General features: G+C 61.7%; 85 protein-coding genes, 1 tRNA gene and 2 pseudogenes (1 of these 88 only partly in view). 53 read left to right on the top strand and 35 right to left on the bottom strand.

Annotated elements, in window-relative coordinates:
* The first annotated feature begins 126 nt into the window (after window positions 1-126).
* The 7 genes from ACPW75_RS11400 (at window position 127) to ACPW75_RS11370 (ending at window position 7351) form a co-directional block, all read left to right on the top strand.
* Entirely contained in the window at window positions 127-1710 is a 1584-nt protein-coding gene (locus tag ACPW75_RS11400; RefSeq protein WP_118880911.1) for a CHASE4 domain-containing protein, read from the top strand.
* A 230-nt stretch (window positions 1711-1940) separates the two neighbouring features.
* Window positions 1941-2591 (top strand): DedA family protein, encoded by a 651-nt coding sequence (locus ACPW75_RS11395; RefSeq protein ID WP_011706529.1) that lies wholly within the window; start codon window positions 1941-1943, stop codon window positions 2589-2591.
* 99 nt (window positions 2592-2690) lie between these two features.
* Window positions 2691-3224: a spermidine N1-acetyltransferase gene (gene speG / locus ACPW75_RS11390; RefSeq protein WP_077096800.1), complete on the top strand. Its 534-nt coding sequence runs from the start codon at window positions 2691-2693 to the stop codon at window positions 3222-3224.
* A 251-nt stretch (window positions 3225-3475) separates the two neighbouring features.
* A complete protein-coding gene (locus tag ACPW75_RS11385; RefSeq protein ID WP_016351179.1) occupies window positions 3476-4771 on the top strand; it encodes a DEAD/DEAH box helicase in 1296 nt (431 codons plus the stop codon).
* A 99-nt stretch (window positions 4772-4870) separates the two neighbouring features.
* Window positions 4871-5509 carry a DUF2913 family protein gene (locus ACPW75_RS11380; protein WP_077096802.1) on the top strand — a complete coding sequence of 213 codons (639 nt, stop codon included), beginning with the start codon at window positions 4871-4873 and terminating at the stop codon, window positions 5507-5509.
* A 269-nt stretch (window positions 5510-5778) separates the two neighbouring features.
* Window positions 5779-6822 (top strand): M35 family metallo-endopeptidase, encoded by a 1044-nt coding sequence (locus tag ACPW75_RS11375; RefSeq protein WP_039216042.1) that lies wholly within the window; start codon window positions 5779-5781, stop codon window positions 6820-6822.
* 64 nt (window positions 6823-6886) lie between these two features.
* A complete protein-coding gene (locus ACPW75_RS11370) occupies window positions 6887-7351 on the top strand; it encodes a protease (protein WP_179101551.1) in 465 nt (154 codons plus the stop codon).
* Here ACPW75_RS11370 and ACPW75_RS11365 read toward each other — a convergent pair.
* A complete protein-coding gene (locus ACPW75_RS11365) occupies window positions 7344-8351 on the bottom strand; it encodes a questin oxidase family protein (RefSeq protein ID WP_143239051.1) in 1008 nt (335 codons plus the stop codon). The genes ACPW75_RS11370 and ACPW75_RS11365 overlap by 8 nt on opposite strands.
* Before the next feature lie 72 nt (window positions 8352-8423).
* Here ACPW75_RS11365 and soxR point away from each other — a divergent pair, with 72 nt between their 5' ends.
* The 6 genes from soxR (at window position 8424) to ACPW75_RS11335 (ending at window position 12472) form a co-directional block, all read left to right on the top strand.
* The gene (gene soxR, locus ACPW75_RS11360; protein ID WP_017410890.1) at window positions 8424-8891 is read left to right on the top strand and encodes a redox-sensitive transcriptional activator SoxR; all 468 of its coding nucleotides are present in this window, start codon (window positions 8424-8426) and stop codon (window positions 8889-8891) included.
* A 68-nt stretch (window positions 8892-8959) separates the two neighbouring features.
* Window positions 8960-9538, top strand: coding sequence for an O-methyltransferase (locus tag ACPW75_RS11355; RefSeq protein WP_044800306.1), 579 nt, complete (start codon window positions 8960-8962; stop codon window positions 9536-9538).
* Window positions 9539-9548: 10 nt separating this feature from the next.
* A complete protein-coding gene (locus tag ACPW75_RS11350) occupies window positions 9549-9959 on the top strand; it encodes a nuclear transport factor 2 family protein (protein ID WP_077098406.1) in 411 nt (136 codons plus the stop codon).
* Between the two features lie 267 nt (window positions 9960-10226).
* Complete coding sequence (locus ACPW75_RS11345) at window positions 10227-11000, top strand: amino acid ABC transporter substrate-binding protein (protein ID WP_077097641.1); 774 nt, start codon at window positions 10227-10229, stop codon at window positions 10998-11000.
* Window positions 11001-11057: 57 nt separating this feature from the next.
* Window positions 11058-11714 (top strand): amino acid ABC transporter permease, encoded by a 657-nt coding sequence (locus tag ACPW75_RS11340; RefSeq protein ID WP_179101506.1) that lies wholly within the window; start codon window positions 11058-11060, stop codon window positions 11712-11714.
* Window positions 11711-12472 (top strand): amino acid ABC transporter ATP-binding protein, encoded by a 762-nt coding sequence (locus ACPW75_RS11335; RefSeq protein ID WP_077097645.1) that lies wholly within the window; start codon window positions 11711-11713, stop codon window positions 12470-12472. Before ACPW75_RS11340 ends, ACPW75_RS11335 begins: the two co-directional genes overlap by 4 nt.
* Window positions 12473-12552: 80 nt before the next feature.
* Here ACPW75_RS11335 and ACPW75_RS11330 read toward each other — a convergent pair whose 3' ends face one another.
* Both ACPW75_RS11330 and gltB read right to left on the bottom strand, forming a co-directional pair.
* Window positions 12553-13968, bottom strand: a complete 1416-nt coding sequence (locus tag ACPW75_RS11330; protein WP_044800304.1) for an FAD-dependent oxidoreductase — start codon at window positions 13966-13968, stop codon at window positions 12553-12555.
* 12 nt (window positions 13969-13980) lie between these two features.
* Window positions 13981-18438, bottom strand: a complete 4458-nt coding sequence (gene gltB, locus ACPW75_RS11325; RefSeq protein ID WP_252410752.1) for a glutamate synthase large subunit — start codon at window positions 18436-18438, stop codon at window positions 13981-13983.
* A 613-nt stretch (window positions 18439-19051) separates the two neighbouring features.
* Here gltB and ACPW75_RS11320 point away from each other — a divergent pair.
* The 7 genes from ACPW75_RS11320 to ACPW75_RS11290 all read left to right on the top strand — a co-directional run bounded on the left by ACPW75_RS11320 (window position 19052) and on the right by ACPW75_RS11290 (window position 30737).
* Window positions 19052-19987 carry a TIGR01212 family radical SAM protein gene (locus ACPW75_RS11320; protein WP_077097649.1) on the top strand — a complete coding sequence of 312 codons (936 nt, stop codon included), beginning with the start codon at window positions 19052-19054 and terminating at the stop codon, window positions 19985-19987.
* Between the two features lie 403 nt (window positions 19988-20390).
* A complete protein-coding gene (locus tag ACPW75_RS11315; RefSeq protein ID WP_077097651.1) occupies window positions 20391-22535 on the top strand; it encodes a type I secretion system permease/ATPase in 2145 nt (714 codons plus the stop codon).
* Window positions 22528-23946, top strand: coding sequence for an HlyD family type I secretion periplasmic adaptor subunit (locus ACPW75_RS11310; protein ID WP_011706512.1), 1419 nt, complete (start codon window positions 22528-22530; stop codon window positions 23944-23946). Before ACPW75_RS11315 ends, ACPW75_RS11310 begins: the two co-directional genes overlap by 8 nt.
* A 35-nt stretch (window positions 23947-23981) precedes the next feature.
* Entirely contained in the window at window positions 23982-25310 is a 1329-nt protein-coding gene (locus ACPW75_RS11305) for a TolC family outer membrane protein (protein ID WP_011706511.1), read from the top strand.
* Window positions 25311-25468: 158 nt separating this feature from the next.
* Window positions 25469-26191, top strand: coding sequence for a transglutaminase-like cysteine peptidase (locus tag ACPW75_RS11300; RefSeq protein WP_026080469.1), 723 nt, complete (start codon window positions 25469-25471; stop codon window positions 26189-26191).
* Between the two features lie 3 nt (window positions 26192-26194).
* A complete protein-coding gene (locus ACPW75_RS11295; protein WP_077097655.1) occupies window positions 26195-28120 on the top strand; it encodes an EAL domain-containing protein in 1926 nt (641 codons plus the stop codon).
* A 157-nt stretch (window positions 28121-28277) separates the two neighbouring features.
* Window positions 28278-30737, top strand: coding sequence for a retention module-containing protein (locus ACPW75_RS11290; RefSeq protein WP_256822289.1), 2460 nt, complete (start codon window positions 28278-28280; stop codon window positions 30735-30737).
* Window positions 30738-30782: 45 nt separating this feature from the next.
* Here ACPW75_RS11290 and ACPW75_RS11285 read toward each other — a convergent pair whose 3' ends face one another.
* Window positions 30783-31700, bottom strand: a complete 918-nt coding sequence (locus ACPW75_RS11285) for an IS5 family transposase (RefSeq protein ID WP_024946304.1) — start codon at window positions 31698-31700, stop codon at window positions 30783-30785.
* Window positions 31701-31785: 85 nt separating this feature from the next.
* Here ACPW75_RS11285 and ACPW75_RS11280 point away from each other — a divergent pair, with 85 nt between their 5' ends.
* The 3 genes from ACPW75_RS11280 (at window position 31786) to ACPW75_RS11270 (ending at window position 41392) form a co-directional block, all read left to right on the top strand.
* Entirely contained in the window at window positions 31786-39987 is an 8202-nt protein-coding gene (locus ACPW75_RS11280) for a beta strand repeat-containing protein (protein WP_425904457.1), read from the top strand.
* Between the two features lie 86 nt (window positions 39988-40073).
* Window positions 40074-40631: a hypothetical protein gene (locus ACPW75_RS11275; RefSeq protein ID WP_077097791.1), complete on the top strand. Its 558-nt coding sequence runs from the start codon at window positions 40074-40076 to the stop codon at window positions 40629-40631.
* A 56-nt stretch (window positions 40632-40687) separates the two neighbouring features.
* On the top strand, window positions 40688-41392 hold the full coding sequence (locus tag ACPW75_RS11270) for an SIMPL domain-containing protein (protein ID WP_029300114.1): 705 nt from the start codon (window positions 40688-40690) through the stop codon (window positions 41390-41392).
* A 246-nt stretch (window positions 41393-41638) separates the two neighbouring features.
* Here ACPW75_RS11270 and ACPW75_RS11265 read toward each other — a convergent pair whose 3' ends face one another.
* Window positions 41639-43015 carry an amino acid permease gene (locus tag ACPW75_RS11265; protein WP_077097794.1) on the bottom strand — a complete coding sequence of 459 codons (1377 nt, stop codon included), beginning with the start codon at window positions 43013-43015 and terminating at the stop codon, window positions 41639-41641.
* A 362-nt stretch (window positions 43016-43377) separates the two neighbouring features.
* On the opposite strand from ACPW75_RS11265, the gene ACPW75_RS11260 reads away from it, so the two are divergent.
* Window positions 43378-43665, top strand: coding sequence for a hypothetical protein (locus ACPW75_RS11260; protein WP_077097796.1), 288 nt, complete (start codon window positions 43378-43380; stop codon window positions 43663-43665).
* A 90-nt stretch (window positions 43666-43755) separates the two neighbouring features.
* Here ACPW75_RS11260 and ppsR read toward each other — a convergent pair whose 3' ends face one another.
* Entirely contained in the window at window positions 43756-44568 is an 813-nt protein-coding gene (gene ppsR / locus ACPW75_RS11255) for a posphoenolpyruvate synthetase regulatory kinase/phosphorylase PpsR (RefSeq protein ID WP_005302533.1), read from the bottom strand.
* Between the two features lie 308 nt (window positions 44569-44876).
* Between ppsR and ppsA the strand changes: the two genes are divergently transcribed.
* Entirely contained in the window at window positions 44877-47255 is a 2379-nt protein-coding gene (ppsA, locus tag ACPW75_RS11250) for a phosphoenolpyruvate synthase (RefSeq protein WP_043163038.1), read from the top strand.
* A 300-nt stretch (window positions 47256-47555) separates the two neighbouring features.
* Window positions 47556-48533 carry an AraC family transcriptional regulator gene (locus ACPW75_RS11245; RefSeq protein WP_077097798.1) on the top strand — a complete coding sequence of 326 codons (978 nt, stop codon included), beginning with the start codon at window positions 47556-47558 and terminating at the stop codon, window positions 48531-48533.
* Window positions 48534-48617: 84 nt separating this feature from the next.
* Here the strand turns inward: ACPW75_RS11245 and ACPW75_RS11240 are convergent, their stop codons facing one another.
* The 4 genes and pseudogenes from ACPW75_RS11240 to ACPW75_RS11225 all read right to left on the bottom strand — a co-directional run.
* Window positions 48618-50999 carry a beta-glucosidase gene (locus ACPW75_RS11240; RefSeq protein ID WP_179101513.1) on the bottom strand — a complete coding sequence of 794 codons (2382 nt, stop codon included), beginning with the start codon at window positions 50997-50999 and terminating at the stop codon, window positions 48618-48620.
* Window positions 51000-51419: 420 nt separating this feature from the next.
* Window positions 51420-51878 carry a serine protease chaperone gene (locus ACPW75_RS11235; RefSeq protein WP_011706502.1) on the bottom strand — a complete coding sequence of 153 codons (459 nt, stop codon included), beginning with the start codon at window positions 51876-51878 and terminating at the stop codon, window positions 51420-51422.
* A 17-nt stretch (window positions 51879-51895) separates the two neighbouring features.
* Window positions 51896-53770 carry a serine protease Asp gene (locus tag ACPW75_RS11230; RefSeq protein WP_029302695.1) on the bottom strand — a complete coding sequence of 625 codons (1875 nt, stop codon included), beginning with the start codon at window positions 53768-53770 and terminating at the stop codon, window positions 51896-51898.
* A gap of 485 nt (window positions 53771-54255) precedes the next feature.
* Window positions 54256-54714: pseudogene (locus tag ACPW75_RS11225) on the bottom strand (isochorismatase family protein); the annotation flags it as partial.
* A 78-nt stretch (window positions 54715-54792) separates the two neighbouring features.
* Here ACPW75_RS11225 and ACPW75_RS11220 point away from each other — a divergent pair.
* Window positions 54793-55710: an IS5 family transposase gene (locus ACPW75_RS11220; RefSeq protein WP_024946304.1), complete on the top strand. Its 918-nt coding sequence runs from the start codon at window positions 54793-54795 to the stop codon at window positions 55708-55710.
* A gap of 55 nt (window positions 55711-55765) precedes the next feature.
* On the opposite strand, the pseudogene ACPW75_RS11215 reads toward ACPW75_RS11220, so the two are convergent.
* The 3 genes and pseudogenes from ACPW75_RS11215 to ACPW75_RS11205 form a co-directional block, all read right to left on the bottom strand.
* Window positions 55766-55855: pseudogene (locus ACPW75_RS11215) on the bottom strand (hydrolase); the annotation flags it as partial.
* Window positions 55856-55870: 15 nt separating this feature from the next.
* Window positions 55871-56245, bottom strand: coding sequence for a hypothetical protein (locus ACPW75_RS11210; RefSeq protein WP_016351149.1), 375 nt, complete (start codon window positions 56243-56245; stop codon window positions 55871-55873).
* Window positions 56246-56444: 199 nt separating this feature from the next.
* Entirely contained in the window at window positions 56445-57179 is a 735-nt protein-coding gene (locus tag ACPW75_RS11205; protein WP_029300132.1) for an NYN domain-containing protein, read from the bottom strand.
* A 484-nt stretch (window positions 57180-57663) separates the two neighbouring features.
* Between ACPW75_RS11205 and ACPW75_RS11200 the strand changes: the two genes are divergently transcribed.
* The gene (locus ACPW75_RS11200) at window positions 57664-58494 is read left to right on the top strand and encodes a MetQ/NlpA family ABC transporter substrate-binding protein (protein WP_077098014.1); all 831 of its coding nucleotides are present in this window, start codon (window positions 57664-57666) and stop codon (window positions 58492-58494) included.
* 71 nt (window positions 58495-58565) lie between these two features.
* On the opposite strand, the gene ACPW75_RS11195 is transcribed toward ACPW75_RS11200, so the two are convergent.
* On the bottom strand, window positions 58566-59312 hold the full coding sequence (locus ACPW75_RS11195) for a phosphatase PAP2 family protein (protein WP_077098016.1): 747 nt from the start codon (window positions 59310-59312) through the stop codon (window positions 58566-58568).
* Between the two features lie 320 nt (window positions 59313-59632).
* Here ACPW75_RS11195 and ACPW75_RS11190 point away from each other — a divergent pair, with 320 nt between their 5' ends.
* From ACPW75_RS11190 to dedD, 7 genes are all read left to right on the top strand, one after another.
* Complete coding sequence (locus tag ACPW75_RS11190) at window positions 59633-60763, top strand: 4-phosphoerythronate dehydrogenase (protein ID WP_077098018.1); 1131 nt, start codon at window positions 59633-59635, stop codon at window positions 60761-60763.
* A gap of 142 nt (window positions 60764-60905) precedes the next feature.
* Window positions 60906-61922 (top strand): aspartate-semialdehyde dehydrogenase, encoded by a 1017-nt coding sequence (locus tag ACPW75_RS11185; RefSeq protein WP_077098020.1) that lies wholly within the window; start codon window positions 60906-60908, stop codon window positions 61920-61922.
* Between the two features lie 275 nt (window positions 61923-62197).
* Window positions 62198-64396 (top strand): FimV/HubP family polar landmark protein, encoded by a 2199-nt coding sequence (locus tag ACPW75_RS11180; RefSeq protein ID WP_077098022.1) that lies wholly within the window; start codon window positions 62198-62200, stop codon window positions 64394-64396.
* Between the two features lie 178 nt (window positions 64397-64574).
* Window positions 64575-65384: a tRNA pseudouridine(38-40) synthase TruA gene (truA, locus tag ACPW75_RS11175; RefSeq protein ID WP_077098024.1), complete on the top strand. Its 810-nt coding sequence runs from the start codon at window positions 64575-64577 to the stop codon at window positions 65382-65384.
* 119 nt (window positions 65385-65503) lie between these two features.
* Window positions 65504-66367 (top strand): acetyl-CoA carboxylase, carboxyltransferase subunit beta, encoded by an 864-nt coding sequence (gene accD / locus ACPW75_RS11170; protein WP_011706493.1) that lies wholly within the window; start codon window positions 65504-65506, stop codon window positions 66365-66367.
* A gap of 2 nt (window positions 66368-66369) precedes the next feature.
* Entirely contained in the window at window positions 66370-67629 is a 1260-nt protein-coding gene (gene folC, locus ACPW75_RS11165) for a bifunctional tetrahydrofolate synthase/dihydrofolate synthase (RefSeq protein WP_179101526.1), read from the top strand.
* Between the two features lie 74 nt (window positions 67630-67703).
* Window positions 67704-68504, top strand: a complete 801-nt coding sequence (gene dedD, locus ACPW75_RS11160) for a cell division protein DedD (RefSeq protein WP_077098026.1) — start codon at window positions 67704-67706, stop codon at window positions 68502-68504.
* Between the two features lie 57 nt (window positions 68505-68561).
* Here the strand turns inward: dedD and ACPW75_RS11155 are convergent, their stop codons facing one another.
* The 3 genes from ACPW75_RS11155 to ACPW75_RS11145 all read right to left on the bottom strand — a co-directional run bounded on the left by ACPW75_RS11155 (window position 68562) and on the right by ACPW75_RS11145 (window position 71900).
* Window positions 68562-68906, bottom strand: a complete 345-nt coding sequence (locus ACPW75_RS11155) for a TusE/DsrC/DsvC family sulfur relay protein (protein ID WP_041207220.1) — start codon at window positions 68904-68906, stop codon at window positions 68562-68564.
* 20 nt (window positions 68907-68926) lie between these two features.
* The gene (gene yccS / locus ACPW75_RS11150) at window positions 68927-71080 is read right to left on the bottom strand and encodes a YccS family putative transporter (RefSeq protein ID WP_011706489.1); all 2154 of its coding nucleotides are present in this window, start codon (window positions 71078-71080) and stop codon (window positions 68927-68929) included.
* Window positions 71081-71243: 163 nt separating this feature from the next.
* Complete coding sequence (locus ACPW75_RS11145; protein ID WP_016351136.1) at window positions 71244-71900, bottom strand: Bax inhibitor-1/YccA family protein; 657 nt, start codon at window positions 71898-71900, stop codon at window positions 71244-71246.
* A 183-nt stretch (window positions 71901-72083) separates the two neighbouring features.
* Here ACPW75_RS11145 and ACPW75_RS11140 point away from each other — a divergent pair.
* Window positions 72084-72171: transfer RNA gene (locus ACPW75_RS11140), tRNA-Ser, on the top strand.
* Between the two features lie 73 nt (window positions 72172-72244).
* On the opposite strand, the gene ACPW75_RS11135 is transcribed toward ACPW75_RS11140, so the two are convergent.
* Both ACPW75_RS11135 and ACPW75_RS11130 read right to left on the bottom strand, forming a co-directional pair.
* Window positions 72245-73459, bottom strand: coding sequence for an MFS transporter (locus tag ACPW75_RS11135; protein ID WP_077097772.1), 1215 nt, complete (start codon window positions 73457-73459; stop codon window positions 72245-72247).
* 85 nt (window positions 73460-73544) lie between these two features.
* Window positions 73545-74324, bottom strand: coding sequence for a COG4705 family protein (locus tag ACPW75_RS11130; protein ID WP_077097774.1), 780 nt, complete (start codon window positions 74322-74324; stop codon window positions 73545-73547).
* Between the two features lie 380 nt (window positions 74325-74704).
* Between ACPW75_RS11130 and ACPW75_RS11125 the strand changes: the two genes are divergently transcribed.
* The 4 genes from ACPW75_RS11125 (at window position 74705) to ACPW75_RS11110 (ending at window position 81764) form a co-directional block, all read left to right on the top strand.
* Window positions 74705-76330: an MCR-3-related phosphoethanolamine--lipid A transferase gene (locus tag ACPW75_RS11125; RefSeq protein WP_077097776.1), complete on the top strand. Its 1626-nt coding sequence runs from the start codon at window positions 74705-74707 to the stop codon at window positions 76328-76330.
* A 477-nt stretch (window positions 76331-76807) separates the two neighbouring features.
* On the top strand, window positions 76808-79357 hold the full coding sequence (gene mprF / locus ACPW75_RS11120; protein WP_077097780.1) for a bifunctional lysylphosphatidylglycerol flippase/synthetase MprF: 2550 nt from the start codon (window positions 76808-76810) through the stop codon (window positions 79355-79357).
* Window positions 79358-79366: 9 nt separating this feature from the next.
* Window positions 79367-80053 (top strand): AcvB/VirJ family lysyl-phosphatidylglycerol hydrolase, encoded by a 687-nt coding sequence (locus ACPW75_RS11115; protein WP_042066721.1) that lies wholly within the window; start codon window positions 79367-79369, stop codon window positions 80051-80053.
* A gap of 157 nt (window positions 80054-80210) precedes the next feature.
* Window positions 80211-81764: a methyl-accepting chemotaxis protein gene (locus tag ACPW75_RS11110; RefSeq protein ID WP_024944506.1), complete on the top strand. Its 1554-nt coding sequence runs from the start codon at window positions 80211-80213 to the stop codon at window positions 81762-81764.
* A gap of 67 nt (window positions 81765-81831) precedes the next feature.
* On the opposite strand, the gene ACPW75_RS11105 is transcribed toward ACPW75_RS11110, so the two are convergent.
* Window positions 81832-83415 (bottom strand): GGDEF domain-containing protein, encoded by a 1584-nt coding sequence (locus ACPW75_RS11105; RefSeq protein WP_077097782.1) that lies wholly within the window; start codon window positions 83413-83415, stop codon window positions 81832-81834.
* A gap of 86 nt (window positions 83416-83501) precedes the next feature.
* On the opposite strand from ACPW75_RS11105, the gene ACPW75_RS11100 reads away from it, so the two are divergent.
* The 6 genes from ACPW75_RS11100 to maiA all read left to right on the top strand — a co-directional run bounded on the left by ACPW75_RS11100 (window position 83502) and on the right by maiA (window position 89090).
* Window positions 83502-84161: a TIGR01621 family pseudouridine synthase gene (locus tag ACPW75_RS11100; protein WP_077097784.1), complete on the top strand. Its 660-nt coding sequence runs from the start codon at window positions 83502-83504 to the stop codon at window positions 84159-84161.
* Window positions 84158-84826, top strand: a complete 669-nt coding sequence (locus ACPW75_RS11095; RefSeq protein WP_077097786.1) for an HAD family hydrolase — start codon at window positions 84158-84160, stop codon at window positions 84824-84826. The genes ACPW75_RS11100 and ACPW75_RS11095 overlap by 4 nt, the downstream gene beginning before the upstream one ends.
* 237 nt (window positions 84827-85063) lie before the next feature.
* The gene (gene hppD / locus ACPW75_RS11090; RefSeq protein ID WP_017408053.1) at window positions 85064-86161 is read left to right on the top strand and encodes a 4-hydroxyphenylpyruvate dioxygenase; all 1098 of its coding nucleotides are present in this window, start codon (window positions 85064-85066) and stop codon (window positions 86159-86161) included.
* Window positions 86162-86208: 47 nt separating this feature from the next.
* Window positions 86209-87369: a homogentisate 1,2-dioxygenase gene (locus ACPW75_RS11085; protein WP_011706477.1), complete on the top strand. Its 1161-nt coding sequence runs from the start codon at window positions 86209-86211 to the stop codon at window positions 87367-87369.
* Between the two features lie 11 nt (window positions 87370-87380).
* Entirely contained in the window at window positions 87381-88379 is a 999-nt protein-coding gene (locus ACPW75_RS11080) for a fumarylacetoacetate hydrolase family protein (RefSeq protein ID WP_016351125.1), read from the top strand.
* A 72-nt stretch (window positions 88380-88451) separates the two neighbouring features.
* On the top strand, window positions 88452-89090 hold the full coding sequence (maiA, locus tag ACPW75_RS11075) for a maleylacetoacetate isomerase (RefSeq protein ID WP_039214563.1): 639 nt from the start codon (window positions 88452-88454) through the stop codon (window positions 89088-89090).
* Between the two features lie 78 nt (window positions 89091-89168).
* On the opposite strand, the gene ACPW75_RS11070 is transcribed toward maiA, so the two are convergent.
* The 6 genes from ACPW75_RS11070 to ACPW75_RS11045 all read right to left on the bottom strand — a co-directional run bounded on the left by ACPW75_RS11070 (window position 89169) and on the right by ACPW75_RS11045 (window position 95339).
* On the bottom strand, window positions 89169-89792 hold the full coding sequence (locus tag ACPW75_RS11070; RefSeq protein ID WP_077098402.1) for a glutathione S-transferase family protein: 624 nt from the start codon (window positions 89790-89792) through the stop codon (window positions 89169-89171).
* Window positions 89793-89913: 121 nt separating this feature from the next.
* Window positions 89914-90414: a thioredoxin family protein gene (locus tag ACPW75_RS11065; RefSeq protein WP_024944498.1), complete on the bottom strand. Its 501-nt coding sequence runs from the start codon at window positions 90412-90414 to the stop codon at window positions 89914-89916.
* 179 nt (window positions 90415-90593) lie between these two features.
* Entirely contained in the window at window positions 90594-92258 is a 1665-nt protein-coding gene (gene asnB / locus ACPW75_RS11060) for an asparagine synthase B (RefSeq protein ID WP_042066705.1), read from the bottom strand.
* A 193-nt stretch (window positions 92259-92451) separates the two neighbouring features.
* Entirely contained in the window at window positions 92452-92820 is a 369-nt protein-coding gene (locus tag ACPW75_RS11055; RefSeq protein ID WP_252410740.1) for a cupin domain-containing protein, read from the bottom strand.
* A 125-nt stretch (window positions 92821-92945) separates the two neighbouring features.
* Window positions 92946-94520: a cation:proton antiporter family protein gene (locus ACPW75_RS11050; protein ID WP_077098003.1), complete on the bottom strand. Its 1575-nt coding sequence runs from the start codon at window positions 94518-94520 to the stop codon at window positions 92946-92948.
* Window positions 94521-94589: 69 nt separating this feature from the next.
* The gene (locus tag ACPW75_RS11045; RefSeq protein WP_011706469.1) at window positions 94590-95339 is read right to left on the bottom strand and encodes an HAD-IIA family hydrolase; all 750 of its coding nucleotides are present in this window, start codon (window positions 95337-95339) and stop codon (window positions 94590-94592) included.
* Between the two features lie 214 nt (window positions 95340-95553).
* Here ACPW75_RS11045 and ACPW75_RS11040 point away from each other — a divergent pair, with 214 nt between their 5' ends.
* Entirely contained in the window at window positions 95554-96573 is a 1020-nt protein-coding gene (locus ACPW75_RS11040; RefSeq protein ID WP_077098005.1) for an adenosine deaminase, read from the top strand.
* Between the two features lie 88 nt (window positions 96574-96661).
* Here ACPW75_RS11040 and ACPW75_RS11035 read toward each other — a convergent pair whose 3' ends face one another.
* From ACPW75_RS11035 to ACPW75_RS11025, 3 genes are all read right to left on the bottom strand, one after another.
* The gene (locus ACPW75_RS11035; RefSeq protein WP_077098007.1) at window positions 96662-97783 is read right to left on the bottom strand and encodes an alkene reductase; all 1122 of its coding nucleotides are present in this window, start codon (window positions 97781-97783) and stop codon (window positions 96662-96664) included.
* A 187-nt stretch (window positions 97784-97970) separates the two neighbouring features.
* Window positions 97971-99506 (bottom strand): TerC family protein, encoded by a 1536-nt coding sequence (locus tag ACPW75_RS11030; protein WP_045527137.1) that lies wholly within the window; start codon window positions 99504-99506, stop codon window positions 97971-97973.
* A gap of 313 nt (window positions 99507-99819) precedes the next feature.
* Complete coding sequence (locus tag ACPW75_RS11025; RefSeq protein WP_011706465.1) at window positions 99820-100746, bottom strand: cation diffusion facilitator family transporter; 927 nt, start codon at window positions 100744-100746, stop codon at window positions 99820-99822.
* Window positions 100747-100915: 169 nt separating this feature from the next.
* Here ACPW75_RS11025 and ydiJ point away from each other — a divergent pair, with 169 nt between their 5' ends.
* The 4 genes from ydiJ (at window position 100916) to ACPW75_RS11005 (ending at window position 107127) form a co-directional block, all read left to right on the top strand.
* Entirely contained in the window at window positions 100916-103975 is a 3060-nt protein-coding gene (ydiJ, locus tag ACPW75_RS11020; protein WP_179101525.1) for a D-2-hydroxyglutarate dehydrogenase YdiJ, read from the top strand.
* Complete coding sequence (locus tag ACPW75_RS11015) at window positions 103975-104463, top strand: hypothetical protein (RefSeq protein ID WP_077098011.1); 489 nt, start codon at window positions 103975-103977, stop codon at window positions 104461-104463. The genes ydiJ and ACPW75_RS11015 overlap by 1 nt, the downstream gene beginning before the upstream one ends.
* A 126-nt stretch (window positions 104464-104589) precedes the next feature.
* Window positions 104590-105051 (top strand): hotdog fold thioesterase, encoded by a 462-nt coding sequence (locus ACPW75_RS11010; RefSeq protein WP_077098012.1) that lies wholly within the window; start codon window positions 104590-104592, stop codon window positions 105049-105051.
* Between the two features lie 180 nt (window positions 105052-105231).
* A complete protein-coding gene (locus tag ACPW75_RS11005) occupies window positions 105232-107127 on the top strand; it encodes a DEAD/DEAH box helicase (protein ID WP_016351112.1) in 1896 nt (631 codons plus the stop codon).
* Window positions 107128-107497: 370 nt separating this feature from the next.
* Here ACPW75_RS11005 and ACPW75_RS11000 read toward each other — a convergent pair whose 3' ends face one another.
* A complete protein-coding gene (locus tag ACPW75_RS11000) occupies window positions 107498-108820 on the bottom strand; it encodes a Na+/H+ antiporter family protein (RefSeq protein ID WP_077096136.1) in 1323 nt (440 codons plus the stop codon).
* 259 nt (window positions 108821-109079) lie between these two features.
* The gene (rnt, locus tag ACPW75_RS10995) at window positions 109080-109739 is read right to left on the bottom strand and encodes a ribonuclease T (protein ID WP_016351110.1); all 660 of its coding nucleotides are present in this window, start codon (window positions 109737-109739) and stop codon (window positions 109080-109082) included.
* A 148-nt stretch (window positions 109740-109887) separates the two neighbouring features.
* On the opposite strand from rnt, the gene ACPW75_RS10990 reads away from it, so the two are divergent.
* Window positions 109888-111861 (top strand): methyl-accepting chemotaxis protein, encoded by a 1974-nt coding sequence (locus ACPW75_RS10990; RefSeq protein WP_252410739.1) that lies wholly within the window; start codon window positions 109888-109890, stop codon window positions 111859-111861.
* Between the two features lie 68 nt (window positions 111862-111929).
* Window positions 111930-112805 (top strand): flagellar protein MotY, encoded by an 876-nt coding sequence (locus ACPW75_RS10985; protein ID WP_024944879.1) that lies wholly within the window; start codon window positions 111930-111932, stop codon window positions 112803-112805.
* 64 nt (window positions 112806-112869) lie between these two features.
* Here ACPW75_RS10985 and gloA read toward each other — a convergent pair whose 3' ends face one another.
* From gloA to rsxG, 4 genes are all read right to left on the bottom strand, one after another.
* The gene (gloA, locus tag ACPW75_RS10980; RefSeq protein ID WP_077096137.1) at window positions 112870-113283 is read right to left on the bottom strand and encodes a lactoylglutathione lyase; all 414 of its coding nucleotides are present in this window, start codon (window positions 113281-113283) and stop codon (window positions 112870-112872) included.
* A 131-nt stretch (window positions 113284-113414) separates the two neighbouring features.
* Complete coding sequence (gene nth, locus ACPW75_RS10975; RefSeq protein ID WP_045527126.1) at window positions 113415-114056, bottom strand: endonuclease III; 642 nt, start codon at window positions 114054-114056, stop codon at window positions 113415-113417.
* Between the two features lie 14 nt (window positions 114057-114070).
* Window positions 114071-114829 carry an electron transport complex subunit E gene (locus ACPW75_RS10970; protein ID WP_024944880.1) on the bottom strand — a complete coding sequence of 253 codons (759 nt, stop codon included), beginning with the start codon at window positions 114827-114829 and terminating at the stop codon, window positions 114071-114073.
* Window positions 114830-114845: 16 nt separating this feature from the next.
* Window positions 114846-115343, bottom strand: partial view of an electron transport complex subunit RsxG gene (gene rsxG / locus ACPW75_RS10965; RefSeq protein WP_016351104.1) — the 3' portion only. Its footprint extends 135 nt past the window's final position; 498 of the gene's 633 nt are visible here — the last part of the coding sequence; the start codon falls outside the window, past its right edge — the gene reads right to left on this strand; its stop codon occupies window positions 114846-114848.

Here is a 115343-nt window from a genome sequence, read left to right as displayed (position 1 = left end):
TTTGTGCCCATTCACGCCATGGCGCCGCAGGCTGGTCGCTCTGGCGAGCTTTTTCGCGCAAGGAACAGGCGTAGAGGCAAAATCCATTAAACTCAATGGGTCACCTGTTCGGGAGTGTGGGTAAAGATGAAGATCAGCCGCAAGATTACGCTGACCATAGTGCTGACGCTGCTGCTGTTGCTGGGGGTCGGCTATGTCGGCCTTCATTATGTGGTCGGCAACAAGTTCGGCGAGCTGGAGCGCATGAGCGTGGAGCGCAACCGCGAGCGGGTCCGGGCCGTGGTGCTGGCCGAGCTTGGCCAGCTCACCATGCTGGGGCAGGACTGGTCCGAGTGGGACGAGACCTACGCCTACATGGTGAGCCGCGATCCCGCCTATCTGGCGGCGAATCTCAACGTGCGCACCTTCGAGACCCTGGGGGTCGATCTGGTGGCCCTCTATGATGCCGACAAGCAGCCGCAGGCGGCGTTTGCCTATCATGGCGGCCAGCTGGTGACGCAGACGCCGGCCCAGCTTGCCTCCCTCACCGATTATCTGGTGCGCTACGGCAGTCTCAAGCCCAATGCCGGCATCTGGTTTGACGGCGAGCGTTACTACCTGCTGGCCGCCACCCAGATCCTGACCAGCGAGGGGGAGGGGCCGAGTCGCGGCACCCTGCTGCTGCTCAAGGCCTTCACCACCCGGCTGGTCCATCAGCTGCAAAAGCGCACCAATCTCTCGCTCTCCTTTTTGAGCCCGCAGCAGCTGGCCACCAGCCTGGGGGTCACCACCCTGGCCCGGCTCAGGGCCAACGACAGCCTGATCCTGCCGCAGGAGGAGCGACTGCTCACCTTGGCCCAGATCGATACCGTGCAGGAGGACTCCCCGCTCATCTTTCGCTTCACCCTGCCACGGGATCTGATGCTGGAGGGCAAGGCCATCGAGCGCCACATCTTCTGGCTGCTGAGTCTGGGGACCTTGCTGTTCGGGGCTCTGGTGCTGCTGATCCTCAACGGCTATATCGCCGCCCGTCTGCAGCGGCTGAGCGCCAATCTGCGGCTCATCGGCGACGACGGCGCGGTGCGCCGGCTGCTGGTGGAGGGCAACGACGAGATCTCCCAGGTGGCCATTGACTGCAATCGGATGCTCGATCATCTGGACAGCCTGCGTCAGCGCCAGCTCGACAGCGAAGCCCGCCAGAAACTGCAGCACGGCGCCCTCATTCATCTGGCCAAGAGCGATCTGCTGAGCGGCGAGGATCCGGGCCAGGCGGCGCGCCACATCAACGAGGCGATCTGCTCCGGCACCGGCGCGGCGCGGGCCAGCGTCTGGTTCAGTGCCGAAGACAAGCAGAGCATGTACTGCCAGGATCTGTTCTTTTTGCCCAAGCTCCATCACCAGCAGGGCTTTCACCTGCCCTATGCCTTGATCCAGGGGCGCTATGAGGTCTCCAAGCCCGAGCATGAGCCCTGCCTCATCCTGCGCGAGCCCTACGACCTGACGCGCTTTGGCGCCATGCTGGCCCAGCTCGGGCTGGAGGGGCTCTCCGGCACCATCCTGATGGCTCCCCTCAAGCAGGGGGATGAGCTGCTCGGTTTCATCATCGCCGAGCGGGCCAGGCTGAGCGAGGTATGGCATCCCGACGAACTGGCCTTCGTGCTGTCGGTGTGCGATCTCTCGGCCCAGACTCTGCTCACCCTCACCAAGCTGCAGCGCCTCAAGCGCAGTTGACGCCGTTTTGCTGTCTGGGCCCCTCCAGCCGGAGCGGGCCCGATTTTTTTGCTGGCCCTGGCCGATTATCTCCCCTATCCATGACCTGTATTAATTTCTTGTTCACTTGGCCGGGTGTATAACGGGCCACCCTCAGGGAGAAAAGGGGTTGGCGACAGGGAGGGTCTGCCGCACCGGAGGCCGTCAGGCCGCCCAGGATGGATGCTCACGAAGTTGATGGGAGTCACCAGATGCAGGACATGCTGCTTGCCATATGGCAACAGGACTTTGACCAATTGATCCAGATGCAGGCGGTGGGCCTGCTCGTCACCTGCCTGGTGGTGATCCTTTTTCTCGAATCGAGTTTCGTGTTTCTGCCCCTGCCCGGCGACAGTCTGGTGCTGCTGGCCGGCGGGCTGGTGGGGATGGGGGTGCTCGGCCCCGAGGTGACGCTGCTCTACATGCCGCTGGCGGCGGGGCTTGGCAGCCTGATCGCCTATGTGCAGGGGCAGGCATTGCACGGCACCGCCTTCATGGGCCACGTGGAGCGGATGATCCCGGATGGCAGCCTGCCGCGGGCCTCCCGCCTGCTGCACAACTACGGCTTCTGGGCCATGTTCTCCTCCCGTTTCGTTCCCTTCGTGCGGGTGCTGACCCCCATGCTGATGGGGGTCTCGCGGCTGCACCTGCCGCGGGTGATGATCGCCAGTTTTGCCAGCGCCTTCCTCTGGGCCCTGGTGCTGAGCCTGGTGGGCAAGGCGGTGATGGCGGCCCCGGTGTTTGCCCAGTATCACGAGTTGCTGACCAAGTGCCTGCTGGTGACCTCCCTCGGCCTGTTCGTCATCGCCATGGCCGCCATCGCCATCCGGCTGCTCAAGCGCCCGACCAACCGCATTCGCTGACCGGCCGGGGCAGGGGCCCCGCCGTCTGTTGCTCTCATTTTTCATGGCGCCGCCGCCCCTGGCTGGCCGGCGCCCCTTCACTCTGCAAGCAGGTACCTTATGTCATCCCACGACACCTTGACCCTTCGCCCCCTCGAGCGCGAGGATCTCAAGTTCGTCCATCAACTCAACAACAACGCCAGCATCATGCGCTACTGGTTCGAGGAGCCTTACGAGGCGTACATGGAGCTGGTCCAACTCTATGACAAGCACATCCACGATCAGCACGAGCGCCGTTTCATCCTCGAGGTGGCGGGGGACAACGTGGGGCTGGTGGAGCTGGTGGACATCCGTAGCATCCATCGCCGCGCCGAATTCCAGATCATCATCGCCCCCGCCCATCAGGGGAAGGGCTATGCCAAGACCGCCACCTTGAAGGCGATGAAGTACGGCTTCAACGTGCTCAACCTGCACAAGCTCTATCTCATCGTCGATCGGGACAATGCCCGGGCGATCCACATCTATCAGGAGCTGGGCTTCGAGCCGGAAGGGGAGCTCAAAGAGGAGTTCTTCATCGATGGCCAATACCGCACCGCCATTCGCATGTGCCTGTTCCAAAGAGACTTCCTGGCCCAGAATGGGCGAGGTGGCTGAACTCCCGCACGGACATGAAGGGCTGCTGGAGGGGCGCGTTCGCCTTGCCAGCCAGTGGCTCTGACCCCCATGAAAAGGGCGCGTATTTGAGGCAGAATTTGCGCCATCTATCTGTTACACTTCGCGCCCGCCATTTTCCGGCCACTCTCTGACTTGATGTCAGGCACAGCCGTCGGTGGTCTGCACCGACTTTTCGCTCATGCCGAGCTAACCAAGCCAGCCACAGTCCAGCTGGAACACAGGAACCCATTATGAGATTTGAATCGTTCGATTTTGCCCCCGAGATTTTGCGCGCCATCTCAGAGTGCGGTTATCAGGAGATGACCCCTGTGCAGCAGCAGGCGATCCCGGCCATCCGCCGCGGTCGTGACGTGCTGGCCAGCGCCCAGACCGGTACCGGCAAGACCGCCGCCTTTGCCCTGCCCATCCTGCAGCGGCTGGTGGACAACCCCGCACCGGTGCAGCCGTCCAACGCCCGGGTGCTGATCCTGACCCCGACCCGCGAGCTGGCAGCCCAGGTGGCGAGCAACATCAATGACTTCGCCAAGCATCTGGATATCACCACCCTCACCATCTACGGCGGTGGCAAGCAGGATGTGCAGGCCAGAAAACTGAAAGCGGGCGCTCACATCATAGTGGCGACCCCGGGCCGGCTGCTGGAGCACCTCACCGCCTGCAACCTGAGCCTCTCCGGTGTCGAGTGCCTGGTGCTGGATGAAGCGGACCGCATCCTCGACATGGGCTTCAGTGCCGATGTGCAGCAGATCCTGCAAGCGGTCAACAAGACCCGTCAGAACCTGCTGTTCTCCGCCACCTTCTCCGAGGCGGTGAAGAAGCTGGCCAACCTGATGCTGGACAAGCCTCAGATAGTGAGCGTCAACAAGCAGAACTCCACCGCCGATACTGTCAGCCACACCGTCTATCCGGTGGAGCAGAAGCGCAAGCGCGAGCTGCTCTCCGAGCTTATCGGCAAGCAGAACTGGCCACAGGTGCTGGTGTTTGCCAGTACCCGCGAGAGCTGCGACGAGCTGGTGGCTGAGCTGAACCTCGACGGCATCAAGTCGGCCGTGGTGCACGGCGACAAGGCGCAGGGCAGCCGTCGCCGCGCCCTGCGCGAGTTCACCGAGGGCAAGCTGCGGGTGCTGGTGGCCACCGAAGTGGCTGCCCGTGGCCTGGACATCCCGGATCTCGAGTACGTAGTGAACTATGATCTGCCGTTCCTGGCTGAAGACTACGTGCACCGCATCGGCCGTACTGGCCGCGCCGGCAAGAGCGGCATGGCCATCTCCTTCGTCAGCCGTGAAGAAGAGCGCACCCTGCTGGAGATCGAGGCGCTGATCGGCCAGAAGATCCGCCGCATCATGGTGCCGGGCTACGAGGTGAGCAGCCGCGACGAGCTGATCAAGCAGCTGCAGGAGCGTCGCCGCTTCGGCAAGCGCCCGCAGCGGGAAGACAACGCCGCCGCCCAGGCCATGGCCGAGGCCAAGCTGCAGGGCCAGCGCCTCAAGCGCCTGGCTGCCGCCAAGAAGCCACGCCAGCCGAAATAAGGCGCGCAGGCCGCTCTATTGAACCGCAAAGGCGCCACTGGCGCCTTTGCCATCTCTGTCATCGGTGTTGACCCCTGGTGGTCAACTCAAGGATTGCTTGTGACCGCTCCTACCTACAATCAGGCCCTGTTCGAGATGGCCAGCCAGAGTCTGGCCGAACTGGCCCGCACTGCCGAGCAGAAGGCTGGCAAGCGTACCCCGGCGCAAGAGAGCCATTTTCTCTGCACCTGGATGGCCGACTCCCTCAAGGAGAAGCGCTTCTCCCGGCTGGTGATGGAGGATTTGAAGGATTGGGTGCAGCTTGGTCGCACCCTGGGGGCCGGCGCCGATCTCAAGGGGCTGCTTGAGCGGATCATGGGCCAGTATGAGCGGGCCATGGCCGAACCGATTGGGCTCGGCAGCCGGTTGGGCACCCTGTTGGCCGAGCTCGCGGCCGAGGGTTGGTTAGTGATTACCGACAGTGAGGTGAGCGCCAAGCTGCGCCTGCAATCGGGCGGTCAGCCGAGCCTCATCATCAGTGCCAGCGAGTATCAGGGCCACATCGAGGCGGGCGAGCTTATCAAGCCGCTCACCCTCTATGTGCGCGGCGACGAGGCCCGGCTGGCACGGGCGGCCTTTGCCCACCGCCTGCTGCTGAGCCAGGGCAACAAGAAAACCACCCTGGTCAAGCACCACAAGGCTTACCGGCTGGTGCCGGGCAATGCGCAGCCAGCGCTGGCGCTGCTGGTGGGCCCCTGAACGGGGTCTGCTCCATCTGTCTGAGACCCCGGCCCGGTGCCGGGGTTTTTTATGAGCGCGGGGCGGGGTGGCAGGCAGGAGAAAGGGGGAGGGCGCCGCGACTCTTGTCGCAGCAAGCGGGGGCATCTGGCATTCCCCCTATCCTGGGGGGCGTCCCCCATATGGTGGGATGGTCGCGGAAAAAAACTGCTCTAGGGTGAGTGGGCCCCAAAGAGGGCCTTGAAGGAAGCAAACCGCCTGACAAGGCGACACTCAATGAATGAGGAAACATGATGAAAGCGACTCCCATTGCCCTGTTGCTGGCCGGCGTGCTGGCCTCCCCGCTCTGCGCCGCAGGGCTCGATGCCCAGCTCACCCTGGTGGATGGCAACAGTGACGACGTGCGCGTCAACCTGACCCTGACCAACAGCGGGGACAAGCCGGTCCGCCTGCTCAAATGGCAATTGCCGGGCAGCGAGGATGCCCCCCTGTTCCTGGTGGAGCGGGACGGCCAGCCGGTCAGCTACGAGGGGGCCCTGATCAAGCGGGCTGCCCCGACCGACAAGGACTTCCAGCTGCTCAAGGCCGGCCAGAGCCTGACGGTGCAGGCCGAGGTCTCCGGTCTCTATGACATGAGTGCCCAGGGCCAGTACAGCATCCGCTACCTGCTGCCGACGTTGCCGCAAGAGGCGAAAGCCGCCAAGGCCAAGCAGGCCCAGGCGAGCGAATCCAATGCGGTGACCCTGTGGGTGGACGGGGTGAGTGACGAGCGGGTGCTGGCCAAGGCTGCTCCCCTGGCCGAGCCGCAGGCGGTGACTGCCTCGGTCAGCTTCAGCGGCCGCTGCACCAACACCCAGAAGAGCGACATCCTGGCGGCGCTCGATGCTGCCAGCGGCATCACCAACAACTCCAGCAGCTACCTGGCGGTGGACAAGCCGGAAGGCCAGCGTTACCGCAGCTGGTTTGGCGCCTATGATGCGTCGCGCTGGGATCAGGCCGAGACCCACTTCAGCAAGATCAAGGATGCCATCGACAACAAGCCGCTCACCTTCGACTGCGGTTGCAAGCAGAGCTACTTTGCCTATGTCTATCCGGATCAGCCCTACAAGGTTTACCTGTGCAAGAGCTTCTGGACCGCACCGGTCAGCGGGACCGATTCCCGTGCCGGCACCATCGTCCACGAGTTGAGCCACTTCAACGTGGTGGCGGGCACCGACGATCTGGGTTACGGTCAGGCCAATGCCCGCAACCTGGCGAAGACGGATCCGGTCAAGGCGCTCAACAACGCCGACAACCACGAGTACTTCGCCGAGAATACGCCGAGCGAAAACTGATTTGCCGACCGGGGGCCGCAAGGCCCCTTCTTGTCCATGCCGTTTGTCACAGGAAGGAGCGACCATGATGACACTCTTGCTTACCACCCTGGCGCTGGCCCCCCTGCAGTGCGATCTGTCGGTCAAGGCACAAAGCCGGGTCAACGAGCCGCTGCCGCTGGTGATGACTCTGACCAACCGGGGGGAGGGGCCGCTCGAGGTGCTGAGCTGGTTCACGCCGTTCGAAGGCTGGTTTGCCGATGCCATCGATCTCACCCTCGATGATCGGCCGATACCCTACAAGGGCCCGCTGGCCAAGCGGGGAAACCCGGGCGGCGAGGATTTCTTCTTGCTGGGGGCCGGTCAGCAGAGCCAGGCCGACGCGGATCTGACCCTGGTCTACGATCTCTCCCACCCCGGCCGCTACCAACTGAGCTACCGCGCCCAGCCGCTGACCCTGACCCGGGGCGTGGCTCCCCGCTGCCCCGTCATTCACTTCACCCGGCTGCCCGCCTCCCAGGGCAGCCCCTCTTCTGTACTACCTAGATGACATCCGGCCCGGTGAGTGGTGCCAGCAGCCCCGCCGCACGGGCGGCCACCGCCAGATAACGGTCTGCCAGCAAAGGCCTGGCGAGCCCCTCTCGCCAGCAGCAATGCACCAGCTTGATCACATGATCGTCGAGGCTCGCCACCGTCCGGGCCAGTACGTTTTGCCACGACAGCTTGCCGGTATCGGGCCAGGCCTGCGTCTGCAGTGACGGCGCGCCGACCGTGACATAGGCGGCCGCCACCGCCTGCCACATCAGGGTCTGCCAGCGCGCCTGCCATGGCGCGGGCAGGTGGCTGGCGAGGATGGCGGCGGCGCGGCTGCCGGTCACCATGTGCAGCACGGTAAAATTGCCGGTCTGCCAGTAGAGGGCGAGGGCCGCGTCGGCCAGCTGCACCAGCAGATCCGATGATGATACCCCGCTCGGCAACCCGCTCGCCCAGGTCGGCGCATCCGTCACCTGCCGCAGTCGCTCGGTGATCCACTCCCCCTGCCAGCGTGCGCCTTCCCACTGTTGGGCCAGCGCGTTAAGGAGGCCGCCGATATCCTGCACCGGTGCCCGCTGCCCGGTCGGCACCCGCAAGGGTCGGCACTGCCAGGCGGCCAATGCGGCGGCCTGCTCTCCCTGATGGCCATTTTCCAGCGCGCAGGCAAAGCGGATCAGCGGATGGAAGGCGCCGCCGGCCGGTGAAAGCCCCTGCTCCAGCAGGCTGGCAAAGGTGGGTAGCCAACCCTCGTCGGCCAGCCGTGTTGCCAACTGCTGACGCAGCCGGACAAACTGCAGCTCCTTCTCATCCCCCTGCTGTTGTTCACCCCCCGGCAGGGCATAGTTGGCCTGCCAGTGTGCGAAGAACTGCTGCAGCTGGCGGGGATTGGCGCCCATCTCGTGCAGGGCGTGCAATGCCATCGGGCAGTGGTTGGTGGTGCCGCGTCCGTTGAGGGAAAAGGCTCGATTGGCATCGAGCAGATGATGAAGATGATGAAGATGATGAAGATGGTGCATAATCATTTGACTCCTTTCATAAGGGGAGACAGGATTGTGCAAGTTAAAGCTAACTTGAGGTCAAGCGTGGCGATGGAACGCAAATGGCTGGCCATCGGCCAGATAGCCAAACGCTCGGGCGTCAAGGCCAGCGCCCTGCGCTTCTACGAGCAGAAGGGGTTGATTGGCAGTGTCCGCAGCGAGGGGGGGCAGCGGCTCTATCCGCAGGATGTGCTGCGCCGCATCGCCTTCATCCGGGTGGCGCAGGGCATGGGGTTGAGTCTGGGCGAGATAGGGGAAGCCCTGGCCGGTCTGCCCGAGGGGCGCACCCCGGATCGCCGCGACTGGGACGGCATTGCCGGCCAGTGGCAGAGCCTGCTCGATCGGCGCATCACCGCTCTGCAGCAGCTCAAGGAGAAGCTTGGCGCCTGCATTGGTTGCGGTTGCCTCTCGCTGGAGCACTGCGCACTTTACAATCCGGATGATCAGGCCGCCGGGCAGGGCGAGGGTCCCCGCTACCTGCTGGGGGATACGCCACCGAGCGGGCCGGCAGCAAAATGATGAACATGAGGGGCGGTCCAGCCATGCCATGCACCGGGCCGACTCGTTTACACCGTCAAGGAGGAGACATGGCACTGGAACAACTGAAACGGGAGTTGGAGCTGTTTGGCGAGCAGAATGACGGCGCGCAACAGTCCCGTGGCAGCAAGATGCTCAACATTACCCGCGATACCGGCGAGCTGCTGGCGGTGCTGGTACAGACGAGGGGAGCCGATGCGGTGCTGGAGATCGGCACCTCCAACGGTTACTCCACCCTCTGGCTGGCCGAGGCAGTCAAACGGCTGGGGGGCCGGGTCACTACCATCGAGCTGGACGAGGGCAAACGGGCCATGGCGGCCGCCAACTTTCAGCGGGCCGGGCTCGAACCCTGGATTGAGCAGTTGGCAGGGGAAGCCGGTACGCTGTTGCCCACCCTGCCGACGGCCGCTTACCCGCTCATCTTCCTCGACTCCGATCGCCAGCACTACCAGGCCTGGTGGCCCGAGATCCAGCGCCTGCTGGCCCCCCGCGGTCTGCTGGTGGTGGACAATGCCATTTCCCATCGCGAGGAGCTGGCCGAGTGGATGGCAGAGGTGGAGCAGGATCCGGCCTTTGCGACCTCGCTGGTGCCGGTGGGCAAGGGGGAGTGGCTGGTGGTGCGGTTGTAGGGGGGCAGGCATGGAAAACAAGACCATGGAACCAAAAGCAGTGGTGGAGGCCTACTGGCAGGCCATGCAGAGCAACGATTTCGTCAAGGCCTCCAGGTGGCTGAGCGAGGACTTCCTCTGTGACTGGCCCCAGTCGGGGGAGCGGATCGAGGGGCGGGCCAACTTCGTCGAGATCAATCGGCGCTACCCGGCGGCCGGGCCCTGGAGTTTCGATGTCGTCCGCCTGCTGGAGCAGGGGCGGGAGGTGGTGACCGAAGTGGTGATCACCGACGGTGAAGTGGAGGCGCGTGCCATCACCTTCCACACGGTGCGTGGCAATACCATCTGCCATCAGACCGAATTCTGGCCCGATCTCTACGAGGCGCCGCACTGGCGTCGTCACTGGGTCACCAGCATCCCGCGGGAGTCGCAACCCGCCTGACATGGTTTCCGCTGGCGGAGCGCCGCCAGCGGGGCTATTTCTCGGCCAGCCCGGCCATTATATTTTCGTTATCCATTATTTCGCTAAATATCCCCATATTTCATGGTTGGGTCATGCCATGAGCCACGTTATGTTTCATCCATACCGCCAGCAAGCATTATGAAAGTTCTCTCAGCCGATAACTAATTTAAACATGATAACCGGCTGGTTTTATTTTGTGGTGGTTGGCAAGCGTTCTGGATGTTCATAAATATAACGAGGTGAATAATGAAAAAACGGCACTCCCTGTTTTTGATGGCGGCACTTCCGCTGGCACTGATGACATCGGTACAGGCACAGTCAAGCCTGGCCGAGATCCAGCGGGCCGGGGTGATCAAGATCGGCACCGAAGGGGCCTATCCTCCCTTCACCTATCACGACAAGAGCGGCAAGCTGGTGGGCTTTGACGTGGAGATCGGCGAGCTGATTGCAAGCGGTCTCGGCGTGAAGCCACAGTTCGTCGAAGGCAAGTGGGACGGGCTCATCGCCGGGGTGGACGCCAAGCGCTACGACCTGGTGCTCAACGAAGTGGCCATCACCCCTGAGCGGCTGAAAAAGTATGATTTTTCAGACCCCTACATCACCTCCAAGGCGGTGATCGTGGTGCACAGCGACAACCACAGCATCAAGAGTTTTGCCGATCTGAAGGGCAAGAAATCCTCCCAGTCGCTGACCAGCAACTTCGCCCAGCTGGCGAAAGCATCGGGCGCCGAGGTGGTGGCCACCGAGGGATTCAACCAGTCCCTCGAACTGGTGCTGACCGGGCGGGTGGATGCCACCATCAACGACAGTCTCTCCTTCCTCGACTTCAAGAAACAGAAGCCGGACGCCAAGCTGAAGGTGGCGGCCACCGAGGCCAAGGGGGATCAATCTGCCGCCCTGCTCGCCAAGGGACAACCCGAGTTGCTGGCCGCCATCAATCAGGCGCTGCGCAATGCCAAGCAGGATGGCGAATATCAAAAAATATCGCAGAAATATTTCGGCACCGACGTCTCGCAATAATATCGCGGCAACATAATAACAACTGAGGATATTAACGTGCCGGCCTGGTTGCAGTTAATGATCGACTCTTTTTGGCCCCTGCTCAGTGCGGGGCTTATTTTTACCGTGCCACTTACCCTGATTACCTTCGTGCTGGGAATCGTGCTCGGCTTGTCGGTGGCGCTGGCCAGATTATATGGTCCGGCCCCGTTGGTGATGCTGGTCCGCTTCTATGTCTGGCTTATTCGGGGCACCCCGCTGCTGGTGCAGCTGTTTCTGATCTTTTACGGTCTGCCGAGCGCGGGCATAGTGCTGGATGCCTTCACCGCCGCCGTCATCGGTTTCACCCTCAACATCGGTGCCTACAGCTCGGAGATCATCCGTGCCACCCTGGCGGCCATCCCGAAAGGGCAGTGGGAGGCAGCCTACTCCATCGGGATGAACTGGCCCCAGGTGATGTGGCGGGTGATCCTGCCGCAGGCGGCGCGCATCGCGGTACCGCCGCTCTCCAACACCTTCATCTCCTTGGTCAAGGACACCTCGCTGGCGGCGGCGGTGACCGTGCCCGAGCTGTTTCAGGCGGCTCAGCGACTCGCCTCCGTCACCTATGAACCGCTCATCCTCTATGTCGAGACGGCCCTCATCTACCTGTTGTTCAGCTCGGTGCTCTCCACCCTGCAAGACAAGCTGGAGCAGCGACTGGCATATAAAGAGACCCGGGAGGTCACCCTATGATCCGCTTGAGTGGCATCGAGAAACAGTTTGCGGGGCAGCGAGTGTTGAAAGGGGTGGGGCTGGCGATGGCCGCGGGCAGCGTCACCGCCCTGATCGGCCCCTCCGGCAGCGGCAAGAGTACCTTGCTGCGCTGCGTGAACCTGCTGGAGCGACCCGACGCGGGCCAGCTGGTGCTGGGGGGCAGCGAGCTCGACTTTACCCGGCATCTGTCACGGCAAAGCGTGCTGGCCCTGCGCCAGCAGACCGGCATGGTGTTCCAGAACTTCCAGCTGTTCCCGCACATGACGGTGCTGGAGAACGTGATGGAAGGGTTGGTGACTGTGTTGCAGTGGCCCAGGGAGAGGGCGGCGGCGCGCGGCCTGCAACTGCTCGACAAGGTGGGGCTCAGGCACAAGGCCCAGGCGGTGCCTGCCACCCTCTCCGGCGGTCAGCAGCAGCGGGTGGCCATTGCCCGGGCGCTGGCGCCGGCCCCCAAGGTGTTGCTCTGTGACGAGCCCACCTCGGCACTGGATCCCGAGCTTGCCCAGGAGGTGGTGGCCGTGCTGCGCCAGCTGGCCAGTGAAGGCACCACCATGCTGATCGCCACCCATGACTTGCGCCTGGCGGCCCAGATCGCCCAGCAGGTGATCTTCCTGGAGGCGGGAGAGGTGGTGGAGGCGGGCAGTGCGCGCCAGATGTTCACCACCCCCAAGCGGGCGCGTACCTTCGAATACATCTCCACCCTCACCGAGCGGCTGCCCGAGAGCTGGAGCATCTAGCCGGTTGTGGCTGAGCGACATAAAAAAACAGCCCCGCACGAGCGGGGCTGTTTGCACGATGGCTTGGTTGCGACGGCAGATCACACGGCCAGGTAGTCCATGATCCCTTCGGCCGCCTTGCGCCCCTCATAGATGGCGGTCACCACCAGATCGGAGCCGCGCACTGCATCGCCACCGGCGAACACTTTGGGGTTGCTGGTCTGGAAGGCATGCTCGGCCTGCTCCGAGGCCTTGATGCGATCCCGGCCATCAAGCTCGATGCCGTGTTCCGCCATCCAGGGCTGGGGGTTGGGCTGGAAGCCGAACGCCATCACCACCGCATCGGCAGCCAGCACCTGCTCGGAGCCGGCGATCACCACCGGGTTGCGGCGGCCATTGGCATCGGGGGCGCCGAGCTCGGTGCTCACCACCTTGATGCCGCAGGTGCGGCCCTGGGCGTCCAGCTCGACGCCGACCGGCTGCAGGTTGAACATGAATTCAACCCCCTCTTCGCGGGCATTCTTCACCTCCCGCTTGGAGCCCGGCATGTTCTCCTCGTCGCGGCGATAGGCGCAGATCACCTTGTCGGCCCCCTGACGGATGGCGGTACGCACACAGTCCATGGCGGTATCGCCGCCGCCGAGCACCACCACCTGCTTGCCGGCAAAGTCGATGTAGTCGGCTTGCGCCTTTTCGAAGCCCAGCAGCCGGTTGGCGTTGGCGATGAGGTAGGGCAGGGCGTCGTAGACGCCCGGCGCCTCCTCGTTGGCAAAGCCGCCCTTCATGTACTTGTAGGTGCCGACCCCGAGGAAGATTGCATCGAACTCACCGAGCAGGTCGGCGAAGGTGACATCGCGACCCACTTCGGTCTCGAGACGAAACTCCACCCCCATCCCCTCGAAGATCTCGCGGCGACGCTGCATCACCTCTTTTTCCAGCTTGAAGGAGGGGATGCCGAAGGTGAGCAGACCGCCGATCTCCGGATACTTGTCGAACACCACCGGGGTGACGCCGCCTCGAGCCAGCACGTCGGCGCAGGCGAGGCCAGCCGGGCCGGCGCCGATGACGGCGACCCGTTTGCCGGTCTTGACAACCTTGGAGAGATCGGGCTTCCAGCCCATCTCGAACGCCTTGTCGGTGATGTATTTTTCGATGTTGCCTATGGTGACGGCACCGAAGCGATCGTTGAGGGTGCAGGCACCCTCACACAGTCTGTCTTGCGGACAGACCCGGCCACACACCTCCGGCAGGCTGTTGGTCTGGTGGGAAAGCTCCACCGCCTCCAGAATGCGCCCCTCGTTGGCCAGCTTCAGCCAGTTGGGGATGTAGTTGTGGACCGGGCACTTCCACTCGCAGTAAGGGTTGCCGCAGTCGAGGCAGCGATCCGCCTGCATGCCGACCTGGGCCTGGTTGAAGGACTCGTAGATCTCCACGAACTGGATCTTGCGGATCTTGAGCGGCTTCTTGGGCGGGTCGACCCGCTGCACGTCGATAAACTGAAATACGTTCTGGCTCATAGGGTTCCCTCCTTATTGCGCCTGGATTCTGAGTTCTGCACTGGAACGGCTGGTGTGGCCAAGCAGCGATTTGACGTCGCTGGACTTGGGTTTGATCAGCCTGAACTTGGGCACATAGGAGTCGAAGTTGGCCAGGATCTCCTCGGCGCGCGAGCTGCCGGTTTCGTTGAGGTGCGCCGTGATGATGCCGCGCAGGTGCTCCTGGTGGATGGCGAGATCCGCCACGTCCAGCAGTTCTACCAGCTCGGGGTTGGTGCGCTTGGCGAAGTTGCCGCACTCGTCGAGCACGTAGGCGAAGCCGCCGGTCATGCCCGCCGCGAAGTTGACCCCGGTGGTGCCGAGCACGGTGACGATGCCGCCGGTCATGTATTCACAACCGTTGTCGCCAATTCCCTCGACTACCGCCAGCGCCCCTGAGTTGCGCACCGCGAAGCGCTCGCCGGCGGTACCCGCAGCGTAAAGTTTGCCGCCGGTGGCGCCGTAGAGGCAGGTGTTGCCGATGATGGCCGCCTCGTGGGATTTGAATGCCACGCCGACGTGAGGTTTGATCACCAGCTTGCCGCCGGTCATCCCCTTGCCCACGTAGTCGTTGGCGTCCCCGGTGAGGATCATCTCAAGGCCGCCAGCGTTCCAGACGCCGAAGCTCTGGCCGGCGGTACCGTTGAAGTGGACCCGCACCGGATCGGCCGCCATCCCCTGGTTGCCGTGGCGCTTGACGATTTCGCCGGACAGACGCGCCCCCACCGAGCGGTCGGTGTTGCGGATGTCGTAGCGAAACTCGCCGCCGCTCATGTTTTCCACCGCCTCCAGCAGATCTTCCACCATCTTGAGGTTCAGTGGCCCCTTGTCGAAGGTGGGGTTGTGCTGCTGGCTGAACAGACTGGAGCCTGCCGGTGCAACCGGGGCCGCCAGGATGCCGGAGAGATCCAGCTTGGCCTGACGGGCGGTGAGGCCGGGCAGCGCTTCCAGCAGGTCGGTACGACCGATGAGGTCGGTCAGCTGGGTGACGCCAAGTTGGGCCATCAGCTCGCGGGTCTCCTCGGCGATGAACTTGAAGTAGTTCATCACCATCTCCGGCAGGCCGGTGAAGTGCTCGCGGCGCAGCTTCTCATCCTGGGTGGCGACGCCGGTGGCGCAGTTATTCAGGTGGCAGATCCGCAGGTATTTGCAGCCCAGTGCCACCATGGGGCCGGTGCCAAAACCGAAGCTCTCGGCGCCGAGAATGGCCGCCTTGATGATGTCGAGACCCGTCTTGAGGCCGCCATCCACCTGCAGCCGCACCTTGTGGCGCAGGCCGTTGGCGACCAGCGCCTGCTGGGTCTCGGCCAGGCCCAGTTCCCAGGGGGAGCCGGCGTATTTGACCGAGGTGAGGGGGCTCGCGCCGGTGCCGCCGTCGTAGCCGGAGACGGTGATGAAGTCCGCATAGGCCTTGGCCACGCCGCAGGCGATGGTGCCAACGCCGGGCTCGGACACCAGTTTCACCGACACCAGGCAGCTTGGGTTGATCTGCTTGATGTCGAAGATGAGCTGGGCCAGATCCTCGATGGAGTAGATGTCATGGTGGGGCGGCGGCGAGATCAGGGTCACGCCGGGCACGGAGTAACGCAGCTTGGCGATCTGGGCCGTCACCTTGTCACCGGGCAGCTGGCCCCCTTCGCCGGGCTTGGCGCCCTGAGCCACCTTGATCTGCACCACGTCGGCGTTCATCAGGTAGTGGGGGGTGACGCCGAAGCGACCCGAAGCCACCTGTTTGATGCGCGAATTCTTCTCGGTGCCGAAGCGCTTGGGATCCTCGCCGCCTTCACCCGAGTTGCTTTGGCCGCCGAGTCGGTTCATGGCCACCGCCAGCGCCTCGTGGGCTTCCGGGCCCAGCGCGCCGATGGACATGGCGGCAGAGTCGAAGCGGGGGAACAGCTTGGTCGCTGGCTCCACCCGCTCCAGCGCCACCGGGTTGTCGACCTTCTTCAGGGTGAGGAGATCGCGCAGGGTGGCGACCGGGCGCTCGTTCACCAGGCGGGCGTACTCCTTGTAATCGGCATAGTTGCCGGAGCGCACCGCCACTTGCAGGGTCTGCACCACGTCAGGGTTGTAGGTGTGGTACTCGCCACCGTGAACGAATTTGAGCAGGCCACCCTGAGTGAGGGCCTTGCGGGCCAGCCAGGCTTGGCGGGCCAGATTGAACTGATCCTGCTGGATGTCGGCAAAATCGGCACCCTGGATGCGGCTCGATACGCCGCGAAAACACATCTCGACCACGGCTTTGGAGAGGCCCACCGCCTCAAACAGCTGGGAGCAGCGGTAGCTGGCCACCGTGCTGATGCCCATCTTGGACATCACCTTGTAGAGCCCCTTGTTGATGCCGTTGCGGTAGTTGAGCATGGCCTGGCGCAGGCTCATCTTGAGCACGCCCTCTTCTACCTGCTTGGCAAGCGTCTCGTAGGCGAGGTAGGGGTAGATGGCGGTGGCGCCAAAGCCCAGCAACACCGAGAAGTGGTGCGGGTCGCGCACGCTGGCGGTCTCCACCAGGATGTTCGCATCGCAGCGCAGGTTGTTGTCCACCAGGGTACGCTGCACCGCCCCCACCGCCATGGCGGCCGGGATGGGCAGGGTGTCGGCACTGACGTCCCGATCCGAGAGGATCAGCAGCACGGTACCGGCCTTGGCGGCAGCCTTGGCCTCTTCACAGATGCGCAGGATGGCCGCTTCCAGACCCTCTTCGGGTTTGAAGTTGAGGCTGATCACCTGATGGCGATAGTGCTCCCCTTCCAGTGCCAGCAGCTGGTGGAAGTCGGAGTAGAGCAGGATCGGCGACTGGAACAGCACTCGGTGGGCGTGGCCGAAGGTCTCGTTGAACACGTTCTGCTCGCGGCCGATACAGGTGGCCAGCGACATGACGTGGTTTTCCCGCAGCGGATCGATGGGCGGGTTGGTGACCTGGGCGAACATCTGGCGGAAGTAGTCGTACAGGGTGCGCTGGCTGGAGGAGAGCACCGCCATCGGGGTGTCATCCCCCATGGAGCCCACCGCTTCCTGGCCGTTTTCACCCAGTACCCGGATGATCTGATCCAGCTCTTCATAGGAGTAGCCGAACAGCTTCTGATAGGTTTTCAGTTGATCGTCGGAGAACTCGCGGGCGCCGGTGCTGGCGTCATCCATCTGCTCGAACGGCACCAGCCGCTTGCAGTGCTTGTCCATCCACTGCTTGTAGGTGTGACGGCTCTTGAGATCGTCATCGATCTCGAAGCTGGTCCAGACCTTGCCGTTGCTGGTGTCGACCACGAACAGCTCGCCCGGGCCGACCCGGCCCTTCTCCAGCACTTCGTCGGGGGTGTAGTCCCAGGTGCCGACCTCGGAGGCGAGGGTGATGAACTTGTCCTTGGTGATGACGTAGCGGGCCGGACGCAGGCCATTGCGATCGAGTGCGCAGGTGGCGTAGCGACCGTCGGTCATGACGATGCCGGCCGGGCCATCCCAAGGCTCCATGTGCATGGAGTTGAAGTCATAGAAGGCGCGCAGGTCGTCATCCATGTTCGGGTGTTTCTGCCACGCAGGCGGGATCAACAGGCGCATGGCACGGAACAGGTCCATGCCGCCGGCCAGGAACAGATCCAGCATGTTGTCGAGGCTGGAGGAGTCCGACCCCGTGGTGTTGACGAAGGGGGCGGCCTCTTGCAGATCGGGGATCAGCGGGGTGGCGAATTTGTAGCTGCGCGCTTTGGCCCACTGGCGGTTGCCGGCGATGGTGTTGATCTCGCCGTTGTGGGCGAGGTAGCGGAACGGCTGCGCCAGCGGCCAGCGCGGGCTGGTGTTGGTGGAGAAACGCTGGTGAAACACGCAGATGGCCGCCTGCATGCGAATGTCGGCGAGATCCAGATAGAAGCGCGGCAGATCCACCGGCATGCACAGTCCTTTATAGACGGTGACCAGGTTGGAGAGGCTGACTACATAGAAGTAGTCGTCGCTGATGCGTTTCTCGATGCGGCGGCGCACGATATAGAGGCGGCGCTCGAGATCCTTGTCGACCCAGCCGGGCGGGGCGTTGACAAAGACCTGTTCGATACTGGGCAGGGAGGCCTTGGCGATAGGGCCGAGTACATTGGTATCGATAGGCACCTTGCGCCAACCGACCAGACTCAAGGTTTCCTTTTCCAGCTCTTCGTCGATGATGTCGCGAGTGGCTTGCGCCAAGACGGGATCGGGGTTGAGAAACAGCATGCCGACCGCGTAGTTGCGGCCCAGGTGCCATCCCTTCTCTTCGGCGACAGCTCTGAAGAAGCTGTCGGGTTTTTGCAGCAACAGACCGCAGCCGTCGCCGGTCTTGCCGTCGGCGGAGATACCGCCACGGTGCTGCATGCGAGCCAATGCTGACATCGCGAGACGGACAAGCTTGTGGCTGGCTTCACCTTCCATGTGGGCCAACAGGCCGAAGCCACAGTTATCCCTCTCCAGCTTTGGATCATATAGTGACATTGCATTTCTCCCTTGCTCGGCCTTGCATCGCACTGTCATCAACAGACTGCATAAATTGCGATTGGCTCTTGTGGTTCCGTCCGCCTGAGGTGGCGAATCTCCAAACTAATGGGATTTTTCGGCAAGGTCAATTGGACATCCCGGCTGTTTTCATTATCACAAACTCATAACAAAATGTCGAGGTACGGGTCTATATGGGGTATCAACTGGCGATTGCTCTGGTTATTTTTGTTTTTGTGGAATTTTGTATTGTTATATTGGGTTTTGCTGGTTGACTCAATGGGGGCAAGGATTTGTAGTAATTTTACCAATCCACTCGACAAGTGAATGGCCGAGATCACAATAACGAAGTAGATGACTTGCATTTGCAAAACCACCGTCTATGAGAAAATTTTCATTATTCAACAAACTGTTAGAAGATGGTTTTGTGGTGGTGTTGAGCCTTCGTCAAATTGGGGATGAGTCTCGAAAGCGTCGATAACTACCCATTTGCTGATATTTATCCGGTTATTGGTGAATATTTATATGTTTTCCCGACTCTATCCTCCCTTGATCCAGCGCAGCGCTGCGCGCGGCCAAGCTCGTACAATGACACCCCTTTACTGGAGGTGTCATGCAGTTACACGAACTCGTCAATACATTCGGCCAGGATCTCAAGCAGCGCCATGGCCAGAAGATCCACAAGCTCTCCATTCACGGTGCCTTCACCTGCCCGAACCGGGACGGCACGCTGGGCCGTGGTGGCTGCACCTTCTGCAATGTCTCCTCCTTTGCCGACGAGTCGGCCCAGCAGCTTTCGGTGGTGCAGCAACTGCTGGCTCGCCGGGATGAAGTGACCCGGGCCAAACGTTATCTCGCCTACTTTCAGGCCTATACCAGCACATATGCCGAGGTGGAGTACCTGCAGCGCATGTATGAAGAGGCGCTGTCGGTGAGCGACATGGTGGGTTTGTGTGTGGGGACGCGCCCAGATTGCGTGCCGGATGCGGTACTGGACCTGTTGGCCGGTTATCAGGCCCGGGGTTACGAGGTGTGGCTGGAGCTGGGGCTGCAGAGCGCCAACGACAAGACGCTGCAGCGCATCAACCGGGGCCATGGCTATGCCGCCTATGCTGACGCTGTGACCAGGGCCCATCAACGGGGCATCAAGGTGTGCGCCCACCTTATCGTCGGTCTGCCCGGTGAAGTCGCCATGGACAGCCTGAATACGCTGCAGCGCATCGTGGAGACGGGGGTGGAGGGGATAAAACTGCACCCGCTGCACGTGGTAGAGGGAAGCACCCTCGGCAAGGCGTGGCAGGCAGGTCGACTGGAGGTGCCGAGCCTGGCGCAGTATGTGGAAGCGGCGGTTGCCATGATCCAGCACACGCCGCCCGAGGTGGTGTACCACCGCATCTCGGCGTCGGCACGTCGCCCGACTCTGTTGGCGCCAGCCTGGTGCGAGAATCGCTGGACAGCCATGGCTGACATTGCTAGTGAACTGGCTCGCTCCGGCGCCCAGGGTCATGCGCTGGGGCGCCCTTTTTCGCTTTCTGGCAATATCGGCTAGGTAATCAGATTTCATCAAAAAAACAGTGAGTTATTAGATGAAATTCAGTCTTTGCGGTATAGTTTCGGTAAAATTGTCTTGATATAGTACTTGGCTTGAAAAAGATATCATTATCAATAAGCTTGTATTATTTCCAATTTTGACGGGATATATCGGATATGGCGCCATCTTGTGTCGCGATCCGCCACCAAACTGCCCGTCTCGCCTTTGGGTGTAATGCCTATCAGGTCTGCCAATGACATTCAGTGTCATGTACCTGTGCTTAATGTGTATCAGGCTGTTGATCCCTTCTCGGGGAGCTCTGTTCTTTATGTCACGGGATCGTCTGCGTCAAACTGCGCCCGTGAAGCTTGAATATCGGTGTGGCGATAGAGCCGGCCCAATCATGCAGTGACAGGATGCTATGCAAGCAGAAACTAACCGTATTGACGAGTTGTTGGAGTGCCTGGTCTTTCTGACCCGCTTTTATGGGGTGCCCAACAGCAAGGATGCCCTGACGACCGGTTTGCCACTGGTGTCCGGCCTGCTGACGCCCAACCTGTTTGGCCGTGCCGCCGAGCGGGGCGGATTGTCGGCCCGGGAAGTGATCCAGCCGCTTGCCGAAATCTCCCCCTTGTTGCTGCCTTGCGTGTTGCAGATGCGCAATGGCGGTGCCTGCATTCTGCTGGAGTGGAATGAAGACAGGAGTCAAGGAAAGGTCATCTTTCCTCAGGCGGGAGATGCGGCCCAGTGGATCAGTGCGGCCCAGCTGGGTGATGAGTATCTGGGACGACTGTTTTTTGTCAAAAAGCAGTTCAAATTTGATGAGCGCTCCCCCAAGGTGCTGGAGACCCGTGACGGGCACTGGTTCTGGAGCACTCTGTTTGAATCCCGTGGCATCTATCGGGACGTACTGATCGCGTCCATCCTCATCAACCTGTTTGCCATCGCCAGCCCGCTGTTCACCATGAACGTCTACGACAAGATAGTGCCCAATCTGGCATTTGATTCCCTTTGGGTGCTTGCCGTCGGGGCCATGGTGGTGTTCACCTTCGATTTCGTGATGCGCCAGCTGCGCAGCTACTTCATCGACATCGCCGGTAAAAAATCGGATGTGCTGTTGTCGGCCAAGATCTTCGCCAAGGTGATGGGCATGCGGATGGAGTCGCGGCCGGCCTCGACCGGTGCGTTTGCCAAACATCTGCAGGAGTTTGAATCGGTACGGGAGTTTTTTACCTCCGCCACCGTCTCTACCCTCATCGACCTGCCGTTCGCGGTCTTCTTCCTGTTCATCATCTGGATTTTCGCCGGGGTCATGGTCGTAGTGCCGATCGTCGCCATGCTGATCCTCATCATTTACAGCTTCTATATTCAGGCGCCGCTCAAGCAGTCCATCGAAGAGGGATCGCGGCTTGCTTCCCAGAAGAACGCCAACCTGATCGAGAGCATTTCAGGCCTTGAGACCGTCAAGATTTTCGGGGCCGAGAGCATGTTCCAGCATCGCTGGGAGCAGGCTGTCTCCCATATCTCGACCTGGGGCGTGCAGACCCGCCGCATCACCAATTCCATGTCTTCGCTGGCCAGTTACATCCAGCAGGTGGTGACGGTGGCGCTGGTGATTGTCGGTGTTTATCAGATTTCGGAAGGGTTGGTCACCATGGGGGGCATGATTGCCGCCGTCATGCTGTCAAGCCGTGCCATTGCGCCCATGGTGCAGTTGTCGGTGCTCTCCACCCGCTACAACCAGGCCAAGTCCGCATTGGAAATCCTGGAAAAAATCATGGTGACACCGGGTGAGCAGGAAGAGGGCAAACAGTACATCCACCATCCCGTGATCTCCGGTCGGATCGAATTTGACAATGTCTCTTTCAAGTACCCGGGAATGGAAACCAGCACGCTGCACAACATCAATCTGCGTATCGAGCCGGGCGAGAAGGTGGCCATCATAGGCCGGATCGGGGCGGGTAAAACCACGCTCGAGAAGATCTTGATGGGCTTGTATCGGCCCACCGATGGTTCGGTGCGACTCGATGGATTCGAGCTGGATCAGCTGCCGGCCTCGGTTATCCGGCGCAACATAGGTTGTGTCCCGCAGGACGTGACCCTGTTTTTTGGCTCGGTGCGCGACAACATCATGCTGGGCAATCCGCTGGTGGATGATGTGCGGGTCATGCGGGCCGCCAAACGGGCCGGCGTCACCAATTTTACCAATCGGGATCCCAACGGGCTGGATCGGCAGATAGGTGAAGGGGGCCGCCAGCTCTCGGGTGGTCAGCGTCAGGCCATCCTGCTGGCGCGAGCCTTGCTAAACGACCCCCCCATCCTGGTGATGGACGAACCCACCTCCAACATGGATAACCAGTCCGAGATGCAGGTCAAGCATGAGTTGGCACGATTGGGGCCGGAAACGACCCTGATCCTGATCACTCACAAAACCTCCATGCTCGATGTCGCCTCACGGGTCATCGTGGTTGAGCAGGGGCAGGTGGTGGCCGATGGGCCCAAAGAGGCTGTGCTGCAACAGTTGAAAGAGGGCAAGGTGCGTGTGCAGGAGGCGTCCAATGGCTAAGTTTGGCCTGTTCAAAAAGGCGCCATCCGATACCGTACTGCCGGCGCCGGAGCACCTTGAATTCGTCGATGACGGTGCGGCTGCGGTACTGCTGAGTACCCCGACTCGAGCCAGGGCATTGCTGTGGGCCTGCTTCCTGTTTTTCATGAGCGCCATCGTCTGGGCCGCCTGGGCCGAGCTCGATGAGGTCACCGTTGGACAGGGCAAGGTCATCCCTTCCCGTCAGTTGCAGGTGATCCAGAATCTGGAGGGGGGGATCGTCAAGGAGATCTTCGTCAAAGAGGGTGACATCGTTGAAAAAGGGCAGCCGCTCTTGCGCATCGATGATACTCGCTTCCGCTCCGATTTTCGTGAACGCGAGCAGGAGCTGGTGACTCTCAAGGGGGATATTGCCAGGCTGCGCTCCGAAATCCAGAGCGTGGTGGTCAAGACTGGCCCCAATTTGGGGTGGCGTGAGCAGGTCGTGGTCGACAAGCAACCCATCGATTTCCCGGACGGTTTCGAAAACGTCTTTGCCGAATATGCGGCTCGAGAAAAATCAGTTCAGGATGAGCGTCTCAACAATTTGAACAACCAGCTCTATATTCTGGGTCAACAGATTGAACAGAAAGAGCAGGAAACCATAGAGCTCAATGCCAAGATCAGGACGGTGGCGCGTAGCGTAGATCTGGCGCGGCAGGAGCTCAATATCAGCCGCCCCTTGGCCAAGGAGGGGATCGTGCCTCAGGTCGAGTTGATCAAGCTGGAACGGCAGGTCAACGAAATGCAGGGGGAATTGGAGAGCAACCGGCTGCTTATTCCCAAACTCGATTCCGTGTTGCGGGAGACCATCTCCAAGCGCAACGACATTGCCTTGAAATTCCGGGCCGATTCACAGACCGAGCTCAATGAACGGCAAGGCAAATTGAGCCAGCTGTCCGAAGGCCAGGTTGGGCTGCGGGATCGGGTGGATCGCACCAGCGTCATTGCGCCGCTCAAGGGCACCATCAAGAAACTCAAGATCAACACGCTGGGTGGTGTGGTGCAACCCGGCATGGATCTGATGGAAATTGTTCCGCTGGAAGACACTCTGCTGGTCGAGGCCAAAGTGTCGCCCAAAGATATCGCGTTCTTGCGGCCAGGGCTGGAGGCCGTGGTCAAGATTACTGCCTATGACTTCACAATTTATGGAGGATTACATGGCAAGGTTGAACAGATAAGTGCTGACTCGATCCAGGATGAAGATGGCAATTCCTTTTACCTGGTACGAGTCCGCACCGAGAAAAGTTACTTGGGCGATGAGCTTAACGCACTTCCCATCATCCCCGGTATGTTAGCCAGTGCAGATATTATTACTGGTAAAAAAAGTGTCCTAGACTATTTGCTTAAGCCGATTTTACGGGCAAAGCAGTCGGCACTGAGAGAACGATAAGCCAACAATCTAAAAACAACATGACTGGAGATACCATGAAGAAGACGATTGTTGCCATGTTAGTAAGTGGCGCCGTGCTGTTCCCGGGCCTTACCCAGGCCCAAACACTGGAACAGTCAGTGGCACAGTCACTGGCTACCCATCCCAAAATCAAGGAAGCTTTTGATCTCTATCAGGCGCGACTGTATCAGCATGATGGAGCCAAAGGTGGTTACTATCCCACCATCGATCTGCGCGGCGGTGTCGGCTATGAGAAGACTGACAGCCCGTCAACTCGTGCGGCTGGCGCGAACTCGACCACTATCGATGACTCCATGACCCGTAAAGAGGCCGGTATCAGCCTGCGCCAGATGCTGTTTGATGGTTTCAACGTCAGCAGCAACGTGGCTCGTACCGATGCCGAAGCCAATGCTCAGCGTCTGGCCATGATCTCCGAGGCGGAGAATACAGCTCTGCGCGTGGCTGAGGTTTACCTCAACATGCTGCGTCAGCAGGAGATCCTGGAGCTGTCCAAACAGAACCTGGAAACTCACGAGCAGATCCGCAGCGACATCAGCAAGCGGACCGATTCAGGCTTGGGATCCACGGCAGACCAGACTCAGATTGATGGTCGTGTCGCCAGAGCCTATGCCAATCAGGCGGCTGCCGAAAACAACTACCGGGATGCCGAGAGCGAATTCATCCGGGTAGTCAACGAGATGCCAAAAGATTTGGTACAGCCGGTGCCGGATGCTCAGCTCATTCCGAGCAGCCTGGATGCCGCATTGAAGACGGCGACCGAGGTGCATCCGACCTTGCTGTCATCCTTGCAGGATATCGAAGCCGCCAAGTATCAGCATGAAGGCTCCAAGTCCGGTTTTTATCCCAACGTCACGTTTGAAGTGGATCAGAACTGGAACGAGGACATTGATGCAGTCAAGGGACGCAATGACGATCTGACCGCCATGGTGCGCATGCGTTACAACCTGTTCCGTGGTGGTTCCGATCTGGCGCAGAGCAAGGCGACGTCTGCTCTCTATTCCCAGGCGAAAGATATTCATATGAATGCTTTCCGTCAGGTTGAAGAGGGAACCCGCCTCGCTTGGAACGCCAAAGAGTCTTTGACCAAACAGAAGACCTTCCTGAAAGAGCACGTGGATGCCAGCTATGACACCGTACAGGCGTACAAGAAGCAGTTCGGATTGGGCCAGCGTACCTTGCTGGACGTACTGAACACCGAGAACGAACTGTTTGAGGCCCGTCGCAGCTACATCACGGCCGAGTACGACTCCTTGCTGGCGGATTATCGGATCCTCAATGCCACTGGCAGTCTGCTCAATGCGTTTAATGTGAAGCAGCCCGCCGATTGGCAAGCTAAACAGTAATGGAGTGCGCATCAGGTTTGATGCGAGTGAAAGGGATGGCTGCAGCCGGGCTGCCGCCATCCCTTGTCTCTGACGGCCACTTCTGGTCAGTGTAGTAACAGCCAGTGGATCTTTTGAAGATGCATGTGACTGAGCAGTATCGGGCAGGCAGTGTCGGCATGGCGTCAAGCTTCGGTTTGGCTCCGTTTTTGCGCGCGCGCTGGTTGCGCTGGTCATTCTGGCTGCTGTTGGTTTCTCTGCCTTTGCTGCTTTCTGCCAGCCAGCCTCTTACCCCAGAAGATCTCAAACTGGTACAGCGGGCACAGGAAACGTACGGAGTAAGAGCCGGCAAACGGGTCACGACTTGGCGTACGCTGGTCATGCAGAATCGTGCCGCCGGTCTGACGGACCGTCAGAAACTGGAGAAGGTCAACCAGTTTTTCAACCAGATGCGTTTTATTGACGATATCAAGTTGTGGCGCAAAAAAGACTATTGGGCGACCCCGTTGGAATTTTTAGGCGCGGCGGGTGGTGATTGTGAAGACTTCAGCATTTCAAAGTACTTTACCCTGCTGGAATTGGGGGTGCCGGATGAAAAAATGCGGATGGTCTATGTCAAGGCATTGGATTACAACCAGTTTCATATGGTGGTTGCTTACTATGACACGCCATCCTCAGTTCCCGTGATTTTGGATAACTTGATTGGGTCGATCCGGCCAGCCAGCCAGCGCCGGGATCTGATGCCGATATACAGCTTTAACGGTAGTCACTTGTGGTTGATGAAGGCGCGTGGTCAAGGGGAACTGGCTGGACAGTCCTCACGCCTGGGATTATGGAATGATTTACGCAATCGCATGACTTCGGGGCGATTGGCTCAGCCTGTGTTGAATTTGGATGATTAACCTATGACGCTCTACAGACAATTACTGGCCACCATGTTGATCCTGTTCGGGTTGTTGTTTGCAGCCACCTATTGGGTGCAATTCAACTCGACTCGTACCTATCTGGCGCAGCAACAGGAAACCACCGTCATCAACACCGCCACATCCCTGGGATTGGCGTTGACACCTTATCTGGAAAATGGTGACAAGGTGGGGGCTGAATCTGTCATCCAGGCGATATTTGATGGGGGATATTATCGCTTGGTCCGTCTGGACTTGTTGGCTTCCAAGGATGTCATTGAGCAGGAAAATACCAACAATATCCAGGGGGTGCCGCAGTGGTTCATTAATTTGGGCCTGTTTCCGGAAGTATCCAACGAATCGATTCTGACCTCTGGCTGGCTGCAACTGGGCAAATTGAAGGTTGTTGGTCACCCCGGGCAAGCCTACTACGAGCTGTGGCGTGGTATGAGCGAACTGGCGAGCTGGTTTCTGATAGGTTTTCTCATCACCACCATTTTGTTGATGCGTGCGCTCAACTATTTGCTCAAGCCGCTCAAGCAGATCTGCGAGCAGGCGGTGGAGATCGAGCTGCATCACTTTGGCCATGCCATTCCTGAACCCAAGACCCATGAATTGAAACAGGTGGTACAAGCCATCAATACGCTTTCCAGCAAACTGGCCCTGCAGTTCAAGGAACAGGCTGATGAGGCTGAAAAATTGCGGGAGCGGGTTTATGTGGACGCCGTATCCGGCTTGGGCAACCGGGCTTATTTCGTGGGTCAGGTAAACGCATGGATTGCCGAGGCGGGACAAGGCGGCGTCATGCTGGTCGCTGTCGATATGCTGGATGACCTGTACCGTGAGGAGGGGTTTGCTGCTCGTGACAACATGGTCAAGTCGATAGCACAGGCTCTGAAGGAACAGCTTAAAGGTTGGGATGGGTCGGCACTGGCACGGATTTCGGCCACGGAATATGCCTTGCTGTGCCCTACCGATGATCTGGCCCAGCTGAAAGATTTGGCGGAAGTGATCAACAGTCGCATTGCCGACCTGGTTGTGAACCCCATGGGTGAGGGCGGTGCACTCTCCGTTATCGGTATTGCAGGGCGCGATGGCAATGACGACTTGTCAGCGTTGCTGACTAAGGCCGACAACGCTTTGGGCAAAGCGCGTAATGAGCGTCGTGGCGCAGTAGTCATGGAGGGCGGTGTTGATCAAGGATTGATGGGACGTCTGGCTTGGCGCGATCTGGTACAAGATGCCATCGCTCGGCACTTGTGGCGCTTCAAGGCGCAACCTGCCTGCAGATTTGATAACGGTGTTCGTTTGCATGCCGAATTATTTGCCTCTATTTCTCGTGATGGCTCCGATTATTTTGCCGGTCAATTCTTGCCGGCCATCGAACAGTTCAAATTGGGCGGCGAATTCGATCAAGCGATACTTGAAGCTTCTATTCCATTGCTCCAACAACAGGCGGATCTGGTCTTGGCGGTCAATATTACCGCTGGCTCGCTGTGTTCCGATGAGTTCAGAGCGTGGTTGACCGGCTATCTGACGGATCATGCCGAGCTGCAAGAACGGCTGCTGTTTGAAATCCCGGAAGCTGCCATCATGAAGCATAAAGATCATGTCACCGCCTTGGTGAAGGCCTTGCAAGAACATGGATTCCAGTGGGGGGTGGATCATTATGGGCGTCACTTCCAGTCACTGGGATATCTGGAAGAGCTGGCTCCAGCCTATGTCAAGGTCGACCATGGCTATACCAGTCAGGTGATGGAGCCGGGGGCGGATACCTCCTTCCTGGCAGCAGTGTGCCGCGCCGCTCACAATGCAGGAGTCACAACCATTGCGACTCGGGTTGAAGATCAACATCAGGTTGAGTTGCTTGCCAAATTGCATATCGATGGTTATCAGGGTTTTGTGCATCCCGCATTCCCACTGGCTTGAACGTTATCAAATCAAAAGGGGCCCATAAGGGCCCTTTTTTTATTCTAAAGATGAATAAGAATAGGTATTTTTAGGGCGCCTCTCTGTTTGAGATTCGCTTGAAGCGCCACCAAGTGATTGATTTGACATTATAAAAAAGACCCTTCGATTTAATACATTGCATCCACCCAAGACGGAACAAATTCAATACATTTTTGCAACGGATGCGAAGCGTACAGACATCTATGGTGTAGACATCGAGATCTGTCACGTTGGAGCAAAGGATATGCGCACTCAAATCATCGACAAAACGGTTGTGGTTTCTTCCATTGAAGGCAATGTTCAAATCGTGCTGGCTGATGGAAGCAGCCGCCCATTGCAAAAAGGCGAGATCCTCCAGCCGGGAGCCAAGCTTAATATTGCAGATGACGCCAAACTGGTATTGGCTCCCTATGACGATTCTCCAGCCGCCGCTACTCCAGATGCTCCCGCTCATGACGCACCAGCCCCTGGTCAACCTCAAGCCCCTGATGCGGGTACTGCGGCTTCTCCTGATATCGCTGCATTGCAAAAATCAATTCTGCAAGGGGTAGACCCGACACAAAACTTTGAAGCTTCTGCTGCCGGTGGGGCACCTGCCGCCGGTGGTGGTGGTGGCGGGATCGGTGGTGTAGCCGGTGCCAGTGGCAATGGTGGCTTTGTCACCATTGACCGTATTGGTGATGCAACCATTGCTGCCGCAGGCTTTGACACCACATATCAGACAGAGCCGGTTGTAGATACACAACAAGTAGTAGAGCCCTTGCTGGTCAATGAACTGACGGATCAAGGCGAACAGCTGGTTGTTGCGGAAGACGGTGTATTGAATGGCAATTTGCTGGATAACACGGTCAATACCGATGGGCCGTTAGCTGCGTCGGTTCTGCTCTTCAGCTGGGGAGGCAACGCCAATGTGGCTGTCGGAACCAGTGTGACAATCGACGGGATCGGTACGCTTGTCGTCAATGGCGATGGTAGCTTCACATTCACCCCGGCTCCCAACTACGACGGTGCTGTTCCCCCTGTTGTATACACGGTTACCGATGGCACCGATACGGTCCAATCCACCTTGGAACTCACTATCACGCCAGTCAATGATCTTGCTGATCAGGGCGAGAGCGTAGTGGTGACGGAGGATGCGACGGTATCGGGCAATTTGCTTGATAACACCGTCGATAATGATGGGCCTCAGGCTGCTACTGTCACCGGATTTAGCTGGAGTGGGCTTGCCAACACGACTCTGGGTACACCCGTCACTCTGGCAGGGGTCGGTACCCTGCTGGTCAATGCAGATGGCAGTTATCAATTTACGCCCGCCACCAATTATGACGGCCCCGTGCCGGCAGTGAGTTACACCGTCACAGATGGTACAGATTCAGTACAGTCCATACTGACTATCACGATCACTCCTGTTGATGAGCCGGTTGAGCTTGCCGGTCTGCAGCTGGAGGGCGGAGAACTGACATTAAATGAAGCCTCATTGGCAGGAGGGAGTAATCCGAATGCAGCCGCTGTGACTCAGAGCGGTATTTTTACCTTCAGTGCTGCCGATGGTGTGCAGAGTCTGACGCTGGGAGGCGTCGCCTTGGTCACCAATGGGCAAGCTGTTACCGCCTTCCCGCAAACCATTACCAGCCCACTAGGTAACCAACTGATCGTTACCGGCATTAATTACAATCCCGTGACCGGCACGGGTAGCGTGAACTACAGCTACACCTTGGGAGGGAGTGAAACCCACACCCAGCCAGCCAATGACAATTCGCTTAGCGAGAGTTTCAGCGTTGTACTGGTTGATACCGATGGTGACAATACCAGCGGGAGCCTGGATGTGGTCATTCTGGATGATGTTCCCAGTGTCACCCTTACTACCAATTCTGAAGGATTGGGCTCTGTGTCCGTAGATGAAAGCCTGGTCAGCCTGGGCGGTGCTGGCACTGACGGGGTGGCCAGTGCCACCCTGAGCGCCGCCAATGTGCAGGCCCAGTTCAACCCGGCCTTCGGGGCCGACGGGGCGGGCAGCATCGGCTACAGCCTGGCGCTGACCGGCAGCAACGTGGCGAGCGGCCTGTATGCGGTCGATCCGGCCGCGGCCAACGGGCAGGGTGCCGCCATCGTGCTCAATCAGGTGGGCAACGTCATCACCGGCAGCGCGGGTGGGGTGGACTACTTCACCCTGACCATCAACCCGAGTAGCGGGGAAGTGACTCTGGCCCTGCTGGACAACGTCTGGCACGGCGACACCACCAATGCGGATGACAGCGTGGCGCTGACGCTGGGTCAGGGCGTGCTGACCCTGGTGCAGACCGTGACCGATGCCGATGGCGACAGCGCCAGTGCGGCGGTAGATCTGGGCGCCAACGGCGTGTTCCGCTTCGAGGATGACGGCCCGCGGGCCGGGCTGGCGGTGGAAGCACCGAGCCTGGGGGCGACCGTGGATGAAAGCCTGGTCAGCCTGGGCGGTGCCGGCACTGACGGGGTGGCCAGTGCCACCCTGAGCGCCGCCAATGTGCAGGCCCAGTTCAACCCAGCCTTCGGGGCCGACGGGGCGGGCAGCATCGGCTACAGCCTGGCGCTGACCGGCACCAACGGGCGTTGTTGATCAAATCCGTCGCTGGATGGCCGTTCCCCAACCCGTTGATACCACTCAATTCACTGGCTGGCGAACAGGCATACCAAGCCCTATCAGCTTGTTCATCACCTTCACGCCAGCCAGGATTTCGCCCACCTGGGCGTTGTAGTTCCGCAGGCTCAGCGTTGGCCCGATGAGTTGCTTGAACCGGTACATGGCGGTCTCGGCTATCGAGCGCTGGTGATAGCCGGAGTCTTTCTTCCATTGCTTCAGTTCACCGGCCTTGAGCGCCGTCACCGCCTCGTTGCGGGGATGGTCTTCCTCCCACGGTGCCGCATTTTTTCTCGGCGGTATGGTGGCTTTCGCCCCCTTCTTCTTCAGTAGCGCATGACAGGCCTTGGTGTCATACGCACCATCGGCGCTGACCTGTTTTATCTTGCGTCGTAAGGGGTTGAGCAACGTCGGTAACACCTCGTTATCCGCCACCGTCTCCAGGCTGACTTCGGCAGCGATGACCGCATGGGTTGTGGCATCCACCGCCAAGTGGAGCTTGCGCCACACTCGTCGCTTCTCCTTGCCGTGTTTGCGAATTTTCCATTCGCCTTCGCCATAGACCTTGAGGCCGGTGGCATCAATGACCAAGTGAGCCACCGGGCCTTGGCTGGGGAGGCGGTACTTGATGTCGACGGTCTTGGCGCGCTTGCTGATACAGCTATAGTCCGGCGACTGCAAAGGCACCGCCATCAGTTGGAACAACGAGTTAATGAAGCCTTCTAGCGCCCGCAGCGGCAACTTGAACAAGCCTTTTAGCATCAGGGCCGTCTCAATGGCGGTGTCACTGTAGTGGAAACCTCTCCCTCGGCGGCCATGGTGGACCAGGCAATGCCACTGCTTAATGGCTTGTTCGTCCATCCAGATGGTCAACGAACCGCGTTGCACCAAGGCTTGGTTGTACTGCTGCCAGTTGCTGATCTTGTGCTTGGACTTGCCCATCTGATGCTCTCGGAGACTGCGCTACAGGATCAGATCACCGAGATGACAGATAGTTCCCCGATTTGAGCAACAAGGCCGCACCAACGTGGCGAGCGGCCTGTATGCGGTCGATCCGGCCGCGGCCAACGGCCAGGGTGCCGCCATCGTGCTCAATCAGGTGGGCAACGTCATCACCGGCAGCGCGGGTGGGGTGGACTACTTCACCCTGACCATCAACCCGAGTAGCGGGGAAGTGACTCTGGCCCTGCTGGACAACGTCTGGCACGGCGACACCACCAATGCGGATGACAGCGTGGCGCTGACGCTGGGGCAGGGCGTGCTGACCCTGGTGCAGACCGTGACCGATGCCGATGGCGATAGCGCCAGTGCGGCGGTGGACTTGGGCGCCAACGGCGTGTTCCGCTTCGAGGATGACGGCCCGCGGGCCGGGCTGGCGGTGGAAGCACCGAGCCTGGGGGCGACCGTGGATGAAAGCCTGGTCAGCCTGGGCGGTGCCGGTACTGACGGGGTGGCCAGTGCTACCCTGAGCGCCGCCAATGTGCAGGCCCAGTTCAACCCGGCCTTCGGAGCGGACGGGGCGGGCAGCATCGGCTACAGCCTGGCGCTGACCGGCAGCAATGTGGTGAGCGGCCTGTATGCGGTCGATCCGGCCGCGGCCAACGGCCAGGGTGCCGCCATCGTGCTCAATCAGGTGGGCAACGTCATCACCGGCAGCGCGGGTGGGGTGGACTACTTCACCCTGACCATCAACCCGAGTAGCGGGGAAGTGACTCTGGCCCTGCTGGACAACGTCTGGCACGGCGACACCACCAATGCGGATGACAGCGTGGCGCTGACGCTGGGTCAGGGCGTGCTGACCCTGGTGCAGACCGTGACCGATGCCGATGGCGACAGCGCCAGTGCGGCGGTAGATCTGGGCGCCAACGGCGTGTTCCGCTTCGAGGATGACGGCCCCAGCGTGACCATCAACGCGGTGGCGGATGGTGGCATCACCCTGACCACCCAGGATGCACAGACCATCGGGTCGGCCAGTGACACGGCGACCGGCAGCTTTGCGGCGGCGTTCCTGGCGGCGGCGGTGCCGAGCTATGGCGCGGACGGTCCGGGCACCACCACGGTGAGCGGTTACAGCCTGAGCGTGACTGACAGCAACAGCGGGCTGACCAGCAACGGGCTGGCCATCACCCTGACCAAGGTGGGCAGCGACATCGTTGGCTCGACCACGGCCGGGGAGGTGTTCCGCATCAGCGTGGCGAGCAATGGCACCGTGACGCTGACGCAGTCGGCGGAGCTGGACCATCTGCCGGAGGACGTGGACAACAGCAACGACAACAACCTCATTAGCCTGGCCAATGGCAAGGTGCTGCTGAGTGCGACGGTGACGGTGGTGGACGGTGACAACGACACCGCGACCGGGACGGTGAGTGCGGACCTTGGTGGCAACATCAGCTTCGAGGACGACGTACCGAGCGTGACCATCAACGCGGTGGCGGATGGTGGCATCACCCTGACCACCCAGGATGCACAGACCATCGGGTCGGCCAGTGACACGGCGACCGGCAGCTTTGCGGCGGCGTTCCTGGCGGCGGCGGTGCCGAGCTATGGCGCGGACGGTCCGGGCACCACCACGGTGAGCGGTTACAGCCTGAGCGTGACTGACAGCAACAGCGGGCTGACCAGCAATGGGCTGGCCATCACCCTGACCAAGGTGGGCAGCGACATTGTTGGCTCGACCACGGCCGGGGAGGTGTTCCGCATCAGCGTGGCGAGCAATGGCACGGTGACGCTGACGCAGTCGGCGGAGCTGGACCATCTGCCGGAGGACGTGGACAACAGCAACGACAACAACCTCATTAGCCTGGCCAATGGCAAGGTGCTGCTGAGTGCGACGGTGACGGTGGTGGACGGTGACAACGACACCGCGACCGGGACGGTGAGTGCGGACCTTGGTGGCAACATCAGCTTCGAGGACGACGTACCGAGCGTGACCATCAACGCGGTGGCGGATGGTGGCATCACCCTGACCACCCAGGATGCACAGACCATCGGGTCGGCCAGTGACACGGCGACCGGCAGCTTTGCGGCGGCGTTCCTGGCGGCGGCGGTGCCGAGCTATGGCGCGGACGGTCCGGGCACCACCACGGTGAGCGGTTACAGCCTGAGCGTGACTGACAGCAACAGCGGGCTGACCAGCAATGGGCTGGCCATCACCCTGACCAAGGTGGGCAGCGACATCGTTGGCTCGACCACGGCCGGGGAGGTGTTCCGCATCAGCGTGGCGAGCAATGGCACCGTGACGCTGACGCAGTCGGCGGAGCTGGACCATCTGCCGGAGGACGTGGACAACAGCAACGACAACAACCTCATTAGCCTGGCCAATGGCAAGGTGCTGCTGAGTGCGACGGTGACGGTGGTGGACGGTGACAACGACACCGCGACCGGGACGGTGAGTGCGGACCTTGGTGGCAACATCAGCTTCGAGGACGACGTACCGAGCGTGACCATCAACGCGGTGGCGGATGGTGGCATCACCCTGACCACCCAGGATGCACAGACCATCGGGTCGGCCAGTGACACGGCGACCGGCAGCTTTGCGGCGGCGTTCCTGGCGGCGGCGGTGCCGAGCTATGGCGCGGACGGTCCGGGCACCACCACGGTGAGCGGTTACAGCCTGAGCGTGACTGACAGCAACAGCGGGCTGACCAGCAATGGGCTGGCCATCACCCTGACCAAGGTGGGCAGCGACATTGTTGGCTCGACCACGGCCGGGGAGGTGTTCCGCATCAGCGTGGCGAGCAATGGCACGGTGACGCTGACGCAGTCGGCGGAGCTGGACCATCTGCCGGAGGACGTGGACAACAGCAACGACAACAACCTCATTAGCCTGGCCAATGGCAAGGTGCTGCTGAGTGCGACGGTGACGGTGGTGGACGGTGACAACGACACCGCGACCGGGACGGTGAGTGCGGACCTTGGTGGCAACATCAGCTTCGAGGACGACGTACCGAGCGTGACCATCAACGCGGTGGCGGATGGTGGCATCACCCTGACCACCCAGGATGCACAGACCATCGGGTCGGCCAGTGACACGGCGACCGGCAGCTTTGCGGCGGCGTTCCTGGCGGCGGCGGTGCCGAGCTATGGCGCGGACGGTCCGGGCACCACCACGGTGAGCGGTTACAGCCTGAGCGTGACTGACAGCAACAGCGGGCTGACCAGCAATGGGCTGGCCATCACCCTGACCAAGGTGGGCAGCGACATTGTTGGCTCGACCACGGCCGGGGAGGTGTTCCGCATCAGCGTGGCGAGCAATGGCACGGTGACGCTGACGCAGTCGGCGGAGCTGGACCATCTGCCGGAGGACGTGGACAACAGCAACGACAACAACCTCATTAGCCTGGCCAATGGCAAGGTGCTGCTGAGTGCGACGGTGACGGTGGTGGACGGTGACAACGACACCGCGACCGGGACGGTGAGTGCGGACCTTGGTGGCAACATCAGCTTCGAGGACGACGTACCGAGCGTGACCATCAACGCGGTGGCGGATGGTGGCATCACCCTGACCACCCAGGATGCACAGACCATCGGGTCGGCCAGTGACACGGCGACCGGCAGCTTTGCGGCGGCGTTCCTGGCGGCGGCGGTGCCGAGCTATGGCGCGGACGGTCCGGGCACCACCACGGTGAGCGGTTACAGCCTGAGCGTGACTGACAGCAACAGCGGGCTGACCAGCAATGGGCTGGCCATCACCCTGACCAAGGTGGGCAGCGACATCGTTGGCTCGACCACGGCCGGGGAGGTGTTCCGCATCAGCGTGGCGAGCAATGGCACCGTGACGCTGACGCAGTCGGCGGAGCTGGACCATCTGCCGGAGGACGTGGACAACAGCAACGACAACAACCTCATTAGCCTGGCCAATGGCAAGGTGCTGCTGAGTGCGACGGTGACGGTGGTGGACGGTGACAACGACACCGCGACCGGGACGGTGAGTGCGGACCTTGGTGGCAACATCAGCTTCGAGGACGACGTACCGAGCGTGACCATCAACGCGGTGGCGGATGGTGGCATCACCCTGACCACCCAGGATGCACAGACCATCGGGTCGGCCAGTGACACGGCGACCGGCAGCTTTGCGGCGGCGTTCCTGGCGGCGGCGGTGCCGAGCTATGGCGCGGACGGTCCGGGCACCACCACGGTGAGCGGTTACAGCCTGAGCGTGACTGACAGCAACAGCGGGCTGACCAGCAATGGGCTGGCCATCACCCTGACCAAGGTGGGCAGCGACATTGTTGGCTCGACCACGGCCGGGGAGGTGTTCCGCATCAGCGTGGCGAGCAATGGCACGGTGACGCTGACGCAGTCGGCGGAGCTGGACCATCTGCCGGAGGACGTGGACAACAGCAACGACAACAACCTCATTAGCCTGGCCAATGGCAAGGTGCTGCTGAGTGCGACGGTGACGGTGGTGGACGGTGACAACGACACCGCGACCGGGACGGTGAGTGCGGACCTTGGTGGCAACATCAGCTTCGAGGACGACGTACCGAGCGTGACCATCAACGCGGTGGCGGATGGTGGCATCACCCTGACCACCCAGGATGCACAGACCATCGGGTCGGCCAGTGACACGGCGACCGGCAGCTTTGCGGCGGCGTTCCTGGCGGCGGCGGTGCCGAGCTATGGCGCGGACGGTCCGGGCACCACCACGGTGAGCGGTTACAGCCTGAGCGTGACTGACAGCAACAGCGGGCTGACCAGCAACGGGCTGGCCATCACCCTGACCAAGGTGGGCAGCGACATTGTTGGCTCGACCACGGCCGGGGAGGTGTTCCGCATCAGCGTGGCGAGCAATGGCACGGTGACGCTGACGCAGTCGGCGGAGCTGGACCATCTGCCGGAGGACGTGGACAACAGCAACGACAACAACCTCATTAGCCTGGCCAATGGCAAGGTGCTGCTGAGTGCGACGGTGACGGTGGTGGACGGTGACAACGACACCGCGACCGGGACGGTGAGTGCGGACCTTGGTGGCAACATCCGGTTCGAAGATGATGTACCGACAGCTAAAGACAACAGCGTCGTCATCACTGAAGCAGGGTTGCCACCCTTCAACCTGGTGATGGTCATCGATACATCAGGCAGCATGTTGTGGCAGATCGGTACGTCGACAAATGGTTCGCCAAATCGCCTGGAGCTGGCGAAGGATGCACTAAACCACATGATTGACTCCTATGTGGCGCTGGGTGTGCCGCTGGTCTTCACGGTCATTGATTTTGCCAGTGGAGCTGTATTGATCCCGCAAACCAGTGATCCTGATGTGGCCAAGGCCAGTATTTCCGGTTTGCCGACAGATGGTGGCGGTACCAACTACAACGCACCACTCGTATTGGCGCAGAATCAACTGACGGCGGATCTGGCGAACCCCGCTTTGGCTGGGTATGAAACCAAGGTCTATTTCCTGTCGGATGGCGCTCCCAACGAGGGGAATGTCCCGGCCGGCTGGACCAGCTTTGTGAACAGCAACAATGTTGAGGTTTACGCGGTGGGGTTGAACGTCAGTGGCAATGCGACGGCGATCGCTCAGCTTGGCCTGGTGGAGGATCATGGGGATGCCGTCACGTTGGTCAACAACATCTATGACCTGGACGCCACACTCCAGGCCACCGTACCGCCACCAGCTACCGGCAATGTGATCACGGATGTGGATGCCAGTGCCGGTGTGGACAGTGCCGGTGCCGATACCCCCGTGACCGTATTGCAGGTCAGCTTTACCGTCAGCAATCCGGCCGCTTATGTCGGGGTCGCCGACAGTGTGAATGGCAATGTGGTGACCTTCCTGGTGCAAGGAGGAACGACCGGCCCCATGACTACACCTCTGGGTGGGCATCTGACCGTGAATGCGGACGGTTCCTACTCCTACACTCCGCCCAATGATGTGGCCGTCGATACACAGGAGACCTTTACCTACACCATTGTGGATGCCGATGGTGACACCTCCAGCGCTCTGTTGAAGATACTGGTGCTGGATACCACTCCGATCACGGCTTCCGTGTTCGAAGATGGCCTGCCTGCCGGTCTGCCTGGCAACAACCCAGCCCTGACCACAGTTGCAGGCTCTCTGGCCCATATGGTGGTCGACAGTATCGGCGTCAACTTCGGCGTCGGCAGTACAGCCGGTTTGCCTGCGTTGACCTCAGGTGGTGTGGCGATTACCTACAGCATCATCCACGGTGTCGGAGTCGATACCCTGGTTGCAGTGGCAGGCAGCAAACCCATCTTCACGCTGGCTGTCGAGGCTGATGGCGATTACACCTTTACCCTGCAGGGCCCGATTGATCATGCCCTGGCTGATGGCAACGACCTGGAACTGAAGGCGTTGAATCTGTCCAGTGCGATCACGGCCCACGAAGGGGTGGATAACGTGACGCTGGTTCGCGACTTCATCGTACAGGTTGAAGACGATGTGCCGGTTGTCATGACTCCGGCCATGGGGGTCATGCTGAATCAGTCCGGGGTGACTGGCATCTTCCTGCTGGATGGTGATGGCACTTTGTCCAACAACTACGGGGGGGATGGTGGTTCAATCCGGTTCGACAGCAGTTTGAATGGCAGCAGCAGTGGCATGACCTCGGGCGGTTTACCTGTCACCTATACCCTGTCTTCGGATGGCATTACGCTGACTGCCGCAACGGCGGCGGGTACTGTGTTCATTGCCACCCTGCAACCTGCATCCGGGACCTATCAGGTTCAGATGATTGGTGAGGTCGATGGCGGACAGACCACGATCGACTTCAATGGTGGTGATTACAACTTCGTCGGTGGTAATGCTTCCTGGGCCGGCTTTAATACGATTGCGAATGACAACAGCAAGGATCTGCTGTTGACGGCGATGACCAATGGTGCGGATGGTGGCACCGTCAACACTTCTGCTAATACGGGGGGGATTAGCAGTGGGGCATCGGTTGGATCTGGTGAGGCGATGCGGATCGACTTTGTCATCGACCTGACAGGTAATCCGGTCAGTGGTGGATCTTACGGCAACCTGGCCAACCAGACCCATGCCTTTGAAGCCCACTACGATGTGAATGGCGCTTCCGCCCTGTTCACATCAATCAGCAGCGGTGGCTCCAGTGTGAAAGTGGTTGCCCGTCAGGATGTCGATAGTGACAACGATATTGGCGATGGCAACAAGGAGTCGCTGACCGCCGTTGCAATCAGCTACAACGGTTCGACCAGGATCGTCAGCATCGGTGCTGGCATGTCCCAGACTGTGGCGGTGGGAGGCCGCAGCTTTACAGTCAACTTTACTGACGATGATCCCACCTCTGGCGTTGCATATGCCGCGACTGTGGTAGGGGTTGTGTCCAATACCAAGCTGGCGGCCTACACCGCGGATGGCTATAACAGCCTGGAATTCCATTATGCGGCCGGGAGTGACTTCAAGATTGGGGACTTCGGTTCCAGTGTTGCCACTCCTGGGATCCCGGTCAGTTTGCAGCTGCCGGTCACGCTGACGGATGGAGATGGTGATGCAGTCCACAGCAACATTGGGCTTAGCCTGCTGCCGGAAGCACCGTTTACTCTGGACTACGACAGTTCTGCCAGCGGTGTGAATGTGACCTTCAACAGCACGCAAGGGCACGCCATCGGGTCTGATTTCGGTGACAGCATCACGGGCAACAGTCTGGACAACATCTTGTCCGGCGGCGATGGTGATGACTTGCTGTACGGAATGGGTGGCAAGGATACCCTGGTCGGTGGCAAGGGCAACGACGTACTGGATGGCGGCAGTGGCAACGACACTCTCTACGGGGAGGCTGGTGACGATACTCTGATCGGCGGGATTGGCAACGACATACTGCAAGGAGGCGATGGCAAGGATCTGCTGATCGGTGGTCTGGGTAGCGATACCATGACGGGTGGTGCCGGTAGCGATACCTTCAAGTGGCTTGCTGGCGATGCGGATAGCAGTACCGACAAGATTACCGACTTTACGTTGGGCAATCCGACCAGCGGTGGTGATGTACTGGATCTGTCGGATCTGCTGGTTGGTGTTCCCTCGGCAGCCAACAACAACGATCTGGCGACGGCGCTGGACAACTACTTGAAGTTTGATACTGCAACCAACAAGCTAACCATTGATACAAATGGGCTTACCAGTGGTGGTTCACAACTGACGGTACAGTTCCAGGGTAGCCTGGATCTGGATCACAGCGGTGGGCTGACGACCAACCACGACATCATCAAGCAACTGCTGGATGACGGCAACCTCAAGGTTGATCCGTAACCAGCCAAGGGGGCCGGGTAATACCTGGCCCCTGTTTTTTGACTGAGGGGGCGGCTAAGATAGCGGCAGTACAGGAGAGGGTCACCATGCAGTCATTTAATTGGGTTGATATCGATGGCATTCGCTATAGCTGGGACGGGCAGGGCAGCATTACCTGTACCGGCCAGTTTGGCTATCATGCCACGATGGCGGGTGATCGGATTGATGCGCTGGATCTGGAGAGCGATGATGGCGAGGTTGCTGGTTCACTGAATGTGGACTTTGCGGCGGCCACTATCTCATTCACGCCAGCCGTGGATGCAGCGCCACCCCACATGATGGTGCTGGTCGGTCATGAACAGGGGCAGCAGGAGTATACGTTGCAGAGTTTGAGCGATGTCTGCCTGCAGGATCTGCTCGGCCACTCCGACAACATCGATTGTGCCCCCCTGGTGACCACCACGATGACAGAGCCGGTAGCTCCGCTGGCCGGACATGTTCTGTCGTGGGACTCCTTCCATTTTGATGATGATGTGCTGCTGGGTTCCCGCAGTGCCACGCCACTGGCTGCTGCTCATCAGGGGCTGCCAGGTAGCGAGATCAGCATCAATATCGATATGACCAATCAGGTACTGGATCAGATCCCGCCGTTGCACGATATATGAATCCCATTCGACGACGGGCATAATGACCTCACTCCAATAGATTGAGGTCTTTTTTTATGTGGCGTCCCCTGCTTACCCTGTCTGCCCTGGTTATCAGTGCACCCCTGTTTGCCCTTGAAGTGCCGCAAGCCCCCCATCTGGTGGTGAGCGGTTATGCCGAGCAAAAAGCCGAGCCCGACATGCTGACGCTGAATGTCTCCGTGACGGCGCTGGAAAAACAGGGCATCAAGGCCAAGCAGCAGGTGGATGGCAAGGTTGCCGCCTTCTTTGGCCAGCTGGAAGGGCTGGGCATCAAGCGCAGCGACGTGGAGGCGGGCAATCTGGTGATCTCTCCGGAATACCAGTATCCGCAGAACAAGAAGCCGGAACTGGTGGGCTACCGTGCCCAGCGCCAGCTTGCGGTCAAACTCTATCAACTCGACAAGCTGAGCGAGCTGATGGACACCGCACTCAAGGCCGGGCTGGAATCCGTGTCCCAGATTGAGTACGGGCTCAAGGCGCCGCAAACCATCAAGGAGCAGGCGCGTCTCGGAGCGGTTGAAGATGCCAAAACCAAGGCTGAGTCTCTGGCCAAGGCGTTTGGCATGAAACTCGGCAAGGTTTACAGCGTCGAGTACCGCAACAATAGCCCCATGCCGATCTACAGCCGGGCCCTCAAGGCTGCCGCCATGGCACCTGCCGCCGACATGATGGAAAACAGCTACCAACAGCAGCAGATCACCATCACGGACAACGTGGAAGCCGTCTTCCTGCTGGAATAGTCCTGCGCGGTTTTCTACCTGCCTTTTTGCAACAAGCCCGAGCTCTCTGTCTCGGGCTTGTTGTTTTTAGACGAGCAAGGATGCTTGCCAAAGAGAGAGCTGGCGATGGCCGCTATCTGCGCTCGTGCTCAAATGGTCATGGTGGACTGAAGAGGGGAGGCGGGTGATGCCTACTTGCGGCGGTAATATCTGGGTAGAAAAAAGCCGGTCAGTGACCGGCTTTTGAGGGGGATGAGGCTGATGCCATCAGCCCAGGTTGGCCGCGACGCGAGCCCGGCGCTTCTGCTTGAACTGATAGCCGATGGCCAGCACGATGATCCAGACCGGGATGAGCAGTACCGAGATCTGGATGCCCGGGGTCAGGTACATGATGACCAGGATGCCGGCCATGAAGGCAAGGCAGAGGTAATTGCCGAACGGGTACCAGAACGCCTTGAACTTGGGAACCACGCCTTCGGCTTGCTTGCTCTTGCGAAACTTCAGGTGCGCGAGGCTTATCATGGCCCAGTTGATGACCAGGGCGGAGACCACCAGCGCCATCAACAGCTCGAACGCCTTGCCCGGCATCAGATAGTTGATGAGTACGCACAGCAGGGTGGCCGCGGCGGAGACGGAGATGGCCACCACCGGCACCCCGCTCTTGTTGGTCTTGAGCAGGCGGCGCGGGCCGTTGCCCTGCTTGGCCAGACCAAACAGCATGCGGCTGTTGCAGTAGACACAGCTGTTGTAGACCGACAGAGCCGCAGTCAATACCACCATGTTGAGCACGGTGGCCACCAGATTGCTGTCCAGTGCGTGGAAGATCATGACGAAGGGACTGCCGCCTTCCACTACCTTGCCCCAGGGGTAGAGGGACATCAGCACGGCCAGGGCGCCGATGTAGAAGATGAGGATCCGGTAGATCACCTGATTGGTGGCCTTGGGGATGCTCTTCTCGGGATTGTCGGCCTCGGCAGCCGTGATGCCGACCAGCTCGAGCCCGCCAAACGAGAACATGATCACCGCCATCGCCATCACCAGACCGCTGATGCCGTTGGGGAAGAAGCCGCCCTGGGCCCACAGGTTGCTGACGCTGGCGTCCGGGCCGCCGTTGCCGCTGGCCAGCAGGTAGCCGCCAAAGCCGATCATGCCGATGATGGCCACCACCTTGATGATGGCGAACCAGAACTCCATCTCGCCAAACGCCTTGACGTTGGAGAGGTTGATGGCGTTGATCAGCACGAAGAAGAAGGCCGCCGACATCCAGGTCGGGATCTCGGGCCACCAGTACTGGACATAAATGCCCACCGCGGTCAGCTCGGCCATGCTCACCAGCACGTAGAGCACCCAGTAGTTCCAGCCGGAGGCAAAGCCGGCGAAGTCACCCCAGTATTTGTAGGCGAAGTGGCTGAAGGAGCCGGCTACCGGCTCTTCCACCACCATCTCGCCCAGCTGGCGCATGATCAGGAAGGCGATAAAACCACCGATGGCATAGCCAAGCAGCACGGAGGGGCCCGCCATCTTGATGGTCTGGGCAATGCCGAGAAACAGGCCGGTGCCGATGGCGCCGCCCAGTGCGATGAGCTGGATATGGCGGTTTTTCAAACCGCGCTTCAGCTCCTCGCCGTTTTGTTGAAGATCCATTCTTCCTTCCTTACGTCTTCTGAAGTCATTCGTCTGTCATCTCGTCCGTCGGGTCACTCCATGTGACCGTGCACGGCAAAGCGTGCCTGAAACGTGACGAAATCCGTATTTATTTCGTTACAGTGAGTCGCTTTCTGTTTTTTATGGCGACTACCAACGGAAGCAGAATAGTGATAATCCATCGCGGATGCACCTGTTTTCCTCATCATTCGCTGGTTTTTTCGGCGAAAGGCAGGTTTTTAGAGAGCAACGAAGCTGGCAGGGAAGTGATTGGTTGTATTGTGAGCAGTTGGGCGCGATTTGGTTGACTCTGTCGGCAATTCCTGTTTTATGAAGCCTCCTTTGCAACAAGGATGCACTTCATGCAACGTATTATTGGCAGTTTGCTGGCCGTCGCGCTGTGGCTCACCGTGTGGCTTTCGCCCCTGCTGCTGACCATGGCGGCGGGGTGTCTGCTGGTGTGGGCCGTGCAGGGTGATGACTATCTGGTGATGCACTTACGGACGGTCTTGTTGATCGGCGGTGCCATCGGCCTACTGCCGGCCCTCTGGCTGACCGAGCGGGTACGCCGGCGTCACGGTGTGCTCAACTTCTACGCCATGCTGATGAACAACAAAGAGCTGAACCGCCCGGGCTCCCAGCCCCGCTGAGGTCCAGTCGACAAGCGCCGGATACGGTTGTATCCGGCGCTTTTTTAATTGGCGTTTGCCGTGTCGTCAGCTTGCCGGCGGGCAGGCTTCTCAATAAAGCTGACGGCGCAGGCCGGTGGCCTCGAGGATCTTGGCGCTGATCTCCTCCACCGAGTGGGAACTGGTGTCGAGGAAGCGGATCGCCTCCTGGCGAAACAGCCGCTCGACGCAGGCCAGCTCCTGTTCGCACTGCTCCAGCGAGGAGTAGCGGCTGTTGGCGCGGCGCTGGTTGCGGATCTCGTGCAGTCGCTGGGGGGCGATGGTGAGGCCGAACAGCTTGTGGCGATTGGCCTTGAGGGCGGCCGGCAGATCCAGGACCCCCATGTCCTGCTCGATGAAGGGGTAGTTGGCCGCGCGAATGCCGAACTGCAGCGCCAGATAGAGGCTGGTCGGCGTCTTGCCGCAGCGGGAGACCCCGATCAGGATGATGTCGGCCTCCTCGTATTCCTTGGTGGTGATGCCATCGTCGTTGGCCAGCGCGAAGTTGACCGCCTCGATACGATCGTCATAGAGCTTGCGGTTTTCCATGCCGTGGGTGCGGTGCAGCCTGGGTTCGGCCTTCACCCCAAGCTCGTGCTCCAGCGGGCTGACGAAGGTGTTGAGAAAGTCGTGGCTGCTAGCCTGGGCCTTGAGCACCTCCTCGCGCACCTGATGATCGACGATGGTGTGGAACAAAATGGGGCGTACCCCGGTCTGGCGGAACTGCTCGTCGATGCGCATTCGTACCTGGCGCGCCTTCTCCAGGGTTTCGACAAAGGGGATGGTGATCTGCTCGAAGGCCAGCGGAAACTGGCTCAACACGGCGTGGCCGAACACTTCGGCGGTGATGGCAGTGCCGTCTGAAACATAGAATACGGTGTGCACTGGGGGCTCCTGTGAGGGGGTCGGCGAGCTGGCTAACAAGAAGTATCTCTCGAAACCATATCGTTTTTGTCAACCGGTCTGCCGTGCCCAAGTTGTGAAGTGGCTTGCAAACCTGAGTCGTTACCTTTTTGTGTTGGCATTGTAGAATGTCTGTGTCATTCGACCATCCCCAAATCTTGCTCGGGGATTTTTTTGACAATAAGTAGAAAACGTTTTCATGGTCGTTGGCAACAGTAGAAACAGACAATAACGCACATAAACTGGCGCACAAGGTGCCATGGCGGCACAGTGCCCACCAACCTGGAGACATGCAAGTGCAACAGTACGTACTCTGGTACGAGCAACTCGGAATGCAGGATGTAGAACGAGTTGGCGGCAAAAATGCATCCCTTGGCGAGATGATCAGCAACCTCTCTGGTGCCGGAGTGTCGGTGCCGGGCGGGTTTGCCACCACCGCCTTTGCGTTTAACGAGTTTCTGGAGTCAAGCGGCCTCAACGGCAAGATCCACGATCTGCTCGACAGCCTGGATGTGGACGACATCGCGGCCCTCAACCGGGCCGGCCAGCAGATCCGTGACTGGGTGATCGAAGCCCCGTTCCAGAGCGCGCTGGAACAGGCGATCCGGGTTGCCTACGACAAGCTCAGCGGTGGGCTTGACGCGTCCTTTGCGGTGCGCTCCTCCGCCACTGCGGAAGACATGCCGGATGCCTCCTTTGCCGGCCAGCAGGAGACCTTCCTCAACGTGCGCGGCATCGACGCCGTCATGATTGCCGTCAAGCATGTGTTTGCTTCACTGTTCAACGACCGCGCCATCTCCTATCGGGTGCATCAGGGCTATGACCACAAGGGGGTCGCCCTGTCGGCCGGGATCCAGCGCATGGTGCGTTCCGATCTCGCCGCCTCCGGCGTCATGTTCACCCTGGATACCGAGTCCGGCTTCAACGACGTGGTGTTCATCACTGGCGCCCAGGGCCTTGGCGAGATGGTTGTACAGGGTGCGGTCAACCCCGACGAGTTCTACGTGCACAAGCCGACCCTCAAGGCAGGACGCCCGGCGGTGGTGCGCAAGACGCTGGGCTCCAAGCTCATCAAGATGACCTATTCCGGCGATGCCAGCCACGGCCGCCAGGTGCAGATCGTCGACACCAATGAAGCCGAGCGCAGCCGCTTCTGCATCACGGATGCCGAGGTGATGGAGCTGGCCAAGCAGGCCCTCATCATCGAGCAGCACTATGGCCGGCCGATGGACATCGAGTGGGCCAAGGACGGGCAGGATGGCAAGCTCTACATCGTGCAGGCGCGCCCGGAAACCGTGCGCAGCCGTCAGGAGGCCAACACCCTCGAGCGCTTTGCCCTCAAGCAAGCGGGCAAGGTGCTGATCGAGGGGCGCGCCATCGGCCACAAGATCGGGGCGGGCCCGGCACGGGTCATCTCCTCCATCAGCCAGATGGACGAAGTGCAGCCCGGCGACGTGCTGGTCACCGACATGACCGACCCGGACTGGGAGCCCATCATGAAGCGGGCCTCCGCCATCGTCACCAACCGGGGCGGGCGCACCTGCCACGCCGCCATCATCGCTCGCGAACTGGGCATTCCGGCGGTAGTGGGTTGCGGTGATGCCACCAAGCGCATCGAACCGGGCCAGCTCATTACCGTTTCCTGCGCGGAAGGGGATACCGGTTTCATCTACGACGGCGAACTCGACTTCGACGTGGCGGTGACCGAGGTGGGCAACATGCCGCGCCTGCCCATCAAGATCATGATGAACGTCGGCAACCCGGACAGAGCGTTCGACTTCGCCCAGCTGCCGAACGCCGGCGTCGGACTGGCCCGCCTCGAGTTCATCATCAACCGGATGATCGGGGTGCACCCCAAGGCGCTGCTGGAATTCGACCAGCAGAGCCCCGAGCTCAAGGCCACCATCGGCAAGATGATCGCCGGCTACGAGAGCCCGCGCGAGTTCTACGTCGCCAAGCTGACCGAGGGCATCGCTACCCTGGCCGCCGCCTTCTGGCCGGAGCGGGTGATCGTGCGGATGTCGGACTTCAAGTCCAACGAGTACGCCAACCTGGTGGGCGGCCGTGACTACGAGCCTCACGAAGAGAACCCGATGATCGGTTTTCGTGGTGCGTCGCGCTACATCGCCGACAGCTTCCGCCCCTGTTTTGCCCTCGAGTGCGAGGCGATCAAGCGGGTGCGCGATGTCATGGGGCTGACCAACGTCGAGGTGATGATCCCCTTCGTGCGCACCGTGGGCGAGGCGGAGCAGGTGATCGACATCCTGGCCGAGAACGGTCTGCGCCGTGGCGAGCGGGGGCTCAAGGTGATCATGATGTGCGAGATCCCGAGCAACGCTCTGCTGGCAGACAAGTTCCTCGAGCATGTGGACGGCTTCTCCATCGGCTCCAACGACATGACCCAGCTGACGCTCGGACTTGACAGGGACTCGGGGCTTATCGCCCACCTGTTCGACGAGCGCAACGAGGCGGTCAAGGCGCTGCTGGCGATGGCCATTGCCGCCGCCCGCAAGGCGGGCAAGTACGTGGGGATCTGCGGCCAGGGGCCGTCCGATCACCCGGACTTCGCCGCCTGGCTGGTCGAGCAGGGGATCGACTCTGTGTCGCTCAACCCGGATACCGTGGTCGATACCTGGCTCTATCTGGCCGAGCAGCACAAGGCGAACTGACGCAGGCTGCACAGCCCCCACCAAAATGGCGCCCACGGGCGCCATTTTTCATGGCCGAACCTGACGCAACTTGTCCGATATGGCGGCCACATGTGCTCAAAATGGCGCGCTGGCGCGTGCTTTTACACTCCGTTACATCTGCTCGCTTTGCAACCGCCCCATAATGGTCGCGCCAGCCCGCTGCACGGGGTGGCAGGCCTGCCGCCAGTGGCGGGCCGGGGGATCACGAGCAGTTTCCTGTCAGCACGGAGGCCAGGACGGCAGATGTCACAGAGCGTATCAAACCAGGTGATCAGACGAATGCTGGGAGCCTGCCAGCAGCAGGGGGGCGATCCCGATGCCATTCTGATGGCGGGCGGCCTCACGTCGTTCGACATCGAGCGGGAGCAGGGCCGGCTGCCGGCCCACAGCCACTACCGGATGCTGCAACTGATGCAGCCCTATCTGGCCAGTTTTCACGAAACCATCCTCTCCTACGACATCGGCCAGCTTTACCAGCACTATCCGCCGCTCATCAGCCTGTGCTTGAACCAGCCTTCGCCGCGGGCGGCACTCGAGGTGCTGCTGGCCTATCGCCCCATCATCGGCAGTTGTGACGAGCTGTGGGTGCGGCGGGGGGCGCAGGCCAGCCAATACCTGTATGTCAATCAGGGGCCTGCCAGCCTGGGGGCAAGTCAAGCCATCCCCAACTTCATCATGCTCTACCGGATTTTGCGGGTCTATCTGGCGGATCCCCGGGTCTCGGTGGGCTTCACGGGACTGCCGCCACCACGCCATCAACTGTTGGACCAGTTCTTTGGAGCCCGCTGCCGCTGGGAGCAGGGGGAAAACACCCTGACTATCGACAATGCCCAACTCGACTGCCCCAGCCACTGCTATAACGAGCCGCTGGGTCATCTGCAACTGGCCCAGCTGGCGCAGATCTGCGCCGACATCGCCGAGCGGGCCCCCTTTGCCTATCTGGTGGGGGAGCGGATCCGCCACAAGATCCGGGAAGGGGAGCTGGAGAGCGACGAGAGCCTGCTCAAGGAGGTATGCGCGGCCATGAACGTCAGCCGCTGGACCCTGAATCGCAAATTGCAGGGGGAGGGGAGCAGCTTCTCTACCCTGCTGAGGGAAGCGAGGGTGAGCGAAGCCTGCCGCTTGCTGGGCGAGGGGGATCAACCGCTGCAGAACATCAGCGATCGGGTCGGCTTTTCGTCCCAGAGCGCCTTCAACCGCTTCTTCAAGGCCAACACCCGGATGACGCCGCTGGCCTATCGCAACGCCCGCCAATAACAACGGGACCGGCGCAAGGCCGGTCCCGTTGTCGGGTCATTGCTGGGCAAGGCCGGGCTGGGTGCCCGGCCGTGCCTGCCCCTGTTAGCGGGTGATTGTGGTGACGCTGGCGGGATCCACCCCGGCCGGCAGTGCCAGTGCCCCCGGCGTGGTGTTGCTCACCACGATCTCCTTGCTCACCGTGAAGCTGACCGGCGTGCTGGCGGAGACGTCCGACGAGGGGCTGATGTAGGCGCTGTAACGACCCGGCTCCACGATCCACTGGTTGCTGGCTTCATCGAAGCTGGCGAGGATGCTGGCCGGAATGGTGAAGCTCAGCTGTTCGCTGGCCCCCGGTGCCAGTTGCGCCGTCTTGGCAAAGGCCTTGAGCTCGATGAGCGGTTTCTTCAGCTTGACCTCGGGGGCGGTCACATAGACCTGGGCCGCCTCCTTGCCTGCCACGGCGCCGGTGTTGGTGATGGTGGCGGTCAGCACCAGGTTGCCGGCGCTGCCACCCTCCAGGGTATTGTTGGCGATGGCGGGGCTGGTGTAGCTGAAGCTGGTGTAGGAGAGACCGAAGCCGAACGGGTAGGAGACCGCCTGTTCGAAGGTGCTGTAGTAGCGATAGCCCACGTAGATCCCCTCGTTGTAGTAGAGATCGTCCGGTTCGCCGTCCCCGTCGGTGTCCTCACCCGGGAAGGTGCCGGCGGAGGGAACGCTGGCGTAGCTGTGCGGGAAGCTCTGGGCCAGTTTGCCGCTCGGGTTGACCGCGCCGGAGAGCACGTCCGCCACCGCGTGGCCGGTCTCCTGACCAGCCATGTAGGCCAGCAGGATGCCATCCACCTTGTCGCTCCACTGGGCGGTGTCGATGACGCCGTTGACGTTGAGCACCACCACCACCTTCTTGCCCTGGGCGTGGAAGGCGCTGCTCACCGCGTCGATGAGGGCACGCTCGTCATCACCGAGCAGATAGTCTCCCTTGCCGCTGCTGCGATCCGCCCCTTCCCCGGCCTGGCGGCCGATGCTGATGACGGCGGCTTGCTGGGTGGCGGCCGCACTGGCGATCAGGGCCGCCAGATCGCCGCTGATTGGCGCCTCGGCGCAGGTGTAATAGCCCTTGGCGCCAAATTGCCCCTCGTGATAGACCTTGTTGTTCTCGTAAAAATCGCGGTAGTAGCTCTGCAACGCCTCGTTGACCGGGAAGCGTGCCGCCAGTCCCTGCGCGATGGTGGTGGTGCTGGCGGCGTTCACATCCCCGCTGCCGGTGCCGCCCTTGTAGGTGTTGATCTGGTTGATGCCAAAACTGGCCAGGGTGCTGCTTGCCGCCAGCGGCAGGGCCGCGGCGTCGTTGCGCAGCAGCACCATGCTCTCGGCGCCGGCCTGACGGGCCAGTTTGGCGTGGGCGGTCAGATCCGGGCTGTTGCTGATAGCCAGCTGGCTGTAGGAGGGGCTCTTCATCACCTGGGTCAGGATGTGGATGGCGGCCTCGTTCACCTTGGCCTCGTCAAGGTCGCCGTGCTCGATGGATTGCTGCAACTGCTCCTTGACGTTGCCCGGCTCGATCAAATCCTGCCCCGCCAGCACCTGCTTGTAGGCGTTGTTGGCCACATCGCCAGCAAACCAGTCGGACATCACCAGGCCGTCGAACTTCCACTCGCCGCGCAGCAGGTCGGTCACCGCATCCCTGCGCTCGTTGACATAGGTGCCGTTGACCTTGTTGTAGGAGGTCATCACCGCCCAGGGCTGGGCCTCGTCCACCGCTATCTGGAAGCCGCGCAGATAGATCTCGCGGAAGGTTCTCGGTTCGCCGATGTCGTTGATCTGGTTGCGGTTGGTCTCGGAGTTGTTGCCGAAGTAGTGCTTGATGGTGGTGCCCACCCCGTTGCTCTCCACCCCGTTGACCATGGCGGCGCCGATTTTGCCGGTCAGCAGGGGATCTTCCGAGTAGTACTCGAAGTTGCGGCCATTGAGCGGGTTGCGCTGGATGTTCATGCCCGGGGCCAGCAGGATGTCGACCCCGTACTGGCGCACCTCGTCCCCCATGGCTTCGCCGACGGCCTTGACCAGCTTGACGTCCCAGCTGGAGGCGAGCAGCGAGCCGATGGGCCAGGCGGTGGCGTAGTAGCTGGCGCTGTCACCGTCGCGGTTGGCGTTGATCCGCACCCCGGCCGGCCCGTCGGCCAGTTTGAGGGCCGGAATGTCGATGCCGTCCGCGCTGCGCAGCACGCCGTTGATGTAACCCGCCACGCCGGGCACGTCCTGCTTGACGTTGATGGCGCCGTTGGCACTGCCGTAACCGGGGCCGGAGAGCAGGTCCAGCTTCTCGCTCAGGGTCAGCTTGGCCACCATGGCCTCGGCCTGGCCGCGGTAATAGGCATCGTCCTTGACCAGGGGATCCGAGTCATTCTGGTTGCAACCGACCAGCAGGCCGGCCAGCGCCAGGCTGACGCTCAGTGAAACCGCTTTCAATTTTGTGGTGATAGGCATGAAGACGTCCTCGTAACTGTCTGAATAAAAATAAAAAGGAGATATCGACACCGGGTGGAAGGCATCCGCCCGGGCTGGGCCGCTCTGCTGGCGGCTGCCATTGGATATCGCAAGGAAGGCCGAACGGGCCCGTGGGCAGACGTTTGGCTGCAGGCAGGTTAACAAGCCGGGCGATGGCCGCCTTGCCCCGGGGGAGCGAGAAATGTGCCGACGGGAGCAAGGGGGCCGAGTTGTGAGCAAGGTCGCATCGAAAGGCGGTGCCAAACCAGGGGCTGAAAGTGACAAGAGGGGAGAAGGGCGGGGGAGATTGGGAAAACGGGTGGCCTGATGGCCCATGAGGATGGCTGCGAGCAACACGCGAGGGGGCCGGCGGCCCCCTCGAAGATTTGCTGATATGCCCGGGCAATGGCCCGGGACGGCTCACTTGGGTTGTTTGAGGGCCCCGGCGAGTTCAATCTGCACCTTGACCCCCTCCTGCTTGAGCGCCGTGGCGACGGCGTTCAGATCGGTGCCCGGCTTGGCTTCCAGCAGGGCGATGCCACCGCTGCTCTGCTTGAAGCGCAGGCCGTGACGGCTGGCCAGCGCGCTGGCCTGGTTGTCATCGGCTTCCACCAGCAGGGTGCCGCTGGCGGTGAGCTGTGGGCTGGCCACCCCTTGCAGCAACACGTCGCCGCTGCGCAGGGTTTGCCGGGGCGCCTTGCCGTCTGCACTGCGGGCGACCCGCTGCTTGCTGCCGTTGTCCGGGGTGAGGTAGGTCTGACCGTTCACCTCGATGGTGCGGTACTGCTTGCCGTCGATCACCACCGATTCATCGGCGGCGTGCACGCCGGCTGAAGCCAGGAGGCCGGCCAGAGCGAGGCCGAGTAAGCTGTGTTTCATCTTGTGACTCCTTGTGATCATGAGCGGGCGGCATCGTGGCCGATCACCCGCAGGGACCAGTTGAGCAGTTGACCCGGCTGGCTGTTGTTGCGCTCGGTCAGCGTGCTGCGGCGGTTGGTGTTGAGGTCAACCAGCGTCAGCTGGCGGCTGCTGTTGGAGACGTCGGTCACTTCCAGTCGCCACTCGCCCTGGGCCGCTTCGCCATAGAACTTGTGGGAGAGCATGCGCATGTCGCGCAGCCCCTTGGTGCGCACATAACCCAGTTGCTGCCGGTCGAGGGATTGCCCCACCAGGCTGTTGTTGGGGTTGAGCAGCACGCTGCGGGTGCCGGACGGGGAGACCAGCTCGATCAGCAGGTCGGGCAGGCGCTGGTGATCCAGGCTCACCGTGACCTGGACCGCTTCCACGGTCAAGGCTTGCGCCACCTGGGTGCTGGAGCGGGTGGCACTGCTGCCCACATCCGCGATGCTCCCTTCACTGCGCGGCACCGTGACCTTCTGAGCCGGCAACTGCACCAGTGGTGGCAGCGGGGTGTGGTTGGCGGCGGCCGTCAGGGCCTTGTTCACGTCGATAAGACCAAAGCCATAGGTGGGGCTGTACCAGAGGCCGGCGGCGTTGCGCTCCCACCCTTCCAGGCCGGTGACCTGGCGGGGTTGACCGTTGGCGGCGGTATAGCTGACCTGGACCGGCTGCTGGCCGGCATCGATGCGGGTGGCGTTGCGAGCCAGCAGATCGCGCAGATCCCGCACCGACAGATCCGGGTAGGCGGACATCAGCAGCGCCATGGCGCCCGAGGTGTTGGGGGTGGCCGACGAGGTGCCGTTCATCACGCCGTTGTAGTCGCAGGTGGCATCCAGCTGCGGGTTGTTGTGCAGCCGGTTGGTACTGGGATCGTCGGTGCGGTTGTAGCCCATGTCGCAGCCGGGCAGATCCGTGGTCACCATGGCCGGTGCATCGGTGCCGTACTCTCCGCCGGGGGCGCTCAGGAAGACGTTGCTGCCGACGCTGGAGTAGGAGGAACGCACTCCATCGGCGTTGATGGCGCTTACCACCAGGTTCCAGAAGTTGCTGTTGGAGGGGTCTATGTTGCTGTTCTCGAACGGCAGCTTGGGCAGGACGCCGGTGCGACTGAACATGTAGTCACCCGCGGCGATGCGGTTGAAGCCGTTGCCTGCCGCCTTGATGTAGGCCGCGCCCTGTGCCTGCTGGGTCTGCTGCTCGAACAGGCGATCGAGCTGAACCTGATCCAGCCCGCTGGCGCTTTGCGGATCCACCAGGCTCATGCCGTAGCTCTGGTTGAAGACCCGGTTGTCGGCGGTGGCGGTGCTGCCGCCCAGCGCATAGATCCAGTCTTTCTGCAGCTGCTTGCTACGCTCATCCAGCAGGTTGAACCCCTGCAGCTGGACGCGAGGCGCCACCCCCAGAGTGCCGATGCCATTGTCGACCGCCCCGATCAGGCCAGAGACCGAGGTGCCGTGGGCACTGTCCGGATCGGTTGGGGTGGGGTCGCTGCTGCCGGTCACCACGTTCTTCGAGCCGGGACGCACATTGTCGGCCAAGTCCGGGTGGGCGATGGCCAGGCCGTCATCCACCACGGCCACGTTGATGCCCTGACCCTGCACGCCGGTACGGTGTGCCCACCAGAGGTTGAGGTCGTTGCCTGCCACGCCGCCGCGGGGGCTGAAGGCATTCTGGCCGCTGTTGAGCAGGTGCCACTGCTGATCCTGCAGCGGGTTGATGCCGGGCAGGCAGCGCGCTGCGCTGCTGCGGCCGGTATCGAGGCCGGCTTCTTTGCCGGTCAATGGGGTGCAACTCTCACTCGCCTGAACTGAAGCGATGGGCAGGGCCGAGAGCAGGGCCGAGATTGCCAACGCTAACGATGTTTTTCTCATTAATAAACTCCATCTTATATCGCACCGTCCTGGGTGCGACTGGCATCTATACACGGGAAAAACAGAGTCAAAAAGCACTCATTTTGATTCTGAGATAAGGCTCAAAAAAATCCCACAACAAATATTTTACAGACCATGTGGGGGTTCCTGTGAATCCTTTTATGTGGTGTATTGAGAACTTTTCTCAGCTGGCTGATGTTGATATTTATCTTTGTAGATAAACTTGTTAGTAACTGTTCGTTAACGTTTGGCGGGACAAGCAGGTGCGAAAGGGGGCGGGCGGAGCGGCGCGAAATGGGAGGCGTACCGCGCTGGCGGGGGGCGCCGAGATCGAAAGCAGAGTGAGGGTCAGTGCAGGCAAGCCACACGGCGCCAATGGCGTCGTGTGAGATGAAGTCGCAGATCGACAGGGAAGGTGATTTGATCAGCGCCAGAATGGTGCGAAACGTCGGATGACCGGATGGAGAGGCCATCCGGCAGGAGGGTTATTTGATCAACGCCAGAATGGATCGAAAGGCCGGATGGCGGCAATCGCCCAGCAGCTCGTAGAGGCACATCTCCACCGAGGTGAGTTCGGCCCCGTGGGCCGCCAGCTTGTGGATGGCGAGCTCCCGGTTGGCGGCGCTGCGCGACGACACCGCATCCACCACCAGCGATATCTGGCTGCCCGCGTCCAGCAATCCCTGTACCGTCTGGTAGACGCAGATATGGGCCTCGATGCCGCATACCAGCCAGTGGCTGACGCCCTGGTGGGCGAGGGCGTCGGCCAGCGCCGATTCCCCCAGGGCGCCGAAGCTGTGCTTGGGCAGCACAAGATCGCCTGCCTGCATCAGCTGCAGCTCGGGCACGGTAGCCCCGAGCTTGTCCTGGTTCTGCTCCAGCCAGACAACCGGCAGGCCCAGCAGTCTGGCCCCCGCCACCAGTCTGGCGGTGTTGGCGATCAGGGGCCTTGTTGCTCAAATCGGGGAACTATCTGTCATCTCGGTGATCTGATCCTGTAGCGCAGTCTCCGAGAGCATCAGATGGGCAAGTCCAAGCACAAGATCAGCAACTGGCAGCAGTACAACCAAGCCTTGGTGCAACGCGGTTCGTTGACCATCTGGATGGACGAACAAGCCATTAAGCAGTGGCATTGCCTGGTCCACCATGGCCGCCGAGGGAGAGGTTTCCACTACAGTGACACCGCCATTGAGACGGCCCTGATGCTAAAAGGCTTGTTCAAGTTGCCGCTGCGGGCGCTAGAAGGCTTCATTAACTCGTTGTTCCAACTGATGGCGGTGCCTTTGCAGTCGCCGGACTATAGCTGTATCAGCAAGCGCGCCAAGACCGTCGACATCAAGTACCGCCTCCCCAGCCAAGGCCCGGTGGCTCACTTGGTCATTGATGCCACCGGCCTCAAGGTCTATGGCGAAGGCGAATGGAAAATTCGCAAACACGGCAAGGAGAAGCGACGAGTGTGGCGCAAGCTCCACTTGGCGGTGGATGCCACAACCCATGCGGTCATCGCTGCCGAAGTCAGCCTGGAGACGGTGGCGGATAACGAGGTGTTACCGACGTTGCTCAACCCCTTACGACGCAAGATAAAACAGGTCAGCGCCGATGGTGCGTATGACACCAAGGCCTGTCATGCGCTACTGAAGAAGAAGGGGGCGAAAGCCACCATACCGCCGAGAAAAAATGCGGCACCGTGGGAGGAAGACCATCCCCGCAACGAGGCGGTGACGGCGCTCAAGGCCGGTGAACTGAAGCAATGGAAGAAAGACTCCGGCTATCACCAGCGCTCGATAGCCGAGACCGCCATGTACCGGTTCAAGCAACTCATCGGGCCAACGCTGAGCCTGCGGAACTACAACGCCCAGGTGGGCGAAATCCTGGCTGGCGTGAAGGTGATGAACAAGCTGATAGGGCTTGGTATGCCTGTTCGCCAGCCAGTGAATTGAGTGGTATCAACGGGTTGGGGAACGGCCATCCAGCGACGGATTTGATCAACAACGCCGCGATCAGGGCGTCGCTCCCCTCGACCAGACGGGCCAGTTTGCCTTGAATATCGACGACCAGCAGGCCGGTGTTCGTGGTGGTCAGCATGGATACTCTCCCGGATCAGAGTGAGACAGTGGCGCCAAGTGGGCGGGCGAGGGATGCGCGCGACTGGTTCCACAGATAGATGAGGGTCAGTGCAATGACGGTACCGATCGGAAAGGCGAACAACTGCAGGGCGACGAAGCACCAGAAGACCACCTTGAAGGCCGTCACCTGTTCGGTGAGCCCGCGGTAGGCCACATAGTTGAAGGCGAGCACAAACAGGGCGATGGCGGTTGCCAGGCCAAGGCTGAGACTCTGCGACGGTGCCATGTCAGCCGGGTGGAGCGGGCTGACCGTGACGACGGCCCAGGCAACGAATGCAATCATGGCGAGGGAGAGCATGGTCGCAACGATAAAGATGGCCTTGGCGAGCAGATGTTGTTTGGGGGTCATGGTTACTCCTGAAGGTGGTAACTGTTACGTTTGGGATGACGATGTGAATCACTTCCGCAAACTACCGGCAGGGCTGGAACAGGTCAAAAATAAAGTAATGCAAAATGTAAATTTAGTTGCAGCCTGGCCATACAATGAAAGCCTGAGGTAAGGCGTGTTCCTTATGTCAGCCTGCCAATCGAAAAAAACGACCATCGTTTCATTTGGATTTGGTCAATTGGGATGCCCGCTTTTTATCTCTTACCCATAATACCGAGTTGTCAGTTTTCTTCATTTCGAATAGATCAATTGCCATGAACAGATCACTGAGTTTTTTAAATCCATAATTTCGTTGATCGAATGAGGCATGGTTTGAGATATGGCTGCCAATTGGACTTAATCTTGCCCAGCCACCGCCTTCCTCTACTGCTTCAATGGCTTGCCTGAGTAAATTGATGAGGCGTGTATCACTCTTGAGGTTCTTGGCTTGTTTGGCAATTGGCTGCTCTTCTTGAATATCCTGCAACTCGGCATCCAGATAGAGAAAACGAGAGCAGCTATTGACGAAAGGCATCGGGGCTTTCCGTTCGCCAAATCCGATCACAAACTTGCCATCAGCCAGACATCGAGTAACAAGTGGGGTGAAGTCACAGTCAGAAGAGACGAGGCAAATAACGTCGACATCCTTGGTATAGAGAACATCCATGACATCAATCACCAGTGCCATATCGGTGGCATTCTTCCCCTTGGTCAAGTCGAATTGCTGGATTGGTTGAATTGCAAACTCGTGCAGTATTTCCTCCCATGACTTGAGGGTTGGGTTTTTCCAGTTACCATATGCCTTACGAATATTGACTACACCATAGCGAGCCAGTTCTGACAATACCCTGTCCATCTTGCCGGCTGGCGCATTATCTGCATCGATAAAGACCGCAATTTTCTCTTTATCCTTCAAGTGACCTCCTGTCATTACAATAAATCCAGTTGTAAAAAACGTATCACGGTCTAGAAACTATCCCTTTTTGGAATAATAACTTTGCGGCAGTCTGCTGCATGTATGAAATATGCTCAGCCTGCAAAATGTGAGCATTGACTCCCAGATATGTGTCCACAGCGGTTCCTTTGCTGATTGAATAACAAGATTAATCAAATGCAATAGCCATGAAGTGACCACAATAAGTCACTTGAGGCCCGCTTGGGGAGGGGGTCAATCAATAACTGTGTGGTTTATCAAATATTTCTTGTCATGGGTACCCGGCAGAGCTGAGTGCCGGGCTTCACTGCCATCCGGTAAAGCTTGCCCGGTTTTGTTGCTTGGCGAAGAGAAACGGCTCTGTTATGGTGTGCTTAATTAGCCGTTTGGATGGCTAGATGGTTATGGTGATTCAAGCACGACTCTGCCATCGCGCCAGCCGTTGAGATGTTTACAGGGAGTTTTTATGCAGCGTTGTTCCTTCTTTACCCTTTCCGCCCTGGCCCTGCTGGCCGGTACTCTGCCATTGGCCGCGCTGGCTGCCGATCCGGCCAAACAGGAGATCGTCATCGGCACTACTGTGGGGGATTTTGCCGACATGGTGACCGACTCCATCAAGCCGCAGCTCGAAGCCAAGGGCTACCAGGTCAAACTGGTGGAGTTCACCGACTACGTGACGCCCAATATCGCGCTGGCCGACGGCTCGCTCGATGTGAACTGCTTCCAGCATAAGCCCTACCTGGAGAGCTTTGCCAAGGATCGGGGGCTGTCGCTTGCCCCCATCACCCAGGTACCGACCGGCCCCATGGGCCTCTATGCCGGCAAGCTGGGAGAGCTGAAGGCGGTGAAGGAGGGGAGCACGGTGGCCATTCCGAACGACCCCACCAATCAGGCGCGGGCGCTGCTGATGCTGCAGGATCTGGGCTGGCTGACCCTGAAGGAGGGGATCAACCCGCTCAAGGCGAGCGAGTTCGATGTGGTGAAAAACCCGCACAACCTCAAGCTGGTGCTGCTGGAGGCGGCCCAGTTGCCTCGCTCGCGCGAAGACGTGGACTTCTCGGTCATCAACGGCAACTTTGCCGCCTCCAGCGGCATTCCCTTCAGCTCAGGCCTGTTCCTTGAGCGCAGCTACGACTTCATCAACTGGGTGGTGGTGAAAAGCGCCGATGCCGGGCAGCCGTTTGCCAAGGACGTGGCGGCGGCCTACAACTCGGCCGCCTTCAAGGCTTATGCCGCCAAGCGCTTCGTCGGTTACAAGTACCCCGAAGGGTGGCAGGGAGCGAGCGCCAGCAACTGAGTGGCCAGCGTCACAGGCTTTGAACAAAAACGGGCACCCGCGGGTGCCCGTTTTTTTGTGTCGTGCAGATGTCAGTAATGGCGCAGCCACCAGCGGGCGGCGAACAACGCGGTGAGGCTGCCGAGCAGGGCGCTCGCCAGCACATCCAGCGGCCAGTGCATGCCGATCAGCATGCGCGAGAGGCCGACACCGATGGCCCACAGCGGTAGCAGCCAGGCGCCGGCAGGGGCGCGCGCCAGCCAGATCAGGCCGAAGAACTGGGCCAGGCTCATGGCGGCGATGCTGTGGCCGGAGGGGAAGGCGTAGTTCACCTCCGCCTGCCAGTGGTTGGCGAGCCACTCGGGCAGTGCCAGCAGCTGGCTGGCGGCATGGACCTGCTCGCTGCGCACCTCCACCTTGCCGGCGTAGAACTGCTGGATGGCGGGGATCAGCTGCTGGCTCTCCAGCCAGAGCAGGTAGGGGCGGGGCTCCTCGGTCAGATGCTTGATCAGGCTCTTGATGAGCCAGTCGCCGGCCAGCACGGCAAACAGGGCGCCGCCGAGGGCCAGCAGCGCCGGCAGGCTCAGCGTCAGCTTGTGTCGGGTCAGCAGCAGCAGGGCCAGGATGCTGACGCCGATGCCGGGCACATCCACCGTGCGGGTGAGGGCGTAGGGCCACCAGAGCCAGTCCGAGTGCAGGACCTGGCTCATGAACGGTTGCCAGGGCAGGCAGGCCAGCAGGAGCAGCGGCAGGATCAGGGCGGCACTGAAACACAGCACCTGGCGGCGCGGCAGGGAAGAGGCGTGAGTCGGCATAACGGGGCTCGGCAAGGTGCCCATTCCTGGGCAGCAAAAAAAGAGGCGCCATTGTGCCAGCCCAGTCCGCTCGGTCAAGTCGCGCCCCGCTCGCTGTAACACGGGGTTACAAATGAGTGTGGTGATGGCCGACCCGCCGAGTCCAATCCGGCTGGTGGCGAGGGGGAGCATCCGAGGTCGCTTGTGCAGACTGTCCCACTCGGTTGAGCAGAGATGAATCAGCAGCGCGCTGGTTCCCGCTAGAAAGTCGCGGCGGCCGCTCATGGATGAATAAGCATCTGAAACTTCGGTCTGTTTGGGCTAGAATGGCGCGCTTGTGGCCGCTAGCGAAGTGAGAGAGCCAGATGAAGATCGTCGTTGATGAAAATATGCCCCATGCCCGTGAGCTGTTTGCCGAATTTGGCGAGGTTATCCCTCTGCCCGGCAGGCAGATGCTGGCGGCGGATCTGCAAGAGGCCGACGTGCTGTTGGTGCGCTCCGTCACCCGGGTTGACGCCGCGCTGCTGGCCAGCTGCCCACGACTGAGCTTCGTCGGCACCGCCACCATCGGCACCGATCACGTGGACAAGGGGTTGCTGGCTGAGCGGGGCATTCCCTTCTTCAGCGCCCCCGGCTGCAACAAATATTCGGTCGGCGACTATGTGCTCTCCGCCCTGCTGGTGCTGGCCGAGCGCCATGAGCTCAACTTGAGCGCGATGAGCCTCGCGGTCATCGGTGCCGGCAACACCGGCGAGTGTGTGGCAGGCAAGGCCGAGGCGCTCGGCATGCGGGTGCTGCGCTGCGATCCGCCCCGTGCCCGCGCCGCCGAGGCCAACGAGGCGACGCAGTTTGTCGACTACCAGCAGGCCCTTGGCGCCGACATCGTCAGCTTCCACGTTCCCATCACCCACCAGGGGCCGGATGCCACCTTCCACCTGCTGGACGCGGCGCAGATTGCTGCCCGGCCGGCCGGGCAGATCCTCATCAACGCCTCCCGTGGCGAGGTGTGGGACAACCAGGCCTTGCTGGCGCGCCAGCAGAGCCAGGCGCCGCTGCGGCTGGTGATGGACGTGTGGGAAGGGGAGCCGGAGCCGCTGCAGGCCCTGGTGCCCCACACCGAGCTCGCGACCCCGCACATCGCGGGTTACAGCCTGGAAGGCAAGGCCCGCGGCACCTGGATGCTCTATGAGGCACTCTGCCGGCAGCTGGGGCGCACGCCGCGCCAGGATCTGCAGAGCTTGTTGCCGACTCCCGAGGTGCGCGAGGTGACACCGGGCCAGCCGGCGGATCAGGCATTGATCAAGCAACTGGTCCACCTTATTTATGACGTGCGCCGCGATGACGCCCGTTTTCGCAACCGACTCGGTGTGGCGGGCAGCTTCGATGAGCAGCGCAAACACTATCCTGAGCGGCGCGAGCTCTCTTCCCTGCAGCTGAAGGGACCGTTTGCCGGCGATGCTCTGGCCCGGCTCGGGTTTGTCTGCCAGCCAGACTGAACACTTTACATACTTGAAGGGGCGGGAGCCTTGTCCCGCCCATACCCGGTCTGGCCCGACGCTAGACCCGCTATCAGGCAGGTCCGCCTGCCAGCGGTGATGCCAGCGCGCGTCACCGGCACCATCATAGGAGAGAACAGCAGTGAGTCAGCAATTCAACGTAGCGGTATTGGGCGCCAGCGGCGCCGTGGGCGAGGCGATGATCGAGATCCTGGAAGAGCGTGCCTTCCCGATCGCCACCCTCTATCCGCTGGCCTCCAGCCGCAGCGCCGGCGACACGGTGCGTTTTGCCGGCAAGAACGTCGAGATCCAGGATGTGGAGGAGTTTGACTGGAGCCAGGTGCAGATCGCCCTCTTTTCCGCCGGGGCCGAGGTCTCGGCCAAGTGGGCGCCGATTGCCGCCGAGCACGGCTGCATCGTCATCGACAACACCTCCTGCTTCCGTTACGACGAAGACATCCCGCTGGTCATTCCGGAAGTGAACCCGGATGCGCTGGCCGATTTTCGCAACCGCAACATCATCGCCAACCCCAACTGCTCTACCATCCAGATGCTGGTGGCGCTCAAGCCGTTGCACGATGAGGTGGGTATCGCCCGCATCAATGTGGCGACCTATCAGTCCGTCTCCGGCTCCGGCAAGGAGGGGGTGAGCGAGCTGGCGGGCCAGACCGCCCATCTGCTCAACGGTCGTCCGGTGGAGCCGAGCCTCTACCCGCAGCAGATCGCCTTCAACCTGATCCCGCAGATCGACAGCTTCACCGACAACGGCTACACCCGGGAAGAGATGAAGATGGTGTGGGAGACCCAGAAGATCCTGGGGGATGCCAGCATTGCCGTGAACCCCACCTGCGTGCGGGTACCGGTGTTCTATGGTCATGCCGAGGCGGTCCACGTCGAGCTGCATCAGCCGCTCGACGCCGAACAGGTGAAGGAGCTGCTGCGCAATGCGCCGGGCGTCACCCTGTTTGACGACGAGAACGACTATCCGACCCCGGTGCGCGACGCAACCGGCAAGGACGAAGTGCTGGTGGGCCGGGTTCGCCAGGATATTTCTCACCCCTGCGGTATAAATATGTGGATCGTGGCCGATAACGTTCGTAAGGGCGCGGCGACCAACAGCGTGCAGATTGCCGAACTGCTGGTGCGCGATTACCTCTGATCGGCGAGTCCATTGGCCTGGCGGGGAGGGAAATCCGCCAGGTTGCCAGCCTGTGTACCCATGGGGTGGATGTGACCGGAGGCGCACTCTGCTGCCCCGAGAATTTTTCGCGATATCAACTGATTAAGTTTTTTCCTACACTCAGGGGCAAGTTGGGTGCTAAATGTGTCGGACTGCTGGCTTGCAACCTGAGCCTGATTTATATTGAACCGACTGTTTTGGGGTAACTATCCAGATTTTTCAATGTGATAGGGCCGTCATACGAAGGAACGAATATGGGACATTCCCGCATAACATTGGCAACGCTACTCGCATTGGGTCTGCTGGGCACGGCCCAGGCCGAAGACTCGGCGCGGGAGCCTTTTTTTGTTGAGCTCAAAGGCCCGGACGAACCGGCTCCGCCCGCCGTCAATTCCCAGCCGCTGGCACAACCCGTCGCCGCTCCCCGCGCCACGTCCCAACCCAGCCGAGCCACGGCCCAGCCGATCGTGCGGCAGGTCGCGAGCAATGCCGGCAGTTATGGCCCCATTCGTCCCACCGATACCCTCTGGAGCCTGGCGAGCAAGTACCGTCCCTCCAGCAGTGTCAGCGTCTACCAGACCATGGTGGCGATCTACGAGAAGAACCCCCGCAGTTTTGCCGATGGCAACATCAACCACATTCTGGTGGGTTCGCGCATCCAGCTGCCCACCACCGCCGAGGCCAGCGTCATCACCGATGCCGAGGCCCGCGCCAAATTCCGCAGTGACAACGCCAGCTGGAAAGGGCTGAGCCCGAAATACCTGGCGAGCAAGCATACCCAGCCGGCCAAGCCGGTGACCACCAAAGCGGCCCCGACCAAGGCGGCCGAGCCGGCCAAACCCGAGGTAGCCAAGGTCGCGCCCGCCAAGGCGGCGCCCATTCCGGCCCCGGCACCCAAGGTGGAGACGCCCCAGCCGGCCACCGAGGTGAAGGCGGTTGCCAAGGCTCCCGAGCCGGTAGCCAGCCAGGCGGCTGCCACCAGCGCCGCCACGGCCAGCGCACCGGCGCCGTTGCCGGCCGATGTCAATCAACCGGTCGGCAAGCCCTCCACCGAGATGGCGCTGGCGCTGGAAGATGCCAATGCCCAGCTCGGCCAGGTCACCGAGATGAACCACAGGCTCAAGCTGCGGCTGCAATCCCTGACCGAAGAGGTGGAGACTCTCAAGGCCCAGTTGCAGGATCAGACCGCGCTGCAAAAAGAGATTGCCGAGCTCAAGGCCAAGCCGGTTCCGCCGGTGGCACCGGCCCCCGAGCCCAAGCAGAACTGGCTGATGGACTTGCTCTCCTCGCCGCTCAACCTGGCCATGATCATCCTGTTGCCGGTGCTGCTGGTGCTGGCACTGGTGACCCTGTGGCTGCGGGCGCGGGCCCGCCGCGAGCTGGAAGAGCAGGAGAAGAGCCTGTCCGAATCCACCGCCATGGTGATGGATCAGGAGAGCAGCGAATTTGACGAGCTGATGACGGTCGGCATCACCGACGACGAGCCGGTACGACCGCGCCCGGATCTCAACACGCCGGATGGCTACATGGCGGTGGAAGAGCCTGCCGCGCCGGCTGATCTGGTGTTCAGCGACGATGGCGAGATGGATCTGGCCAGCTTCGATGCCGAGCCGGCCCCGCCTGCGAAGGCCGCCATCCGGGATCCGGATCTGGTGCCCGAGCTGGATCTGGCCCATGACGAGTCCATCACCCTCGACACCGAGCCGGATCTGGACCTTGCCAGCGAATTCAATCCCAAGCCCAAGGCTGGCAACGAGATCATGAGCGAAGAGGAGCTGCAGGCAGCCCTGTTCGCTGAGCTGGACGCAGACCTGGAAGCCGATCTGGCGCTGGACGGCAGCGATGACGGTCAACCCGATGCCGACCCCATGGTCAGTGACGAGGATCTCGCCTCCTTCGATTTGAGCGACTTCGAGACCGCCTTTGCCGAGCCGGGCGCCGACAAGGCAGCCAGTGCCACGGCCGATGCCAGCGCCGATGAGCTGCTGGCGGAGCTGGGGCTGGAGCCCGAGCCGACCAAGGGGAAACAGGAGGCCACAGCAGATCTGGAGTGGGATCCCAACGAGCTGGCCCTGGCCGATTTTGAGGATGCCTTCGCCGAGGTGGAGTCCCATCCGGGCGAAGTGAAGCCACGGGAGCAGGCCCAGGAGAGCGGCTATGTCGAGATCGACAAGCTGCTGGCCGAGGCGGACGCCACCACCACCGAGCAGGAACCCTATCAAGGCTTCTCGCTGGACGTGGGGCTGGATGGCTTCCCCGAGGTGCTGCCGGAGTCCACCGGATTTGACGTGGATGCCGACGATGGCGGTGTGGGTGCCAAGCTGGATCTGGCCCGTGCCTACCTCGAGATCGACGACAAGGATAGCGCCCGCGAACTGCTGCAAGAAGCCGCGGAGCAGGGCACCGAGCATCAACGGGCCGAGGCCGAGAAGCTGCTCAAGCGACTTGGCTAGAGAGCCAGCGCATAATGATGAAAACAGGGGCAGCCGATGGGCTGCCCCTTGTTTTTGGTCCCTGTGTTTTGGCGTCTGGTCCGGCCTGGGCGCGGCTATTTGGGATTTTTGAGGGGAGACGCGTATAATCCGCCCCGTTTCGTTCACCGCCCCTTTTCATCAGAAGACAAGTTTATCCATGCGAATTGCCCTAGGTATTGAATATGACGGCAGCCGGTATTTCGGCTGGCAGCGTCAGCGCGAAGTGATCAGCGTACAGGAGGAGCTGGAAAAGGCCCTCAGCCGGATCGCCAATCACCCCGTCTCCATCCAGTGCGCAGGGCGCACCGATGCCGGTGTCCACGCCACCGGCCAGGTGATCCACTTCGATACCGATGCGAATCGCGCCGAAGGGGCCTGGACCCTGGGTCTCAACTCCAACCTGCCGCCGGACATCGCCGTGCGCTGGGTCAAGCAGGTAGACGAGGGGTTTCATGCCCGTTTCAGCGCCACCGCCCGTCGCTACCGCTACGTCATCTACAACCACAACTACCGGCCGGCCATCCTCGGCAGTGGCGTCAGTCACTACCACGAAACCATCGATGCCGATCTGATGCACCAGGCGGGCCAGAGCCTGCTCGGGGAGCACGACTTCAGCACCTTCCGGGCCGTCGCCTGCCAGTCCAACACCCCCTGGCGCAATGTGACCCACCTCTGTGTCAGCCGCTCCGGCCCCTACATCGTGCTCGACATCAAGGCCAACGCCTTCCTGCACCACATGGTGCGCAACATCACCGGCTCCCTGCTGCTGGTGGGGCAGCGGCTCCAGCCGGTGGAGTGGATTGCCGAGGTACTGGCAGCCCGGGATCGCAACCTGGCGGGCCCGACTGCCAAGGCGGGGGGACTCTATCTGGTGGACGTGGATTACCCGGCGGAGCTGGGGTTGCCGCGGATGCCGCTGGGCCCGTTGTGGCTGCCGGACTCGGCACCGGGTACGACCAGTTTTTAGTAACTGGCCCCGAAAATTTGTGGTTTAATGATCCGTCATTTATTGCCATCGAGCTATTAAGTCATTGAACAATCTAGGCTCGATGCGTTTTGTCAGGCACAAAAGCATTAAGGAATTCCATGAGCTGGCTTGAGAAGATCCTTCCCAAGAGCAAGATCACTACACCTCGTCGTCACAACATTCCGGAAGGGGTGTGGACCAAGTGCAGTGCTTGTGAACAGGTGCTCTACCGGGCAGAGTTGGAGCGCAATCTCGAAGTGTGCCCCAAGTGTGATCATCATATGCGCATCAGCGCCCGTGCCCGTCTCGAGAGCTTTCTCGACGAGCAGGGCCGCACCGAGATCGGTGCCGAGCTGGAGCCGCAGGATGTCTTGAAATTCAAGGATTCCAAGCGCTACAAGGATCGTTTGTCTGCCGCCCAGAAAGAGACGGGAGAAAAAGATGCGCTGGTGGTGATGAAAGGGACCCTCAAGGGGGTGCCGGTCGTCGCCTGTTCATTCGAGTTCTCCTTCATCGGTGGCTCCATGTCCTCCGTGGTCGGTGCCCGCTTCGTGCGCGCTGTCGAGGAGAGCATCAAGGAAGGTCGCGGTCTGGTCTGTTTCTCCACCTCGGGTGGTGCCCGCATGCAGGAGGCGCTGTTCTCCCTGATGCAGATGGCCAAGACCAGTGCGGCGCTGGACCGACTCTCCAAGGCCGGTCTGCCCTATATCTCCGTGCTGACCGACCCCACCATGGGTGGCGTCTCCGCCAGTCTGGCCATGCTGGGTGACATCAACGTGGGTGAGCCCAAGGCACTGATCGGCTTTGCCGGTCCGCGCGTCATCGAGCAGACCGTGCGCGAGAAGCTGCCGGAAGGCTTCCAGCGCTCCGAGTTCCTGCTGGAGAAGGGCGCCATCGACCTCATCATCGATCGCCGCGAGATGCGTAACCGTCTGGCCAGCCTGCTCGCCAAAATGCTGAATACTCACGTCATCGAAGAGTGAAGATGAGTTCCAACATGCAACAATCCCAAAGCCGGTCGCTGGTCGACTGGCTTTCTTATTTGGAGCAGATCCACCCGGTCAACATCGACATGGGGCTGGATCGGGTCGGCGCCGTGGCCCGCCGCATGGGTCTTACCCAACTGCCGTTCAAGGTGATCACGGTGGCGGGCACCAACGGCAAGGGCTCCAGCTGTGCCATGGCGGCCAGCATACTGATGGAAGCCGGCTACCAGGTCGGCGTCTACTCCTCTCCCCATTTGCTGCGCTTCGCCGAGCGGGTGCGCATCAACGGGGCCGAACTGGCCGACAGCGATCACTGCACCGCCTTTGCCGAGGTGGAAGCGGCCCGCGGCGAGATTGCCCTTACCTTCTTCGAGTTCGCCACCCTGGCGGGCTTGTGGCTGTTCCGGCGCGCCGTGCCGGACGTGCTGCTGCTGGAAGTAGGGCTGGGCGGTCGGCTGGATGCCACCAATGTGGTGGAATCCGATGTCGCCATGATCACCTCCATTGCGCTCGATCACTGTGACTGGCTCGGGGATACCCGCGAGGCGGTGGCGGTGGAGAAGGCGGGGGTGTATCGCGCCGGCAAACCCGCCATCAGCGGTGAGCCCAATCCGCCCGTCACCATCGCCAGCGAGGCTGCCCGCCTCGGCGCCTGCCTGCGTCAGGTCGGCATTGATTTTCGTGGTGATGAGCACGCCAGCGGCTGGGATTATCACGGCCTTCATCAGTGGCGCGACCTGCCCAAACCGGCCCTACCGCTGATGAACGCGGTCACCGTGCTGGCGGCGCTGGAGTCCCTCGGCCTGCCGCTGCCGGAAGAGGCTATTCGGCAAGGGCTGGCCAATGCCCGGCTGGCCGGGCGGATGCAGCAACTGCAAAGCGCGCCGCTGGTCATCGTCGATGTGGCCCACAACCCCCATTCTGCCGCCTACCTGGCAGCCCAGCTGCACAAGATGCCCTGCACCGGCGTGCGCCGCGCCGTGGTCGGCATGCTCAAGGACAAGGACATGGCGGGGTCGCTTGCCGAGCTCGATGGTCTCATCGGCGAATGGTATCTGGCCAGCCTGACCGGCCCGCGGGCGGCGAGCGCGGCCCAGCTGGCGGCCGCTCTTGGCAGCGAGCGGGGGCCGGCGACCACCTTTGACAGCGTGGGGCAGGCCTATGCTGCTGCGTTGGCCGCATCGAGTCCTGATGATATGGTCATTGTGTTTGGTTCGTTTTACACTGTTGCCGACATTCTGGCGGGTGTCGCCGTCTAGGCCACACCCCGGCTCCCCGGCCCTCTGGCGGGGAGCCAAATCGCATATTGAGTTACGTAAAGGTAGGATTCAACTTGGCCTCTAAGTTTCAAAACCGTCTGGTGGGCACCGTCATCCTGGTGGCCCTGGTTGTCATTTTTCTGCCGGATTTGATGGACGGCCACAAGCTGGAGCAGAAGGAAGAGGCGTTTGCCAAGATCCCGCTGCGCCCGGAGCTGGAGCCCGCCAAGCCCGCCTTGCTGGTATCGGCCGCCAGCACCTTGCCGGCGGAACACCTGGCCAGCCAGCAGCAGGCCTCTGCCGCCGAGCAGTGGCAGGTGGAAGAGGTATCTGAGCCGGTAACCCTGGGGGCCAAGCAGGGCCAGCCGCCGGTGCAGCAACCGGCCGCCAAGCCGGTGACCCAGCCCGTCACTCCGCCGGTGGTCAAGCCCCAGCCCAAGCCTGAAGTGATCGCCAAGAAACCGGTGGAGCAGCCCAAGCCCAAGGTGGTGCCGCCCAAGCCGGTCGAGGTGCAAAAACCGGTTGAGAACAAGCCGCAGGCGGGCCAGATCAAGTCGATGGACGATCTCATTGCCAGCAAGATGGGACAACCGACCACGACGACAGCCCCGGCGCCTGCCGCTACTGCGCCGGCCCAGGGCAGCTGGATCCTGCAGCTCGGCGCCTTCAAGAACGTCGACAGCGTCAATGCGCTGGTGGGCAAGCTGCGGGCTGCGGGCTACTCGGCGCACACCTCGCCGCGCACGCCGGTCCAGGGTCAGCTCAACCGGGTCTTCATCGGGCCGGATGTCTCCAAGGCCAAGCTGCAGGGCATGCAGAGCCGCATCGGCCAGATGACCGGCTTGAGTGGTTCCGTGGTGGCTTACAACCCCTAAGAGGGTCGACAAGGTAAAAAAATACCGCGCTGCATCTTGGATGGGCGCGGTATTTTTTTAGATGCATTTCACCGGTTTGGGCAGGCCGCCAATCTTGGTGGCCTGCTTGGCGGGGCCTTCCGGGAACAGCTTGTAGAGGTAGCGGCTGTTGCCCTTCTCGGGGCCATACTGCTTCTCCATCGCCTTGACCAGGGCGCGGATGGCGGGGGAGGTGTTGAACTCCAGATAGAAGGCGCGCACGAAGCGCACCACTTCCCAGTGCGGCTCCTCCAGCACGATACCTTCCTGCTCGGCCAGTACCAGTGCCAGCGCCTCGCTCCAGTCGCTGCTGTTGAGCAGATAACCCTTGGCATCGGTGTCGATGAGTTGGCCGTTGAATTCCAGCTGGTGATGCTCGGACATGGTGGGCTCCTTGTGGCCTGTCAGGATTGGGCGGGCATGGTAGCGCCTTGTTCCCGGGTGAGCAACCGGCTCTCGTTGGCCAGGGTGAGCAACTCATCCGCCAGCTGGCTGATGAGGTTGAGCTGCTGGGTCAGCATCAGCTGCTCCTCGCTGCTGTCCGGGGTGATGACCGGGCACTGCCCCTCGATCTGCTCCGGCATCTCTCCCGCCAGGTGGCCGGCAGCCCGCTCCAGAGTGTGGCTCAGATGACGGCTGATCTCGTCCAGCTCGCCGATGGCCTCCAGCTTGTCGCGATGGGCGCCCAGCGCCGAGATGTAGGAGAGCAGGGCGTGGTTGCGCCAGGTGAGGGTGAAGCAGAGGTCGAGAAAACGACGGCGTTTCTGTGGCTCCACCAGCATGCTCTGCCAGGCCATGGCCAGCTCGCTGTCCGCCAGATGGGCGCTCTTGCGCGCCACCCGGTAGTCGATGGACTCATCACGCTGCTGCTGCAGGCTGGCGAGCACCGCCGAGAGATAGCGGGCGTTGGCCGAGAGCGAATTGGCGATCAGGGTCGGCAGCCGCTTGTACTGCCAGTCCGGCCAAAGCCAGGCCACCAGGGCGTAGGAGAGCAGGCAGCCGAGGAAGGTATCGAGCATGCGTGGCCCCAGGATGGCGAAGCCGATGCCGTCCAGCAGGTTGAACGCCATCAACACGTAGAGGGTGATGAAGCAGACCGCGGCGCTGTAGTTGCTGCGTACCTGGGTGAAGAACAGGAAGGCGGCCAGCCCCATCACCACCAGCTGTACGTGCAATTCTGGGAACAACCAGAGCACCGGGATCCCCACCAGCAGGCCGGCGAAGGTGCCGAGCATGCGCTGCACCAGCCGGCGACGGGTGGCGCTGTAGCTCGGCTGACAGACGAACAGCACGGTCAGCAGGATCCAGTAGCCCTTGTCCAGGTGGAACGCCTGCAGGATGCCATAGCCCACCACCAGCCCGAGCGACAGCCGCAGGGCATGGCGAAACACCATGGAGTTGGGGGTGAGATGCTGTTTGAGCTGGGTCAGCAGCGGCAGGCGGGCGGGGCGGGCCAGGGGCGGCAGGCTCTGCGGGGCCTGCTCGGGATTTTGCAGCTCCTCGGCGCTTTGCAGCAGCTGGTTGATGCTGGCCAGATTGCGGCGCAGGAACTTCATCGGCGTCAGCAGGGTTTTCGGGTAGTGCTGCTTGAGGTGGGTGAACTCCAGCTGATCGCCGAGGGCCTCCAGCGTCCAGTGGATGCGCTTGTTGTGGGCATAGGGCTTGTGTACCAGGATGGCGTAGCCGAGCCGCTGACACGCCTCGGAGAGCTGCAGGAACACCTCCTGAAAGCCGTCAAGCACGATGCCCTGCTTGAGTTCGGCCTCCAGCTTGCTGTAGGGGTAGTGGCTGGAAGTGGCCCGCTCGTGGATCTCCAGCGCCAGCAGGTAGAGGCGCAGCAGGCTGGCCAGCTCGGGGGAGGCCCGGTGACGGGTGCTGAGACGGGCGTTGAGCGCCGACTTGGTGAGCGTCAGGGCGTTGACCAGGTTGATGTTGAGCTGGGCCAGGTTATGACGAATGGCCTGGGCGCCGTGCTCGTCGGCCGGAAAGAAACGGGATTTCTCCAGCAGATAGCGGGAGAGGGCAAAGTAGCTCTGGGCCAGCTGTTCGTGCAGGGTCTTGTAGGGCAGCAGCCAGAGCCAGACCAGCGATACCAGGCCATACCAGAGTGCCCCGGCGCCGAGGGCCAGAGGCTGATAGAAGAGATCCGGCGCCTTGGCGGCCCCCAGCATGGTGTAGATGGCGATGAGCAGGGAGCCGAAGCTGATGGTGGCGTAGCGCTGACCGAGCGCCCCCACCATCACGAAGATAAAGGTGGAACCTGCCAGTCCCAGGGCAAACAACCAGGGCGTGGGGAAGAGGTACTGCACGCACAGGGAGGCGAACAGGAAGCAGAGCAGGGTCATGGCGAGGTTCTTGACCCGTCCCCACAGACTATCGTCGGTCTCGGCGATGGCGCCGGCCACCACCCCGAGGGAGAGCAGTACGGTGAGCTGGATGTCGCCGGTCGCCAGGGTGAAGGCAAGCAGCCCCATGATGGCCAGCAGTACCTTGAGGGCGAAATAGATATGACTGTCAGTCAGCAAACGGCGCAACAGGCCAGAGAAATCCATGGGCATGGGAGAGCGCAACCCTTGAGCGAAACGAAAACCAGAGCATAACCGGTCAACAACGAAACGGCCCTGATTTGGATCAGGGCCACTTCGCTTCATATCCTTGATTTACAACTTATCCTGACAGAAACAGGTGCCAATAAAAACCCCGCCGAAGCGGGGTGTTTGATTAGTTGCGGTTGCCGCCGAGCAGACTCAGCAGGCTCAGGAAGATGTTGTAGATGGAGACGTACAGGGTGACGGTGGCGGAGATGTAGTTGGTCTCGCCGCCGCGCACGATCTGCTGGGTGGTCAGCAGGATGGCGCCGGAGGAGAACAGCATGAACATGGCGGACAGGGCCAGGCTCAGGGCGCTCATCTGCAGGAAGATGTTGGCGATCATGGCCACCAGCAGTACCCAGAAACCGACGAACAGCATGCCGCCGATGAAGGAGAGGTCACGCTTGGTGGTCAGGGCATAGGCCGACAGGCCGAAGAAGGTGAGTGCGGTGCCGCCGAGCGCGGTCATCACGATCTCGCCGCCGCCATTGTTCATGTACATGTTGATGATGGGGCCCAGGCTGTAGCCCAGCAGACCGGTCAGGGCGAAGGTGAACACCAGCCCCATGCCGTTTTCGCGATTTTTCTCGGTCAGGAACATCAGACCGTAGACGCCGATGAGGAAGATGGCCCAGTGCAGGGGCGGCATGTTCATCACGGTGGCTACCCCGGCCACCACGGCAGAGAAGCCAAGAGTGAGGGAGAGCAGCATATAGGTGTTGCGCAGTACCTTGTTGGTATCGCGCGCGGCACTCTGGGTGCCGGTATAGATAGAACGGGTATCCATCTTGGGTGTCCTCTTGATTTCCGGGGTGAAGCGGCAATCCGCCTCGTTAACGCATTGTATGCACTGAATGTCGGGATGACGAGCGCTGATTTCAAGCCCCACCCCAGCCTGTTGTCCCCTACTATCCCAAATCAAATATGTATTGCATATGAACAAGGGGCTGACGTAGTATGCACGCCGTTCGGAGGGGTGGCAGAGCGGCTGAATGCACCGGTCTTGAAAACCGGCGATGGGCGACCATCCGTGGGTTCAAATCCCACCTCCTCCGCCATATTCAGAAAAGCCCCCGGCAACCAACTTGGTTGCCGGGGGCTTTTTGCTATCCGGACGCCGGTATATTCGGGTTATGGCGCCGAGGTGGATATCGGCGGCTTGTACCAGCAGAGTATCAGCAGGGTGAGCAGGCAGCAGGCGGCGCCGGCGTAGAAGGTGAAGGCGGGGCCCAGATGGTCCCATAGCAGGCCGGCCAGCAGACTGGCCAGCAACATGGCGAGGCCGCAGATGAGGTTGAAGAAGCCAAACGCGCTGCCGCGCAGATCCGCCGGGGCCGTGGCGGCCACCATGGCGGCCAGCAGCCCCTGGGTCATTCCCATGTGAATGCCCCACAGCATCACCCCTGCCAGCAGCACGCCCCAGTGGGTGCTGGCCGCCAGCACCAGATCGGCGGTAATCAGCACCAGCACCCCGCAGATCAGCAGGGTGCGGTGACTCATGCGATCCGAGAGGCGGCCGAACGGGTAGGCGCTGAGGGCATAGATCAGATTCATCGCCACCATGACCAGCGGCACCAGCGCCAGCGCCATGCCGCTTTGCTGGGCACGCAACACCAGAAAGGCTTCGCTGAAGCGGGCCAGGGTAAACAGGGCGCCGATCAGCAGCACCCAGCGATAGGGTTTACCCAGCCGGCGCAGGTTGTCGCGCCGCAGGGGGTTGCGGCGCTCGTGCCGGCCACTCTCTTTGGGTTCCCGCAGGCCGATGGCGAGCAGGGTAACCGAGGCCAGCCCAGGAATGACCGCCAGCCAGAAGATGGCGCGAAAATCATCGTGCCAGAGCAGCATCAATCCGACGGCCAGCAGTGGCCCCAGCAGGGCACCGACCGTGTCGAGGGACTGGCGCAGGCCAAAGGCGGCGCCGCGCAGCTCAAGGGGGGTGAGGTCGGCCACCAGCGCATCGCGGGGAGCGCCCCGAATGCCTTTGCCAATCCTGTCCAGCAGGCGGGCGGTCAGTATCAGCCCGCTGCCAGTGGCGATGGCGAACAGCGGCTTGGTCAGGGCTCCCAGCCCGTAACCCAGCAGGGCTAACCCCTTTCGTCTCCCCAGATAGTCGCTCAAGGTGCCGGAGAAGACCTTGACCATCAGTGCCGTGGCCTCCGCCATCCCTTCGATGAGCCCGATGGTGAGGGCGCTGCTGCCGAGCACGGTCACCATGAACAGGGGCAGCAGGCTGTGGATCATCTCGGACGAGATGTCCATCAGCAGGCTGACGAAGCCCAGCACCCAGACCCCGCGCGGGATCCGGCGGGAGGGTGGGGCCGGGTCTTGTCTGTTGCCTGTCGTCATCGGGGGGAGCCTTGCCTCGCATCAATTCCCACAGAGCATAGCCAGCCCGGCGACCCAGAGGCGGCTGGGCTGGCTTGCTGCGTGATTACTGTTCGATATCGAGTTCAGCCCGAACCGGTTGCCGGTTGCGCAGGGTCGAGATCAGCACCAGTGCGGTGATGGCTGCCAGCAGGGTGAAGGAGGCGGAGTAACGGCTCAGCTCCAGCCCGCCCTTGCTGAGCGGCTTGTCCAGAAAATCCCCCACCACGGCTCCCAGTGGCCTGGTCAGAATGAAGGCGGCCCAGAACAGCAGGATCCGCGACACCCGGGTCAGGTAGTAGGTTGCGACGATGGCGGCCAGCATGCCGCCGAACAGCACGGCACTGCCTGCATAACCAAAGCCGGCCTCGTCTGCGGTCCAGTCACCCAGTGCGGTGCCCAGCGTCTGGGAGAACATGATGGTGACCCAGTAGAACAGCTCGGTACGCGGCGTGGTAATGCTGCCGGTGGAGATGCTGCCCTGCAGCCGATACCAGAGCAGGAAGGAGCCCATCAGCAAGGCCAGCAGCAGGGTGGAACCACCGGCATAGCCCAGCCCGAGCGAGCGATCGGCAAAGTCTGCCAGGGTGGTGCCGACCGTGGTGGTGGCGATGATGGTGGTCCAGTAAAGGAGGGGGTTATAGGAGGTTGCTGCGATCTGCGCGCTGACCGACACGAAAAAGATCACGGCAAAGATGGCCGTGCTCACCAGATAACCGAGTTCCATCGACATGGAGACGGCGTCACCCCCCGTCTCCCCCAGGGTGGTCGCCAGAATCTTGATGACCCAGAACGCCAGGGTGATCTCTGGCACCTTGCTGATTGCTGCGCTGTTGCTGTTGTGCATGTTAACCCTCTCTCGCATCTGTCGTGTGACGAGGACTCGTCAGGGAACAGCCTCGCCGAGCAGTCTTAAGCAAAACTTAAGGACGAGCGGTCGTCTTGAAAAAGAGTGGTGCGAGCGCGAGGCGGGGAGGTGAGTCGTATATGCATGGCTGTTTTTTGAGCGGTTTCATAACACGAGTATCTTAATTTTTCCTTAAGTATTGTCGGCTAGGCTGTCAGTTTGCTGATGATTGTTGATATACATCACATTATTGAAGATATTTGAAAATAGTATATTTGGTGTTTTCAGCACGCTGTTACTATCCGGCGCCAAATATCGGCGTGTCGACTCTGGTTCGGCTATTTCGACGTGTAATAAAGAAGCGTAACAGGGAGATATGCATGCCTTCTTTTCTTAGAATAAGAATTGTTCCATTTATTTTGTTGTTGGCATTTATCTTTGCCTTCTTGCTCAACTGGCCAGTCCTGCTGCATTTTTATGAGATATTGACGCAGCTTGAGCATTTTAAAATCGGGTTTGCCATCTCCATTCCCATCGTATTGGTCGCGGCATTGAACTTTGTATTCATGCCATTTTCTGTGCGTTATTTCATCAAGCCTTTCTTTGCCTTTCTGTTTATCACCGGTGCCATTGCCAGCTACACCATGATGAAATACAAGGTGCTGTTTGATGGCGACATGATCCAGAACATCTTTGAGACCAACCAGAGCGAGGCTTACTCCTACCTGAGCGTGCCCATCGTGGTCTGGGTATTGCTGGCCGGAGTACTGCCGGCGGTACTGCTGTTTTTCGTCAAGATAGAGTATCCGGCCAGATGGTATCAGGGCCTGTTGCAGCGCGGGCTCTCCATGCTGGCCTCGCTGGCGGTATTGGGGCTCATCGCCGCAGCCTACTATCAGGACTATGCCTCGGTCGGGCGCAACAACCAGACCCTGAACCGGGAGATCACGCCAGCCAACTACATGTACAGCACCACCAAGTATCTCTACAAACGGTATCTGGCGGAGCCGGTGCCGTTCCAGCGCATGGGCGACGACGCCAAGCGGGTGGCCGGCAAGGACAAGCCGACCATGATGTTCCTGGTGGTGGGGGAGACGGCGCGGGGCAAGAACTTTTCCATGAACGGCTATCACAAGGAGACCAACCCTTTCACCAGCAAGCAGGCGGGGATCATCTCCTTCAACGACGTGCGCTCCTGCGGTACGGCGACGGCGGTCTCGGTGCCCTGCATGTTCTCCAACATGGGGCGCAACCAGTTCGACGGCAACCTGGCCCGTAACAGCGAAGGGCTGCTGGATGTGCTGCAAAAGAGCGGTATCTCCATCTTCTGGAAGGAGAATGACGGCGGCTGCAAGGGCGTGTGCGATCGGGTGCCGAACATGGTGGTCAAGCCCAAGGATCACCCCAAGTTCTGCGACAAGAACACCTGCTATGACGAGGTGGTGATGGAGGGGCTGGACGACGAGCTGGCCGGCATGAAGGGGGACAAGCTGGTGGGCTTTCATCTCATCGGCAGCCATGGCCCGACCTATTACAAGCGTTATCCGGGGTCGCATCGCCATTTCCTGCCGGATTGCCAGCGCAGCGATATCGAAAACTGCACCGATCAGGAGCTGGAGAATACCTACGACAACACCATTCGCTACACCGATTTTGTGATTGCCAGCATGATCGAACGGCTGAAAAAATATGAAGACAAATACAACACGGCGCTGATCTATATTTCCGACCATGGCGAGTCACTGGGGGCATTGGGGCTCTATCTGCACGGTACCCCTTACAAGTTTGCGCCGGATGATCAGACCCGGGTACCCATGCAGGTGTGGATGTCGCCCGGTTTCTCCAAAGAGAAGGGAATGAATCTCGATTGTCTGCAGCAAAAGGCAGCCAATACCCGTTATTCCCACGACAACCTGTTCTCGTCCATGCTGGGGATCTGGGATGTGAATACGGCGGTATATGACCAGCAGCTGGATATCTTCAGCCAGTGTCGCAGCGTGCAGTAACGCCATATTGAGATAAAGGGGAGCCTGGCTCCCCTTTTTATTTGGGCGCAGCCTGATGATGACCCGTGAGCAGCTTGCCAGCCTGACCAGATGGGTCGGGTAAACCGCGTTATCTGGTGTATGATGTCACTGCTCATTAATTGTGCTGTGCACCAACGGGATGTGGTGGGACTGACCGCCAGGGTAAGCGGCGAATTAATCTGCCAGCAGCTGAGTAATTTTATTTCGGGGGCAAGGCTCGTCTTTTGTAAAAAAGTCGATATAAAGTGGGATGCCATGCTGGGCGGGGGCATTTTCCGGGCAGCCAGGGCCAAACTGGCCATGTCATCAGTGCCGACCGTTCACCGCCCACGGCCCATAAAACATCTATTTGAAGGCCAAAGCGCGAAGGAGTGCGGTCAGCGCTCCCCGCTGCGGGTGGCCATGTTCAGCAACGTGACGCGCATGGCCATGGCCTCGCGTCGGTAGGGATCGGCAATGCGGCGTCATCTGTTTATCTGGTTAGGCCCGTTATGTAGCTTGTGGTTGTTGGGGGCGGCGCTGGCCGTGCTCTATCGTTTGACTCACCTCTGGCACTGGCACGACATCCGGCTGGCCATCTGGTCTTTGCCGCTGCCGCTGCTGGGCGGTGCCCTGTTGCTGACCCTGCTCAGCTATGCCTGCCTCTGCTGCTACGACATGCTGGCGGTGCACGCCCTCGGCAAGCGGCTGCCCTGGCAGCAGGTGGGGGTCACCTCGTTCATCGCTTACACCTTCTCCAACACCCTGGGTTTCGCCCTGCTGACCGGATCGTCGGTGCGCTATCGCATCTACTCGTCGCTGGGGCTTGGCACCGGAGAAGTGGCCAGGATCATCGTCCTCTGCTCGGTGACCTTCTTCCTCGGCCTGCTGGCCTGGGGGGGCACGGCCCTGCTGGTGGGGCAGGCCACCACCTTGCTGCCGGATTGGCCGCTGTGGGCCGATCAGCTGCTCAACGTGGCGGGCGCTCTGGCGCTCTTGGCGGTGCTTGGCTACCTGTTCTGGCCAAAACCTGCACTGGTCTGGCGTGGCCACGAGCTGGTGTTGCCGGTATTCAGAACCCGGCTGCTGCAACTGCTGGTGGCGCTGCTGGACTGGATGGCCGCCGCCGCCGTGCTCTATGTGTTGCTGCCGGCGGACAGCGTCTCCTATCCGGTGCTGCTCAGTGCCTTCGTGCTGGCCAGCTTCCTCGGGGTGCTGGCCCATGTGCCCGGCGGGATCGGGGTGTTCGAGGCGAGCATGAGCCTGCTGCTGGCCAAATACCTGCCGGTGGACAAGCTCTTGGCCTCCCTGTTGCTCTATCGCTGCATCTATTACGTGCTGCCCTTCCTGTGCGCCCTGCTGCTGTTCACCAGCCAGGAGCTGTTGCAACAGCGGGCTCGCTGGAGTCGGTTGCAGGGCATCATGACCGCGGTGCGCGAGTTCCTGCCGGCGCTGATCAGCCTGGGGGCGTTCGCGGCGGGCAGCCTGCTGCTCTGCTCGGGGATGATCCCCACCATGCGCGGGCGCATCGAGATGTTCCTGCAGGTATTGCCGCTGCACCTGCTGGAGCTCTCCCATGTGCTGGGCAGCGTCAGCGGCGTGCTGCTGATCCTGCTGGCCCGCAGCCTCTACCGGCGCCATGATGCGGCGTTTCGCATCACCCAGCTGCTGCTGGGGTTGGGGATGATCTTCTCCCTGCTCAAGGGGTTCGACTGGGAGTCGGCCCTGCTGCTCGGGCTGTTCCTGCTCATCATCACTCCCTGCCGCTCATTGTTCTACCGCAAGGGCTCCCTGCTGCACGCCCAGTTCACCCCGGGCTGGCTCATCTCGGTGGGGGCCGTGCTGCTGGGGGCGCTCTGGCTGCTGCTCTTCTCCTACCGCCAGGTGGAATATGACCACGCCCTCTGGTTCCACTTCTCGCCCCATGGCGCCGCCTCCCGCGGGCTGCGGGCCATGGGCAGCGTGGTGGCCGTGCTGGCCGTGGTCGGGGTGGCCCAGCTGCTGGCGCCGCTGCGGGTCTCCGGGCGCAAGCCGGAAACAGAGGAGCTGGCCCGCGCCCATGCCCTGGTGCTGCGCGAGGGGGGCGGTCATGGCTACCTGGCCCAGCTTGGCGACAAGTCGCTGCTGTTTCATCCCGGCGGCGAGGCGTTTTTGATGTACGGCGTCGAGGGCAATGGCTGGATCGTGATGGGGGATCCCATCGGTCAGCCTGAGCTTATCGAGGAGCTGCTCTGGCAGTTTCGCGAGCTGTGCGACCAGCACGATGCCAGCCCGGTGTTCTATCAGGTGTCGGCCCGCTACCTGCCGCTCTACCTGGAGCTGGGCCTGATCCCGTTCAAGCTGGGGGAGGAGGCCATCGTCGATCTGGCGGCCTTCGAGCTGGCTGGCAGCCGGCTGCGCAACCTGCGCCAGAGCCACGCCAAGGGCAAGCGAGAGGGGCTGTCGTTCGAGGTGGTGGCGCCTGAATGTGTACCGGAGTTGCTGCCACGCCTCAAGGAGGTGTCGGACACCTGGCTGCAGAGCAAGCAGGGCAAGGAGAAGGGCTTCTCGGTGGGCAGTTTCGAGCCCGCTTACCTCAGCCTGAGCCCGGCCGCGCTGGTGCGTCACGAGGGGCAGATCGTCGGCTTTGCCAACCTCTGGGTCAGCGACAACAAGGAGAGCCTCTCCATCGATCTGATGCGCTACAGCCTGGACACGGGCACGGCGCCCATCATGGACTTCCTGTTCGTCGAGCTGCTGCTGTGGGGCAAGGCCGAGGGCTACGCCAGCTTCAACCTCGGCATGGCGCCCATGTCCGGTTTCAACGATCACCCCCTGAGCGGCTACTGGACCCGGCTTGGCAACACCATCTTCACCCGGGGCAGCCGTTTCTACAATTTCCAGGGGCTCAGACGCTACAAGGAGAAGTTCTCGCCGGACTGGGAGCCGCGCTACCTGCTCTGTACCAGCAAGCTGGTGCTGCCGAGGGTGCTGACCAACCTGATATCCCTGATCAGCCGAGGCCCGTTCGGGCTCATCAAAAAATAGGAGTCGGCCATGAAAATCCTGTTATTGCTGCTGGCGTGCTGCGCCTTTTCGCTCTCTGCCGCGCCGGTGAAAGAGGAGTTGGGGTTGGTGGAGCTGCCGGTGGCGCAAGCTTCAAGCGCCCCCATGGTGGTGTTCATGAGCGGTGACGGTGGCTGGGCGGCGCTGGACAAGGGGCTCAGCGCCCAGTTGCAGCAGCACGGCATGCCGGTGGTGGGCTGGAGCTCGCTCACCTACTACTGGAAGAAGAAGGATCCACAGCAGGTCACCGCCGACCTGGTGCGGATCCTGGATGATTACCAGTCCCGCTGGGGGCGCCAGCGCTGGCTGCTGGTGGGCTTCTCCTTCGGTGCCGAGATAGTGCCCTTCGTCATCAACCGGTTGCCCGAGCCTTATCGGCAGAGCCTGATCGGGGCCGTGATGCTCTCGCCTTCGACTGCCTCCGACTTCGAGATCCACGTCAGCGACATGGTGACCCACGACAAGGCGGGCAGCTATCCCACCCAGCCCGAGGTCAACGCCATCCACACCCTGCCGATGCTCTGCGTGCAGGGGGCGGATGACGATTCACCGGTGCGGCTCTGTCCCCGTCTGCAGCAGCCCAACGTGACCACGGTGACCCTGCCCGGTTCGCACCATTTCGAGGATGATTATCCGGTGCTGTTCAAGACCATTGCCAGCCATCTTTCACTGCAATAAATATCGCTCGCCGGCAGGAAATGTTGATTTAAATCAATGATTATTTCCTGCCGGCCCGATCCGTTTTCGCCCCGTCAGAATCTTTTTGCATTGACCTTTACAGGTGCTGATTGCTTCCCAACACTCTACTGAGCAACAACGTAAGAGTGGGGGCTACATGCGCGAACAAAAAGGCCATCTTGTTGATCAGGAAGTGGATTTCGCAGCTGATGAACAGCTGGTGTCCACCACGGATCTGCGGGGCGTGATCACCTACGCCAATGACAACTTCTGCCGGGTCGCCGGTTACAGCCGGGCCGAACTGGTGGGGCAGCACCACAACATGGTGCGCCATCCCGACATGCCCAAGGCGGCATTTGCCGACTTGTGGGGCAAACTCAAGCAGGGCCAGCCATGGCGCGGCATGGTGAAGAACCGCTGCCAGGATGGTCGTTATTACTGGGTGGATGCCTACGTCACCCCCATCTTCGAGCAGGGCAAGATCAGCGGCTATCAGTCGGTGCGCTGCCGTGCCGATCCGCAGATGAAGCAGATCGCAGCCCGTACCTATGCGCGGCTGCGGGCGGCGGAGCAGGGCGGCGGCAAGCCCAGGATTTCGCTGGCGCGGCTGCGCCATGGGGTCGCGGTGGCCGGGTTGCTGGCGCTGGGCTGGCTCGGCACCGTGCAACTGGGCGGTTGGGCCGCGCTTTACATGGCGCTGCCGCTGATCTTGCTGGGGCTGCTCTATCGCCACGAACTCATCACTACCCCCCGTTACCTGCAGCAACTGGCCGGCGAGTACGACAGCCTGACCCGGCTCATCTACTCGGGCCAGGAGCCAAGCGCCATCGCCGACTTCCACATCAAGCTGCTGCAGGCCCGTATTCGCACCGTGCTCGGCCGGGTGGATGATGCCACTCACGCCCTGCAGGATCTGGCGGTGCATCTGAAGAGCGCCTCCAGCGAGGCCAGCTCGGACATCGCCGAGCAGGATGCCCAGACCCAGCAGATGGCGGCCGCCATCACCGAGATGGCGAGCACGGCCCAGGAGATCGCCCGCAACATCCAGGACACCAACAGCCAGATTGCCGAGGCCAAGGCTCACTGCCAGCACACGGATCAGCAGTTGATCGAGACCGAGCACAAGATCACCGATCTGGCGAAGGAGGCGGAGCACGCCTTTGCCTCGGCGGTGGCGCTGGCCAGCGAGTCGGATCGCATCGGGGTGCTGATGGGAGAGATCCAGGGCATCGCCGATCAGACCAACCTGCTGGCGCTCAACGCCGCCATCGAGGCGGCCCGGGCCGGCGAACAGGGGCGCGGCTTTGCGGTGGTGGCGGACGAGGTGCGCACCCTGTCTACCCGCACCCACAAGGCGACCGAACAGATCCAGAGCAGCATCGGCCAGATCCAGCGCACCCTGAACGGCTGGAAGGGAATGATGCAGAACAACCTGCAACAGACCCAGGCCTGCGTAGCGATGACCCGGATGGGGTCGGACAGCCTGCATCAGGTACTGACGGAGATCGAGCTGGTGATGGACTTCTCGGCCCAGATCTCGGCGGCGGCGGAGGAGCAGCAGGCGGTGGTGGAAAACATCAGCCAGAACGTCAACCTCATCTCCCAGCACTCCCATGCCAACAGCAGCAAGATGCACGACGTCGACGAGTCGAGCGAGATCCTGCTGACCAAGGCCAGACAGCTCAAGTCCCTGGGACAGACCTTCGGCTAGTCGCCGCTGCCATCCATACAATAACAAGGCCACCTGCGGGTGGCCTTGTGCTGTCGGGGACTTGGGGTCAGCCTGGGGGCTCAGCCAGCGGGGCCCCCTTGTCGTGGTACATGGCGCGGTCGGCCTGGATCAGCCACTGCTCGGCGCGCCAGCCCGGCTGGTACTGGCTGATGCCGACGCTGATGCCGACCGCCAGCGGAACTCCTTCCACCTCGAACGGCGACTGCATGGTGGCCCTGATCTGCTCGGCGATGACGTCGGCTTGCGCCTGATCATGGCCCGGCAACAGCAGCACGAACTCGTCGCCGGCCAGTCTGGCGAAGAAGTGCTGTGGCCCGAGGCTGCGGCTGATCCGCTCCGCCAGCTGGCAGAGGAGGGCATCGCCGTGGCTGTGGCCGAAGTTGTCGTTGACCTGCTTGAAGTCGTCGAGATCGCAAAACAGCAGGCAGCCGGGGGCCGGGCCCTTGACCTGGGCATCGAGCCGCTCCATCAGGCTCAGCCGGTTGGGCAGGCCGGTGAGCGGGTCGCGGCGGGCCAGCTGCCAGATCTCCTCCTCCCGCTGGCGGCGCAGGGCAATCTCGCGATTGAGCCGCTGGTTGCACATCAATAGATAGAGGGCCAGCAGCAGGATCAGCACGCAGGCCGCCAGGCTCAGCAGGAACCAGGGACGCCAGAAGATCCACTGCTCGGAAGGGGCCTGATAGAGAAACTCGTGCAAGGAGACCGGCTTGGACACCAGTCCGATCTCGACCAGCTGCTGCATGATGTGGGTCATGCGATCGGGATTCATATACCCGATCTCCACATAGAGCGGCTGGATCATCTCCTTGCTCACCTGCAGCTCGTACTCCATGTGGGCCTGACTGCGGTTGACGCCATACTCCTTGCGCAGCAGGGCGATAGCCTCCTGCGGGTGGGCGAGGGCGTAGCGCCAGCCCGCCAGGCTCGCGGCCCGAAACCGGGCCACCCGATCCGGATGGGCGCGCTCCTGCGCCTGGGTGGTGAACAGGATGTCGCTGTAGAAATCGATGCCGTAGTTGCGCGGATTGATGACGGAGACAGGGATGCCGCGCTCCTCCAGATAGAAGGGCTCGTTGCTGAGGTAGGCGTTGAAGATGTCGACCCGGCCTTCGATGAGATCCTCGATGTTGACCGAGGTGGGTAGCGGAATGAGCTGGTGCTCATTGAGCCCCTGATAGAACAGGGTGGCCAGCAGTTCGGCGTCCTGATGGGCCGAAAACATCATGATCCGTTTGCCACGCATGTCGTCAACGGTGAGAATGCCGCTGTCACGGCGAGCCAGAAAGATGGACGGGGAGTGCTGATAGACGCTGGCAAGCGCCAACAGCGGCTGGCCGCTGGCGTAGCTGGTGAGCACCTCGGTGTTGCCGACCCCGAAGTCGGCCCGCCCGCTCAGCACCTCTTCTACCGGGCTGATGTCCTTGCCGCCGGGCCGTATCTCGACGTCCAGCCCGGCACTGGCATAAAAGCCCTTGGCCTTGGCCATGTGATAGCCAACGAACTGGGGCTGATGCAGCCAGCGCAGCTGGAGTACGACCCGCTCCGGTGCTTCAAGGGTGGATTCGCTGGCCCGCAAGGGAACAGCATGACTGATGCCAATCAGCAGCAGCCAAAGCAGGTATCTCTTCATCCGTGCGAGTCTTGTTCTGAGTGTTCATGGGGTGCGACCCCGCAGGGTCATATTCTTGTAATTAAAAACATTCTAAAGGGTTATTGATGTACCGGATACTAGCGCAGCACAAAGATTTCATGGTTATCAACAAGGGGCCCGGGCTCGGCATGCATGACGAGACCGACGAGGCCGGCCTGCTCCATCCGGGGCTGGTCAGTCGGGTCAAGGCCGACACCGGTCTGCTGCTCTATCCGGTGCATCGGCTCGACAAGATGACCTCCGGGCTGGTGCTCTTGGCGCGCACCACCGAGGCCAACCGGGCCCTCAGCATGGCCTTTGCCGCGCGGGAAGTGAGCAAGCAGTATCTGGCCCTCTCCGATCGCAAGCCCAAGAAGAAGCAGGGCTGGGTGAAGGGGGACATGCAGAAGGGACGGGGCGGCAGCTGGATGTTGGTGCGCAGCCAGGACAACCCGGCCATCAGCTGGTTCGACTCCGTCTCGGTGCGCGAGGGCTTGCGGCTCTACCGGATCAAGCCCAGAACCGGCAAGACCCACCAGATCCGGGTGGCCTTGAAGAGCGTGGGGGCGCCCATCCTCGGGGATGAGCGCTACGGCGGCACGGCGGCCGATCGCGGCTATCTGCACGCCTGGCGCCTCGCGTTCACCCTGGCGGGGGAGGCGTTCGACTTCGTCTGCCCGCCCGATGAAGGCACGCTGTTTGTGCTGCCTGAGTTGCACGCCGCCATCGCGGGGCTGGCCGAATGAAGGGGGCAACAGTACCAGGCGTGCCGGATCTGCCCGCCAGCGGCTGGATCCTGGCGGATTTTGACGACACCCTGGCGCCGGATGACAGCCATGCCGGGCTGCTGCGTTTCATCCTGCGTCGTCGCATCTGGCCGCTGCTGCTGTGGCCGGTGATGGCGCTGGGCGGGCTGGTCTATCTGCTGCCAAGCCAGCGCCGGCGTGGCATTTCACTGATCTGGTGGGCCATCACCCTCGGGCTGTCGCCGCTGGGGTGGCGACGCCTGGTGCGGGCCTATTGCCGTACCCGGCCTGGACTGTTTCGTGAGGCACGCGCCCTGCTGCTGGCCGAAGGGCAGCGCTGCTGGGTGCTCTCCGCCAGCCCTCGCGCCCTGGTGCGGGGGCAACTGCATCAGCAACTGCCCGGCCATCTGCCCCATCGCATTCTGGGTTCGCGGATGCACTATCGCCTCGGCGGCCTGATGCCGCGTTTTTACTGCCACGGCCGCCACAAAATCCTGCCCGGGATCCACGCCCTCGGCGCCACCCTGGCTCTGAGCGACAGCCTGCACGACTTGCCACTGCTGGCAGAGGGGCAGGCGGCCTGGCTCATCAACCCCACCCCGGCGCGGTTGCAACAGGCGCGGCAGGCATTGCCCCGCATCGAGCCCAGATACTGGTCCCTGTAAGGCAAAGCTGACAGCCTTGCGGGGCGCCACCGAGCGCGCCACAAGGCTGCGGCCTCAATGTCACAATCTATTTACATCTTTTGGGCGTCCCCCCCGGCAAACTATCTGAACGCCGCCTCTTCTCTTCCGCCGCGCCGCCACCTCTAATGAAACAAGTTGTTAACAATGCCGGTGGCGGCTGCCCGCAGCGCCCCGGTGTGACCCTCTTCGTTATCAGTCAATCGCAAGGAGCGCATCATGACGACCACTTCTTCTGCCCGTACTCACACCATCAATCCGCTCGGCACCGATGGTTTTGAATTCGTCGAGTACACGGCGCCGGATGCCAAAGGGATTGCCGCCCTCAAGGCGCTGTTCGTCTCGCTGGGCTTTGCCGAGGTGGCGCAGCACAAACACAAGCAGTGCTGGCTCTACCGCCAGGGGGACATCAACTTCGTGGTCAATGCCGAGCCCCACTCCCAGGCCGAGCAGTTTGCCAGCCTGCACGGGCCGAGCGTCTGCGGCATGGCGTTTCGGGTGAGCGATGCCGGCAAGGCCCAGCAGTACGCCATCGGCAAGGGCGCCAAGCCGTTCGTCGGCAAGATTGGCCCCATGGAGCTCAACATCCCCGCCATCTACGGCATCGGCGAGAGTACCCTCTCTTTCGTCGACCGCTACGGCGACAAGGGCTCCATCTATGACGTGGATTTTGTCTTCTATCCCGACTGGCAGGCGCGCATGGCCGAGGTGGATGCCGGGTTGTACGAGATTGACCACCTGACCCACAACGTGCAGCGCGGCAACATGGATGTCTGGTCCAATTTCTACGAGCGGATCGGCAACTTCCGCGAGATCCGCTACTTCGACATCGAGGGCAAGCTGACCGGGCTCCATTCCCGCGCCATGACAGCCCCCTGCGGCAAAATTCGCATTCCCATCAACGAATCCTCTGACGACAAGTCCCAGATCGAAGAGTACCTGCGCCAGTACAAGGGGGAGGGGATCCAGCACATCGCCATGGCGTCGAGCGACATCTACCACACCATCCGTACCCTGCGTGGCCGTGGTACCGGCTTTATGCCGACCCCGGACACCTACTACGAGAAGGTGGACAGCCGGGTCGAGGGGCACCAGGAGGATCTGGCGGCGCTCAAAGAGCTGCGCATCCTGATCGACGGCTCCCCCACCAAGGACGGCATCCTGCTGCAGATCTTCACCGACACCGTGATCGGCCCGGTGTTCTTCGAGATCATCCAGCGCAAGGGTAACGAAGGCTTTGGTGAGGGCAACTTCCAGGCACTGTTCGAATCCATCGAGCTGGATCAGATCCGCCGCGGGGTGCTCAATGATGCGTAACGGGAACCGCCACACGCGGGTTGGTTGTCAAGCAAGGGAGGTTGGCGATGCGCAACTGGATTAACTTTCCCCATCGGGAGGGGACACACTCCCGTCAGGCTCATGCCGACCTGCCCGAGCAGGCCATCTATGAGCGTGAACTGGGCCGCTCCGGCTTTTTTGGGCCGGCCACCCACATGCACCACAAGCATGCCCCCACCGACTGGGTCAACTGGGAGGGGCCGCTGCGCCCACGCCTGTTCGATCTCAACGCCCTCGGCGAGGAGGTGAGTTCCCTCTCCCCCTGGGTGATGCCAGATATTCTGAGCAACCCCCACTGCCGCTACCGCATCTGGCGCCTGCATGAGCCCATGCCGTTTCTGGTGCGCAACGCCGATGGCGACGAGCTCCTGTTTATCCACGAGGGGAGCGGCGAGTTCTATTGCGACTACGGTCACCTGACCCTGCGCGATGGCGACTACCTGGTGATCCCCCGCGGCACCATGTGGCGCATCGAGCCGACGGCGCCCCTGTTCATCCTGATGATTGAGGCGACCAACGACAGCTACCAGCTGCCGGACAAGGGGCTGGTGGGCAATCACGCCATCTTCGATCCCGCAGCGCTGGACGTGCCGGCCATCAACGAGCGCTTCCTGGCCCAGCAGGATGAGAACCCCTGGTCGCTGCAGGTCAAGCGTCACAACCAGGTGTCGGTCATCACCTGGCCGTTCAATCCGCTGGATGCGCAAGGCTGGCACGGGGATCTCTGCGTGGTGCGCCTCAACTGGCGGGACATCCGCCCGCTGATGAGCCACCGTTACCACCTGCCGCCCTCGGCCCACTCCACCTTTGTGGCGAGCCGGTTCGTGGTCTGCACCTTCGTGCCGCGCCCCATCGAGAGCGATCCCGGCGCCCTCAAGGTGCCCTTCTATCACAGCAACGACGACTACGACGAGGTGCTCTTCTACCACGCCGGGGATTTCTTCAGCCGGGACAACATCGAGCGGGGCATGGTCACCTTCCACCCCGCCGGTTTTACCCACGGCCCCCATCCCAAGGCGTTTGCGGCGGGTCAGGCCTACGCCAAGAAGTTCACCGACGAGGTGGCGGTGATGCTCGATACCCGCGATGCGCTCAACGTCGGCAGCCTGTGTGACGGGGTGGAGAACCCGCGTTACGTCACCAGCTGGTTGCGCCCGGAACTCACGCCAGCCACCAACGGCAAATAAAAGGAATCCCTATGAAACTGGCAACCCTGAACAATGGCAAACGGGACGGCGCCCTGGTGGTGGTGAGTCGCGATCTGAGCCGCGCGGTGCGCGTGCCGCAGCTGGCCGCCACCCTGCAGGCGGCCCTCGACGAGTGGGCCGAGCTTGCGCCCAAACTGACCGCCGTCTATCAGCAGCTCAACGATGGTGCCTGCGCCGACGCCTTCCCGTTCGACGAGACGGCCTGTCTCTCCCCGCTGCCGCGCGCCTACCAGTGGGCCGATGGCAGCGCCTACGTCAACCACGTGGAGCTGGTGCGCAAGGCCCGCGGCGCCGAGATGCCAGAAAGCTTCTGGCACGATCCCCTGATGTACCAAGGGGGCTCGGACAGCTTCCTGCCACCCCGTGGCACCATCCCGATGGGGTCGGAGGAGTGGGGCATCGATTTCGAGTCGGAGATCGCCGTCATCACCGACGACGTGCCGATGGGCACCAGCCCGCAGGCGGCCGCTGGCCACATCAAGCTGCTGATGCTGGTCAACGACGTCAGCCTGCGCAACCTCATCCCGGGTGAGCTTGCCAAGGGCTTTGGCTTCTTCCAGTCCAAGCCCTCCAGCAGCTTCTCGCCGCTGGCCATCACCCCGGACGAGCTGGGGGATGACTGGCGCGATGGCAAGGTACACCTGCCCCTCGAGACCCACCTCAACGGTGCCCTGTTCGGGGCCCCCGATGCCGGGGTGGACATGACCTTCAACTTTTATGAGCTGATCGCCCACGCCGCCAAGACCCGGCCGCTCGGGGCGGGTTGCATCATCGGCTCGGGGACCGTCTCCAACTACGACCGAAGCCGCGGCTCATCCTGCCTCGCCGAGCTGCGAATGCTGGAAATTATCGAGTCAGGTCAAGCCACTACACCCTTTCTGCGCTTTGGTGATACAGTGTCCATCGCGATGCAGGATCGCAACGGGATGAGTCTGTTTGGCACCATTTTGCAGCGGGTCACGCCGGCGGGGGCCAGTCAGACGAAGTGAGGGGCCAGCATGGATACGAGGCCGGCTGGTGAGCGGCAGGTGCCCTTGCACCTGCCAACACAGGGACAGATTATGTTGCAGTTGTTTGGATATTGGCGTTCATCGGCAAGTTATCGGGTACGGATCGTGATGCAGCTCAAGGGGCTCGATTATGAGCAGCATCCGGTCAATCTGCGGCAGGGCGAGCAGCGCGAGAAGGCCTACCGTCGGCTCAACCCTCAGGGGCTGGTGCCGTTTCTGGTGGATGGCGAGGTGCAGGTGGGCCAGTCGGTGGCCATCATGGAGTACCTCGACGAAACCTACCCCGCCCACCCGCTGATGCCCTCAGCCCCGCAGGAGCGCGCCCGGGTACGCCAGATCGTCAACATGATCGCCTGCGACATCCACCCCCTCAACAACCTGCGGGTGCTCAACTATCTGGAGCAATCGCTGGGGCAGGGCAAGGCACACCGCGACGAATGGTATCGCCACTGGATTGACGAGACCTTCACCGCGCTGGAGCAACTGCTGATGACCACCGCCGGCATCTATTGCGTCGGCAACGAGGTGACCCTGGCCGACTGCATGCTGGTGCCCCAGGTCTACAACGCCCGCCGTTACGACATGTCGCTGGAAGACTACCCCACCATCAATCGCATCGTCGCCAACTGCGAGCAGCTGCAGGCCTTTATCAAGGCCGCGCCAGAGCAGCAGCCGGATGCCCAACCCTGACATACGGCAGGCCGGGCCTGGTCATCCCGGCCCGGCCTGCCGTGTTCACTCTGCCAACACCCTCCCTTCCCGTTCGCCTCAGGGCGTTCCGTTGCAGCCATAGCGCCGAAAGCCGGGCCGCTCGCCCAGTCGCTGGTAGTAGTCGTTCACGGCCGGCAGTTGCGGACGATCATAGGGCGTCTCCAGCCAGCGGTTGACCGACAGCCCGATGGGAATGTCCGCCAGCGAGAAGTGGGGGCCGGCCACATATCCCCCGGTTGCTTGAAGCTGTCTCTCCAGGATCTCCATATAGTGAGACCACTGCAGGCACGCTGCGTGAAGGGTCTGATGGTCTTGATGCTGGGGGGATCGCCGCACCAGCGACAGGAAGGCGTAGCGCCAGGCGCTGTTCAAGTCCGATGCCTGCCAGTCAATCCATTGATCGACCCGGGCCCTTGCTCTCGCCTCGACGGGATAGAGCACGTTGTCACCGTGGCGCGTCGCCAGGTAGCGGATGATGCTGTTCGACTCCCACAGGGTGAAGTCGTCATCCTGAATGACCGGCACCATGGCATTGGGGTTGAGTGCCAGAAACGCCGGGGTATCCGTCGGCTTGAAGCCAGAACCCCACTGCTCCAGCTCGAACGGGAGATCCAGCTCGGCGCAGGTCCACAGCACCTTGCGCACATTGATGGAGGAGGCTTTGCCCAGTATCCGTAACATCTTTTCGTCCTTGTCGGGGGGATGGCCGGCTTGCCGCAGGCCTACAACCCCTGCTTGCATGGCCATCGAGGCCCAGCACAGTCACCGACCGTGCAGGGCCCTGATTGCATCGATTGGCGAGTCAGCCGTGGGTGGTCTTGGGCTGGAAGAAGGCGATGAACTTGCCGAATTTCTCCCCGTCGTAGCTGTCACCCTTCTCCAGCAGCCCGGTGTTGAAGGATTCCAGCAGCTTGCCCTTGGCATCCAGCACGTAGAAGTGGGGCACCCCCAGATACTCGGGATACCCTTTGAGGAAGGATTCGTTCTTGTTCTGTTTGCTGACGTTCACCTTGACCACCACGAAGGTGCGGTTGAGCTGACTGGCAAGATCGGGTTGTTGGTCCAGAAAGTGGTTCATCTCCTGGCACCAGCTGCACCACTCGCCGCCCACCAGCAGCAGGACTTTCTTGCCCTCGGCACTGGCCTTGGCGGTGGCGGCGGCGAGATCGCGGGCCGGGTCGCGCTGCTCGTCATAGCCCTGGCTGTAATCGGGCAGGGTCTGGCTCCAGAGGTGGCCGGCGCTGTACGCCTCGCCATGAAACAGGGCGGTGCCAAGCACCAGCGGCAATAGCAGTCGGTTCATCACGTGCTCCTTGTGTTGTTGTGGTTGCTTCCAAGCCGCAACAATGTGACACGAGCGAGCCCGGCCGCCAAGGGCGAGATGGGCGCTTGTTATGCAAAAAGCGGGAATGGGTCGGCGGGAAAAAACAAAGCCCCTCGCAGGAGGGGCTTGGCATTGAGGCAAAGGAGGTCGCCGGCAGATCAGTAACCCTGCTGGTGGACGTCCATCACGGCGCGACCGGAGGGGTCGGCCATCTCCTTGAACTTGGCATCCCACTCCAGCGCGGTCGGGGTGGAGCAGGCGACCGACTTGCCGTAGGGCACGGTACGGGCGGCGGACTCCAGCGGGAAGTGCTCGTCAAAGATGGCGCGGTAGAAGTAGGCCTCCTTGGTGAGCGGGGTGTTGACGGGGAAGCGGAAGGCCGCCGCCTCGAACATCTGATCCGTCACCTCTTCCTCGACCATGGCCTTGAGGCTGTCGATCCAGGAATAGCCCACGCCGTCGGAGAACTGCTCCTTCTGGCGCCACGCCACTTCGTGGGGCAGCAGATCCTCGAACGCTTCGCGCAGGATGTGCTTCTCGATCTTGCCCTTGCCGCACATCTTGTCGGCAGGCTGCAGGCGCATCGCCACATCCATGAACTCCTTGTCGAGGAAGGGCACGCGACCCTCCACCCCCCAGGCGGCCATCGACTTGTTGGCGCGCAGGCAGTCATAGAGGTGCAAAGAGGCGAGCTTGCGCACGTTCTCTTCGTGGAATTCGCGGGCGTTGGGCGCCTTGTGGAAGTAGAGGTAGCCGCCGAACAGCTCGTCGGAGCCTTCGCCGGAGAGCACCATCTTGATCCCCATCGCCTTGATGTAGCGGGCCATCAGATACATGGGCGTGGAGGCGCGGATGGTGGTGACGTCATAGGTCTCGAGGTGATAGATGACGTCCCGCAGGGCATCCAGTCCTTCCTGCACGGTGAAGTGGATCTGGTGGTGGATGGTGCCGAGGTGGTCAGCCACCTTGCGGGCGGCGGCGAGATCCGGCGACCCTTCCAGGCCGACGGCGAAGGAGTGCAGCTGCGGCCACCAGGCTTCGCTCTTGCCATCGTCTTCAACCCGGCGGGCGGCATAGAGCTTGGTGATGGCGGAGATGACGGACGAATCCAGCCCGCCGGAGAGCAGCACGCCGTAGGGCACGTCGCACATCAGCTGGCGCTTCACTGCCGCTTCCAGCGCGGCTTTCAGCTCGGCCTTGTCGCTGACGTTGTGCTCGACCGCGCCGTACTCCATCCAGTCGCGTTTGTACCACTGTTTAAGCTCGCCATCCTTGCTCCAGAGGTAATGTCCCGGCGGGAAGGTTTCGACGCTCTTGCAGACCGGTACCAGCGCCTTCATCTCGGAAGCGACGTAGAAGTTGCCGTGCTCGTCGCGGCCGGTGTAGAGGGGGATGATCCCCATGTGATCGCGACCAATCAGGTAGGCATCCTGCTCGGCGTCATAGAGGATGAAGGCGAAGATGCCGTTGAGATCGTCCAAAAAGGCCGGGCCCTTCTCCTTGTAAAGAGCCAGCAGCACCTCGCAGTCGGAGTGGGTCTGGAACTGGAAGTCGACCTTGAGGTGCTTCTCCAGCTCCTTGTGGTTGTAGATCTCGCCGTTGACGGCCAGCACATGGGTGCGCTCGGGGTTGTAGAGCGGCTGGGCGCCGTTGCCCGGATCGACGATGGCCAGGCGCTCGTGCACCAGAATGGCTTTGTCGGAGCTGTAGACGCCGGACCAGTCAGGACCGCGGTGGCGCAATCGCTTGGACATCTCCAGCGCCGATTTGCGCAGCGCGGCCGCATCGGATTTGATGTCCAGAATGCCGAAAATAGAACACATTGGCGGTAATCCTCTTGATTTTTATATGAGCCCCCCACGTTCGGGCTCGAAATTCCATTTACATTCCTCGCCAATCACAATGCCTAGTGCAAAAACCTTTTGCAAGCGGGAAAACCGCAGAAAATCATGCCGTACACGTCAACCCGGTCGGCCTGAAAAAGGGTGGCTACGGCGGCCTGGGTTGACGCAAACGTCAAGTCGCGGCGGGCTCGAAGATCACATAGAGCTTGCGGCAGGGGGTGAGAGTCTCCCACTCGCCGACAAAGCCGGCCGGGATGACGAACTGATCGCCGGGCTTGAGGGGCAGTCTGCCGCCCTGGCCGTCGTGGATCACCGCCTCGCCCTCCAGCAGCTGGCAATACTCGTGCTCGGTGTAGTGGATGGCCCAGCGGCCGGGCTCGCAAGCCCAGAAGCCGACGTGAAACTGTTGGCTCGGGTCTGAGTAGTGGTTCCATATCGTCTGGCGCGGGTTGCCGGCGCGCAGGCGCTCGGGGGCGGGCATCAGCGGGGTGGGGGCCGCTTCGTGGCGGTCGAGCAGGATCCAGTCGTTGAGGGTCTTCATGCTGCCTCCTTGGCAAGGGATAAAAAACGGGGCCATCCAGGCCCCGTGATTGTTCGTTTTATTAAACGAGGTTGCGCATAACGTAAACGATACCGTTCCCCTTGCCAAGGGGGCCGCGCCCCCCGTCAGCGTGGCTGCAGCCGTTTGATGACGTGGCGGGCGAAGCCGCTGCCCGCTTCGTCGTAGACGTTGAACACCGCATCCACCCCTTGTTCTTTCAGGGAGGCGATGTCGTCCTCGAAGCGGACGATGGCGGCAATCTTGCCGGCAAAGCCGTGGCTGCGCAGTTTCTCGATGGCGTAGAGGTTGCCCGAGTGGTGAGGCATGGCCAGCAGCACCAGGTTGACCTGGTTGGAGAGCAGCACCTTGTCCCAGAAGTCGGTATCGGTGGCATCCCCCTCGATCACGTTCATGCCCTGGGCGCGCAGGGTGGGCAGCTTCTCGCTGTCGTTCTCCACCCCGAGGATCACGGTGCCGTACTTGTTCTCCAGCTCGAAGTAGGCGCCCTGACCGATCCGCCCCATGCCGAGGATGATCACCTCGGCATCGCCGAGCTCGATGGGCCTGTCCTCCGGGTGCAAAGTGGTGGCTTGCATGCGGCGCAGCCAGTTGCCGAGCCGATGGTAAATGCGCTCGCTCTGGCCGTTGAGGGGGGCCGAGATCATGAAGCTGGCTGCCAGCGCCAGAGAGAGCGCAACCAGCCACTCGTGGGAGATCCAGCCCGCCTTGGCGGCAATGGCCGCGACGATGAGACCGAACTCCGAGAAGTTGGTGAGCGCCAGGGTGGAGAGCAGGGCGGTACGCACCCGCAGGTGGGCACCGCTGTAGACCAGATAGTAGAGCGCACTTTTGAGTGGCAGGGCCAGCACCAGCGCCAGCGCCAGCAACATGGTGTCGTGGGTCGGCAGGCCGTTGAGGCCGATGGTGAGAAAGAAGCAGATGAGAAACAGATCTTTGAGGTTGAACAGCGACTTGGCCAGCCCCGCGGAGGCGGGGTGGGAGGCGATCAGCATGCCGATGACCAGCGCCCCCAGATCCGGTTTGAGCCCCACCACCTCGAAGCCGGCGGCCCCCACCACCAGCGCCAGGAAGATCCCGAACAGCACCTGCAGCTCGCCGTGTCCGGCCCGCTCCAGCAATTTCAGCAGCAAGGGGCGCAGCAGCGGCAGGCCCAGGATCCAGAGTGCCCAGATGCTGGGCCACTGACCGCTGGAGACCGCCAGGAAGGCCACCGCGAACAGATCCTGCATCACCAGCACGCCGATGGCGAGACGGGCATAGAGGGCGTTCATGTCGCTGCGCTCCTCCAGCACCTTGACCGCAAACACGGTGCTGGAGAAGGAGAGAGCAAAGCCCAGCAGCAGTGCCAGCCGCCAGTCCAGCGACAGGGCCAGCGCCAGCCCGAGCCCCTTGCACACCAGCAGCACCACGGTGAACAGCAGGGTGGAGAGCAGCAGGTGCAAACTGGTGGTACCCCAGACGTCGCGCCGCATCAGGATCTTGACATTGAGCTTGAGGCCGATGGTGAACAGCAGCAGGGTGACGCCGAGATCGGCGATTTCGTTCAGGGCCGGGGTGTTCTGATAGCCCATGCCGTTGAGCAGAAAACCGGCCGCCAGAAAGCCCAGCAGGGGCGGCAGGCCGATGAGGTTGACCAGCATGCCGCAGCCAAAGGCCACGGCGATCATGACAGGTTCCATTACGCGTCCTTCAGGGGTAACGAGGCCGGCCTGGACCTTGCGCCAGGCCGGCCCGTCAGCCGGCAGGGATCAGACGATGTCGATATCCACTACTGAGTCGAAGATGTGGTTCGGTCGAAACGGCATGCGGTCGATGTCGGCCACCTTGCTCACCCCGGAGAGCACCAGCACCGTCTCGAGGCCGGCCTGGAAGCCCGCCAGAATGTCGGTGCGCAGGTTGTCACCGATGATGATGGTGTCGTCGGAGTGGGCCTCCATCCGGTTGAGCGCCGCGCGGATGATCCAGGCGCTCGGCTTGCCGACGTAGAACGGCTTCTTGCCGGTCATCCGCTCGATGGGGGCGCACAGGGCGCCGCAGGCCGGGTGCATCATGGGGCCGTGGGTATCCGGGTTGGTGGCGATGAAGCGGGCTCCCTGATCGACGAACTTGGCCCCCAGCTGCATCATGGTCCAGTTGTAGTTGCGGGTCTCGCCCACCACCACGAAGTCGGGGTCGATGTCGGTGATGGTGAAGCCGGCCTTGTAGAGCTCGTGGGTCAGCGCCCCTTCGCCGATCACATAGGCCTTCTTGCCGTCCTGGCGCTTGAGGAAGTCGGCGGTGCCCATGGCGGAGGTGTAGAAGCACTCCTCCGGCACCTCGATCCCGGCGGATCGGAAGCGGTTTTGCAGATCTTTCTGGGTCTGGGCCGGGTAGTTGGTCAGAAACAGCAGCTTGCTGCCCTGCTCCAGCAGGCGGTGGACAAAGCGGTCGGCACCGGGCACCAGATCGTTGTTGTGCAGGATGACGCCGTCGATGTCGCAGATGACGTTTTTCTTCATGGGGACTCCTTGTGTAGGCGCAAGAGGCGGCGGAAAGTTGCGCCAACTCTCAAGATCTTCAAATAGTTATGTTGTTTTTGTGACGCCATTATAAGTCTGTTTGATGACAAGTCTCCCCCATAAACAGAGATAGGTGCACAATGAACGACAGAGGGGAGGGATCCGCTCTGCCACTGGCTGGTCCCGCTGTCTGTGAACCGATGGAGCCGTCATCATGGATAACTTTATTGCCGGTCTGCCCAAGCTGGAGCTGCACCTCCATATCGAAGGCTCGCTCGAGCCGGAACTGATGTTTGCCCTGGGCCAGCGCAACGGCGTGGCCCTGCCCTGGCCCGACGTGGCCAGCGTGCGCGCCGCCTATGAGTTCGACTGTCTGCAATCCTTCCTCGATCTCTACTACCTGGGGGCCAGCGTGCTCATCACCGAGCAGGATTTCTTCGACCTCACCTGGGCCTATCTGGAACGCTGCGCCGCCGACAAGGTGGTGCACGTGGAGATCTTCTTCGACCCCCAGACCCACACCGCCCGCGGCGTGCCCTTCGCCACCGTGCTGGGCGGCATCGAGCGTGCGCTGCAGCGCGGAGAGCGGGAGTTTGGCATCAGCTGGCGGCTCATCATGAGCTTCTTGCGCCACCTGAGCGAGGAGGATGCCTTTGCCACGTTGGCAGAGGCCACTCCCTTCCTGTCGCGCATTCACGGTATCGGGCTCGACTCGGGGGAGAAGGGCAACCCGCCCAGCAAGTTTGCCCGGGTCTTTGCCCGCTGCCGCGAGCTGGGGTTGCCGGTGGTGGCCCACGCCGGCGAAGAGGGGCCGGCGCAGTACATCTGGCAGGCCATCCGGGAGCTTGAGGTGCGGCGCATCGATCACGGGGTACGCTGCGTCGACGATCCCGATCTGCTGCGCTATCTGGCCGATACCCGGCTGCCGCTCACCGTCTGCCCCCTCTCCAACACCCGTCTCAAGGTGTTTGACAAGATAGCCCACCACAACGTGCTGGCGCTGCTGGAACAGGGGCTGTGTGTCACCATCAACTCCGACGATCCCGCCTATTTCGGCGGCTACATGAATGCCAACTTCCACGCCCTGGCCCATGAGCTGGGGGCCAGCATGAACCAGCTCTGCCGCTTGTCACTGAACGCGGTAGAGGCGAGCTGGCTGAGCCTGGCCGACAAGGCGCGGCTGACCCGGGAGATCAGAAGCTACGCCGCCTGCTACGCGGTCAGCCTCCATTAACCTGCGGCGCCGGCAAGCATGACAGACAGAAAACGATGCGCCCACCAGTGATGGTGGGCGCGTCTCATTATGACTAGGCGGGTTTGACTCAGGCCGTGTAGGGCTGGGGGGCCGCCTGATAGGTCGGGTAGTCAATCAAGCCCTTTTCGCCGCCACCGAACAGGGTGGCCGGGTCGTGAGGGGCCAGCGGATAGCCGTGGCGCAGCCGCTCGGGCAGGTCGGGGTTGGCCACGAAGGGGCGACCGAAGCCTATCATGTCGGCCCAGCCCGCCTCGAGCGCCGCCCGGGCCCGCTCGCCATCGTACTTGCCGGCATAGATGAGGGTGTTGGGGAAGGCGTCGCGCAGCCCCTGCTTGAAGCCCTCCGCCATCAGCGGGGCATCGTCCCAGTCCGCCTCGGCGATGTGCAGGTAGACCACGTCGAGCCGGCCCAGCAGGCGGGCGGCGGCCAGGTAGGTCTCCTGCGGGTTGGCATCCACGGTGCCATTGAGGGTGGTGAGCGGCGCGAGGCGCACCCCGACCCGGTCGGCCCCGATCTCGCTGCAGACCGCCTCCGTCACCTCTTTCAAGAAACGCAGCCGGTTCTCCAGCGAACCGCCGTAGCCGTCGGTGCGGGTATTGGACTCGGAGTCGAGGAACTGGTTGATGAGGTAGCCGTTGGCGGCGTGCAGCTCGATGCCGTCAAAGCCGGCCAGCATGGCGTTGCGAGCCGCCTGACGGAACTGCCCCACTACCGCGTCGATATCGGCCTGGGTCATGGCGCGCGGGGTGACGGTTTCGACGAACCCGGGGGCATCGCTGCCGTTGTCGACGAACACCCGCACCCCTTTCGCCTGAATGGCGGAGGAGGAGATGGGCTGGGCACCGCCGAGGTTGTCGGGGTGAGTGACCCGGCCCACGTGCCAGAGCTGGGCGAACATGGTGCCGCCCTTGGCGTGGACGGCGTCGGTCACCTGCTTCCAGCCGGCAACCTGTTCGGCGCTGTGGATCCCCGGCGTCCAGGCGTAGCCCTTGCCCATGGGGTCAATCTGGGTGCCTTCGCTGATGATGAGGCCGGCCCCGGCGCGCTGGGCGTAGTAGGTGGCCATCATGGCATTGGCCACGTCACCGGGCTGGCTGGCGCGGGAGCGGGTCATGGGGGGCATGACGATGCGATTGTTGAGGTGCAGCTGGCCGAGACGCAGGGGGCAGAACCGGTGATCGTGGTGCATGGTGAATTCCTCATGGTGATGATGGGCTCACTCTAGTGCCGGCATCCCTTGCGAAAAAGAGGGGTAATTGCAGAAAAGAATTGCGCTGATGACAGCAATGGTGAAAAGAGGGAGGGGCAGGGGGAGGCGCCTGAATAAAAAGGGGGCCCGCAAGGCCCCCTTTTTCAGCATGGTTCACGCAATGGTGTCAGGCTTCCAGCGGCATGACGCGCACCCGCTCGATGCGCCGCTCGCTCACCTCGACCACTTCGAAGCCGAGCTGCTGCAGTTGCAGCCGCTGGCCCGGGGCGGGCAGGGTGCCGAAGTGGGAAAGCAGCATGCCGGCCAGGGTCACATACTCGTCGCTCTCGCTCACCAGCCCTTCGTGTTCCAGTACCTGTTCCACGTGGTGGATGTTGGTGCTGCCGTTGATGAGCCAGCCTTCCCCATCGCGGACGATGTCCGGCGTTTCATCTTCATCGGGCAGTTCGCCGACGATGGCCTCCAGCAGGTCGTGGGTGGTCACCAGCCCCTGGATCACGCCGAACTCGTCGGCCACCAGGATGAGGCTGCCCTTGGCCTGGCGCAGCTCCGCCAGCAGCTTAATCACGTTGATGGTCTGCGGCACTATGATGGGATCGTTCTGCTTGGCCAGCTCGCTCAAGGATTGCCCTTCGTTGAGGGCAAACAGCAGGTCGCGCGCCTTGACCACTCCGATCACCTCGTCCAGATCGCCGTCACAGACCGGGAACAGGCTGTGGGGCTCCTGCTGCAGCAGGGCGCGGATCTCGTCATTGGAGTCGTTGACGTCGATCCAGGCCATCTCGGAGCGCGGGGTCATGATGGTACGGATGGAGCGTTCGGCCAGCGACAGCACCCCGGTCACCATGTAGCGCTCCTCCTCGCCAAAGCTCACCGGCTCGGCGGCGGGGGCGTCCAGATCGTCGTCCGGCCGGTCCTGATATGCCTTGCTGCCCATCAGCTTGAAGATGGCGGCGGTGGTGCGCTCGCGCAGGGGCTGCTTGGCTTCGTGGCGCTCGGCACTGCGCTGGGAGAGCTGGTTGAAGAATTCGATCAGCACCGAGAAGCCGATGGCTGCGTAGAGGTAACCCTTCGGAATATGGAAGCCGAACCCTTCCGCCACTAGGCTAAAACCGATCATCAGCAGGAAGCTCAGACAGAGCACCACCACTGTGGGGTGGGCGTTGACGAAGCGGGTCAGCGGCTTGGAGGCGAGCACCATCACCAGCATGGCGATGGTCACGGCCGCCATCATGACGCCGAGGTGTTCCACCATGCCGACGGCGGTGATGATGGAGTCCAGCGAGAAGATGGCATCCAGCACCAGGATCTGGGTGATCACCACGCCGAAGCTGGCGTAGACGCCGACCGGTCCGTCTTCGGGCGGCTTGGCCTCCAGCCGCTCATGCAGCTCGGAGGTGGCCTTGAACAGCAGGAACAGGCCGCCCCCCATCAGGATCAGGTCCCGACCGGAGAAGGGGTGATCCCACAGGTGCAAAATGGGGGTGGTCAGGGTGACCAGCCAGGACATCACGCTCAGGAGCCCCAGGCGCATCAGCAGGGCCAGCGACAGGCCGATGACGCGGGCCTTGTCCCGCTGGGCGGGGGGCAACTTTTTCACCAGGATGGCGATGAAGACCAGGTTGTCGATCCCGAGCACGATTTCCAGGACGATCAGGGTAAACAGACCGATCCAGATGTGGGGATCCAGCAGCAATTCCATGTAGTGACCTCAATAAAAAACAGACAGAGCAGAGAGTAAGCACGGCGTACGATGGCCGCAGTGACAGCAAGGCAATGGCGTTATTCAGAGGCGCTGATTAAGCAGATAAAGATAGGCTTTGACGGGAAGAAACGAAGGGCAACTTCGGGGATTGTCCATGATGGGCAATAAAACCTCGGGTTAAAAGTGAGCCCTGATGATAACGGGAATCCCGTATTTGGCAAGAGGGGGCGGGAAGCGCAGGGGCAAAGGCGCTCGCCCTCTGGGGCGACAGAGGCGGGCGGAGCTTGCCAGGCAAGCCCCGCCGTGCGGCTTACAGCCAGCGTTTCTCGCGGGTGAAGCAGACCGACAGCCAGGCATCTCCCAGGGTATCGCCGAGGCGAGACCAGAGCTCCTGGCGCAGGGCATCCTGGCGCTCGACGGGCCACTCCTGGCCGGGGGCCACCAGAATGTTGAGTTCGAGATCGAAGCGGCGGCCGCTTTTCGCCAGATGGCTGTAGCACTCGATGCCATGGCGCAGGCGCAGGGCCTCGACTTCGCTGGCCACCAGCCGGGAGACATCCCCCTTGGGAGCGATCTTCAGCACTTCCCGCAGGTTGCGACCGAGCACCTTGATGGGGATGAGGGTGGCGCACAGGGCCAGCAGCGAGACCAGTACCGGGTCTATGTAGCGGTTGTAGTGGCCGTAGCCGATGGCATCAAGGCCGATGGCGACCACGAAGCCGATGAGCAGGGTGGTGCTGAGCAGGGTGTCGACCAGCCACTCCTTGGAGTCCACCCGCACCAGCTCTGAGTTGACCCGCTCGGCCACGTCGGCCTCGACCCGGTAGATGATGCCGCAGAAGAAGGTGGAGACGACGGCATAGATGAGGGCGTGGCCGAGATCGATCTCCCGTCCGCCCGCCAGCAGGGTGGTGAGGCCGTTGTAGAGTGCCGCCAGACAGAGCAGCAGAATGATGGTGCCGTTGATGACGTTGGCGATGGGCTCGAAGTGGGCGTAGCCGTATTGAAAGCGGGCGTCGGAGGGACGGGTAACCAGGTAGGCGGTGATGAGCCCAAGCCCCGTCATGCCCATGCTGAACAGGGTGAAGATGCCGTCCAGCATGATGGCGTTGGAACCGACGAACAGGCCATAGCCGATCCCGAAAATGGCAAAGGTGATGCAACCAAACAGCGACAGGGTCAGCGCCTGTTTTTCGGTGCGAATAAGCGTACTGATAACATGGCTGTAATGAGCCATAAAAGTCCTCCTTTCAAATGGTGAAGATTGCGCGCGCAAGCGGTTTTCTAGCTGATATACTGCCCGCTCACATGTGAGCGGACTGGTTCGGGAGCCCGCGAAGAGGCTGGCCCGAACGGTCGTTGTCGCCGGAGTTCCGGCATCAAGCAAAGGAAGGGAACAAGGATTCATGATCCCGAGACTCGATTACCAGGACAGTTTGTCACCTACAACCCTGCAGTTTCTTGAGTTGCTGGCGCGATCAGCATTTCGTGGTGATATCGAAAAGTCTTATGCAAGCCGGTTGGCGATGGCGACGGATAACAGCGTCTATCAGGTAGTACCTCAGGCGGTTCTCTATCCGCGCAATGCGGACGATATTGCGGTGATGCTCAAGCTGGCCCAGGGGCCCGAGTACGCGACCTTGAGTTTCTTCCCTCGCGGCGGCGGTACCGGCACCAATGGTCAATCCTTGGGCGGCGGCATTATCGTCGATCTCTCGCGCCATATGAACCAGATCATGGAAATTAATCTGGAAGAGGGTTGGGTGCGGGCCCAGGCCGGGGTGGTGAAAGACCAGCTCAACGCCTATTTGAAGCCCCACGGCTACTTCTTCTCGCCGGATCTCTCCACCTCCAACCGCGCTACCCTGGGGGGCATGGTCAACACCGACGCGTCGGGGCAGGGCTCCTTGGTGTACGGCAAGACCTCGGATCACGTGCTCGGCCTCAAGGCTGTGCTGGAAAACGGCGATCTCATGGCCACCGAGCCGGTGACCGGCCCGCGTCTGGCGGACAAGCTGGCGCTGGAGAGCCGTGAAGGGGAGATCTATCGCACCCTCTATCGCATCGGCCGCGAGCGGCGCGCCGACATCGAAGCCACCTTCCCCAAGCTCAACCGCTTTCTGACCGGTTACGATCTCAAACACCTCTATCAGCCCGATACCGACACTCTGGACGTCAGCCGGGTGCTGTGCGGCTCGGAAGGCTCCTTGGGCTTTATCACCGAAGCCAGGCTCAACATCACCCCCATCCCGCGCTACCGCACCTTGGTCAACGTCAAGTACGACAGCTTCCCGTCGGCCCTGCGCAATGCCCCCTTTATGGTACAGGCCCAGGCGCTGTCGGTGGAGACGGTGGACTCCCGGGTGCTGGGACTGGCCCGCGCCGACATCATCTGGCACTCGGTCAAAGAGTTCATTCAGGAGGTGCCGGGCAAGGATCTGCAGGGGCTCAACATCGTCGAGTTTGCCGACACCGACGAGGATGAGCACCAAGCCAAGGTGGCCGAGCTGTGCCGGCGCATCGACGCCCTGCTGGCCAAGGGGGAGGCGGGGATCATCGGCTATCAGGTGTGCAACCACCTGGCCAGCATCGAGACCATCTACGCCATGCGCAAGAAGTCGGTGGGGCTGCTCGGCAACGCCGAAGGGCGCAAGAAGCCGGTGGCCTTCACCGAAGACACCGCCGTGCCGCCGGAGTCGTTGGCGGACTTCATCATGGAGTTTCGTGCCCTGCTGGATGCTCACGGCCTTGACTACGGCATGTTCGGCCACGTCGATGCCGGGGTGCTGCACGTGCGCCCGGCGCTGGACTTGTGCGACCCCGAGCAGGAGGTGCTGCTGCGGCGTATCTCCGATCAGGTGGTGGCGCTCACCGCCAAATACGGCGGCCTGATGTGGGGGGAGCACGGCAAGGGCTTTCGCTCCGAATACAGCCCCGCCTTCTTCGGCGAGCTGTGGGAGGAGCTGCAACGGGTCAAGGGGGCGTTCGACCCGGCCAACCGCATCAACCCGGGCAAGATCTGCATGCCTTATGGCAGCGGCGCCGAGCTGGTGTCGGTGGATGGGCCCAAGCGCGGCAAGTTCGACCGCCAGATCCCGCTGGCGGTGCGCACCAGCTATACCCGGGCGCTGGATTGCAACGGCAATGGTCTGTGCTTCACCTTCGAGACCGACTCCCCCATGTGCCCCTCGGTCAAGATCAGCCGCGACCGCCGTCACTCTCCCAAGGGGCGGGCCGGCCTGATGCGCGAATGGCTGCGTCAGCTGGCAGAGCAGGGCTTCGATCCGCTGAGCGAGGAGGTGGCGCTGCAAAGCGGTGGTCTGCGCTTCAAGCAGATTGTCGACAAGTTCCGCAATACGGTGGCCCGCGCCCGCGGCGAGTATGACTTCTCCCACGAGGTGATGGAGGCGATGGAGGGGTGCCTGGCGTGTAAAGCCTGCACCAGCCAGTGCCCCATCAAGGTGGATGTGCCCACCTTCCGCGCCCGCTTCATGCAGCTCTATCACAGCCGCTATCTGCGCGGCCCCAAGGATTACTTCGTCGGCACGGTGGAAAGCTATGCCCCCCTGCTGGCCAAGGCGCCGAAACTGGTCAACTTCTTCCTCGAGAAGGAGTGGGCCCAGAAGGCGACCGAGAAGAGCATCGGCATGGTGGACGTGCCGTTATTGAGCGTGCCGACCCTGGCCGAGGAGCTGCGCGACCATCGCGCCCGCTATTTCGATCTGCCGGGCCTGGAGGCCATGAGCCCCGAGCAGCGTCAAAAAGTGGTGCTCATCGTGCAGGATCCCTTCACCAGCTACTACGACGCCCCCGTGGTGCGTGATCTGGTGAAGCTCGCCAGCAAGCTCGGCCTGCAGCCCTATCTGCTGCCGTTCAAGCCCAACGGCAAGCCCCAGCACGTGAAGGGCTTCCTGCGCGCCTTCGCCCGTACCGCGGCCAGCAGCGCCCAGTTCCTCAACAAGGTGGCGGCGCTCGGCATCCCCATGGTGGGGGTCGATCCCTCCCTGGTGCTCTGCTATCGGGACGAATACGTGAAGGCGCTCGGCCCCGCCCGCGGTGACTTCCAGGTGCTGCTGCCCCAGGAGTGGCTGCTCTCCTTGCCGGCCGAGGCGTTGCCGGTGCGAGAAGCGGATGCCGGCGTCGAGCCCTGGTATCTGTTCGCCCACTGTACCGAGAAGACCGCCAAGCCGTCGACCCACGGTGACTGGAGTACCCTGTTCCGCCGCTTCGGTGCCACGCTGCAACCGGTGTCGGTGGGCTGCTGCGGCATGGCCGGTACCTATGGCCACGATGCCAAACAGGTGGATAACTCCAAGGGCATTTATGGCCTGAGCTGGGCCGAGCCCCTGGCTCGCCTGCCGCAAGCCCGTTGTCTGGCCACCGGATATTCGTGCCGCAGCCAGGTGAAGCGGATGGAGGGGGAGAAGCTCAAGCACCCGCTGCAGGCCCTGCTGGAACTGCTCTGATGCTGACGCTCCCCAAGCGGTTTCGGGTGCCGCAAGCCTATCGGCACCCGCACTTCCTGCTGCTGCCGGTCAATCCGACCCAGGCGGTGGTGGAGTTCGTCGCCATGCTGCGCGAGCGCGAGCAGCTTCATCAGCTGTTTCGCCCGGACGATGTGTGGCCCTCCGCCAACTTCAGCCTGAGCCAGCACGAGGCCGATCTGGAGTGGCAGCACTCCGAATTTCTGGCCAAGCGCTCCTTTGCCTATGGCCTCTGGAGCCCGGCGCGGGAGCCCGAGTTCTGGGGCGGGGTTTACCTCTACCCCTCGGTGCTGCCGGAGGTAGCGGTGGAGCTCTTCTTCTGGAAGGTAGCCGAGGCGCCGCTCACCGATGCCGAACTGGAGGCAGAACTGCGCGCCTGGCTCGGCAAGGTATGGCAGTGGCCCGCGCCGCGCCTGCCGGGGCGGGACCAGCCCTGGGCCGAGTGGTCAGGGGTGACCTATCCCTGGTGAGAGTCAACCTCGATGCAAGATGCCCCGGCGTGGGCATCTTTTTTTTTGCTCCTGTTTCGCCGACACTGCTGGTTTGCCGCTACGGCGCAGCGATAACCCGTTGATCACGCAAGGAGTCCGCTCACCATGAGTCAAGAAAGCAACCCCATCTGGCGCAAGCCCATGAGCCTTGAGGGGCTCAACGCCAGCTCCCGCAACACCCTGATGGCCCACCTCGACATCATCTACAGTGCCTTTGGTCCTGACTGGCTCGAGGCCACCATGCCGGTGGATCACCGCACCCATCAGCCGCTCGGCATGCTGCACGGCGGCGCATCCGTGGTGCTGGCGGAGACGCTGGGTTCCTTGGCGGCTAACATGGCGGTCGGGCCCGGCAGTTACTGCGTGGGGCTGGAGGTCAATGCCAACCACCTGAGGGCCAAGCGGGAAGGGGTGGTGACGGGGCGTTGCACGCCACTGCATCTGGGGGCGACGACTCAGGTGTGGCAGATAGAAATTCGCGATGAACGTGGTCGTTTATTGTGCACCAGCCGGTTGACCATGGCGGTGCTCAAACACAAGCGGGACAAGGACTCTGGCGAAGCGTGATCTGCAATAACGCACCATGAGTGAAAAATAAGCAAGCCATAGTCGCAAGATCCCTCTATAATTGCCAACGTCTTGAGAGGCTTATCACATTTTTCAAGACAGCAGAACAAAGTGGCGCTATAATCGCCGCCTTTTTGCTATTCCGCGGTGTTAGCCGCCTGCCTTAATCTGGAAGAATCTATGTCTGATACCGAACAACTGCCCCTTTTTAGTGAGCTTGGACTGGCCGCGCCTGTACTGAAAGCGCTGCAGGACGTGGGCTATGAGCGCCCGTCCCCCATCCAGGCCGCAGCAATTCCCCACCTGATGGCGGGCCACGATCTGCTGGGGCAGGCGCAAACCGGTACAGGGAAGACCGCTGCTTTTGCCTTGCCTCTGTTGTCTCGTCTGGAAGCTGGTAACCGCAACACCCAGATCCTGGTGCTGGCACCGACTCGTGAACTGGCTCTGCAGGTGGCTGAAGCGTGCCAACGCTATGCCCACCACATGCCTGATTTCCACGTGCTGCCCATCTACGGCGGCGCCTCCTACGAAACCCAGACCCGCGCCCTGCGCCGCGGTGCTCAGGTTGTCGTGGGTACCCCGGGCCGCGTGATGGACCTGATCCGCCGCAAGAACCTGGACCTCTCCGGCCTGAAAGCCCTAGTGCTGGACGAAGCGGACGAGATGCTGCGCATGGGCTTCATCGACGACGTGGACTGGATCATGGAACAGTGCCCGGCCGGTCGTCAGGTTGCCCTGTTCTCCGCCACCATGCCGGAGCAGATCCGTCGTGTGGCCCAGAAGCACCTGAAGCAGCCCAAAGAGATCAAGATCGCCTCCAAGACTGCGACCGCCACCACCATCCGCCAGCGTTACTGGCAGGTGACCGGTCTGCACAAGCTGGACGCCATGACCCGTCTGCTGGAAGTCGAGCCCTACGAAGCCCTGCTGGTGTTCGTACGCACCAAGAACGCCGCCGAAGAACTGGCTGGCAAGCTGGCTGCCCGTGGTCACGCCTGTGAAGCGCTGCACGGTGACATCCCGCAGAAGCTGCGTGAGCGTACCGTCGACAAGCTGCGTCAGGGCCAGCTGGACATCCTGATCGCCACCGACGTGGTCGCCCGTGGTCTGGACGTTGAGCGCATCACCCACGTGGTGAACTACGACATCCCCTACGACACCGAATCCTACGTTCACCGTATCGGCCGTACCGGTCGTGCCGGTCGCAAGGGTGAAGCCATCCTGTTCGTGGCACCGCGCGAGCGTCGCATGCTGCGCGCCATCGAGCACGCAACCCGTCAGGCCATCGAGCCGATGAAGATGCCGAGCACCGAGGACATCAACCAGCACCGTCTGGCCAAGTTCAAGGAGCGCATCCGCGAAACCATGATGGGCGAAGAGCTCGAGATCTACGTGAACCTGGTGAACGAGCTGATCGAAGAAGACTCTGCCGATCCGCTGGAGCTGGCTGCCGCACTGGCCAAGCTGGTACAGGGCGACCAACCGCTGCTGCTGGATGACTCCATTCCGGATCCGGTGTTCAACGCCGGCAACGATCGCGGTGGTTTCGAGCGTCGTGACTTCAATGACCGTGGTGGCCGTGATTTCGCCGACCGTGGCGATCGCCCGGCTCGTCGCATGCCGTCCCTGGAGCCGCGTCCGCTCAAAGACAACCCGGACGTGGAGATGGAGCGCTACCGCGTCGACGTGGGTGCCCATCACGGCGTCAAGCCGGGCCAGATCGTGGGTGCCATCGCCAACGAAGCGAACATCGAGAGCCGCTTCATCGGCAACATCGACATCGCCGATGACTTCTCCACCGTCGATCTGCCCAAGGGCATGAGCGCCGAAGTGCTGGAAGTGATCAAGAAGGCCCGTGTCTGCCAGCGTCCGCTGCAGATCAGCCGCTACACCGAAGTGCCGGCCGGCAGCAACACTGCTCCCCGTCCGCCCCGCGGTGATCGCCCGTTCCGTGGCGACCGTCCTTTCAACAAGGATCGCCGTCCACAGGGTGACCGTCCCTTCAACAAGGATCGCCGTGAAGGCGGTTTCGACAAGGGTCGCAAATTCGGTGGCAAGCGCCGCGACAGCTAAACCCTGACTGCTAGCTAAAAAGGCCGCTCATCGAGCGGCCTTTTTGTTGCCCGTCGTTCACCCAGGCGATGCCGCCGCGCTGCATGGGGGGATGTGGACGGGTAAGTTTATGGCACACCGTGGATATCGCAGGTGAGTTGCCTGACATCGTCCTGGCTGTGTGGAATGGGATGGGCAGGGAAGATACGGGTAAACGCAGGGTAGCGGGGGGGGGGCTGCGAGTCACGTCTGCATAAAAGGGAAGGATGCAGCAGCAAGAGCAGGCTGAGAGGGGCGGTCGGGGTGGTTTGTCCGGGTCTATGCCATCGCGGTGAAGGCAGCAAAAAGGCGACCCTGGGGTCGCCTTTTATGTTTTTGCATCTAGGGATGCTTAGAGCACCATGGCGGCAATCCAGCCGAAGATGATGAGCGGGATGTTGTAGTGGATGAAGGTGGGCACCACGCTGTCCCAGATATGGTCGTGCTGGCCGTCGGCGTTGAGGCCCGAAGTGGGGCCCAGGGTCGAGTCGGAGGCGGGAGAGCCTGCATCCCCCAGGGCGCCGGCGGTGCCGACCAGAGAGATGGTCGCCAGGGGGGAGAAGCCGAGGTGCAGGCACAGCGGTACATAGATGGTGGCGATGATGGGCACGGTGGAGAAGGAAGAGCCGATCCCCATGGTGATGAGCAGGCCCACCAGCAGCATCAGGAAGGCGGCCAGCCCCTTGTGGCCCGCCATCATGCCGGAGACGGCCTGTACCAGGCTCTCCACCCCGTGGGTCTCTTTCATCACGGCGGCGAAGCCGGCGGCGGAGATCATGATGAAGCCGATGAGGGACATCATGCGCACGCCCTGAGTGAAGGCATCCTGGCTCTCGCGGAACTTGATGACGCCGCCACAGGTGAAGATGACGAAGCCGGCCAGCGCCCCCAGCACTATGCTGTTGGTCATCAGTTGCAGCCCCAGCGCCACGGCGATGGCCAGCAGGGCGACCCAGATGTGGTTGAGGTTGAGATCGACCGTCTCCGGCTCGGCGGCCAGGATCTGCTCCAGATCATACTGGCGCGGCTTGCGGTAGCTGAAGAAGACGGCGATCAGCAGGCCGACGAACATGCCCAGCACCGGAATGGCCATCGCCAGCGGCAGCTGGCTGTGCTCGACCGGCACGCCGTTGTCGATGAGATTCTTGGCCAGGATGTTGTTGAGGAAGATGCCGCCAAAGCCTACCGGCAGCAGCATATAGGTGGCGGTCAGGCCAAAGGTGATGACGCAGGCCACCTGACGACGGTCGATCTGCATCTGGGCCATGACGTGCAGCAGCGGCGGGATCAGGATGGGAATGAAGGCGATATGGACCGGGATCAGGTTCTGAGAGGAGATGGAGACCCCCAGCACCGAGCTGAGCAGCAGGGCCTTGACCCAGAGGATGCGTGAGCTGCTGGCATCCTTGCCGAGTTGGCTGATCACCTTGCGCGCCAGCAGATCCGTGATGCCGGAGCGGGAGATGGCGACTGCGAAGGCCCCCAGCATGGCGTAGGAGAGGGCGATCTCGGCGCCGCCACCCAGGCCACCGCTGAAGGTGCTGAGGGTCTGCTCGAGGGAGAGACCGCCGAGCAGACCGCCGACGATGGCGCCGATGGCGAGAGAGACCACCACATTGATCCGCAGCAGGCTGAGCACCAGCATCAGCGCCACCGCGATAACAACAGGATTCATTTGCTTTCCTTATAGTTTGTGTTGCTGTCTGTCGTGTGAAAGGCAGTTAGTTTGCGAAAAATGTGACAAATGTCGAGTAAAAAATCAGGTGAATGGCCTATCTACAGCATTCCCGGCGGTTCAACCTTGATGAAGGGTCTTGAGAGGTAAAAAACGGTGCTGGATGGGCCTTTTTTCGACACTCTGGTCAAACCAGATGGCTTGACCAATGGCGCAAGAGAAGAGGCTGCCGTGGCAGCCTCTTGAGAAGGGGGCGTCGTTACTCGTTGGCGTCGTCGGCCGCCTCGTCCGGGTGGGCCGGGGGCCAGCCACCCAGGCTCTTCCAGCGGTTGACGATATGACAGAACAGCTCGGTGGTGCGCTCGGTGTCGTAGAGGGCGGAGTGCGCCTCTTTATTGTCAAACGGAATGCGCGCGCTCTGGCACGCCTTGGCCAGCACCGTCTGGCCCAGCGCCAGGCCGGAGAGGGCTGCGGTGTCGAAGGTGGCAAACGGATGGAATGGATTGCGCTTGAGGCCGGCCCGCTCGGCGGCGGCCATGACGAAACCGTGATCGAAGGTGGCGTTGTGGGCCACTATGATGGCGCGGCCGCAATCCTGCTCCTTCATCCCCTTGCGGATGCCCTTGAAGATCTCGGTCAGCGCCTCTTTCTCGCTGACGGCGCCGCGCAGCGGATTGAAGGGGTCGATGCCGGTGAACTCCAGCGCCGCTTTTTCCAGATTGGCCCCTTCAAACGGCTCGACATGAAAATGGAAGATCTGGTCGGGCACGAGCCAGCCCTGCTCGTCCATCTTAAGGGTATAGGCGGCGATTTCCAGCAAGGCGTCGGTTCTGGCATTGAACCCGGCGGTTTCAACATCGATGACGACGGGGTAAAAGCCACGAAAACGGCCCTTGAGGGTGTGAACAGCGTCGGTCATGGTATCTCGGTCGGCGTGAAATGAGGCGGCATTATGGCAAAAAAGCCGGCCTTTGTCCCTCATCGGCCGCCATCGGCGCGCTGGCCGATTCTATTATCGACACGCAGGCTTATAATTGACCACTTCAACAATGGAATGGGGAGCAACGATGAAGAAGCTGGGATTGGCGCACAAGATGTTGCTGGTGGTCTGCCTGCCACTGCTGGCCTTGCTGTTCTTCTCCGGCCGATACGTCTATGAGCGTTATCGGGTCGAGCAGGAGATGAGTCAGGCCCAGGCCGCACTGGCGGTGGTGCGGGAAGCGGCGCAGCTGGCCCACGAGCTGCAAAAGGAGCGTGGCATGTCGGCCGGCTTCCTGGGTTCCGGTGGCAACAAGTTCCGCGATGCCCTGCCGGCGCAGCGCAAGCAGGTCGATACCCTGCTGCAGCGCTTTCGTGAGGATCCCGCCCTGCTGGCGCTCAAAGAAGTGCAGCAGGAGCTGGCCGGGCTCACCGCCATGCGCGAGCGGGTCAGTGCGCTAGGGGTCGAGGTGGCCGAGCAGGTCAGCTTCTATACCCGGATGATCACCCAGTTGCTGGCGGTGGTGGATCAGATCAGCATCAATAGCCGGGATGCCACCATAGCGCTGCAGACCAATGCCTATGCCGCCTTCTTGCAGAGCAAGGAGCGGATGGGGCTGGAGCGGGCGACCTTGAGCAACGTGTTCGGCCGCGACAGCTTCACGCCGGCGCTGTTGCAGCAGTTCATCTCCCTGTTGGCGGCCCAGAATACCTATCTCGAGCGTTTCCAGGCGGTGGCGAGCCCCTCCCAGCGCCAGTTGCTGGCCGACAGCCTGGCCTCGCCGGTGGTGAGCAAGGTGGCCGCCATGGAGAAGCTGGCGCTGGACAAGGCGGCCAGCGGCGGCTTCGGGGTGGATGCCGAGGCCTGGTTTGCCTTGAGCACCGACAAGATCAGCCTGCTCAAGGAGAGCGAAGACCGCCTCTATCAGCAGCTGTCCGAGCGGGTGGATCAGATGCGGGCGAAGAGCGCCAGCGACTTCTGGTGGGCCGCGACCGGAGTCCTGCTGTGCGTGCTGCTCACCAGCTTCGTCTGCTGGCGGGTGGTGCGGGATCTGCACCTGGGCTTCATGGCCCTGCACCATACCTTCAAGCGGCTGGTGCAGGAGAACGATCTGACGGTGCGGGTCAACTGGCGATCCGGTGACGAACTGGGGGCACTGTCGCGGGATCTGAACCACTTCCTCGAACATCTGGAGGGGCTGATGCTGGCGGTGCGCCGCTCCTGCGAGGTGCTGGCCCGCAGCGCCGCCGCCTCGGCCAACGTCATTGCCGAAGTCAACGCCGGGGTGGCCAAGGGGTTTGGCCAGGTGGATCTGGTGGCGACAGCGGCCACCGAGATGGCCTCGACGGTGGCCGAGATCGCGCGCAACGCGACCCAGACCTCGCTGGCGACCCAACAGGCCATCGGTCGGGCCCGGCAGGGTGACAAAGAGGTGGATCAGACCATCGATGCCATCCAGCAGGTCGCGGGTACCTTGAGTGATACCCAGCAGCTGGTGGACAGCCTGCATCAGGACACCGAATCGGTGGGCGAGGCACTCAATCTCATCAAGCAGATCTCGGATCGCACCAACCTGCTGGCCCTCAACGCCGCCATTGAAGCTGCCCGCGCCGGCGAATCCGGCCGCGGTTTTGCAGTGGTGGCGGAAGAGGTGCGGGCCCTGGCGTCGCGCACCCAGCAGGCAGCCGACGACATAGAGCGGATGCTGGTGCGGCTGCGGCAGGGGGCCAATCAGGCGGTGACCGCCATGCACTTGGGGACCGAACAAGCGGGGCTGAGCGTGACCGAGGCCAAGCGGGCGGGCAGCGAGCTGACCGACATCGTCAACGAGGTGCGCAAGGTGAGCGACATGACCGCCCAGGTGGCCACCGCCACCGAGGAGCAGCGCTATGTCACCGACGACATCCAGCACAACGTGATGACCATCCGCGAGGTGTACGAGGCGCATCGCCTGCACTCGGAAACCCTGCAGCAAAACAGCGCCGAGCTGGATCAGCTGGCGCGGGAGCTGGCGGGACGCATCGCCCGCTTCAAATTGATGGACGCTGCCTCGACCCACTGATCGGTTTGCCCTAAAGCTTGTCCTGCCCCTGCCGATATCTAACCTGAGATCGTGTGGAGGGCAGGCAGTTGAACGCTTGGATGTTGGGGTTGGTCAGCATATCCGTGAGTATGCAGTTACAGGCGGGAGTCACCGAATTCGGTGCCGGCCTGGATCAATCCGTCTGGCGTTTGACCTCCGACACCCAGGTGGAGTGCCGGCTCGAGCACCCCATCCCCAACTGGGGCACGGGGGCATTCGTCAGCCGCGCCGGTCGCAAGATCAATCTGGATTTCGAGCTCAAGGGGCTGCGCCAGCAGGCCCAGACCCAGACGGTCAGCCTGGGCATCATGCCGCCGGTCTGGCGCCCCGGCATCGCCGGGCGTGAAGTAAGCCAGCTGCGCTTTTACCAGCAGTTTGACGGGCTGGTGGAGGGGCAGACCGCCTGGACCATGCTGGACGAGCTGGAAGGGGGGCGCATGCCGACCTTCCAGTACCGCGACTGGTATCGGCAGAATCGGCCGGTGCGGGTCTCGCTCTCCTCGGTCAACTTCCGGGTCAAGTATCAGGCCTTCGTGGATTGCCTCAATGGTCTGCTGCCCTACAGTTTCAACGACATCGCCTTCAGCGTGCTCACCTATGACAAGAACAGTGACGAGCTGTCGCTGGCCTCCAAGCGGCGGCTGGCGATGATCGGAGAGTATGTGAAGGTGGACAAGAGCATCGACGTGGTGGTGATCGACGCCTACAGCGACAGCTATGGCGGCCGCTGGCCGAACCAGAAGCTCTCCGAGAAACGGGCCGATGCCATCAAGAAGGTGTTTGTGGATCTGGGCATTGAACCCGGCAAGATTTCGGTGGAGGGGCACGGCGAGAAGCAGCACGTCGCTTCCAACGAAACCGAAGATGGTCGCGCCAAGAACAGGCGGGTGGTGATCAACATGGGCCGCAACGGCGCCATCTGAGGAAAACGAATCCATAAAAAAGAGCGCCTTGGCGCTCTTTTGGTTTTTCTGGGGATAGCCAGATTCAGACGCTGTCGCCGAGGCCGCTGCCGGCATCCTTCTTGGCGATCAGCTCAATCTTGTAACCGTCCGGATCTTCCACGAAGGCGATGACGGTGGTGCCGCCCTTGACCGGGCCCGGCTCGCGGGTGATCTTGGCGCCGGCGGCGCGCAGCGCCTCGCAGGTGGCATGGATGTCGTCCGCTTCCAGCGCGATGTGACCATAGGCCGAGCCCAGCTCGTACTCGCTGACACCCCAGTTGTAGGTGAGCTCGATCACCGCTTCATCTTTCTCGTCACCGTAGCCGACGAAGGCCAGGGTGTACTTGTATTCGCTGTTCTCGCTCTTGCGCAGCAGTTTCATCCCCAGCACTCGGGTATAGAAGTCGATGGAGCGTTGCAGATCGCCGACGCGCAACATGGTATGCAGGATTCTCATTGCTCAATTCTCCGGGTAGTGGTTCTTGTGGTATGGGTGCCGCTCAGAGAAGCGGATACCGGCGCTTGGCTCAAGCCCGTGTTCGCCAGAAGCGGCGCCATGGTGCGCCGTTTGCGAGCCGGCCGCCGTGTTCAGCTCTCCGGGTAGACCTTTTCCTTGTACTCGCACAAGTCCTCAATGATACAGGAACCGCAGCGCGGTTTGCGAGCCAGACAGGTGTAGCGCCCGTGCAGGATGAGCCAGTGGTGCACGTCCAGCTTGAACTCGGCAGGGACTACCTTGAGCAGCTTCTCCTCCACCTGCTCGACGTTCTTGCCCACCGCAAAGCCGGTACGGTTGGAGACCCGGAAGATATGGGTATCGACGGCGATGGTGGGCCAGCCGAAGGCGGTGTTGAGCACCACGTTGGCGGTCTTGCGGCCGACCCCGGGCAGGGCCTCGAGGGCCTCGCGGTTCTCCGGCACCTCGCCACCGTGGCGCTCCAGCAGGATGGCGCAGGTCTTGATGACGTTCTCGGCCTTGGTGTTGAACAGGCCAATGGTCTTGATGTACTCCTTGACCCCGTCCACCCCCAGTTCCAGCATGGCCTGGGGGGTGTTGGCCACCGGGTAGAGCTTGTCGGTGGCCTTGTTGACGCTGACATCGGTGGCTTGGGCCGACAGCAGCACGGCGATCAGCAGCTCGAACGGCGTCTTGAAGTTGAGCTCGGTGGTGGGGTGGGGGTTGTCGTCCCGCAGTCGCTCCAGTATCTGCCTACGTTTCTGATTGTTCATGGCTCTCTCTTGGCTCAGAGCTGGGTCGCGCGGGCACCCGCGGCCGGCACGCTGCAGTGGGCCTTCTCGGCGCTCTGCTTGCGACCCATCCAGTCGTTGATGGCGTTCTTGCCGGCGATCATCAGGCCGAGACCGATGAAGCCGCCGGGGGGCAGGATGGCCAGCAGCAGGCTGGCATCGGCGTGGAACAGCTCGATGCGTAGTGACTTGGCCCACTCTCCCAGCAGCAGGTCGGCACCGTCGAACAGGGTGCCCATGCCGATGATCTCGCGCAGCCCACCCAGCACCAGCAGCACCAGAGTAAAGCCGAGCCCCATCATGAAGCCGTCGAGGGCCGCCAGCAGCGGCGGGTTCTTGGAGGCATAGGCCTCGGCCCGGCCGATGATGACGCAGTTGGTGACGATGAGGGCGATGAAGATGCCGAGCGCCTGATAGAGACCGTAGGTGTAGGCGTTCATCAGCAACTGCACGCTGGTCACCAGGGCCGCGATGATCATCACGTAGACCGGAATGCGGATATCCTTGGGCACCAGGTTGCGCACCAGCGAGATGGCGAGGTTGGAGCTGACCAGCACCGCCATGGTGGCAAGGCCGAGCCCCAGCGCATTGGTGAAGGTGGAGGAGACCGCCAGGGTGGGGCAGAGGCCCAGCACCTGTACCAGGGAGGGGTTGTTCTTCCACAGCCCCTGCAGCATCAGCTCCTTGAGCTCTTCGCGGCGGCCATTGCTCTCGCTGAGCGGGCTCTGCCCGTCAATCACATCGACTTGTTCCATAGCTTGTGCTCCGGCGTTAGGGGGTGGCGTCACAGGCGGGGGCGTCGCGCAGCAACTCTGGGTGCTCCTGTTGCAGCAGCAACAGGTTCTTCACCGCCTTGACTACGGCCCGAGGGGTGATGGTGGCGCCGGTGAAGGCGTCGAACTCGCCGCCGTCTTTCTTCACGGCCCAGCTGGCCTCGTTGTCGTGGCTGAGAAACTTGCCGACGAAGCTGTTGATCCAGTCCGATTTTTTCAGCTCGATCTTGTCGCCAAGGCCGGGGGTTTCCTTGTGGGCCAACACCCGCACCGCGCTCACGGCGCCTTTGGCATCGGTGCCCACGATGAGGCGAATGGCCCCACTGTAGCCGTCGGGGGCCACGGTTTCCAGCGCGTAGCCGGTGATTTCGCCCTGCTTGGTCGCGGTGTAGAGCGGCATGGATTGATCGCTGCCCAGATAGCGTCGGCTCTGCACCAGCTTGCAGCTGGCGACCAGATCGTTGTCATAGCTCCCCTCCGGCAGCAGGGCGGAGAG

The organism is Aeromonas sp. FL131 (genome assembly GCF_049860615.1).
In the GTDB taxonomy this organism is placed as follows: domain Bacteria; phylum Pseudomonadota; class Gammaproteobacteria; order Enterobacterales; family Aeromonadaceae; genus Aeromonas; species Aeromonas hydrophila.
Note: the sequence above shows the minus strand (reverse complement) of the source record. Positions and strands in the feature narration are given on the sequence as shown.

Bases quoted from the DNA above. Each gene is read 5' to 3' on its own strand.
- ACPW75_RS11400 (WP_118880911.1), top strand. From the start codon at position 127: ATGAAGATCAGCCGCAAGATTACGCTGACCATAGTGCTGACGCTGCTG.
- ACPW75_RS11395 (WP_011706529.1), top strand. From the start codon at position 1,941: ATGCAGGACATGCTGCTTGCCATATGGCAACAGGACTTTGACCAATTG.
- speG (WP_077096800.1), top strand. From the start codon at position 2,691: ATGTCATCCCACGACACCTTGACCCTTCGCCCCCTCGAGCGCGAGGAT.
- ACPW75_RS11385 (WP_016351179.1), top strand. From the start codon at position 3,476: ATGAGATTTGAATCGTTCGATTTTGCCCCCGAGATTTTGCGCGCCATC.
- ACPW75_RS11375 (WP_039216042.1), top strand. From the start codon at position 5,779: ATGATGAAAGCGACTCCCATTGCCCTGTTGCTGGCCGGCGTGCTGGCC.
- ACPW75_RS11370 (WP_179101551.1), top strand. From the start codon at position 6,887: ATGATGACACTCTTGCTTACCACCCTGGCGCTGGCCCCCCTGCAGTGC.
- ACPW75_RS11365 (WP_143239051.1), bottom strand. From the start codon at position 8,351: ATGCACCATCTTCATCATCTTCATCATCTTCATCATCTGCTCGATGCC.
- soxR (WP_017410890.1), top strand. From the start codon at position 8,424: ATGGAACGCAAATGGCTGGCCATCGGCCAGATAGCCAAACGCTCGGGC.
- ACPW75_RS11355 (WP_044800306.1), top strand. From the start codon at position 8,960: ATGGCACTGGAACAACTGAAACGGGAGTTGGAGCTGTTTGGCGAGCAG.
- ACPW75_RS11350 (WP_077098406.1), top strand. From the start codon at position 9,549: ATGGAAAACAAGACCATGGAACCAAAAGCAGTGGTGGAGGCCTACTGG.
- ACPW75_RS11345 (WP_077097641.1), top strand. From the start codon at position 10,227: ATGAAAAAACGGCACTCCCTGTTTTTGATGGCGGCACTTCCGCTGGCA.
- ACPW75_RS11340 (WP_179101506.1), top strand. From the start codon at position 11,058: ATGATCGACTCTTTTTGGCCCCTGCTCAGTGCGGGGCTTATTTTTACC.
- ACPW75_RS11335 (WP_077097645.1), top strand. From the start codon at position 11,711: ATGATCCGCTTGAGTGGCATCGAGAAACAGTTTGCGGGGCAGCGAGTG.
- ACPW75_RS11330 (WP_044800304.1), bottom strand. From the start codon at position 13,968: ATGAGCCAGAACGTATTTCAGTTTATCGACGTGCAGCGGGTCGACCCG.
- gltB (WP_252410752.1), bottom strand. From the start codon at position 18,438: ATGTCACTATATGATCCAAAGCTGGAGAGGGATAACTGTGGCTTCGGC.
- ACPW75_RS11320 (WP_077097649.1), top strand. From the start codon at position 19,052: ATGCAGTTACACGAACTCGTCAATACATTCGGCCAGGATCTCAAGCAG.
- ACPW75_RS11315 (WP_077097651.1), top strand. From the start codon at position 20,391: ATGCAAGCAGAAACTAACCGTATTGACGAGTTGTTGGAGTGCCTGGTC.
- ACPW75_RS11310 (WP_011706512.1), top strand. From the start codon at position 22,528: ATGGCTAAGTTTGGCCTGTTCAAAAAGGCGCCATCCGATACCGTACTG.
- ACPW75_RS11305 (WP_011706511.1), top strand. From the start codon at position 23,982: ATGAAGAAGACGATTGTTGCCATGTTAGTAAGTGGCGCCGTGCTGTTC.
- ACPW75_RS11300 (WP_026080469.1), top strand. From the start codon at position 25,469: ATGGCGTCAAGCTTCGGTTTGGCTCCGTTTTTGCGCGCGCGCTGGTTG.
- ACPW75_RS11295 (WP_077097655.1), top strand. From the start codon at position 26,195: ATGACGCTCTACAGACAATTACTGGCCACCATGTTGATCCTGTTCGGG.
- ACPW75_RS11285 (WP_024946304.1), bottom strand. From the start codon at position 31,700: ATGGGCAAGTCCAAGCACAAGATCAGCAACTGGCAGCAGTACAACCAA.
- ACPW75_RS11275 (WP_077097791.1), top strand. From the start codon at position 40,074: ATGCAGTCATTTAATTGGGTTGATATCGATGGCATTCGCTATAGCTGG.
- ACPW75_RS11270 (WP_029300114.1), top strand. From the start codon at position 40,688: ATGTGGCGTCCCCTGCTTACCCTGTCTGCCCTGGTTATCAGTGCACCC.
- ACPW75_RS11265 (WP_077097794.1), bottom strand. From the start codon at position 43,015: ATGGATCTTCAACAAAACGGCGAGGAGCTGAAGCGCGGTTTGAAAAAC.
- ACPW75_RS11260 (WP_077097796.1), top strand. From the start codon at position 43,378: ATGCAACGTATTATTGGCAGTTTGCTGGCCGTCGCGCTGTGGCTCACC.
- ppsA (WP_043163038.1), top strand. From the start codon at position 44,877: ATGCAAGTGCAACAGTACGTACTCTGGTACGAGCAACTCGGAATGCAG.
- ACPW75_RS11245 (WP_077097798.1), top strand. From the start codon at position 47,556: ATGCTGGGAGCCTGCCAGCAGCAGGGGGGCGATCCCGATGCCATTCTG.
- ACPW75_RS11240 (WP_179101513.1), bottom strand. From the start codon at position 50,999: ATGCCTATCACCACAAAATTGAAAGCGGTTTCACTGAGCGTCAGCCTG.
- ACPW75_RS11235 (WP_011706502.1), bottom strand. From the start codon at position 51,878: ATGAAACACAGCTTACTCGGCCTCGCTCTGGCCGGCCTCCTGGCTTCA.
- ACPW75_RS11230 (WP_029302695.1), bottom strand. From the start codon at position 53,770: ATGAGAAAAACATCGTTAGCGTTGGCAATCTCGGCCCTGCTCTCGGCC.
- ACPW75_RS11220 (WP_024946304.1), top strand. From the start codon at position 54,793: ATGGGCAAGTCCAAGCACAAGATCAGCAACTGGCAGCAGTACAACCAA.
- ACPW75_RS11210 (WP_016351149.1), bottom strand. From the start codon at position 56,245: ATGACCCCCAAACAACATCTGCTCGCCAAGGCCATCTTTATCGTTGCG.
- ACPW75_RS11200 (WP_077098014.1), top strand. From the start codon at position 57,664: ATGCAGCGTTGTTCCTTCTTTACCCTTTCCGCCCTGGCCCTGCTGGCC.
- ACPW75_RS11195 (WP_077098016.1), bottom strand. From the start codon at position 59,312: ATGGGCACCTTGCCGAGCCCCGTTATGCCGACTCACGCCTCTTCCCTG.
- ACPW75_RS11190 (WP_077098018.1), top strand. From the start codon at position 59,633: ATGAAGATCGTCGTTGATGAAAATATGCCCCATGCCCGTGAGCTGTTT.
- ACPW75_RS11180 (WP_077098022.1), top strand. From the start codon at position 62,198: ATGGGACATTCCCGCATAACATTGGCAACGCTACTCGCATTGGGTCTG.
- truA (WP_077098024.1), top strand. From the start codon at position 64,575: ATGCGAATTGCCCTAGGTATTGAATATGACGGCAGCCGGTATTTCGGC.
- accD (WP_011706493.1), top strand. From the start codon at position 65,504: ATGAGCTGGCTTGAGAAGATCCTTCCCAAGAGCAAGATCACTACACCT.
- folC (WP_179101526.1), top strand. From the start codon at position 66,370: ATGAGTTCCAACATGCAACAATCCCAAAGCCGGTCGCTGGTCGACTGG.
- ACPW75_RS11155 (WP_041207220.1), bottom strand. From the start codon at position 68,906: ATGTCCGAGCATCACCAGCTGGAATTCAACGGCCAACTCATCGACACC.
- yccS (WP_011706489.1), bottom strand. From the start codon at position 71,080: ATGCCCATGGATTTCTCTGGCCTGTTGCGCCGTTTGCTGACTGACAGT.
- ACPW75_RS11145 (WP_016351136.1), bottom strand. From the start codon at position 71,900: ATGGATACCCGTTCTATCTATACCGGCACCCAGAGTGCCGCGCGCGAT.
- ACPW75_RS11135 (WP_077097772.1), bottom strand. From the start codon at position 73,459: ATGACGACAGGCAACAGACAAGACCCGGCCCCACCCTCCCGCCGGATC.
- ACPW75_RS11130 (WP_077097774.1), bottom strand. From the start codon at position 74,324: ATGCACAACAGCAACAGCGCAGCAATCAGCAAGGTGCCAGAGATCACC.
- ACPW75_RS11125 (WP_077097776.1), top strand. From the start codon at position 74,705: ATGCCTTCTTTTCTTAGAATAAGAATTGTTCCATTTATTTTGTTGTTG.
- mprF (WP_077097780.1), top strand. From the start codon at position 76,808: ATGCGGCGTCATCTGTTTATCTGGTTAGGCCCGTTATGTAGCTTGTGG.
- ACPW75_RS11115 (WP_042066721.1), top strand. From the start codon at position 79,367: ATGAAAATCCTGTTATTGCTGCTGGCGTGCTGCGCCTTTTCGCTCTCT.
- ACPW75_RS11110 (WP_024944506.1), top strand. From the start codon at position 80,211: ATGCGCGAACAAAAAGGCCATCTTGTTGATCAGGAAGTGGATTTCGCA.
- ACPW75_RS11105 (WP_077097782.1), bottom strand. From the start codon at position 83,415: ATGAAGAGATACCTGCTTTGGCTGCTGCTGATTGGCATCAGTCATGCT.
- ACPW75_RS11100 (WP_077097784.1), top strand. From the start codon at position 83,502: ATGTACCGGATACTAGCGCAGCACAAAGATTTCATGGTTATCAACAAG.
- ACPW75_RS11095 (WP_077097786.1), top strand. From the start codon at position 84,158: ATGAAGGGGGCAACAGTACCAGGCGTGCCGGATCTGCCCGCCAGCGGC.
- hppD (WP_017408053.1), top strand. From the start codon at position 85,064: ATGACGACCACTTCTTCTGCCCGTACTCACACCATCAATCCGCTCGGC.
- ACPW75_RS11085 (WP_011706477.1), top strand. From the start codon at position 86,209: ATGCGCAACTGGATTAACTTTCCCCATCGGGAGGGGACACACTCCCGT.
- ACPW75_RS11080 (WP_016351125.1), top strand. From the start codon at position 87,381: ATGAAACTGGCAACCCTGAACAATGGCAAACGGGACGGCGCCCTGGTG.
- maiA (WP_039214563.1), top strand. From the start codon at position 88,452: ATGTTGCAGTTGTTTGGATATTGGCGTTCATCGGCAAGTTATCGGGTA.
- ACPW75_RS11070 (WP_077098402.1), bottom strand. From the start codon at position 89,792: ATGTTACGGATACTGGGCAAAGCCTCCTCCATCAATGTGCGCAAGGTG.
- ACPW75_RS11065 (WP_024944498.1), bottom strand. From the start codon at position 90,414: ATGAACCGACTGCTATTGCCGCTGGTGCTTGGCACCGCCCTGTTTCAT.
- asnB (WP_042066705.1), bottom strand. From the start codon at position 92,258: ATGTGTTCTATTTTCGGCATTCTGGACATCAAATCCGATGCGGCCGCG.
- ACPW75_RS11055 (WP_252410740.1), bottom strand. From the start codon at position 92,820: ATGAAGACCCTCAACGACTGGATCCTGCTCGACCGCCACGAAGCGGCC.
- ACPW75_RS11050 (WP_077098003.1), bottom strand. From the start codon at position 94,520: ATGGAACCTGTCATGATCGCCGTGGCCTTTGGCTGCGGCATGCTGGTC.
- ACPW75_RS11045 (WP_011706469.1), bottom strand. From the start codon at position 95,339: ATGAAGAAAAACGTCATCTGCGACATCGACGGCGTCATCCTGCACAAC.
- ACPW75_RS11040 (WP_077098005.1), top strand. From the start codon at position 95,554: ATGGATAACTTTATTGCCGGTCTGCCCAAGCTGGAGCTGCACCTCCAT.
- ACPW75_RS11035 (WP_077098007.1), bottom strand. From the start codon at position 97,783: ATGCACCACGATCACCGGTTCTGCCCCCTGCGTCTCGGCCAGCTGCAC.
- ACPW75_RS11030 (WP_045527137.1), bottom strand. From the start codon at position 99,506: ATGGAATTGCTGCTGGATCCCCACATCTGGATCGGTCTGTTTACCCTG.
- ACPW75_RS11025 (WP_011706465.1), bottom strand. From the start codon at position 100,746: ATGGCTCATTACAGCCATGTTATCAGTACGCTTATTCGCACCGAAAAA.
- ydiJ (WP_179101525.1), top strand. From the start codon at position 100,916: ATGATCCCGAGACTCGATTACCAGGACAGTTTGTCACCTACAACCCTG.
- ACPW75_RS11015 (WP_077098011.1), top strand. From the start codon at position 103,975: ATGCTGACGCTCCCCAAGCGGTTTCGGGTGCCGCAAGCCTATCGGCAC.
- ACPW75_RS11010 (WP_077098012.1), top strand. From the start codon at position 104,590: ATGAGTCAAGAAAGCAACCCCATCTGGCGCAAGCCCATGAGCCTTGAG.
- ACPW75_RS11005 (WP_016351112.1), top strand. From the start codon at position 105,232: ATGTCTGATACCGAACAACTGCCCCTTTTTAGTGAGCTTGGACTGGCC.
- ACPW75_RS11000 (WP_077096136.1), bottom strand. From the start codon at position 108,820: ATGAATCCTGTTGTTATCGCGGTGGCGCTGATGCTGGTGCTCAGCCTG.
- rnt (WP_016351110.1), bottom strand. From the start codon at position 109,739: ATGACCGACGCTGTTCACACCCTCAAGGGCCGTTTTCGTGGCTTTTAC.
- ACPW75_RS10990 (WP_252410739.1), top strand. From the start codon at position 109,888: ATGAAGAAGCTGGGATTGGCGCACAAGATGTTGCTGGTGGTCTGCCTG.
- gloA (WP_077096137.1), bottom strand. From the start codon at position 113,283: ATGAGAATCCTGCATACCATGTTGCGCGTCGGCGATCTGCAACGCTCC.
- nth (WP_045527126.1), bottom strand. From the start codon at position 114,056: ATGAACAATCAGAAACGTAGGCAGATACTGGAGCGACTGCGGGACGAC.
- ACPW75_RS10970 (WP_024944880.1), bottom strand. From the start codon at position 114,829: ATGGAACAAGTCGATGTGATTGACGGGCAGAGCCCGCTCAGCGAGAGC.